The organism is Salinicola acroporae (genome assembly GCF_003206615.1).
Classification (GTDB): Bacteria; Pseudomonadota; Gammaproteobacteria; order Pseudomonadales; family Halomonadaceae; genus Salinicola; species Salinicola acroporae.
In genome coordinates this window covers 167,064-268,470 of record NZ_PZJW01000007.1, presented here as the reverse complement: position 1 = coordinate 268,470, position 101,407 = coordinate 167,064, and the positions used below count along the sequence as shown (strand labels likewise).

The following is a 101,407-nucleotide window of genomic DNA, read 5'->3' as shown; positions in this document are numbered from 1 at the left end:
AGCTTCAATCCGGGCACGGCGTTCGATCGCCTGGCCGCGGGTCAGACCGACACCACCCAGATCAGCTACACCGTCAGCGACGGCCAAGGCGGCACTGCCACCTCGACGCTGACCGTGACGGTGACGGGTACCAATGACGTACCGGTCATCACTGGTGCCGACACCGGCTCGGTGATCGAGGACACCAACGTCAACGCCGCAGGTAATCTGACGACAAACGGCGCCTTGACGGTCACCGATGCTGACTATGCGCAGAGTGCCTTCGTGCCGGGTCATGCCAGTGCTGCCGCCGGCACCCTGGGTACACTCGCCATCACCGCTGGAGGCAACTGGAGCTACAGCGTGGCCAACAGTGCCGTGCAGTATCTGAAGGCAGGTGAGAGCAAGGTCGAGAGCTTCACCGTGACCACTCTCGATGGCACGACGAAGACAATCTCGGTGACTATCGCGGGTACCAACGAGCTGCCGGAAGCACGCGATGTCAGCGTCACGGGTAGTGAAGATCCGTCACCCCTGATCGCGGTCAATCTATCGGGTACGGATGCCGATGGCACGATCGCGAGCTTCCAGCTCACGGCTCTGGGGGCCAACGGCAAATTCTACAGCGATGCGGCGGGCACCCAGCAGTTGGCCGCCGGTGCGACGCTGTCAGCCAGCAACAATGGCGCGACGGTTTACTTCAAGCCTGATGGCAACTGGTCGGGTACCACCTCGCTCAAGTACACGGCTATCGACAATCAGGGTGGCAAGGACGCCACGCCGGCGACAGCCACGATCAATGTCACGGCAGTGGCTGATGCGCCCTCGCTGACGCTGAGCGGCAATAGCGCCAACGGTAGCGGATTGCTCAAGGAAACCTTTGCCAATCTGGCGCTGGGCACCGACGGCAATGGTGCCAACCCCGCGACTCTACAGTCGACGATCGACGCTGCCGGCACGCCGGCGAGCAGTGGCAATACCACCAATGCCGTCAATAGCAACGTCGCCGCTGGCACTGGGACGCACCTCTCTGGCCTGATGTATCTGGAAGCGGGCAAGACCTATGCCTTCAGCGGGGTCGGCGATGACAGTATTCGCCTGCTGGTCGGCGGCAACGTGGTCGCCCAGGCGACCTGGGGCGGTTCCGCTGGTGCCTACTCGGGCTCGTTCCAGCCCACCGTGAGCGGTTACTACACCCTGGATCTCTATCATCACAACCAGGCCGGCGCGGGTAACTACAGCCTCAACGTCGGCGTCAACGGCAGTGCCCCGCAGCCTCTCAACACTGCCAACTACGTGTTGATGCAGGATGTCAGTGCGCTCGACGCCGCCAACGTCAACCACTCCGGGCTGCTCGGCAGCGATGGCCATGGCAATGGCTACTACCAGCTCTACGCCATGAACGAAGGTGACGAGGACTCGGTGATCCATCTGTCCAAGATCGCCACAGCACTGACCGACACCGATGGCTCGGAGACGCTCAGCGGCGTCCGGCTGAGCGGTATTCCGGCAGGCGCGACGTTGAGCGATGGCAGCCATACTTTCGTCGGCGGCAGCGGTAGCGGCAGCACAAGCGTGGATCTGAGCGGCTGGAATCTCAATACGCTGACCCTCAAACCGGCGGCCAACTACAACGGCACGATCAACCTGACCGCCGCGGTCACGTCGACCGAGAGTAGCAACGGCGACAGCGCGACCACCAGCGTGGCCATTCCTGTCACCGTGCATGCGGTCAACGATGCGCCGGTGATCGTGGCGCAGGGCTACAGCGCCACTGTCTCCGAAGAGGGGTTGCCGGGTGGTGCGCCGGATACCCAGGGCACGTCCGACACGACCGATTCAGCGACCGCCAGTGGCCGTGTGGTCGCCACCGATGTCGATGGCGACAAGCTGACCTATACACTGATGGCGCCGACCACGGCGTTGACCTCGGGTGGCACCGCGATCACCTGGAGTGGCAGCAACAGTGGCACGCTGATCGGCTCGGCCGGTGGCAAGGAGGTGATTCGCGTCACCATCGACGCCAACGGCCAGTATCAGGTCTCGCTGAAAGCCGGCATCGATCACCCGAAGAGCGGTGAAGATACCCTGAGCTTCAATCTCGGGGTCAAGGTCAGCGATGGTAGCTTGAGCGCCAACAGCAGCATCGGCGTCACTGTCGAGGACGACTCGCCGGTAGCCAGCACGCGTGACGTCAACTTCGTGCAGGGGGCGATCAACACTAATGTGCTGGTGGTGGTGGATACGTCTGGCAGCATGAATGACAGGGTCACGGTGGATGGTGTCGAACAGACGCGGCTGCAGGTGCTGCAGCAGTCGATTCGCGAGATGCTCGGTCGCTATGACGACATCGGTAACGTCAAGGTGGCGCTGGCACCGTTCTCCGATCAGCTTGATAGCTCGCCCAAGCAGTGGATGACGGTCGCCGATGCGCTCAAGGCCGTCGACGCACTGCAGGCCAATGGCGGTACCAACTACGATTACGCGCTGAGCAATGCCCAGACTGCCTGGAACGGCAGCGGTAAGCTGACCGGTGAAGTGCAGAACGTCTCGTACTTCTTCTCCGATGGCGAACCCACCTTGTCGAGCGCCTATCCGACGGCATCACAGGCCAATCCGGGCAATACCGTGGATGTCAATCGGGGCGACGGTATCGATGCCAGCGAAGAGGCGGCCTGGAAGGCTTTTCTCGGCAAGAACGCCATCGACTCTCTGGCGCTGGGTATCGGTGGTGACGTGAGTCAGACCTATCTCAATCCGGTAGCCTACGATGGCCGCACCGGTGACGATACCGACGCCATGATCATCCGCGACCTCAATGCGCTCGATGACGTGGTCGCGAGGACGGTGCAGATGCCGCTGCTGCAGGATGGCCTGTTGAGTGGTACCGCGCATGGGTTGTCGTCACTCGGCGGGGATGGTGGCTACATCAAGAGCCTGGTGGTCGACGGCGTGACCTACGCCTTCGACAAGAGCAGCGGCGCTGTCAGCGCCTCGTCGAGCGGCGCCACCTACACCTACGACGGTAGCTCGCACAAGCTCGGCGTCACCACCGAGCTGGGCGGCAAGCTGACCATGGACATGGACGATGGCAGCTATCGCTACACGGCGAAGCTGGGCAGCTTCGGTACCGACGCCATTCGTTACACTCTCAGCGATGCCGACGGCGACACCGCCAGCGGGGTGATGAACATCAACGTCAAGAACGGCGTGACCTCGGCGCATGACGACCACATCATCACCAATATCCTGAGCCCGAGCCTGAGCATCGGTGCCGACGTGCTGCTCGCCAATGACGCCATTGCGGCGGGTAGTACGGCGACCACCAACGGGCTGACGCTGACCACCGGCTGGAAGGATCGTGCGTCCGATTTCACCGCGGCCAGCGTACAGACTCAGGACAAGCGCAGCGTCGACAGTTTCACCCTCGATCGCGGCAGCTTCTCCACCGTTGCCCAGGCAGCCAACACCGCGGCGACCGTGGTGCGCGGTAGTCTGGCCGGCGGCAACTGGCTGTCGGGATTCGGCAGCAATGCCAACGATCTCATGACATTGACCCTGCGTGCCGGCGAATCCCTGACCCTGGCGACCAACGTCGCTGGCAGTGTAGCGCTGGCCTATAGGGGCGCCGGAGATAACTACTTCAGCGCGTTGGCCAACGGCGGCACCTTTACCAATACGAGCGGCGCCGACAGGAGCTATACCGTTGCCGTCATGAACGTGAAGGATAGCGGCTCGGGGCTACTCGACGGCTATGGTGCCGAAACCTACGACCTGTCGATGAAGATCGGCTATGCCAACGCCGCCGACATGACCACGACGCTGAGGACCGACTACACGCTCACCGGTAGTGATGGCACCATCGACACGGCGGCGGTCACCGTCGACTATCAGCGCGGGCAAACGCTGACCGGCAGCGACGGCAACGACACCCTGATGGCCAACGACAGCGGCGCGACGCTCAATGGTGGCAAGGGCGACGACGTACTGATCGGCGGCAGGGGAAATGACATCCTCACCGGCGGCGATGGCAACGATATCCTGCGCGGGGGCGAGGGCAACGATACCCTGAGTGGCGGTGCCGGTCGCGACACCTTGGCCGGTGGCGCCGGCAACGATACGCTCGACGGCGGCGCTGGCGCCGACCGTCTCGAAGGTGGCAAGGGCAACGATATTCTGACGGGCGGCGACGGCAGCGATACCTTTGCCTGGATGCGGGGCGATCAGGGCGCCCCGAGCGCCCCGGCGGTCGATCGCATCACCGACTTCAAGGGCGGCGATGGCGGTGATCGGCTCGACCTCTCCGATATGCTCGACATCGGTAACTCGAGTCTTTCCAACGCCGACCTGGCCTCACTGGCGGCTCAGCAGTTGCACTTCGTCAAGGGCGAGGCCGGCGGCGCGCCGGGCACCGCCACCAGCGGTGGCTCGACGCTGGAGATCAAGACAGGTGGCCCGGACGGTGCCGTGACGCAGAAGATCGTCTTCAGTAACGTCGACATGACAACCCTCGGCGGTTCGGATACCGAAATCATCAAGTCGCTGCTGGATCACGGCAACCTCAAGACGAATCTCGACGGCTGAGGATGGCCGCCGAATGACAGGAGACCACTGGTTTGGTTGATGAACCGACACCGCTTCGCCCGGATCCGGCCGGGGAGAAGGAGATCGACCCGCTACTGGGTGCGCTGGTCTTTCTCTCCCGCCATCACGGCACGCCGAAATCGGCCGATGTGATCAGCGACGGCTTGCCGCTGGACGACGGCAGGCTGACGCTGTCGCTGGTTCCGCGAGCGGCGCAGAAAGCGGGGCTCTCGGCCAAGCTGGTGAGTCAGCGCGCCGATCGCGTGGCCGATATCCTGTTGCCTTGCATCGTGATCCTGCAGGGGCGGCGTGCCGTAGTGATGCTGGCGCGCGATGCCCAGCGCCAACAGGCGACGGTCTACCTGCCGGAAGCGGAAGGCACCCAGACCGTCGACATGGAATCGCTGATCGAACAGGCCACCGGCCAAGTGATCTACGCTCGTCGGGAACATCGGTTCGATGCTCGCGCCCCGGAGACGGTCAAGCTCGCCGAAGGGCATTGGTTCTGGTCGACGCTCAAGCTCTCGACACCGATCTATCGCGACGTTCTGATCGCCTCGTTACTGATCAACCTGTTCGCCCTGGCGGCACCGCTTTTCACCATGAACGTCTACGACAAGGTGGTGCCGAACCTGGCGTTAGATACGCTTTGGGTGCTGGCGACGGGGATGGCGATCGTCGTCGGTTTCGACCTTCTGATGCGTCAGGTCCGGTCGTGGTTTCTCGATACGGCGGGCAAGAAGTCGGAGGTGCTGCTGTCGGCCAAGATATTCGCCAAGGTGATGAATCTGAGGATGGAAGCGCGCCCGGTATCGGTGGGTGCCTTCGTCAAGCATCTGCAGGAGTTCGATTCCGTTCGCGATTTCTTTACCTCGATGACCATGACCACCCTGGTCGATCTGCCGTTCGCGATTCTGTTTCTGCTGGTGATATGGATCGTTGGCGGTGCGCTGGTATGGGTGCCGATCGTCGCGCTGCTGATCCTGATCGGCTATAGCGTCATCATCCAGTGGCCACTGAAGCGCTCGATCGAACTGGGCTCGCGCCTGGCGACGGAAAAGCACGCACGGCTGGTGGAGAGCGTGGCCGGGCTGGAAAGCATCAAGCTCGCCAATGCCCAGGGCGAGACCCAACGCCGCTACGAGCGGGCCGTCGGAGAAATCGCCAAGTGGGGCGTCAAGAGCCGCAATCTCTCGACCTCGGTCTCGTCGCTGACCATGTCGGTCAATCAGCTCTCTACGGTGGCGCTGGTGGTGCTCGGGGTCTACCTGATCGGCAACGCCGAGCTGTCGATGGGCGGGCTGATCGCGGCCGTGATGCTGACCGGCCGTGCCCTGCAGCCGTTGGCGCAGATGGCGCTGCTGATCACGCGGTTCGGTCAGACCCGCAGTGCGATGGCGGCGATCGACCAGATCATGCACCTGCCCGACGAGGTCGACAAGGCCAAGAACTACGTCCATCGCGACAAGCTCAACATGCGCATCGAGTTCGATCACGTCGGTTTTCGTTACGGCGAGCAGTCCCCGGAAGTGCTGACCGACGTCTCGTTCACCATCGAACCGGGAGAGCGGGTGGCGATCATCGGCCGCATGGGCGCCGGCAAGAGCACCGTCGAGCGGCTGATGAGCGGTCTCTATCGTTCGACCGCGGGCAGCGTGCGAATCGATGGGCTCGATATCAACCAGATTCATCCCGCGGACGTGCGCCGGCATATCGGATTCGCCGGCCAGGACAGCTCGCTGTTCTTCGGCTCGGTTCGCGACAACATCATCCTCGGCCAACCCTACGCCAGTGACGAGGCGGTCCAGCGCGCAGCGGATATCGCTGGGGTGGGCGAGTTCACCCGACGCGATCCCGATGGCCTGGATCGCCAGATCGGTGAGGGAGGACGACTGCTTTCCAGCGGACAGCGCCAGACGGTGCTGCTGGCGCGAGCGATTCTGACCAACCCTTCGCTGCTGCTGCTGGATGAGCCCGGCTCGCATATGGATAACCGCGCGGAGGCAATGCTGCGCCGCACGTTGCGTGACCTGCCCCGAAGCCAGACCCTGGTGCTGGTGACGCACAAGAGCTCGATGCTGGAAGTGGCCGATCGGATCATCGTGCTGGATTCCGGCCGGGTGATCGCCGACGGACCCAAGGCGACCGTTCTCAAGGCGCTCAACGAGGGTCGCGTCCAGGCTCCCGCGGAACCGAACTCGACAGTGTCTCAGGCCGACGGCCAGCAGGAGGTGCGCCATGGCCAGCGCGGATAATGTCGTCAAGTGGCCTCGGCCGAGCGCGCGCGAGCTCGAGCTGGCCGACGATGCCAGTGCCGCGACACTGCTGGCAACGCCGTGGCGCTCGCGCATCATCATCTGGGTGCTGTTGGCCGCGCTCATCGCATTCCTGGTGTGGGCCGGGCTGTCGAGCATCGAAGTGGTGACGCGTGGTACCGGGCAGGTGGTTCCCTCGTCCCGGCTACAGACGATCCAGAACCTGGAAGGCGGCATCGTTCGCGAGATCTACGTCGACGAAGGCGACGTGGTCGATGCTGGCCAGCCGCTGGCGCGGATCGATCCGACGCGAGCGACCTCCGACCTGGCCGAACGCAACTCGACCCTGGCCGGCTTGCAGGCCTCCGTGGCGCAGTACCAGGCGGAGCTCGCCTCCGTCACAGTATCGCCCGACGCCCCGGAATGGCGGGATCAGGTCAGCGTGTCGGCCCATAAGATTCCGTTGAGCGATGAGTTCGAGGCCACCAATCAGGATATCTACAGCGCCGCCTCCAGCGCCTACAACGAGCGGATCAACGGCTTGCGTTCCCAGCTCGATCAGGCGGCCGCGCAGATCCAGCAGCGTCAGCAGGAGCTGCAGGAGTTGCGGGCCAAGGCGGATTCGTTGTCGCGCAGCTATCAACTGTCACGCCAGCAGTTGGGTATCACCGCGCCGCTGGTGAAGGAAGGCATCGTCTCCCAGGTCGACCTGCTCAATCTGCAGCGTCAGGTCAACGACCAGCGCGGTGAGCTGGAGTCTGCGCAACTGTCGATCCCGGCCAAGCAGTCGGAGTTGCAGGAAGCGATCAGCAAGCGTCGGGACGTCGCCGCGCAGTTCCGGTCGCGAAGCGCCGACGCCCTGACCGAAGCACGAAACAAGCTCGACAGTCTCCAGCAGGGCCGCGTCAGCCTCCAGGATCGGGTCGATCGCACTCTGATCACGTCGCCGGTTCGAGGCAGCGTGCAGTCGATCAACGTCAATACCATCGGTGGCGTGGTCGATCCCGGTGCCAGCCTGATGGAGATCGTGCCGATCGAGGACCAACTGCTGGTCCAGGCCAAGATCTCGCCGCGGGATGTGGGCTTCATTCGTGCAGGCCAGCCCGCCACGGTCAAGTTCTCGGCCTATGACTTCACTATCTACGGCGGTATGAAGGGGCGGGTCATGCGAATCAGCCCGGACACCGAAGAAGACGAAAAGGGCAACACGTTCTATGAGGTGACGGTCCGTACCGATAGCAATCATCTGGGCAAGAGCGTCGACGACCTGGCGATCATTCCAGGCATGCAGGCCACGGTAGATATCATTACCGGCGAGCAGACCATTTTGCAGTACCTGCTGAAACCGATACTTCGGGCGCAGCAGGGCGCGATGCGTGAACGATGAGTGCGCAGCGAGACAAGAAACGGGGTGAGACAAGCGTGATGATGAAGAGATGGGTTCTGTCCGCCGGTATCGCGACATTAGCCGGCAGCGCTCAGGCGCAAACCTTGACCGAGGCCGTGACCCAGGCTGTCATGGAGTATCCCAGTACGCGCACCGAGATGGCGCGCTATCAGCAGAACCTGGAGGACGCCAGGGCGCAACGGGGCGCCTATCTCCCCTCCGTCGATCTGGAAGCGCGCGTCGGCTATGGCGAGAACGAGAGCGAGACCGATGGCATCTCGCAGTCCAGCGATCCCCACAGCTATCGGCGCGCCTATCTCACGCTTTCGCAGCTGATCTGGGACGGTAACACGACGCTCGAGCGTATCCGCCAGGCGGATGCCGAGAGCGACTACCAGCGCTGGCAGGTCGCGGCGGCGGCCAACCAGGTGGGCCTGGTCACGGTTCAGAGCTATCTCGACGTGTTGCGGTCGCAGCGCCTGCTCGAGCTGGCGCAGCGCAATGTCGACACTCATCAGCGCATCGCGGCCGACATCCGGCGCCGTGAGGAGTTGGGGGCCGGCACGGCTACCGATACCAGCCAGGTCGATGGCCGTCTCGCCCAGGCCCAGGCGAGCCTGATCGCTGCGCGCAACAACCTGGACGACGCCGTTTCCGCCTTCGTCCGCTATGTCGGCGAATCGCCCAAGAACCTGACCTTGCCGGACGATGTCGATATGCACGGCGTGCCTGGCGACTTCGACGCCGCCATGGCCATGGCCACGGCCAACAATCCGCTGGTCATTTCCGCTTCCCACTCGATCGCCGCTGCCCAGCACGAGGTCGCCGCCGAGCGTGGCAATTTCCTGCCCACCTTTCGCGCCGAGGCGAGCCGACTGGCCAGCCGCGATTACGATTACGAAGGCAATGACGCGGATGACTGGAGTGCCGACCTGGTGATGTCTTGGAATCTCTATCGCGGCGGCATCGACGCCGCCGAGATGCGCTCGCGCGAGGACGCCCTGCGTGCGGTGCGCTACGACAGCGATCGCTCCCTGCGCGAGATCCGCGACGAGTTGCGGCTGGCCTGGAACGCGCGCGACTACGTCACCAGCCAGTTGCCGTTCCTGCAACGTCATGTCGAGGCCAGCGAACAGACCCGCGTCAACTATCGCAAGCAGTTCGACATCGGTCGCCGCACGTTGCTCGACATGCTCGACAGCGAGACCGAGCTCTATGATGCCCAGCAGGCCCAGGTCCAGGCGACGTTCGCGCTACGCCAGGCCAATTACCGGCTGCTGTCCGCGACCGGGCAACTGCTGGATACGCTCCAGGTGGACACCGCCATGATCGGTGACGCTGGTGATCGTTACCCCGGGGCTAACCCTGCCAACGACCGCCCAAGGGGCTGACGAGGAGAGCTCCATGAGCCTGTTTCGACGTTCGATCGCCATCATGGTCGGCCTGCTGTTCCTGTTCTCGGCCGGTATCTTCGCGATCGAAGTGCACCAGACCCGAGCGTCGCTGGCCGAGCGCCAGCAAGCCGACGTCGACAATCTCGCCCAGGCGTTGAGCCTGTCCCTGGTGCCGTTCGTCGAGATCGGCGACTGGACCAGTGCCGAAACACTCATGCGAGCGGCGGCCGATGGTGGCTCGGTGCGTCGGCTCCGTCTCGAAGCCGTGGGAAGGGAAGAGCCTTTGGTGATCGGCTCGCGGCGCGATAGCGATACGCCCCAGTGGTTCCAGCGTCTGGTGGTGCTGCCCGACGCCGTCAGCGAGCGCGAGATCAGTGGCGGCTGGTCGGCGCTCGGTAGCATCCGGGTCGAGTCGGAACGAGCCGGCGCCTACGATCAGCTCTGGTACCTGGCACTGCAGCTGCTGACCTGGCTGGCGATCGGCATGCTCGGCATCGTCGTGCTCTGCGCGCTGGGATTCAAATTGCTGTTGGGTCCGCTCAATCGGCTCTCCCGCAGAATCGCCGACATGCAGATCGACGGTTTCGACGAAGCGCTGGAACCCAGCCGTATCCGCGAACTTCAGGGAATCACCGAGTCGGTGAATCGGCTGGGCGCCAGGCTCAACCAGCAGTTCGAGCAGCAGGCGGAGCAGGTCGTCCGTCTGCAACGCCTGACCGAGCAGGACGCGGTGTCGCAATTGGGTAACCGGGCCTATCTGGCGCGCGCGCTCGACGAGTGGCTGGCGGCGCCGGTGGGGGGCGCCCTGGCGATCCTGCGCATCGATCATTTGCAGGAGCTCTACCGGCGTGACGGCTTCGAGGCTCGGGACCAGGCGATCCGGAGCCTGGGCGGTCATCTCAGGGGGGCACAGCTGGAAGGCCGTGCCGTTCTGGCGGCCCGGCTCTCTGCCGAGGAGTTCGCGTTGATTCTGCCGTATTGCGACGACGAGACGCGGGAGCGGTGGCTCAAGGATACCCTGGATCGTCTCGACGATGTCGTCGATGCCAATCCGCTGGTCGAGACCCGTTTCGAACACACGCGGGCCGGCCTGGTATTGAAAGAGCCAGGCATGACTCGCGAAGGCGTGCTGGCCAGGGCGGATAGCGCGCTGCGCGACGCGATCGAACTACGCCAGCGCTGGGTCGTGGTACGTCCTGAAAATACCTTGGCGGCGCGGGGGCGACAGGAGTGGCGCCAGGTCATCGACCGGGCGCTGGAGGCGCGCAGTCTCAGCTTCGTCGCACAGCCGGTATTGCGGGTGGATGGCAGCGAGTTGCATCGGGAGGTGTTCGTGCGTCTCGACGAGGAGGGTACACAGCATCCGGCCTATACCTTTCTCCCTGTCATCAACCATTTTCAGTTGGGGGCGAAGCTCGATCGCGCGGTCCTTAAGAGCCTGGGGGAGAACATGGCGCGCTTCGAGGGCAGGCTGGCCATCAACCTGACGGCGGACTCGCTGGCGGAACCGGCGCGTTACCGCGAGTTGATCGGCTGGCTGGAGTCTCATCCTCGCGTCACCGAGAAGCTCGATCTGGAGGTCAGCGAGGAGATCGCGCTCGACCATCTCGATGTCGTGCAGCAGTTGTTTAGAAGCGCGCATCGCCTTGGTGCCCGCTGTGGTGTCGACCGCTTCGCGAGAAACCTTCAGGCGATGGCCTATCTGGCCAGGCTACGTCCCGATTACGTCAAGATCGACCAGGGCTTCTTCGTCCGCGAGGAGGTGGATACCGAATTCCTGAGAAGCCTTTGCATGGCGGCCCACCAGGTCGAGTCGCAAGTGATCGTGACGCGGGTCGAGTCGGACGAGCAGCGCCAGCGGGTGGAGGCGGTCGGCGCCGATGGTTATCAGGGCTATCTGGCCCCGATCTCCCCGTTGGCATTGAAGTGACTCCGGGGGCATCGATTGGTCGGCCGGGCCTGGGCCGATGGTAACGAGCGTCGTTCTAAGGGGCGTCGGCCCATGGAGCATGCTGTTGCTGGGCCTGCTTTACCTGCTGGGCATGTTCCAGTTCGGGCCCGTGGCCCAGGCCCTGCCGAAGTTGCCGCCTCGTCAGGAGGTGGTCTCGATCTATGGCCAAGCGGGATGGCAGCGAATCCAGCAGTGGCAGGTGCTCATCGATCGGCTTCAGGGACGCTCGGTGAGCACGCAACTGGCCGGGGTCAACGACTTCTTCAACCAGTTGCGTTTCGTCGACGATATCGAGGTCTGGCACGTGGAGGATTACTGGGCCACGCCCTTCGAGTTTCTCGGGGTCGGCGCGGGGGATTGTGAAGATTTCGCCATGGCCAAGTACCTGACGCTGCGCGAGCTCGGCGTATCGGACAATCAATTGCGCCTGCACTACGTCAAGTACATTCCCTACGACCAGTTCCATATGGTCGTGACCTGGGCACCGAGTGCGACGACGCCACCGGTGGTGCTGGACAACATCGACAAACGGATCGAGCCGGCGTCCCGTCGAAACGATCTGTTGCCGATCTACAGCTTCAACGGTAGCCATCTCTGGATCAGCAAACTGGGTGGCGGCGGGCGTGAAGTCGGTGAATCCAGCCGGCTGAGTCTGTGGCAGAACTGGCAGCAGCGGCTGGATGACGGCTCGCTGCGGAACCCGCGGCGATGATGCCATCGTCGGTATCGGGCGTGAATTTCGAGGGAGACGAACGAATGAAGGCAAGGGCGACGAATCTCAACCCATGGGTGAATGCGAGAACCGCAGTGCGGCCGCAGGCATGGCTCGTGTCGATACCCATGATGCTATGGCTGACGGCTTGCGCCTCGAACACGATGAACCACGACGTCGTTGTCGATCGGCCGGCGGCCCAGGGGCCCACTCAGGTCAGTGCCGACAATGTCTTCGATACCGCCGACAGCGATGGAGATGGTTCATTGTTGCCACTGGATGTCGAACGACTGGGGCTGGGTGGCGACTGGCACACCCTGGATGCGAATGGGAATGGCGTAATTTCACGTCAGGAATTTCGAGATCAGTTCGCGTCGCCGCTGGTCCAGGCGACCCTGCGGCTTCCAGGTGACGCCGAACGGATGCAGCCGTTGGTCTCCAGTGATTTCCTGCTGCCTCCCGAGCCACCGGCCCAGCGCTACGTGCCCGCGCCGATCGAGACGGCGCCACCCGCGAGCATGACGATGCCGACCGATGCACCGCTGGTGATTCCGGTACTGATCGACGATCAGGAAGCCGCCGCGATCGACCATGCCGCTAGCGAGGCGACCACGTCTGACAGCGACGACGCAGCGGTACCGGTCAACTGAACGACAGGCGGGAAGGTGGCATCAAATCTCATGTATGACCGAATCAGGAGGTGGTTCAAGACCATGTTCTCAACGACCCCCATCGAGCGCTCCGCCGAGGCGCAGACTGCCGTCGATCGTGCCTGCCAGGACTTGGCGCTCTATCACTTCATGAGTTGCCCGTTCTGCCAGCGCGTGCGCCATCAGATCCAGCGTCTGGCGCTGCCCATCGAACTGCGCGACATCCAGCGAGATCCGGAGCGCCGCCAGGAGCTCATGGCGGGCGGAGGCCGTACCATGGTGCCGTGCCTGCGCATCGAGCAGGGAAATGGCGAGGCCGAGTGGATGTATGAGTCCGCCGATATCAATCGCTACCTCGCGGATCGTTTCGAGGCGCGTTGATCAGGACGGAAAACGGCGGTGACGCCGGGTGGCGTGTTTTCGTAGAATGCCGGTTCCCATTGATCAAGATTCAGGAGTGATGTCATGGCACAGGCCAGCGCCCGCCATATTCTCGTCGACAGCGAACAGCAGTGTCTCGAACTCAAACAGCAGATCGAAGCCGGCAGCGACTTTGCCGAAGTGGCCCGCCAGCACTCTACCTGCCCCTCCGGTCGTCAGGGTGGCGAACTCGGCACCTTCGGGCGTGGCCAGATGGTCAAGGAGTTCGATGAGGTCGTCTTCAATGGCGCGGTCAACGAAGTCCACGGACCGGTCAAGACCCAGTTTGGCTATCATCTGCTGGAAGTGACCTCGCGCACTTGATCGCGACCGGTTTCCCGGCGAGCCGCCTGTTGCCGGGCGGCTCTCGTCGATCGATGGCTCTCTTTCGTTTCCTTATCCGCGCTCTCTCAACGATCCTCCCGGCACGATAGCCGCCCGTCGTAAGTCCACTCGGTAAGAACAAATCTTTACCAATCTCCCGTTTCGACTTCCTTGCGGAGAACTATTCTGAAGGAACGTTCGCCGTTCCCCATCTCTTCGCATCGAAAACGACGGCGGACGGATAAGGATATCCACGGATAACGAGGTAGCTCCCATGACGACGCATTCGAAGTCGGACAAGATGGAAGGCAAGGTCGACAAGGCAGCCGGCAAGGTGAAGGAAGCTGCTGGCAAGATGACCAAGGATCGCGAACTCGAAGGTAAGGGCAAAGCCCAGCAGGCCAAAGGGGATGCCAAATCCGCCAAAGGCAATCTGAAGGACGCCACCAAACCACGCCACTAGTTAGCATGGATTCTCGCTATGCCGAGTCTGTCGGGCGTTGAGTGCCCCGCTAGGACTCTTCATCCAGCGGCCCCGTCTTTCAACGGGGCCGCTGTCGTGTGGAGAGGATGGCAGAGACTGACGCTCAGGCCTTGCCAGGCCGGTTGTACACTTCCAGGTCCAGCTCTTTCTCGCTCTTGCCGACCAGCGTCGTGACCATCAGGTCGCCGGCCACGTTGACACTGGTCCGCGCCATGTCGAGGATTCTGTCCACGCCCGCGACGACCCCGATCGCCTCCAGCGGCAGGCCGATCTGGGCCAGCACGATCGAGAGCATGATCAATCCGGCACCGGGCACGCCAGCCGTTCCGATGGAGGCCAGCGTGCCGGTGAGCACGATCATGCCGTAGTCCATCATCGAGAGGTCGGCCCCCACCAGTTGCGCCACGAATAGCGCTGCGACCCCCTGATAGATCGCGGTGCCATCCATGTTGATGGTCGCGCCCACCGGCAGCACGAAGCTGGAGACCCCCTCCGAAACGCCCAGGTTCTTCTGCGCGCAGCGAATCGAGACCGGCAGGGTGCCGGACGAGGAGGCGGACGAGAACGACACCACCAGGGCATCGATGATCCCCTGCAGGTAACGCACCGGGTTGAGGCGACCGATCAGACTCAGGAGACCGGTGTAGACCACCAGTACGTGAACGAGGCAGGCGAGATAGACCACGCCGATCACCTTGGCCAGCGGCAGCAGCACATCCAGCCCGTACTGGCCGGAGACGTTGGCCATCAGGCCGAAGACGCCGAAGGGCGCGAACGCCATGACGATGGCGGTGAGCTTGTACATCGCCTCGGCGAAGCTCTCGAAGACCCGCACGACGGGTTCGCCCTTTTCGCCGATCAGCATCAGCGAGATACCCAGGCCGATGGCGAAGACGATGATCTGCAGAATGTTACCCTCGATCATGGCCTGCAGCGGGTTCGACGGCACCAGACCGACCACGATATCCACCAGCGAGGGCGCTTCGCCCGCTTGCTGCGGCGCGCTCATCGAGGCATCGGCGCCGGCCCCCGGTTGAAAGATCGTTGCCGCAACCAGACCGATGACGATGGCAAAGGCGGTAGTGACCAGATAGAGCGCTATCGTGCGAGCGCCGACACGCCCCATCTTCTGGGGATCCCTCATGCCGGTGATGCCGACCACCAGTGTCGAGAATACCAGCGGCACGATCAGCATCTTGATGCCGTTGATGAAGATATCGCCGAGGGGCTTGAACAGGCTGGCCTGCTCGCCCATCACCGCACCGGCAAGAACACCCAGCACCAGACCGGCGATGATCTTCTGCCACAGGGGAATACGTCGCCACAGATTGGGACGTGAGGATGTTGCTGTCATTCGCGGGCTCCTTGCGCAGGCCAGATTGCCGGGGGCAAAAGCGCGCATTCTACCCATCCCGGGACCCTTTGCGATCCGCTCATTCGAAAATGGGATGGCGTATAACTCGGTTACGACCAAAGTCTCGGTGCGTCGGGCCGGTCGTCGAAGCCTGCGTCGACACTCGGGACGGCGCAGGCTCGCTGGCACGGGACAGCGGTGTCAGATTTCCCGGTAGAGCTCGCCGCCTTCTTGCTTAAACCGCTCCGCCTGCTGCTGCAGGCCGGCCTCTCGCTCGTCTCTGGGGACGCCGGCGGCATCACCACCAAATCGCTCGCGCACCTCCTGGGTGATCTTCATCGAGCAGAATTTCGGCCCGCACATGGAGCAGAAGTGTGCCACCTTGGCTGAGTCCTTGGGCAGGGTCTCGTCGTGGAAAGCGCGTGCCGTGTCCGGGTCGAGGCCGAGATTGAACTGATCCTCCCAGCGGAATTCGAAGCGCGCCTTGGAGAGCGCGTTGTCGCGTCGCTGGGCGCCCGGATGCCCCTTGGCCAGGTCGGCGGCGTGAGCGGCGATCTTGTAGGTGATGATGCCGGTCTTGACGTCGTCCTTGTTGGGCAGTCCCAGGTGCTCCTTGGGCGTGACATAGCAGAGCATGGCGCAGCCGTACCAGCCGATCTGGGCCGCGCCGATGCCAGAGGTGATGTGGTCGTAGCCCGGGGCGATATCGGTGGTCAGCGGGCCCAGGGTGTAGAACGGCGCCTCGTCGCAGCAGGCGAGCTGTTTGTCCATGTTCTCCTTGATCAGTTGCATCGGCACGTGGCCGGGGCCTTCGATCATTACCTGCACATCGTGCTGCCAGGCAATCCGGGTCAGCTCGCCCAGGGTTTCCAGCTCGGCGAACTGGGCTTCGTCGTTGGCGTCGGCGATCGAGCCGGGGCGCAGGCCGTCACCCAGCGAGAACGAGACGTCGTACGCCTTCATGATCTCGCAGATCTCCTCGAAATGGGTGTAGAGGAAGCTTTCCCGGTGGTGGGACAGGCACCACTTGGCCATGATCGATCCGCCGCGGGAGACGATGCCGGTGACGCGCCTGGCGGTCATCGGCACATGGTGGAGGCGCACGCCGGCGTGGATGGTGAAATAGTCCACGCCCTGTTCGGCTTGCTCGATCAAGGTATCGCGGAAGATCTCCCAAGTCAGATCCTCTGCTACGCCATCGACCTTCTCCAGCGCCTGATAGATCGGCACCGTGCCGATGGGTACCGGCGAGTTACGAATGATCCATTCGCGGGTCTCGTGGATGTTCTGACCGGTGGAGAGATCCATGATGGTGTCGGCCCCCCAGCGGATGCCCCAGGTCATCTTGTCGACTTCTTCCTCGATCGATGAGGTGACCGCCGAGTTGCCCAGGTTGCCGTTGATCTTCACCAGGAAGTTGCGGCCGATGATCATCGGCTCGCTCTCGGGGTGATTGATATTGGCGGGGATGATCGCCCGGCCGCGGGCGACTTCGTCGCGTACGAATTCGGGAGTGATCTCCGCCGGCAGATTGGCGCCAAAAGACTCGCCCGGATGCTGGTGAGCCAGCATCGGATCGCCTGATGTGGCACTGCCCTGGCGTCGCCGCTGGTTCTCGCGAATAGCGATGAACTCCATCTCCGGGGTGACGATGCCTTGTCTGGCGTAATGGAGCTGGGTCACGTTGGCACCGGGCCGGGCACGTCGCGGCGTGCGCTGGAGCTGAAAGCGCAGGTTGGCAAGGCGCAGGTCGGCCGCGCGGATTTTTCCATAGTGGGATGTCGGGCCGGCAAGCGGCTCGGTATCGCCGCGCTCGTCGATCCAGCTGCGCCGGAGTTCGGGCAGTCCACGACGCAGGTCGATCTCGGCGTCGGGATCGGTGTAGGGGCCGGAGGTATCGTAGACGGCTATCGGTTCGTTGGGCTCCGAGCCTTGGCTGGTCTTTGTCGACGATAGCGCGATCTCTCGCATCGGGACGCGGATATCCGGGCGCGAACCTTCGACATGGATCTTGGTCGACGCGGGCAGCGGGGCGATGGCGGCGCTGTCGACGCGAGCGGTATCGGAGAGAAACTGGTGTGATTTCATGGTGCTTTGTGCCTCGGGCATGACGTTGAGGTCAGGCCGGCGCACAGCGTAGGCGGGAGGAGCGCGAATCGACGGGATGGCTTCCAGGACTGAGGCGCTCCGCTTGATCCCTACGCCGGTACTAGCCGGATCAGGTTCGTCGGGATCCGCCGTGGCGCCGAGCCCGGGAGGGCACTGCGCAGGGCGATCTCAGCCGGTTCCACCGGCACCCCGTCAAGCTGCGATGCAACGCATCGCCCGGCCAGTTTGCGGCTAGAGAAATGGTGAGGTCAAGCCAAGGGCCGAAGGCTTTGCAAGGGATCAGCGAATCTCGTTCACGTAGAGAAAATCGTCGGTCACCAGGCGGTGATGGGCGATCAGCACGGGCTGGCTGGACTGGTCGAAGGAAACCTCGTCGATGACCATGATGGCGTGGGGCCTGTCGATTTCCAGTGCGCGGCAGTCTTGCTCGGTCGCCAGTTCGGCGCGAATCTGCTCACGTACCGCTGCGATACGAATCCCCAAAGTCTCGAATAGATAGCGATAGAGCAGTTCCGGCAGCGCTTCCAACGTCTCCGGAAAGCCGGGCACCCGCGCCGCAACCAGCGCCATGGTTTCATGCATGACCGGGCGACCCTCGATCAGGCGTAAGCGCGCCAGCCGCCACACCGGATCGTCGGGCTGGCATTCCAGCAGCCGCGCTTCACGCTGACTGGCCTGGCCGCGTTCCATCGTCTGCCACTGCGTGGTGGACCGCAGCAGTTGGCCCTGACGATCGTGCAGGCGGTAATACTGGAAGAAATACTTGAGATTGTGATGGGGGGCGCGGCCGGTGACCACAGTACCGGTCTTGCGGCGGCGCATGACCAGACCTTCCTGAGTCAGCTCGAGCAGCGCACGACGCATGGTACCCACGGAAATGCCGAATTCACCGGCCAGTGCCGTTTCACTGGGAAGCACCTCGCCGGCCGTCCATTGGCCCATCAGGATTGCCTCGGCAAGCTGACGTTTGACCACCTCATAAAGCGGTGCGCCTTGTGCGGCGTCGAGTCGCTGAAATCGCTTGTCCATCTGTGGGTTATCCACCGGCGATAAGTGAAAGCACGGCGAGTCGGCCGGGAAACCGGCCAGTGACTCGACAGGGTTGTCCTTGACCATCATACGCTATGCTGTTTATCTATAAACTATATAGAAATAAAAAGGCATGCTGATGGCTCACTCGGATGTGCTGCAATGCGCGCTGGCGGATATCGTCGAAAACCCGCGGGCCATGCAGGAAGACCTCGATCGGATGTTGGCTTGCGATACTGCGTTCCCGCCTGGTAACGGCTATGGCGCTTTTGCCGACCTGATGACCTCGATGCTCTCCCCGCTGGATTTCGAATTCGAGCGCGTCAGTGTTCCGGAGGCGCTATGGCAAACCCGCCAGGGCGATGCCTTTGGTGAGCGTGTCAATCTCATCGCCCGCCCGACATCCCACTCTGGCGACCCGTCGCGGGTCTGCAGCCTCTACTTTCATACCGATACCGTGCCGGCGGGGGACGGGTGGACGTATGATCCGTTGCGCTTGACGCAGGAGGGGAGCCGGCTTTACGGACGGGGCGCCGCGGACATGAAAGGCTCGATCGCGGCGGCGTTGACCGCCGTCCGTGTGGCTCGGCGTCACGGTTTGGCGATGCGTTTCGATCCGGTATTTCTGCTGTGCACCGACGAAGAGGGTGGGTTGTATCCCGGCATTCGCTACCTGGCCGAGCAGGGTAAGGTTGAAGGCCATCTGCTGAGTTACAACGGCGGCGCAGCGCCACGAATCTGGGGTGGATGTTTCGGCAGCATCGATCTTGCTATCCGCGTCGAGGGCCGTGGCGCTCACTCAGGTGATCCCGTCGACGGTGTCAACGCTCTCGAAGCGGCACTGCCGATCATCAATGCGCTGCATGCCTTGAAGCCGCGGGTCGAGGCGCGGGCCTCGGCCATGCCGTCGCCGCCGCATTTTGAGGGGAAACCCTTGCGATCCCGATTGACGCTGGCCGCCGCCCACGGTGGCAGCAAGGGGTCATCTCTGCCGGCGCGTTTCGATTTGCTGGTCAATCGCCGTTACGCCCCTGAAGAGTCGTTCGAAGACGTCATCGCCGAGCTGGAAGCGGCGATAGACGTGGGGCGAAGTCAGTCGTCCGCACTGTCGGTTTCCCACGAGATCATCGGCCATCTGTCGCCGGTCAGCGACCCGACCGGCCCCCACTGGCCACGCTGGCAGGCCGCCCTTTGCGAAGGCTTCGGTTATTCCTCGGACGACTTTCGCCAATGGGGGGCATCCACCAGTTCCGATATGGGCTGGGTTCAGCAGGCCGGGATTCAGGAGATTCTCCTGGGCGGCCTGTCACGACCGGACAACAACACTCATGCGCCCGATGAGTACACCACTACCAACGATCTTGTCGCCCTGGCACAAGCGACATTGCTGTACCTCGTCGAGGACTTCGCGCCCTGAAGCACCGCAGAACCTTGCGTCCTCCATAACACTGACAATCGAGAGGTGGAACATGACGTTATCTTTGACTCGCCGGCGCTTTCTCGCCGGCACTGCAATGGCTGCGGGTGCCACACTGTTTCCCAGCGTGACCCGATTCGGTCGCGCGCTTGCACAGGGGGATGTCGGCGAGGTCAACGCCACGCTGCGAGTGAGCGTCGATCAAGCGGCAGCGGTGCTCAACCCGCTGCGGGCGCGTGTCAACCCTGAATATCTGCTGGCCGAGCTGCTCTACAGTGGCCTGACGCGACTCGATGCCGAGATGCTGCCGCAGCCCGACCTCGCGCGGGAATGGCAGGCCAATGACGAGTTGACCGAGTGGACCTTCACCTTGCGTGACGGCGTCACCTTCCATGATGGCTCGCCGTGTACCGCTGCCGATGTTGCGGCGACCTTTGGTGCGATTCTCGATCCGGACGTCGCATCCCCGGCCCAGCACAATGTCGGCCCGATCCGTGAAGTGCTCGCGCAGGACGATGTGACGGTGCTGATTCGGCTCGAATCGCCCTACGCCGATCTACCCACGGCGCTGGCCTATCCCGATGCCAAGATCGTGCCGAAGACGGTCATCGAACAGGACTTGGAGCGTCTCGCTCGCGAAGCGATCGGTACGGGGCCGTTCAGGCTGGTGTCGTTCGAGCCCGAGAGCCGCATCGTGGTCGAGCGCAACCCCGATTATTACGCACCTGACAGACCCAAGCTCGCGCGTGTCGAGGTGCTGGTCTACCCGGATACCACCGCCGAGGGATCGGCGTTGATAGCCGGTGATACGGATCTCATGCTCGCGCTCGCCGCGACCGAGTACGACCGCCTGGACGACGCGGAGGACGTCGAGACGTTGCGGACGCCGTCGGGGCAGTTCCTCAACGTCAACATGGATTGCAGCAAACCGCCATTCAACGATGTGCGCGTGCGCCAGGCGTTGGCGCTCACCGTCGACCGCGAGGCCATGGTCGCCTTCACCGCCAACGGCTTCGGCACACCGGGTAACGATACCCCCATCAACGCGGCCTATCCCTTCTTCGCCGAGCAGGAAGCCCGCAAGCCGGATCTGGCGCGCGCCAAGGCACTGCTGGAGGAGGCAGGCTATGCGGACGGGCTCGAACTCACGCTCGTCGCCTCCGATAGTCCGCCGACCCGAACACCGCTGGCGGTGGCGCTGCGTGAGATGGCGGCGCCCGCTGGATTTCGGATCGAGGTGCAGACGCTCGCGCACAGCACCTATCTCGATCAGGTGTGGAAGAAAGTGCAATTCTACGTCGGTTTCTACAACATGCAGCCCACCGTCGATGCCGTGTTCTCGCTGCTTTACACCAGCAATGCGCCCTGGAACGAGACACGCTGGAACAACGCCGAGTTCGACCGAATCGTCGCTGAAGCGAGCCAGACTGCCGACGAAGCTCGGCGTGGCGAACTCTACTCGCGGGCACAGCGGCTGATGCATGAGGAAGTGCCGTCGGTGATTCCGGTGTTCTTCGATCTGCTGGCGGCACGGCGCGAGCGGGTGACGGGCTTCGAGCTCAATCCACGCGGTGCGATTCAGCGCCTGGACTACGTCGGGATCGCGAATGGCTCGAACGATGCCGGTTGATGAGCCACGCGCGTCGGGAGATCCGTCATGAACGCCGGCTATGTCGGGCGACGGTTGCTCACCACCGTCTACACGCTCTTGGTGGTGTCGTTTCTGGTGTTCGCCATGACGCAACTGTTGCCCGCGGATGCGGCCGTTACGCTACTGGGAAATTCGGCGACACCTGAGGCGCTGGCCAGCGTGCGGGCGCAATTGGGTTTGGACCAGCCGGCGTGGTGGCAGTACTGGCACTGGTTCAGCGGCGTGCTGAGCGGCGACTTCGGCCAGTCGATGCGTACTGGCCAGGCGGTGGCGCCGATGATGTTCGGGGCGCTAGGGCGTTCGCTGTTACTGGCGTTCCTGGCGCTGGTGTTGATGCTGGTGATCGCCATTCCGCTGGGCATCGTGTCGGCCCTGCGGCGAGGGAAGGCAGCGGACTTGATCATTGGAATCATCTCTTACGTGGGAATTTCCTTGCCCGAGTTCGTTACGGCCACGGTGCTGGCACTGCTGTTTGCCGACGTGCTCGGCTGGCTGCCGGCGACCGGCTACGTGCCGCTCACCGAGGATGTGGCCGGCTGGCTCGCGCACATGATTCTACCCACCTTGACGGTATCGATGATTCTGGTGGCCCATGTCTCGCGCATGGTGCGCTCGGAGATGGTCGACGTCATGGCCAGTGACTATATCCGGGCGGCTCGCCTCAAGGGACTATCGTCGCGGCGGGTCGTGCTGCATCACGCACTGCGCAACGCGATGTTGCCGACCATTACGATCGTGGCGCTGGACGTGGGTTATCTGCTCGGCGGCATCATCGTCGTCGAGGAGATCTTTGCCATTCCCGGTATCGGCCGAGCGCTCATCGTCGCGGTACAAAGCCGTGATCTGCCCGCCATTCAGGCCGGCGTGCTGATCATCGCTGCCACCTATGCGTTAGCCAACTTTCTCGCCGACCTCGCCTATGCCTGGCTCGACAGACGGATTCAATATGCCTGATTCACTCAAGACGCTCGTGCGTTCGCCGCAGGGTGTGGTGGGAGGGGGACTGTGCCTGCTGGCCATCGTGCTAGTGGTATTGGGACCGTGGCTCGCGCCGTTCGAGCCCAACGCGCTCTCCTTCACCGCGCGTTACCAGCCCCCGGGCCCGATGCACTGGTTTGGGACCGACCAGATGGGCCGCGATGTGTTGAGCCGCGTCATGATCGGGGCTCGCGACACCATCGTGATGTCGCTCCTGGCCACGGCCATCGCCATGGTACTTGGCGCCGTCATTGGTACGCTCAGTGCCTATCTCGGTGGCTGGGTGGACGAAGCGATCATGCGCACCATGGATGCGATCATGGCGATTCCCAGCCTGCTGTTCGCGCTGCTGATCGTTGCCACGCTGGGCAAGAGCGACGTCAACGCCGTGGCGGCCATCGCCATCGCCTTCACCCCGGGAATGGTGCGCGTTGCGCGCAGCGTCGCGCTGGCGGTGCGCACGCAGGACTACGTGAGTGCGGCGATCGTGCGCGGCGAGTCGACGTCCCACATCGTGGTGCGCGAGATGCTGCCTAACATCGTGGCGCCGGTGATCGTCGAAGGCACCGTCCGTGTGGCCTTTGCCGTCATGCTTTTCGCCACGCTGAGCTTTTTAGGGCTTGGGGCGCAGCCGCCGTCGTCCGAATGGGGATTGATGGTTTCGGAAGCGCGAAGCCATCTCTTCACCGCGCCCTGGATGATGATCATGCCGGGTCTTTGCATCGCGCTGGTGGCGATCGGCTTCAATCTTCTGGGTGATGGCCTGCGCGATGCGCTCAATCCAAGGAGCCGGACGTGAACGACGCGCTGCTTCGCATCGACGACTATTCACTCAGTTACACCACCGCCCATGGGTCGTTGCCGGTACTCGACGGCGTCACGCTCTCGGTCGCGCCGGGAGAAGTGGTCGGTGTGGTGGGCGAGTCCGGCTCCGGCAAGACTTCACTCGCCTGGGCGATCATGCGCTATCTGGCGGGCAATGCCATCGAACATGGCGGCAGTATCCAATTGCAAGGCGAAGAGTTGACCACGCTCAAGGCCGCCAGGCTCAGAGCGCTTCGCGGCGGGCGCCTGGGCATGGTGTTTCAGGACCCCAGTGCAGCGCTCAACCCGACGCTCACGCTCGGATCGCAAATGCTCGAGATGCTTACCCGCCATCGAGGCGTCTCCCGCGGAGAGGCTCGCCGAATCGCCATCGAGACGCTTGGTGATGTTGATCTCAAGAATCCCGAGTCGATGCTCGCCCGCTATCCGCACGAACTCTCCGGTGGCGAGAAGCAGCGCGCGCTGATCGCGGGCGCCTTCGCATGTCGGCCGGCGTGTCTGATATTCGATGAGCCCACCACGGCACTGGATGTGATCAATGCCGCTCAGGTTCTCGAGCTCTTCGGGCGCCTGAGAGAAGAGACCGGGGTCGCGGCGCTGTATATCTCCCACGATCTGGCGCTGGTTTCCCGTATTGCCGATCACGTCTGCGTGTTGGAGAAAGGGCGGATCGTCGAGCGTGCGCCGGGGCGAAAAATCTTCGCCGCACCCGACCACCCCTACACCCAGAGCTTGGTCGCGGCGGTACCGAACCCGCGTCGGCGGCTGGTCGCCGAGAGCGAGATCGCTGCGCATGCGAACGCTCGCGAGCGTCCACCGCTGCTGACCCTGCGCGGTATCAGCGTGGATTATGGCCAGCGCACGACGCTGGCGCGCTGGCTGAAGCGCCCGGACCCGCGTTTTCGCGCGCTGAATCCGTTCGATCTGGAGATTGCACACGGCGAGATTGTCGGTGTGGTCGGCGAGTCCGGCTCGGGCAAGTCGACGCTAGCCAAGGCGCTCACCGGTCTGGTGAATCACCGAGGGGAGATACTGCTCGACGGTGAAGCCGTGTCGTCTACCCCGCGAGGGAGAGCCGATTATCGGCGCCGAGTGCAGTTGGTCTTCCAGCATCCCGATGGCTCACTCAATCCGCGTCAGCGTATCGGTGAACTGATCGGCCGCAGCTATCGGCTCTATGGCTTACCCGAGGGCGAAACGCTGAGCCAGGCGGTGGCGCGCTCGCTCGAGGAGGTTCGCCTCGACCCGACACTGGCGTCGCGCTACCCGCATGAGCTGTCGGGTGGCCAGAAGCAGCGTGTGGCGATCGCTCGGGCCTTTGCAGCCCGGCCGGATGTGGTGATCTGTGATGAAATCACCGCCGCACTGGATGTGTCGGTCCAAGCCACGGTGATAGCGCTCTTGCTGGATCTGCGCAGGCGCCACGGAACGGCCTATCTCTTCATCACCCACGACATCAATCTCATACAGCAGATCGCTCATCGTGTCGCGGTCATGTATCGCGGTGACCGGGTCGAGCTATCGAGCGCCGAGGAGCTCGCCGACGGCCCGAAGCACGCCTACACACGAGCTCTGCTGGCGGCGACGCCGACGATCGCTTCATCGGCTCGTGTCATCGACGATGAATTTTCAGCCCCAACCATGGATCAGGAGTGATGTTGCATGACGCCAGATGAGTTGCTCGACCGCGTTGATGACTCGTTCTGTCTCGATTTTCTATCGCAGATGGTTCGACACAAAAGCTATAGCGAGAGCGAAGGCGAGCTCGAGCTGGCGCGCTGGATGGATGTACGCATGCGCGAGTTGGGGCTGGATTCCGAGCTGCAGGACGTTCCCGGTGGACGGGCCAACGCCATCGGCCGGCTCAAGGGCGCAGGAGGCGGCGGCAAGAGTCTGCTCTTCAACGGCCACCTCGATACCAACCCGGCGACCGAGGGTTGGACCGTCGATCCTTGGGGTGGGGTCGTCGATGGCGAGTTCATCTACGGCATCGGCGTCTCTAACATGAAGGCCGGCGATGCCGCTTATTTCTGCGCGGTAAAGACGCTGGTGGACGCCGGCGTCAAGCTCAAGGGTGACGTCGTGTTGACCTATGTGGTCGGCGAGCTGCAAGGCGGCATCGGCACGGTGGCGGCGATCGAACAGGGGGTCAAGGCGGACTGCTTCATCAACTCCGAACCCACCGACTTGCAGGCGCTCACCATGCACGCCGGCTCACTGATCTGGACGATCGAGCTGACTGGAAAGACACGCCACCTTTCCAAACGGGGCGAGGCCGTGGATGCGCTGGCGGCGGCTTCCGAATTGGTGCCGCTGATCAACAACGCCACCTTCAGTGGCGTGCAGTCCGAAGCTCATCGCAAGGTCAATCTCGGCCATGTCGGGGTCGTGCAGGCGGCCCTCGGGTGTGAACTCTACGAGTGGCGCCCGCCGCAGGTCGCCGACTTTGCCCGCCTGCGCGGTAGCTGCCGCTACGCGCCAGGGCAGACCGAAGAGAGTGTGCTGGCGGACATGCGCGAGATGCTCGACGCACTCGAGGCACGCCATCCAGGGCTCAAAGCCCAGCTTATCCCCGAAAAGCAGGTGGGCAGGCCAACCATGGCGCCGTTCGAGGTCGACCCCGAGGCGCCTATCGTCAAGGCGGTCAACGCCGCCTACGAGAAAGTGCGTGGCGAACCTCAACCGACGGGCGTCTTCGCGCCTCCGGCCTATTTCGGTACGGACGCTGCGCATTTCTACCAGCGCCTGGGCATGGAGGGCATCGTTTGTGGGCCGGGCGGCAAGTACAACACCATGCCCGACGAGCGCGTCGAAATTCGCGAGTATCTCGACATGGTGCGCATCTATCTGCTGGCGATTTTGTCGGTTTGCGAAGTTGCCGTGTGAACGTGAATGGCATTGACTACTTTGCACGCTTGACCAGGATTCGCCGCGAACTCGAGCGCCTGGGCGGCGATGTGATGCTGATCGATCATGGCGAGCTGATGGCCTGGACGATCGGCTACAGCGTGTCGCTGACCGACTACCGCTGCGTGATCGTGCCGCGTGAGGGGGAACCGTGGGTCGTGCTGCGAGAATTGGACGTCGAATCTTGCCGCGAGCAGGGCGTGGCCCACGATGTGGTGGAGTACGCTGATGATCAGGATGCTCGAGAAGCCGTGGCAAGTTCGTTGCTGGCCCGCGGTCATGCGGCATCCAGAATTGCCATTGACTACATCTCCTACGGCCTGGATCTGGCCACTCATGCCGCGCTGCGCGAGCGGCTGCCCGACGCGAGCTGGATGGACTGCGGAGCGCTCAGCGATGGGCTTCGCCGCTGTAAGGACGAAGCCGAGATCGAGCACTTGCGCCTGGCCTCGGGCATCGCCGATCGTGCCATGCAAGCGGTTGCGGCCAAGCTGACAGTGGGTGACTCAGCGCGACAGGCGTCGGCTCACGCGGCATATCGCTTCCTGCTCGATGGCGCGGACAGCGGCGATACCGGGCCCATCGTCAAGGCTGTGGGGGATAGCGGATTTCTCCATGCGCGGCGTCTCGACGAACCGCTCGTTGATGGCGACGTGCTTCATGTCGAGCTGATTCCCAAGGTAAACCACTATAGCGCGCGATTGATGCGACCGATTCTGATCGGCGAGGATCGCCATGACATGGCCGGCATATGTGAGACGCTGGTGGCGATCCAGGATCGCCAGTTCACCGCCATGCGTCCCGGCGCGTTGGCCGCCGATGTCGACGGCATCGCCCGCGAGGGCGTGCTGGAGGCAGGGCTACGCGAGCGCTATAACAACGTCACTGGCTACAGTCTGGGACTCTATACCCGGACGCCTCGCACCAGCGACTTTTCTTATGCCTTCCATCCCGCGGCGACCTGGATTCTGGAACCTGGCATGGTCTTCCATATGTATCTGTCTGCCGTCGGGGTAGCCATCAGCGAGACGGTCGTGGTTAGGCCGCACGGCGTCGAACGTCTGACCCACTCGCCACGCCGGCTGCTGAGAGCAACCGGATAGTTCCCTGCGGCTGGCGCCGTCGAGTCAGTCAGGAGCTGTCATCTCGTTGGCCAGTTCGATAAAGCGCAGCGCGTGAGGCGTCAGGCGCTGGCGCGGATGCGTCAGCCACACCTCCGAGACAGCATCGCCGTCATTGATGGGGCGATAGCGCACATTGTCGATCCGGACGTGTCGAAAGGAGGCCGGCAGGATCGAGACGCCGAGTCCGCCGGCGACGAGGCTGATGATGGTGTTGGGGCCACCGACTTCTTGGACCAGGCGCGGCGTCAGGCCCCGGCTGGCGAACAGGGCGTTGAATTGGTCCAGCAGGCCGGTACCGGCGGCCGGCGAGAAGTAGATGAATGGATGTGGCGCCAGTTCGTCGAGTGTTAGCGGCGATGCGCTGCCACCGAGCGGACCCTGGTCGTTGACCACCGCCACCAAGGGTTCGCGGATCAAGGTAAAGGCGTCGAGACCGTCCGGCAGCGTGGCCGGACGCATGATGCCGATGTCCAGGTCGCCCTTCAGCAGCGGCTTGATCTGGCGGCGACTGTTGAGCTCATGCATGCGCAGGTCGACATCCGGGTAGCGTTGCCGATAGCGCAGCACCATCTGCGGCAGGGTGGCCGTGAGTGGAACCGAGGTGGTGAAGCCGATGCGTAGCTGTCCCGTTTCCCCTTGGCCGAGCCGGGAAACCAGGCGCGAGGCACGTTCCGCCCGATCCAGAATCTCCCTCGCTTCCTCGAGCAACAGCCGGCCGGCCTCCGTCAATGCGACGCGTCGATTGGTGCGCTCGAATAGGCGCGTGCCGAGTTCGTCCTCTAGCGCGCGAATCTGCTGGCTGAGCGGCGGCTGCGATATACCCAGCCTGACCGCCGCGCGGCTGAAGTGCAGTTCTTCCGCGACAACGACGAAGTAGCGCAGGTTGCGTAGTTCCATGAAGAGTCTTCCCGCGCGATTCACGGATATTGAGTCGTAAAAGATATCAAAAACGTCGAGCAATATATTAGAACGATAATCTGGACCGGCGTAACCTGTAGCACATTCATCTAACGATTTTCATTCATGGCGTTACTGACAGTTCGCCCGCCATTATCGGGAGATTCGGGTTGTCCCGTCACACCACCTCGACGCCGAACTCGGCGTCCACCGACAGTTCTGCCGCTCACGCCGCCAACCAGCAGCTCGAACGCGAAGCCGCGGCGATCGAACGCGGCTTCATCGAACGTGGCAAGCCTGGCTATCTTCCAACCATGCTGGCGCTCTTCCTGGGCGCCTTCTCCACGTTCGTGCTGCTCTACTGCGTGCAGCCATTGATGCCGATCCTGTCGGAGGCGTTCGACATCGATGCGGCAACCAGTTCGCTGTCGCTGTCGGTGGCCACCGGTATGCTGGCGATCGGACTGCTGGTCACCGGACCGATCTCCGATGCGGTGGGGCGCAAGCCGATCATGACGATCGCACTGTTGTCGGCATCCGCCTGCACGCTGCTGGCGGCGGTGATGCCGAACTGGACGGGAATCCTGATCATGCGCGCCCTGGCGGGGCTATCGTTATCGGGGCTCTGCGCGGTGGCGATGACCTATCTCAATGAGGAGATACATCCGCGCTACGTCGGCCTGTCGATGGGGCTCTATATCAGCGGCAACTCGATCGGCGGCATGAGCGGGCGCCTGATCAGCGGCGTCATGGTGGATTGGGTGCCGTGGCGCTGGACGCTGGGCATCATCGGTATCGTCGCGCTGATCGCGGCGATCCTGTTCATGCGTTGGCTGCCACCGTCGCGTCACTTCTCGCCGCGTCCGCTCAACTGGCGCAGTGTCTTCTCCGGTTTGAGCGTCCATTTCCGGGATCGAGGGCTGCCCTGGCTCTTTGCCGAAGCTTTCCTGCTAATGGGCGGTTTCGTCACCCTCTACAACTATATCGCCTACCGGCTGCTGGCGGAGCCGTATCAGGTCAGTCAGGCGCTGGTGGGACTGCTCTCCATCGCCTATCTCTCGGGCACCTACAGCTCGGCGTGGGCGGGTTCACTGGCGGATCGGCTCGGGCGCCACCGGATCTTCTGGCTATTCATCGTGATGATGCTGGCGGGCTTGGCCATCACGTTGCTCGAACCGATCAGCCTGATCCTGGTCGGCATCCTGATCTTCACCTTCGGGTTCTTTGCCGCTCACTCGCTGGCCAGTGGCTGGGTGGGGCAGCGCGCGACCCAGGCCAAGGGGCAGGCGTCTTCGCTCTATCTCTTTAGCTACTACCTGGGTTCGAGCGTGGCCGGGACGCTGGGCGGCGCCTTCTGGTATTGGGGAGGATGGAACGGGGTGTCGATGTTCATCGCGGTATTGCTGGTGGTCGCACTAGCCATTGGTGCGCTGCATCTCCGTCGACTCGCCTAGGTTTTGTAGGCCAACTGCCTTCGCTCGTCGATGTCTCTTACCAACCCACTCCTCGGGCCTGCGCACACGATTCCCACCGCCACGACGGAGCCGGTCTTGCGTGAGGCCAGGCGCAAACCCCGGGGCTTGATGGTTCCAAGGGCTTGGCTCGTTATGACGCTTCGCGGGAAAGCGTGGTGAGCAACTCCTCACCGGATCCTCATCGCCATCGACACAAAAAAGCCGCCGATCGAAATCGGCGGCAATCACAAGACGTCGAGGGACGCGAGAGAGAGGGTATTACTTGGCGAACAGCTGACCCATATCCTTGAATGCCTTGAACTCCAGCGCATTGCCGCACGGATCGAGCAGGAACATGGTGGCCTGCTCGCCGGGCTGACCCTTGAAGCGCACGTAGGGTTCGATCACGAACTGGGTGCCGAAGCCTTTCAGACGCTCGGCCAGCGCTTCCCACTCCGGCCAGCTCAGCACGATGCCGAAGTGGGGGACCGGAACGTCGTGGCCGTCGACGGCGTTGGTGTGCGCGGATTCCTGGGACGGCGTCGGCGGGTGCTCGTGAATCACCAACTGGTGGCCGTAGAAGTCGAAATCGACCCACTGCTCGCTGGAACGACCCTCACTCAGGCCGAAGGTCTCGCCGTAGAACTTGCGTGCGGCGGGCAGATCGTGAACCGGTATCGCGAGATGAAAAGGGGATAGTGCCATGGGAGTTCTCCTGAAGGTCGTTGGCCTGGGCGTTATTGGTGTGAAGGCATTTTGAACGCGATTAAATTTGATGGAAAGCGCATAATATTGGTGTCTGATATCAAATTTATTGAATTCTGGTGGTCGTCGATTCCATGCTCAGAGAGCTCAGGACCTTTCTTGCCGTGGTGCGCCACGGTACCTTCTCCGCCGCCGGTGGCGCGGTGGGGTTGACCCAATCCGCCATCAGCACCCAGATTCGAAATCTCGAGGCCGACCTTGGCGAGCCGCTGTTCGAGCGTACCGGGCGCGCCGTCAGGCTCAACGCGGCCGGCCGCCGACTGCTGCCCCGGGCCGAGGAGATGCTGGCCCTGGCCGATCGCATTCGCAATGCCGATACCGATGACCTGACCGGCGAGTGGCATCTTGGCGCCATCGCCAGCGTCCAGAGCGGGCTGCTGCCAGACGTGCTGCGAGCGTTGGGGATGTCGGCACCCGGGGTCATGACCCGGATCGTGCCCGGTGTGTCGCTGACGCTGCTCGACCAGGTCGACAAGGGCGATCTGGACATGGCTATGATCGTCCAGCCACCCTTTGCGCTACCCGGCGATCTCCACGCTCGCGTGATCGCCCGCGAGCCCTTCGTGATGATAGCGCCGGCCGATAGCGATGGTGAGAGCATCGAAGCACTGCTCGAGACCCATCCGTTGGTGCTCTACGACCGGGGCTCCTTCGGCGGTCGCCAGGTGGTCCGCTTCCTCGAGCGGCGACGACTGCGCCCGGCGATTCGGCTGGAGCTCGACGAGATCGACGCGATTGCCAGAATGGTCGAATTCGGCCTGGGCGTGGCGCTGATTCCGCTGACCGGGCTTTGGCGACATCGGCAACCGCCGCCGGTAAGGATCGTGGCGTTGGGGGAACAGACGTTTCACCGCGAGCTGGTGATGGTCTCGCGCCTCTCGCCGACCCAGTCACCGCTGGTGGCGTTGATCGAGGCAGCCTTGACGACAGCCGGCCTCGAGGAGATCGGGTGATCGATGCCGGGCGCTCAAGTCTCCCGATAGGCCGCGCGGCAGGTCGATATCACCAGCTCCCGGAACCAGCGATGAGCCGGGTCGGTACCCAGCCGAGGATGCCACAGCGCCGAGATCGTGAACGGGTCGGTCGGCGCGGGGAGTTCGAACGCCACCAGGGGCTCCTGATCTTCATGCAGGCGCCCCGGCATCAGGCAGGAGTGCGGTACCAGCGTGATTCGATCGGTGTGGCGAGCGATCCGCAGGGCATCCGAGAAGCCCGGCACGATGACGCTGAATTCCCGGTCGAGGCCGAGTGCGTTCAACGCCTTTTCCATCGGTCCGGTGAATTCGCCGCTGGGAGACGCCATCACGTGCCGGCACGCGGCAACGCGCTCCGGCGTGATGGCACCGGCGAGCAACGGGTGCCCCTGACCCGCGACGCCGACGAAGCGGTCTTGAAATAGCCCCCGCGTCAGCAACTCCGGCGCGGTGGTCTCGATGACCCCGATCTCGAGGTCGAGCTGGCCTTCGCGCAGGGGGGCTATCGCCTTGGTCGGCTTGGGCACGAAGCGCAGGCACACCCTCGGCGCGGCTTCCGCAATGGCATTCACCAGCGGCACCGAAAACCGTTCGACGAACGACGCGTTGGTACGCAGGGTGAACGTCCGTTCCAGTGTCGAGAGATCGAGGTCGTGTGGGCGTGGTCGCAGGACCGAACGCGACTCCCGAGCCAGTTCATGAACGCGATCGCGCAGTGAGGACGCGTGGGGGGTAGGTACCAGCCCGCGTCCCGCCCGTACCAGCAGCGGGTCTCCCGTCGCCTCGCGCAGACGCTTGAGCGTGCGGCTCATCGCCGACGCGCTCAGATTCAACCGCTTCGCGGCCGCTGTCACGCTGCTCTCTTCCAGCAGCACATCCAGCGCGATGAGAAGGTTCAGATCGATATCGTTCATCGACTCACGGTAACCGAGATCCTGCTTATGGACTAGCGTTTGGTGCAATAATTATGTGCATTCTGTGCGTCTGGTGCATTGTCATGCTGACCTCCATCCTTTGAGATGAACCCATCATCCATGAGGTCACTTCCCATGACGACATCTGCCAATTGTCTGACCGCGCTGATCGTGGGCGCCTCGCGTGGTCTTGGCCATGCCATCGCCGCGGAGCTGTTGACGCGGGGCGAAACGCCGGAGACCGGCTGGAATGTCATCGGCACGGTTCGCGCGGGTGCCGAGCAGACGCCGTTGCACACGCTGGCGGACGGCCACCCCGGCCGGGTCGAGATCGAGACGCTCGACGTTACGGATCCGGATCAGATCGATGCGCTGTACCAACGCCTGGAGGGGCGATCGATCGATCTGCTTTTCGTCAATGCCGGGACCACCAACCGGGAACCCGATCAGGCCATCGGCACTATCTCCACCGAAGAGTTCACCGGGATCATGATCACCAACGCGCTCAGTCCGATGCGCGTGCTCGAGAAGTTCGAGCATCTGGTACCCGCGGCGGGGCTGATCGGTGTGATGTCTTCCGGGCAGGGCAGCATCGCCAACAACGAGAACGGCATGCGCGAGCTCTACCGGGGCAGCAAGGCAGCGCTCAACATGTTCATGCGCAGCTTTGCGGCGCGCCACGCCGCTACCGGGCGGGCAGTGCTGGTGATGGCGCCGGGCTGGATTCGTACCGACCTGGGGGGAGATGACGCGCCCTATACGATGGAAGAGTCGGTGCCAGCGATCGTCGATGTCCTGCTGGAGAAGAGAAGCCGGCCGGGCATCGAGTATCTCGACCGCTTCGGCAAGATCGTGCCGTGGTGAGGTTGTCGTCATGCATCTGATCGGGATCGAAGAGCACTTCCTGACCTCGGAGATCGATCGCGCCTGGCGCTCGCTGGGCCTGGATCGGACGGACCCGAGCGTGGCACTGCATGCCGGGGCGTGCCACGGACGGTTGATGAATCTTGCCGATGAGCGTCTGGCGCTGATGGATGAATCGGGGTTGGACGTGCAGGTCCTGTCGCTGACCACGCCGGCACTGCATGACCGGGGTGTAGAGAGTGTCGACATCGCCAGGCGCACCAATGACACACTGGCGGCGGTGGTCGCCCGGCATCCGCAGCGTTTTCAAGCACTGGCGACGCTACCGGTCTCGCAGCCCGAGGCGGCGGCGCTGGAGCTTGAGCGCTGCATCGGCGAGCTCGGCTTCAAGGGTACGATGCTGTGTGGACGGGTCGGTTCGCGGCATCTGGACGATCCCGCCCTGATGCCCATCCTCGCCCAGGCGGAACGTCTGGCCGTGCCGGTGCTGCTCCACCCGCGTGTGCCGCCGCCGGCGGTGAGGCAAGCCTACTACGATGGGATATCGCCGGCGCTCGATACGGCTTTGGCGACCTATGGCCTCGGTTGGCATTATGACGCCGGTCTTCAGTTTCTACGGCTGGTACTGGCGGGAGCGTTCGACCGTTTGCCGCGATTGCAGGTGATTCTGGGCCACTGGGGTGAGATGGTCCTGTTCTATATCGAGCGACTCGCCGCCATGGATCGTGTGGCGTCGCTCTCCCGACCCATTGCCGACTACTGTCGTGCCAATCTCTACGTCACCGCCAGCGGCATGTTCCTGCCACACTATCTGGCTCGGGCGGCGGCGGTGGTCGGTCATGAACGACTGCTGTTCTCCACGGACTTTCCTTATCAATATCGAGCGGGCGGCGATGCGCGGGCTTTCCTCGAGCGGTGCGATCTGGAGGGGAGTGCCAAGGCGGCTTTAGCCCATGGCAACTGGCAACGTCTCACCCGGGGAGCGGGCGTGTCCTGAGCCCGGTCCCGACGACTTCGTGAAACGAACGCGGGGAAAGAATTCGCTGATCATCGGGCGCCGGTCCCCCTAAGCTGTGGGTACTGATACCGAGGAGTCGTCCATGTCCGTGCTTGACCCTGCTTCCACCGCCAGACCCCGCCGTGTCGTTGCCCAGCACCCGGCCATCCGCGACGATATCGGCGATCTGACCACTCGCCGGCCGCTGCCGGGGCCGCGCCTGTCGCAGCTCGATCCCTTCCTGTTTCTCAATCATCACGGCCCGCAGGTCTATCCGGCCAACAACCGGGGCCTGCCGTTCGGCCCGCATCCGCATCGCGGCTTCGAGACGGTGACCTTCATCCTCGAGGGCTCGCTGGCCCACGCCGACAGCGCCGATCATCAGAGCGTGATCCACGCCGGCGGCGTGCAGTGGATGACCGCCGGCAGCGGTATCGTCCACGCCGAGATCTCCCCGCCCGAGTTCCTGCGCGAGGGTGGGCCGCTGGAGATTCTGCAGCTGTGGATCAACCTGCCGGCTCATCTGAAGATGAGCGAGCCGAGTTATACCGGGCTGCAGCGAGGGTCGATTCCGACGATCGTTCTGGCCGGTGGCGGTGAGCTGAACCTGATAGCCGGTGAGTTCGAGGGTCAGCGCGGGCCCGTCGAGAGCCTGACCGATGTCTTCATGTCGACGCTGACGCTGACGGCAGGCGCTTCGCATACGCTGTCGGCCCCGGCTGGGCGGCAGGTCTTTCTCTACCTGATCGACGGCGAGATCCGCGTCGGTGGCGACACGGTCAAGCCGCAGCACCTGATCGAACTGGAGACGCAGGGCGATAGCGTCGAGTTGACGGTAACCACCGGGGCGCGGCTGATCTTCGGCCATGCGCCAGTGATCGATGAGCCGGTCGTCTCCCATGGCCCGTTCGTGATGAACACCCGGGAGGAGATCGTCGCGGCCATCGATGACTACCAGGCCGGGCGCTTCGGCGGACTGGCCCAGTAGCGCAGTGGCTCGCGCCGACGCTCAGCGTTTGCTGTAGAGCCTGTGCTTCCGATAGCCGGGCACGAGCTGTTGCTCCTGCTCGGTTTTCTTCCAGCGTTTGTACTCCCACTGGTACTGCACCGGATCGAGCGCGATCGCTGACTCGACGCAGGCGTTGACGCCGAGCGCCGACACCTTTTCATCCGTGTCATAGACACGTTCGTCGGCGGCCAGGAAGTGGATCGCGAAGCCGCGGCCCTCGGGCAGGCGCCTGGCCACGCCGGTGACGACGCGGGCCTGGGTCCGCGCCACCAGCTTCGGCAGCAGTGTGGCGGTGTAGGCGGGGCGACCAAAGAAATCGGCGAACACGCCACTGCCCCAGTCGGGCTCCTGATCGGGCAGGATCCCGACGGCTTCGGCGCGTTTCAGTGCCTTGAGCAGGGCCGCGACGCCGCGCGGGTTGGTCGGTACCAGCTCTGCCCCCATTCGCTCGCGGCCGTGACGGATGACCGGATCAAGGTCGGCCATCTTGGGCGGCTCATACATCGCGGTGAACGGAAAGTGGCTAGACAGCCAGAAGTTGAGCACCTCCCAATTGCCGAAGTGGGGCGCCAACACGATCACGCCCCGGTCTTCGGCGCGCGCCTCGTCCAGCAGCTCTCGGCCGTGGACCTCGACGATCGAGGCGTCGACGCGTCTGGGGGCGGCGATCCAGGCGAATCCGAGCTCCAGCATGGTCGCCGCGGAGTGACGCAGGCTGGCCTGGATCCGGCTGCGACGCTGCTCGCCATTGTCGCCAGGATAGGCGACTTCCAGATTGCGTCGGCTGACATGGCGCTCCCGCCGGGAAACGGCATACAGCACGCGGGCGGCGACCCCCGCGAGCGACCACATCGTCTTCAGCCGGCAGTGTGACAGCAGGCGCCAGAGCAGGTGGATGGCGCGAGCTTGAAGACCTTCGATCATTCGTCTCTCTTTTTCTCGATGCACGTCATTGTCGGATGTCTCGGTTTGGCATCCCGGCACGGTGGGTGGCAGCGTCGTGACCGGGAGCTGACTCTCGACATCACCACAGCCAGCTATCGACCTTGTCCGGCGCACGCCGTTCCTGCAACGCCTTGAAGCCGATGACGCATCGCACGATCAGCCACACCGCTTGCAGCGCCATCAACACGAATCCGATCAGCACGAAGGCGAGTACCCAACTGATACAGGCGTAGAGCAGCCCGATCCAGAAGGTACGGATATGGTAGCGATAGTGCTCGTCCAGCCAGCGCGGGCCATTGCCGCGATAGACATAGGCGATGATCACGCCGATTACCGGGGTGATGCCGGTCACGAAGACGCCCAGCAGCAGGGCGTAGACGATCATGGCAAGGGTAGTGTCGGGACGCCTGGCGTCGGTGTCCGATTCGATGACGGTATTGTCGATCGGTGAAGCCATGAAGTTCCTCTCGGCGGCGCATCGGTGGTTGACCGCATTTTGCCGTCGAGAGGCTCCGGGTGCCAGCCTGAACGGAGGCACCGCAGAAAAGGAGGGTCGGTGGCGCTATTCGATCAGTAGCCGGTCGCGGCGACGATCAGCCGTTACCTCGACCCGTGGATCGCGACCGCCTCGCAGGATCGAATTGCCCTCGAATAGCGTGCGCTGATCGATAGGCGCGGGGTCGAGCCAGTCGGCGGCGTGCATCTGGCCGCTCTTGCCGTAGACGGCGAGGGCGTTGGCGTAGGTAACCTGGCGTACCACGGTCTCGTCAATGCCGGACTCGAGTGCCAGTCGCGCCGTCTTGGGGACGCCAAGACAGTCCGAAATCCCCCAGTCGCAGGCGCTGTCGACGATGATCCGGTCACCGCCATACTGTTTGAGCAGCTCGACCATCCGCGCGTTGCCCATCTTGGTCGACGGGTAGATCGAGAAACCGGCCCAGTAGCCGCGATCGAGCGTCTCACGTACGGTCTCCTCGTTGTTGTGGTCGATGACCACCCACGAGGGATCGAGCCCCATCTCCTCGCAGACGTCCATCGAGCGCGAGGTGCCGCGTTTCTTGTCGCGGTGCGGCGTGTGCACCATCACCGGCAGTTCGAGCTGCTTGGCCAGTGCCAGTTGGGCGCGAAAGTACTTGTCCTCGAGTGGGGTCTGCTCGTCATAGCCGATTTCGCCGATCGCGACGACGCCCTCCTTGAGGGCGAACCGTGGCAGCCACTCCATCACACCCTCCGCCAGCGCCTCGTTGTTGGCCTCCTTCGAGTTGAGGCCGATGGTGCAGTAGTGACGGATGCCGAACTGGCCGGCGCGAAAACGCTCCCAGCCTACCAGGGAGGAGAGGTAGTCGACGTAGGTACCGACGAAGGTCCGGGGCTGGCCGACCCAGAACGCCGGTTCGACCAGGGCCACGATGCCGGCGGCGGCCATGGCCTCGTAGTCGTCGGTGGTGCGAGACACCATGTGGGCATGGGGGTCGATGAACATCTCAGGCGGCCTCTTTTTTCAGGGTGAGGTGGTTCCAGTCGAGACGACCGTCCGCGACCAGTGCGGTGATATCCGGCACCGTCTGAAGCAGGTCCCGGGCGCGAGGGGTGTCGGCCGCGAGCAGTGCCAGTACCGCCGCACTCCGCTCTTCCGGCGCACCCGCCAAGGCCCGTTGCAGGGCATCGTAGGCCGAAACGCGTTCGGCGAAAGGCCCGACACAGCGCCACAGCTCCGGGCTCACCTCGCGTCCGGCTGCCCATCGTTCCCGGGCGTAGTCGAGCAGGATCGCGGCCAGCTCTGCGTTGACCCGGGCGTCCAGGCCGACGATGGGGGAGAGTCGGCTACCGACGAACAGCGCCTTGAGCACCATGTGATTCCAGCGATGCTCGTCGAAGTGGTCGCGCGGATAGGGGTTGCCATGCACGATGGATTCGAATACCGCGCGCATGTTGGAGCGCAGCCCCTCGCCTACGGCATCTGTCAGCGACTCGGGCCGGGGATAGAGCGCCAGTCCCCGATAGAGCGTGATCAACTCGCGGGCGTCGGCGGTCCGGACCAGGTCGCGGAACGTGGCCGAAAACGGGCGGATGCCCTCGAAGGCGAGCAGGGCAGCAATGCGGGCCGCTCCATCGAGGCTCCAGCCCTCGGGAGTCCAGCCCGGATAAGCCTGGTTCGCCATCGTCAGGTCCTGTGAAGTCAGCATCAGGTCCTGCTTGCCGAGGCGTCGTGGCACCAGGCCGAGAAACAGATGGAGATCCTTCTCGTTGCCGCTGTGGCCCAGCGAGGCGTATTGCCCGACGAGCCAGCGAGCTTGATCCGGGGCCTGACGGCAGGTCCAGTCGCTCAGCAGCTTCAATGGTGTAACGGACATGTAAATTTCCGGGCCAGTGATTTCAGAAGCCACTTTATCGGGTCGCCAAAAGAATCCCCAAGCTCAATTAATTGACCAGTCGAGGGGGCAGGATCCAATGCTGAAGCGCGCTTATCGAATGGGTTTTTTGCTTCGATAATGAGTCGGTATCTTCACTTTTCTAGTGATAATTTCTCAAAATCACGCGTTGGTCATCGCGCCGATTGTCTCTCTTTATCCCAAATGATATGCAGTCTTTACAGATCGTTGCGATGAGGTCGTGACGATAAAACCTCACGCTTGAATCGGCAGGTCGGCGCCATGCACAACACCTTGGTAATTCTCGTGGTCGGGCTGACGCCCCACTTGGTCGGTGAGCATACACCGGCTCTGAAACGGCTCGCGGAGCGGGGCGGTTTGCGTCCATTGAATACCGTGACCCCGGCGGTGACTTGCAGCGTCCAGGCGACATTGATGACCGGCTTGCCGCCAGGTCGGCACGGTGCCGTGGCCAACGGCTGGTATTTCCGGGATCTTTCCGAGGTCTGGTTCTGGCGCCAGTCCAACCGACTGGTGGCGGGCGAGAAGATCTGGGAAGCCGGAAAACGGCAGAATCCCGACTTTACCTGCGCCAAGATGTTCTGGTGGTACAACATGTATTCGACGGCGGACTGGAGCGCCACGCCTCGGCCGATGTATCCCGCCGACGGTCGCAAGCTGCCGGACCACTATACCTACCCGCCTGAGCTGCATGACGAGCTCGACGCCAAGCTGGGAACGTTCCCGCTGTTCACCTTCTGGGGCCCCATGGCGGACATTTCCTCGAGCCGCTGGATCAGCGACGCGACGCGCCATGTCATGGAGACCCGTGATCCCACGCTGACCCTGACCTATCTGCCGCACCTGGACTACAACCTCCAGCGCCTGGGACCGGATCTGTCGCATCCCGAGTTGCAACGTGATCTCCGGGACGTCGACGCCCTGTGCGGCGAGTTGATCGACGCCGCCGATCGGGAGGGACGACGGGTCATCGTGGTGTCCGAGTACGGGATCACGCCCGTGCGCGAGGCCGTTCATATCAATCGCGCGTTGCGCGAGGCCGGTCTGGTCTCGGTCCGCCGAGAACGGGATCGGGAGCAGCTCGATCCCGGGGCGTCGCGCGCCTTCGCGGTGGCCGATCATCAGGTGGCGCACATCTACGTCAGCGATCCGGCGGAGGTGCCGGCGGTCAAGGCACTGCTCGAAGGTCTGGATGGCGTGGAGGCCGTCTGGGGCGAGGACGAGAAACGGGAGCACGGCCTGGATCATCCCAACTCGGGGGCGCTGGTGGCGATCGCCCAACCGGATCGCTGGTTCAGCTACTACTACTGGCTGGATGATGCCCGGGCGCCGGACTATGCCCGCACCGTCGACATTCATCGCAAGCCGGGATACGACCCGGTGGAGCTGTTCTTCGACCCGGCCCTGAAGTCACCCAAGCTCTCGGCGGGGTGGCGACTCGTCAAGCGGCGGCTGGGGATGCGCCAACTGCTGGATGTCATCTCGCTCAAGGACACCGCGCTGGTCAAGGGCGCCCACGGACGGCTGACCGACGATCCCGACCAGGGCCCACTGGTGATCTCGTCCGAACCGGGCCTGCTACCCGCAGGGCCGGTCGAGGCGCAGGCGTTCAAGGCACTGGTGTTGGCGCACGTGTTCGAAGGCGAGGAGAGCGATACGGCCAGCCGCGAGACCGCTGTCGACGATGCCAGCGTCTGAGGCAGGGTAAAAAGGCCGGGCCCGCCTCACCATGAGGCGGGCCCGGCCTTGCGCGTCTGGCGAGGCGGAAACCGATAACGTCGGCGTTCGCCACCGGGGGGGGCGGCGCATCAGGTCCCGGACGTCACTCGTTGCAGTACCAGCGTCGCGGCGAAGGCCAGAACGCCCAGCAAGGCCATTCCGCTGGCGCCCATGGCTGCCATCAGCGTGGCGTCGTAGAGCGAGATGGCGGCGATCAGGCCCACGACGGCGCGTGGTACGTCTCCCGCCGCGCGTCGAGATAGCCACAGCAGGCAGCGCGCGCCCCAGATCAGATAGCCGAGCCACAGGATCAACGCCAGCAGCGACGGTTCGGGGCCGGTCAGCATGGCGGCCAGCATCAGCGCCACCGGTACCGACAGTACCGCCAACGGCCAGGCGGCGCCCAGCCGGTTGGTCGCTTCCTGGCGGGCGGCGTAGGTCAGGCCAATGACGTGACAGGCCAGGCCGATGGCAGCCCAGATCACCGCCGTATCGAGGGTGTCGGTAACCATCAGCGCGGCGGTGAGGTAGGTCAACAGCCGGCACGCCCCCATCAGCAGCGGGCTCCAGCCGATCCGCTTGTGCCACCAGTCATAGCCCAGGATCGCGGCAACCAGCGCCAGGCCGGTCATGCCGGCTGGCGGATGGCTCAGAAGCAGCAGGCCGCTTCCCGATGTCAGCATCGCTGCGCCGAGCATCGCGACGGTCAGGCGGCCGACGTCTCCCCGGGGAATGGGCCGATCGGCACGTTCGCGGGCATCGATCTCGGCATCGCAGGCGTCGTTGAGGTACATGCCGCCGAGATAGAAAAGCGTCAGTGCCAGCAACGACGTCCAGAGCCCGGCGGTATGCCACAGCGCGGCGCCACTGGCGCCCGCCAGGGCGCTGCCGGCCAGCACGTTGCTCCAGACCGTGGGCAGGTTGGAAACTCGCCCCAGCTCCAGCCAGATCCTGGCGCTCCGCTTCCCTGCGGGCCCCGCCGTGGTCACGCCAGCTGTCGTTCGACCCAGGTCAGCTCGCGGGATATGGCCGCTTCCACGCTCTCCGTGCGCAGGTTCTCCGGTAATACCTGCCATGTGTAGGTCTCCACTTCCAGATGCTGAGAGATCGGTCGCTGGCGATGCAGGGCGAGAATGTCGACCAGGAACGACTGGGTGGTCTCGAAGGGCGCAATGGCGTCCACGAAGATCGGCACATGAAAGTGCACGCGCCACTCTTCACCATCGGTTCTGGCGTCATCGGCCAGTGCCTCGGGCAGGTCCGCGTATCGCACCAGTCCCTCTGCGGTGGAGACCACGACCTGATGCAGGTAGGTGCGCTCGCAGAACGGTGCCAAGGCCTCGCGCTTCGCCGCGTCGATCCGTGGAACGCGAAGTGCGGCACTCAACTGCAGCTTATGGATCGGGACGTCGGCGGCGCGCAGTGCCTCGATGCTGGCGGCCGGATCCTCGAACTCGACGGCGGCATGGCAGACGTCGTAGCAGACGCCGAGATGGCGCGGCAGCGCCTCTCTCGATGCCTCGGGGGAGAGTCCGGTCAGCTCGCTCAAGCGTGCCACGGCGGCATCGGAGTAGAGATAATCGCGGAAGAACGCGATGGTTTCGTCGATGGTCTCCAGGAAACAGTGCGGCTCGGGCTCCAGCGCGATGGCGATGGTGACCTGGGTCTGCCGGGCGAGCTTGACGCAGTGGGCCGCCGCCTTGAGCAGGTTTTCCGCCATCGCCGGCGCGGCCCCCTCGGCCAATGGTTTGTAGGTGCCGGGGACGGTGCTCAGGCTAAGGGTGTCGCCAGCGACGCCAAGCTCCGCCATCAGGTCGGCAAGCCAGCAGGTGTAGTCGAGGCGGGCGCGCTGCTTCCAGTCGGGTTGGTAGACAGCCTGCTTGACCGGGATGCCGTGGAAAGGGCCGAACGGAAACCCGTTCATGGTCACCACGCGATAGTTTTCCCGCGCGAGGATCTCCTTGAGCTCGGCCCGTGCCTCGGGCGCGCGGAGTTCCTCCAGCGCCTGGGCAGACAGGCGCAGACCCACGCCGAAGGGCGCCTCGGGGCAGACGTTCTGGCGCACGCGCTTGACCGGTCCGAGCAGCGCCTCACGCACCGCCTCCCAGGACTGGGTCGGGTGAATATTGAGACAGTAGGTCAGTTGGCCCAGATCATCATGCAGCTGCATCACGGTTTGCCTCTTCGCGCAGCCAGTCGATCGCGGCTGTCATGGTGGTTTCATCGATCTCGTGGACGTCGTGTCCACGGCCCAGCGCAGCCAGCAGCGTGATCGTCAGCTCACCGCCGAGATGTTGCTGAAACTCCTTGAGTCCTGCCATGACGGCCAGGTCGCCGTCATCGCCGAGCTCCATCAACTGGCTATGGAAGACCGGCAGCCCCAGCCGCTTCAGCAGCCACACGATACGCCACTCGGCGCCGGCGGGGAGCAGCCCCGTGAGCACGGAGTATCGAGCGTCCAGGGCGATGCCGATGGCGACGGCCTCGCCGTGGCCGATGCCGTGATGGGTCAGTGCCTCGAGCTTGTGAGCCGCCCAGTGGCCGTAATCCAGCGGCCGCGACGAACCCTGTTCGAACGGATCGCCGCCGCGGCCGATCTGCTGCATGTGCAGTTCGGCGCTGCGTCGGATCATCACTTCCTCGGTACGCGGATCGAACTCGGCCAGCGAGTCGGCGTTGGCTTCCAGCCAGTCGAAGAACTCGCCGTCACGGATCAGCGCCACCTTGATCGCTTCGGAGATGCCTGCCAGCCGGTCGCGCCGCGAGAGCGTGCTCAGGAAGTCGAAGTCGTTGAGCACCGCCCAGGGCGGGGCGAAGGTGCCGATGAAGTTCTTGTAGCCCTTGAAGTTGACCGCATTCTTGACCCCGACGCCGCTGTCGTTCTGCGACAGCACGGTGGTGGGCAGCCTGATCAGGCGGACGCCGCGGTGACCCATGGCCGCGGCAAGCCCGAGGGCGTCCAGGACCGCGCCGCCACCGATGACGATCACGTAGGCGTGGCGATCGACACCGTAGCGCCGGATGCCCTCCAGCACGTCGTCGATGGTGTCCAGATTGGCCTTCACGGACTCGCCGCCCGGCACGGTAATCGGCGCCGCCAGCAGTGTCAGCCGGTTCGCATGGGCGGTGAAGTAGGCCTCGATACGTCGGTTCAGATCCGGCCAGGTCGCCGCCACACCGCTATCGACGTAGACCAGGCAGCGATGGGTCTTGCAGGGCTCGCGGCGCGAGATGACATCGGCCAGCAGGGCGTTGTCGAGGGAGAAGATCTCCCGGGTGAAGGCCACGGGATAGTCGTAGGCGACGGTAAAGCGTTGCCAGTGAATGTCCGACGATGCTGCGTTCCGGTTGGCCTCGAGAGGTTGCACGGGCGGCCAGTGCGGCGTGCGGGGCGGCGAGTCGAGGGCGAAGTCGCCATCGATCGAAAACGATAATGCGGGCCGGTTCATGGGGTTATCGCCTGCGTAAGGGTCCAAAAATGAAAAAGCGGACCACTTCATCATGAGCGATCGCGCTTGGCCTCTGGTTCGGGTTGCACCGGATTAGCTTCGGGCTTGGATGGGGCGGGCGACAAGAATGGTTCTTCTGCTACGAAGGTTTAGGGTCTGTTCACAAAATACGCCGCGAACCGCGTTGCGGCGTGGGGGCAGGCAAGGCGTGGGATGCCGTTAAGGGTTGTTCCCGTGTTCAGCTCTGCAACGAAGCCCGGGCGCATTTGAGGCGCAACTCGAAGGAACCGGTCGGTTCCTGCGCGAGGCGTTGTGAAGAACCAAGCGCCTGGAGCCACCATCACCCGAGGCTTGTGCCTAGCCTCACAAAAGAAACGGCGCCGTCATGACCGAGTGAATCTAGCGTACAGATCCTGGCGGCGTATCGAGTTTTCGACGTGTCGGGAATCTTCGAGCAGGTCCGCAAGGGGTGGGAGCGCGCGTGCGCTCCCGGCTTGCTCCGCCATCACGAGCCGAGTCGTTCTCCGTCATCCCTTCAGGGGCGAGGGCGCGACGTCGTCCGGAATGGGACAGCGATAGGGCTCGCGTCGGGTCGCCGTGTCCAACTCCGCCCGGGCCTCGGCCAGGGTAGCCGGATCCTGCATGAGCGCGACGGCGGTGCCGGCCATCACCTTGGCTGCCTGGAGCATGCCCTTGTGGCCCAGCGAGCTGCGACCTTGGGCGACCACCTGCCAAGTGTGCAGCGGTGTGCCGAGGGCGAAGCAGTTGACGTAGCACTGGGCGGTCGGCACGACCCAACTGACGTCGCCGACATCGGTGGAGCCGTACATGAGCGCCTCGCTGGCACTGTACGGGGCGAGGTCGTCGACCAGCGCCCTGTCGGCGAGCCCTTCGACGTAGGCCTCGCCAGCCTTACCCCCGGTCGCGATGATGTTGGCGTAGGTGGTGCGCAGGTCGTCGTCGCTGACCGTTGCCTTGATGCGCTCCCCGTAGGCGATCTCTTCGGGATCGTGACGCGGTGGGCCGAACGCCTCGAACCGCGACTGCATCAGCCGCTCCAGGGTGCGATTGGGGCGGTAGCCCGAGCAGGCCTTGTCGAACGTCATCTCGACCTGGGTGCCGGTCATCAGCGCTGCGCCCTCGGCGATTTCCTGGATCCGTTCGAAGATCGCCTGAACATCGCTCATGCGCCGGGCGCGCATCAGGTAGAGCACCTCGGCGTCCGCCTGGACGACATTGGGGGAGGCGCCGCCGGTGCGAGTGATCGAGTAGTGCAGGCGCGCGTCGGGCACGATGTGCTCGCGCAGATAGTTGGCGCCGACGTTCATCAGTTCCACGGCGTCCAGCGCGCTACGCCCGAGATGCGGCGAGTTGGCGGCGTGGGCGGACGTGCCCTTGAACCGGAAGTAGGCCTGGATATTGGCCAGCGTCGGCGTCGAGAAGATGGCGTTGAACGCCTGTGGATGCCAGGTGAGCGCGGCGTCGACATCGTCGAACACGCCCTCGCGCACCATGAAGGTCTTGCCGGAGCCACCCTCTTCGCCGGGGCAGCCGTAGAAGCGCACGGTGCCGGAGAGCGCGTTGTCGGCCATGTAGTCACGCACGCCGACCGCGCCGGCCAGTGCGGCGACACCGAGCAGGTTGTGGCCGCAGCCATGACCGTTGCCGTTGTCGATCAGAGGCTCGGCCCGGCTGGCTTCGCCGCGCTGGCTGAGCCCGGCCAGGGCATCGTATTCGCCGAGTAGCGCGATGACCGGCTTGCCGGTGCCGTAGCTGGCGACAAAGGCGGTCTCGATGCCGGCGATGCCGCGCTCGACGCGAAAGCCCTCGGCTTCCAGCGCCGCGCTCAGCGTCGCCGCAGAGCGGGTTTCCTCGAACCGGGTCTCGGCCAGATCCCATACCTGGTTGGCATGATCGATGAAGCGATCGCGCTTGTTCTCGATCAGGGTGTCGAGTTGCCGGGTGGTGGCGTCGGTCACGGTTGCGTCCATGAAGCTACCTCTCTTCAGCTCTTCTCGGAATGGCGGCGAAGCGCCGGGGCATCTGCCTGCAGGGCCAGATAGGCCAGGGTGTGGATGGCCACCGGCAGTACGTCCTCGTCGAAATCGAAGCATTGATGGTGGTGGCCGGCGGCCAGTTCGGTGCCGAACACCATGTAGGTCGCCAGCCCGCCGCGTTCCCGCACGCGCTGCATCATGGTGGTGGCGTCCTCGGAGCCGGAAGGGCGATTTTCGGTCGCGACCACGTTGTCGATCCCGGGAAGGCCAGCGATGTGCGAGTGGATGAAATCGACCAGCGCCGGGCTCGGTTCGCAGTTGCGCGCTTCGCCGGCAAGTCGGTACGCCATCTCGACGCCCTGCATCGCCGCCGCGCCGCGCAGCACGGCCAGCGCTCGGCGCTGCATTTCCTCGTCGATCTCGCTGGTCTCGCCCCGGGTCTCGAGCTTGAGCGTGGCCGTGCCCGGTACCACATTGCGACCGCTGCCGGCGCTGAGTACGCCGACGTTGATGCGCGAGGCGCCGGCGCTGTGACGGGGGATCGCGTGTAGCCCGAGGGCGGCCTGGGCGGCGGCCAGCAGGGCGTTGTTGCCGCTTTCCGGGTTGGCGCCGGCGTGGGCCGGCACGCCGGTGAAGGTGACATCGAGCTTGGTGGTGGCGAGATAGCCGTTATGACCACAGACGACCGTTCCCTTGGCCACGCCGGTACCGATGTGAGTGGCGATGAACAGGTCGACATCGTCGAGCACGCCCGCTTCGACCATCGATCGGGCGCCGCGCACGCCCTCCTCGGCAGGCTGGAAGATCAGTTTGATCCGGCCGCTCAACTGTGCCTTGAGCTCGATGAACAGACGCGCCAGACCCAGCCCGATGGTGGTATGACCATCGTGGCCGCAGGCGTGCATCATGCCGGCGTTGCAGGAAGCGAAACCCTCTCGGGCCGGGCGGTGATGGCCGTCGCCGGATTCCTGCAGGTCGAGCGCGTCGAGATCGACGCGATAGGCGAGCACCGGCCCCGGTCGGCCGGTCTCCAGATTGGCGACAACGCCGGTATAGCCGCCGGCAAGCGCGGGCAGCCAGCGCGCCACGGCGCCCTGGTCGCGGGCGCGCTCCAGCGCCTGGGCCAGCACTTCGGGTTCGGGCACGCCCATGCGGCTGTCGGCGTCGATCACCTCGCGGCCGACACTGACGTCGTAGCCCAGCCGTTCGAGCTCCTCGGCAACGATCGAGGCGGTTCGAAACTCGACCCAGCCGGACTCGGCGTGATGGTGGAAATCCCGTCGCCACGCTTTCAGCTGCGGTCTCAGCGCTTCGATCGCGGGGGCCAGCTCGAATTCGGTAACGGTACTCATGGTGTCGCTCTCCGCCTGTTGGATGTCTTGATGCCGTGTCTCCCGCCCCGTCCCTCGGCGTCAGGACGGCAAGTAGGTGGTGATACCCGGACCGTAGGGAAGTCCCAGCAGGTAGAACGCCGTCAGCAACAGGATCCAGATCCCCAGAAATGCCAGGGTGTAGGGCAGCATCAGCGACATCAGCGTGCCGAGGCCGGCGTTCTTGTCGTATTTCCGGATGAAGGTGAGCACCACGATCATGTAGGGATTGAGCGGCGAGATGATGTTGGTCGAGGAGTCGGCGATGCGATAGGCGACCTGGACGAAGGCCGGGTGGTAGCCGAGCTGCATGAACATCGGCACGAACACCGGGGCTTCCAGTGCCCACTTCGCCGAGCCGCTGAAGATCAGCAGGTTCATGCAGGCGGTGAAGACGATGTAGCAGAGGATGACCGGGAACCCGGTGAAGTCCATCGCGGTCAGCAGATCGGCGCCGTTGACCGCGATCCAGGTACCGATATGCGTCCAGTTGAACCAGGCGATGAACTGCGAGGCGGCGAAGATCAGCACGATATAGCTGCCCAGGTCGCGCATCGCCTCGGCCATGTTCTCGGATACGTCGCGCGAGCGCTTGATGCGACCCACGGTGACGCCCCAGGTCACGCTGACCGTGATGAAGAAGAACAGGATGATCGGGATGATGCCGCTGAGAAACGGCGACGGAATCAGGCTGCCGTCCGGGCCGCGCAGCGGCGAGTCTGGCCAGAACAGCAGCGTGGCGATGGCGGCGATGTACACCAGCGCGGCGATGCCGGCGTTGCGAAGGCCGCGGCGGGCGTTCGGCGGTTCGCTGCTCTCGACCTGCTCGACGTCGCCTCGGTAGCTGCCGAGGCGCGGCTCGATGACCCGCTCGGTGACGATGGCGGCCACGATGGTGAGCACGAAGACGGAGACGCAGTTGAAGTACCAGTTGTCCACCGGGGTCACCGTCATGTCGGGACTGACGATGCGAGCCGCCTCGGTGGAGATGCCCGACAGCAACGCGTCGGTACCGACGATCAACAGGTTGGCGGTGAACCCCGCGCCGGCGCTGGCGAAACCGAGCGCCAGGCCGGCGATCGGGTGGCGGCCCAGTGAGTGGTAGACCATCGCCGCCAACGGCGGCAGCAGGATCAGCGAGGCGTCGGAAGCGACGTTCATCATGATGCCGGTGAAAGCGACGGTGTAGGTCACCAGTCGCTTGGGTGCCGACAGAATGGTGTGGCGTACCAGGGTCTCCAGCAGTCCCAGTTTCTCGGCCAGACCGATCCCCAGCATCATCGACAGCACCAGGCCAAGCGGCGCGAAACCGGTGAAGTTATCGAGCATCGAGTCGAGAATGAACTGGATACCCGGCGCCGAGACCAGGCTTCGAATCGCTTCCACCTCGCCACTGCCGGGATGCTCGACGGTGGCGCCGGCGACGGCGAACAGTACCGATGCCACCAGCACGGCGGCAGCCAGCAGGACGAAGATCATGAAGGGATCGGGAAGCCGGTTGCCGAAACGCTCGATGGCGTTCAACAGTCGGATGGACAGCCGCGGACGAGCGGCGTCGCGAGACGCGGTCGCTGTCATGAGGGACTCCTGAGTCGGTTGTTGTCGACCGGATGGACCGATCGGATGTTGTATCGCGCTGTGTCTCTGCCTTGCCCGGCGCCGACGGTCGATTATGTTTGGGCCGGTTCGCCCCAGACCCGCGAATCGCGTGGGTAGGGCGAACGGATCCTAAGGCGTCCGGCGTCAGGGCGAGTCGTTGTCATCGACCTCGAAACACAGTAGTGCCGGCTCGAGGTCGGCAAAAGATGTCGATTACTTTTTGGTGATAACCTGTGGTAATCACGCGAGCGGGAGCCTCCCTGTGCATTATCCGATCAAACTTCATCAGATTCGGGCCTTCGTCGAGGTCTCCCGTCGCGGTAGTATCCGGGCGGCGGCGCGTGAGCTTGGTCTTTCCCAGCCCGGCTTGACCAAGGCCATTCGGGAACTGGAGGAGGGGCTGGGAGCGGCGCTGCTGGTGCGCACTTCCCGGGGCGTGACGCTGACCGACTCCGGGCGGGCCTTCGATCAGCACGCCCATCTGATCATCGAAGAGCTGCGCCGGGCGCGGGAGAACGTGGAGCAGTTGAACGGGGTGCTGCGCGGGCAGATCGTGATGGGGGCATCGGCCACGGTGGCACGCACGCTGCTGCCGCAGGTGGTCGGGCGCTTCCGGCGGGAACTGCCCAATGTCAGGTTGCGGGTGATCGAGGGACAGCTGTCGTCGATGGTGGCGGGACTGCGCGATGGCGAGCTGGATTTCTCGATCAATACGCTCTCCAGCGGCGTGCTCGATAGCGATCTCGAGGCGTTGCCGCTGTTTTCGACGCCTTTCGTCGTGGTGCTGAGACGGGATCACCCCAAGGCGGGTGCCCGCCGGTTGAAGGAGTTGATCGACTGCGACTGGGTGCTGCCGACGGCGCGCAGCGGCTATTACGCCGATCTTGCCGACACCCTGGAACGTCACGGCTTCTCGCGCGACCAGGTCAGCGTGGTGTGCGACTCCTTCACCACCTCGCTCAACCTGATCCAGCACAGCGAGATGGTCGGGGCCTTTGCCGCGCAGATGACCGCCCAGCACGGCATGGGAGAACTGATGGAGCTGACCCTGGACGACTCGCTGCCGCTGGCGACCTTTCACATGATCAAGCGCCGCGGGGTGCCGCTGACACCGGTGGCAGCGCGACTGGCCAAGCTGTTCGAGTACGAGAGCCGGGATGCGGAGTGACGCTCGCCGGCTTCTCTCTCGAATTACGCCGACTTGGCCGCGGGCGCCACTGACGACGGCGCCACCGGCTCCTCCTCGACGTCATCGAGGCGGTCGGTGCGTCGCAAGACTGGAAAGCGCCACATCCACAGCCCGACGATCGCCAGCGTTCCTACCGAGCCGATGACCGCGGCCGGCACGGTGCCGAACCAGGAAGCGGTGACGCCGGATTCAAACTCGCCCAGCTCGTTGGAGGCACCGATGAACAGCATGTTGACGGCGTTGACCCGTCCGCGCATTTCGTCCGGCGTAGCGAGCTGCAACAGTGTCAGGCGCACGTAGACGCTGATCATGTCGGCGGCACCGGCGATCAGCAGGGCGCCGAACGAGAGCCAGAACCAGTGCGAGAGCGCGAACACGAGATTGGCGATGCCGAACACCGCCACCGCGGCAAACATGATCAGCCCGGCGTGTCGCTTGATCGCCCGCACGCCGAGATAGAGCCCCATCAGGAACGCACCGATGGCGATCGAGCTGCGCAGCGCGCCAAGGCCCTCGGGGCCGACGTGAAGGATCTCGTGGGCGTACACCGGCAGCAGCGCGACGATCCCCCCGAACAGCACCGCGAACAGATCCAGCGAGATGACTCCCAGGATGACCGGCTTGTTGCGGATGTAGTGGATCCCGGCGGTGAAGCGCTGCCAGGCGGTATCGTCGGTCTGGACACGCTCGAACGCGTAACGCACCGGCACGCCGGCCAACGCCAGTTGGGCAATGACGAAGCAGCCGAGGTTGACGCCGTAGGTGAGCGTCGGGCCGAAGGCGTAGAGCAGGCCGCCGAGCATCGGGCCGCCGATGACGCCAATCTTCATGATCGATGAATTGATGGCGATCGCCTTGCCCAACTGGTCACGCGGCACGATCTGCGGCAGCAGGCTCTGCAGCGTCGGCCCGGTGAAGGCTCGAGCGGCACCGAACAGCACCAGCACCGCGTAGAAAGGTGCTGCCGAATCGGGCTGGTGGAGCGAGAGCAGGATCAACAGCACACTGCAGAGCGCCTGGGCGGCCCAACTGAGCTGCAGGATGCGCTTGCGATCGAAGCGGTCGACCACGTCGCCGGCGGGCAGCAGCAGAACGATCATCGGCAGGAACTGGGCCAGGCCGACATAGCCCAGTGTCAATGGGTCGTGAGTGATGTCATAGACCTGCCATGCCACCACGATCGCCTGGATCTGCATGGCAAAGACCGCGCAGAGGCGCGAGGCAAGAAAGGGGACGAAACCGGGCTGACGATAAACGGGATTGTCGGTGATGTCTGCGGGCATGGTGTCCTGGGCGTGCGGCAGGGGAGGCGGATTAGCGTGCTAATGGCTCAGCATACGCCGTTCCACGGCAAAAAACCGCTGACAGCCCATTGCCCGGTCGCGACAGGCGCGACTTCGATACCGGTTCGTATCGTCAAACGGCCATTTTGGATAACGCCAGGTAATAGCGAAGGCAGACGTTGCCCCAAAGCGGCGCGATAGCCTCTTTTCAGCCGCTTTTTCGACTTCTTTTGGCGCAGGGCCGGGCGTATAGTGCGCTCGCTTCCGGCTGTCGCGCTCGCTCTCTTCCGCTGCCGGCCGATCTGAATCTCAGGCTCGAGGTCCAAGGTTTTATGTCTCGGCAGTTACTCTCCATGGCGCTGGCACCCCTGCTCGGCCTTTTCATCCTGGGCATCGGCAACGGCTTTCTGGCGTCGCTGATCACTTTGCGTCTGGACGCGGCGGGGGAGTCGGTAACTACCATCGGCTGGGTCTCGGCCGCCTACTACATCGGGCTGGCGATCGGCGCGCTGTTCAACGATCGGCTATTGCTGCGGATCGGCCACATCCGTGCCTATGCCTGCTTCGCGTCGCTGGTGGCTGTCACCGTGCTGCTGCAGGGGCTGTGGCTCAACGCGCCGCTGTGGTTCACGCTGCGCCTGATCGGCGGGTGGGCGACGCTGGGTGTCTACCTGGTCATCGAAAGCTGGTTGCTGACTGCGGCGGACACCCGCGTACGCGGGCGTCTGCTGGCGCTCTACATGATCGCGCTCTACGGCGCCGGGGTCATCGGGCAGTTGCTGCTGGGCGTGGCGGACCGCGCCGGTGCCAGCCAGCCATTCATGGTCATCGCCATGCTGGCGTCGCTGTCGGTATTGCCGCTGGGCATGATTCCGCGGGTTTCCCCGCTCATCGAGCAGGCCGAGCCGCTGTCGCCGTGGCGGTTGATCACGGTGACGCCGACCGGGGTGATGGGCTGCTTCGGTTCCGGTCTGGCAGTGTCGGCCATCTACAGTCTGCTGCCGCTCTACCTCCAGCGCAGTGGTTTCGAGGTGCAGCAGATCGGCGAGATGATGGCGATCGTGATTCTTGGCGGGATGCTACTGCAGTATCCCATCGGGCGCTGGTCGGACCGACACGATCGCCAGATCGTGCTGATTCTGATCGGCGTGGTGCTGGCTCTATTGTGTGGCGGCGTGATACTGCTGCCCAACCTGCCGGGATTGCTCGCGGCGATGCTGTTCCTGGTGGGCGGCGGGGTGTTCGCGATCTATCCGGTGGCGGTGAGCCACGCCGCCGACCGCGCCCCGGCCGGCGCGCTGGTGCGAATGAGTCAGGGGCTGTTGCTGATCAACGCCCTGGGCGCCACCCTCAGCCCGCCGCTGATCACGCCGCTGATGATCCATGTCGGCGATGTCGGGCTGTTCGTGGCGCTGGCCGGACTGGGCGTGGCGCTGGTGGTCTTCTTCGTCTGGCGCCGGAGTCGGCGCCCGGCGCCGGTCCCGGTGGCACCGTTCACCTCGAATCCTCAGCAGTCGGTGGTGGGGGCCGAACTCAGCGTGACCGACGAACTGGTGCAGGGGGCGATCGAGCACGAGCACCAGGAAGATCTGTCGCAGGTGGTACCTGACGTGGAGACGGCGCTGCCGGACGATGTCGTGACAGCCGATTGCCACAACGATCAGGCCGCCACCGCCGCGACGAGCGAACGTTAGGCTACCCGGCGTCGGGCCAGGATATCGGATCGCCGGCCGCGACTAGCGCGCCGGATCGATCACGCCGCCCAGCGACGCGTTGCGGCGAAACCAGCCGGCGATACTGCCGCGGGGCTGCCGGGTCGGGAGCACTTCGTGGGGGATCCTGTCGGATAGAAAACAGGCGAAAGTGCCCGCTTGCGGTTGAACGCGTGCCACTTCGCGATCGGTCTCCTGCGCATCGTAGAGCACCATCTCGCCGCCGCCGTCCGCCGGCCACTCCGGATTGAGGTACAGCACCGTGGAGATGACGCGGTTGGCCCGGCCCCGAAAGCTGTCGTAATGCTTGCGGTAGAACGCTCCCGGCGGGTAGAGGGCGAAGTGGGCCTCGAACTCGAACAGTCCGGCGTAAAGGGCGACGTTGATCTGTTGCTGGAGTTCATTCATCAGCGCCAGGTAGCGACGCTGGGCCAGGCTTTCCCGATCCAGCCAGTGGATCGCGTCGCCACGGATATCGCGTCGCAGCGTACGCTCGTCACCGCGACCGATGGCCGCCTCCTGCAGCGCCTGGCGCTGGTGCAGTCGCTCCATGTCATCCCGCAGTCCCTGGCACAGGCCCGGGTCGAGAAACCCTTCACCGACATACCAGCCGCGCTCCACCAGGCCGTCGATCAAGGTGACCAACTGGGCGTTGTCCCAGAAGGCGTCGTGGGCGTCGTTGGGTGTCATGGATGACTCACTCGGCAAGCTAGGGCCTGTTCACAGTATACGTCGCGAGGCGTTGTTACGAGCCAAGCGCTCGCAACCGCCACAACCCCCGGCTCGCGTCCAGCCTCGCGAGAAAGCTGGCTCCGTCGCGGCGCGTGGATAGCGTGAACAGGCCCTAGCTCGAACGATCGGGGCGCGCGGCAATGGAGCGCCGGCGCTGGGGGTGATAGCGCAATTCGCCCTGGGCGGGCTTGCGATCCAGGGCGATGTCGCATTCGAAGCCGACGGCCAGCAGCTCGACCAGCATCATGGCGGACAGCCCCCAGATCGTGCGGCCCTCGAACGGGTAGCTGGGAACGTACCAGGGCCGATCGTCGACCGGGATCACATCGGTGTGGCTGCGACAGTCATCGAGGAAGTGGCGTAGCGGCACCTCGAAGATCGCCTCGATCTCGCCCGGTTCCGCCACCAGCGGCAGGTCTGGCGCGATCACGCCGACGAAGGGCGTCACACGTAGACCGTAGAGCGAGAAGACGTCGCTGAGCCGACCGATGATCTCGACCCGCTCCGGCGCGAGCGCGATCTCCTCCCGGGTTTCCCGCAGAGCGGTGGTGAGAAGGTCGCTGTCCTCGGGTTCCCGCTTGCCCCCCGGGAAGGCGACCTGGCCGGCATGCTGGGAGAGGTGGGCGGTGCGCTGCGTGAACAGCAACGTGGGCTCGGCTCGGGCGACGATCGGCAGCAGGACCGCTGCCTGGGGATGAACACCGCTCAAGCGACTTGGGCGATGTGCTTGCAGGCGCTCGCGGAGTTTCTCTAACATGCGCTTTCGACTCCCTGTTGGCAGGCGCGCCGGCCGGCGCTGTCTGGCGTTCCCGCGAGGCCCATCGTTCGGGGCTCAACCCGCTCGAGGCTCTCCGAATTCGAGGCGCTATGAACTACTGTAGCCACTGCGGTCACACCGTGCGTTATGCGATTCCCGATGGCGACGATCGCCCGCGATTCCTGTGCGATGCCTGCGGCACCGTCCATTACCAGAATCCGCGCATCGTGGCCGGCACGCTGCCGGTGGCCGGTGGGCGCATCCTGTTGTGTCGCCGGGCCATTTCGCCGCGCAAGGGGTTCTGGACGCTGCCGGCGGGTTTCATGGAGAACGCCGAAACCGTGGAGCAGGCGGCGTTGCGTGAGACCCGCGAGGAGGCCTGCGCCGTCGTCGCCGAGCCGACACTGTATACGTTGATCAGCCTGCCGCACATCAATCAGGTCTACATGATTTTCCTGGGCGACCTCGATGGCGATTTCGCGGCCGGGCCGGAGAGTCTCGAAGTCGAGCTGTTCGAGGAAACGCAGATTCCCTGGGACGAACTCGCGTTCCCGACCATCGAGCGCACGCTGCGACACTTCTTCGATGATCGGCGACGAGGTACCTTCGAGCTCCATCTCAGCCAGATCGGCCGGGAAGAGCGGGAGCGTTACTTCGGCTCCGCCTAGCGCCCGCGCTCAGGCGTCGGGCAGCGAGGCCAGGGAGCTCAGCGGCCACACGTCGTAGGCGGGCTCCTCGTAGGGGTGTGACTCGACCAGCGCGGCGACCGCCGCGCGGATGCGATGATCCTCGCAGACCAGTTCGACCCGATACTCCTCGACCGTTTCCAGCGCGCCCCTCTTCCCGATGTGAGGAGTGGCGCCTTCCAGCGGACGAAACTGGCCCTCTCCCCGGACCTGGAAACAGCACGCCTCGTAATCGCCGATTCTCCCGGCGCCGCTGGCGAACACCGCCGACTTGACGCTTTCCAGGTGGGACTCGGGAACGAAGAACGCCAGCTTGTACATGAGGGTTATCTAATCCGGTTTATGCCGTGACGGTGGGCCGCGTGCGGCGATGATGGCATAATGCCCTGCGCTCCGACAGTGGTCAGGCGCGCCCCTGATCTCCGGGGGGCGGCCTGTTACGCTCTGTCTGAAAAATGCCTGCGCTCGCCCATACGGCGTTAAAAATTGACTCAAAATGCTCATTTACACCTCGTAAACTCCGCTTTTTCGTCAATTTTTGCCTTGTCTGGCCATCGCTCGCCGATTTTTCAGACAGAGCTTGGGAACGTACCGTCCGAAATGAATCGTGCCGATCGGAAACCTTGGCGATGTGGAAATGGGTCATTGTGGTGTTGGTTGTCATGCTGGGGCTGATGCAGTACCGGCTGTGGTTCGGCGAGGGCGGCATTCGGGAGTTCAATGATATCCAGGCTCGCGCCGATACGCTGGAAGGGACCACCGATACGCTCAAGGCGCGCAATGATCGCCTTGCCGCCGAAGTCGTCGATCTCAAGAACGGCCTCGATGCCATCGAGGAGCGCGCCCGCAGCGACATCGGCATGGTTCGTCAGGACGAGCAGTTCTTCTGGGTGCCCGGTGTCGACAGTCCCGGCAATGGCCCCGCCGCCAGCACGGGGGTGGTGCAGCCATGACGCTATGGTTGATCGTGCCCGCCGCCGGCCGCGGCCAGCGCATGCAGGCCGACCGTCCCAAGCAGTATCTGACATTGCAGGGGAAAAGCGTGCTGACGCGAACGCTGGAGCGCCTGCATCAGGCCTTTCCCGAGGCCGTGCTGCGCCTCTGCCTGGACCCCGACGACGAGTACTTCGACGCCGAGGACGTGCCGTTCGGCCGCTGGCTGCGTGTCGGTGGCGGCGACGAACGCGCCGATACGGTGGCTCGCGCGCTGACGACCCTGGCCGAGGAGGCCGCGGACGACGACTGGGTCATGGTGCACGATGCGGCGCGGCCCTGCGTGCGGATCGAGGATCTACGTGCCTTGCAGGGGGCGCTCGAGGACGAGGCGATCGGGGCACTGCTGGCGACACCGGCGGCCGATACCATGAAGCGCGCCGATGCGTGGGGCCGTATCAGTCACACCGAGCCGCGCGATGGCCTGTGGCATGCATTGACGCCACAGGTGTTTCGCTTCGATCTGCTGCGCCAGGCGCTGGACGCTGCCCGGTCGACCGGTGTCAAGGTGACCGACGAAGCCTCCGCGATCGAGGCGCTGGGCCTGGCGCCGCGGCTCGTCACCGGCAGTCGCGACAATCTCAAGATCACACATCCCGAGGATCTGGCCATGGCCGCGCGAATTCTGGCGCTGCAGGCCGAGACCTCGGCGGACGCGCTCGACCAGGGAGTCGAAGCATGAGTTTCAGAATCGGTCACGGCTTCGATGTACACCGTTTCGGCGACGGTGACCATCTGATGATCGGCGGCGTTCGCGTGCCCTTCGATCAGGGTTTCGTCGCCCACTCGGATGGCGACGTGCTGCTGCACGCGATCAGCGATGCGCTGTTGGGCGCCTGTGCGCTGGGCGATATCGGACGTCACTTCCCGGATACCGATCCGGCCTGGAAGGGCGCCGACAGCCGGGCACTGCTGCGGCACGTCGTCGGACTGGTGCGCGAGGCCGGCTACCGCGTCGGCAATCTCGACGCCACGGTGATGGCTCAGGCACCGCGAATGGCCGAATGGATTCCGCGTATGCGCGAAGCGATCGCCGCCGACGTGGAAATCGAGCTAGGGGCGGTCAACGTCAAGGCGACGACCACCGAACGTCTCGGTTTTACCGGGCGTGGTGAGGGGATCGCGGCAGAAGCGGTGGTACTGCTGGTCGTGGACGCCAAATGAGCGACCCGGCGTCGTCATCGATCGCTTGGCCGCCCGCCTGGCACTACCTGGCGGGACAGCCCACGACGGCTGGCGACTATCGCCAGAGCCCCGAGCAGTTCCAGGTCGAGGAGGTGCTCGATTTCTTCCCGGAGGGGCAGGGCGAGCATTGGTGGCTGTGGTTGGAAAAGCGGGGCATGACGACGCCGGACCTGGTTCGACTGCTCGCCCGGGCCGTCGACATTCCGGTGCGGGACGTCGGCTTCAGCGGTCTCAAGGATCGCGACGCGGTGACGCGGCAGTGGTTCTCGCTGGCGCTACCGGGACGCGAACCGCCGCTGGACTGGGAGGCAGGGCTCGTCGAGCGAGGTGTCACGTGCCTTCAGGCAGTCCGCCACCCGCGCAAGCTGAAGCGTGGCGTGCACCGGGCCAACCGCTTCCGGTTGAGGATCGGCGGAGAGGCCAGTGTGTCGCCGGCCACCCGCGAGCGCTGGGATCGGCTGGTACAGCTAGGGGTGCCCAACTATTTCGGCCCCCAGCGCTTCGGCCCGGAGGGGCGTAATCTTCATCGCGCCCGGCAGCTGCTGGCCCGAGGCTGGCGCAAGCGGCAGGATCCGCACGGGCTACTGCTTTCCACGGCCCGGAGCTATCTTTTCAACAGCGTCCTGTCGGCGCGTGTCGCCGATGGTACCTGGTGCGTGCCCCAGCCCGGCGACGTCCTCAACCTGGAAGGCACCGCGAGTCGCTTCGCTGCGACGGAGATCGACGACGCGCTGCTCGCGAGGGCGGAAGCCGGCGATCTGCACCCGACAGGCCCACTCTGGGGACGGGGCCGGCTGGAGAGCGTGGGCGAGGTGGCCGAGCGGGAAACCCGCATCGCCGCCGAGCGCCCCGACCTGGCCGAGGGGCTGGTGCAGGCGGGGGTGAACCAGGAGCGGCGCCCGCTACGGCTGCGGCTCAAGGAGCCCGAGTGGCAGACGGATGGCGACGCCGCCTGGCTCTCGTTCTCGCTGCCGCGAGGTGCCTTCGCCACGTCGGTGCTCAGGGAGCTGTTCCGGCACCCGACCCTGGTCTGATCCCACCGGCCCGACGCTCGAGGAGGAAGGAGAAGAGATGCGCAGACTATTGCTATCCAACGACGATGGGGTGCACGCGCCGGGGCTGAAAGCGCTGGCGCTGGCGCTAGAGGGGCACTCGCGACTGAGGGTCGTGGCGCCCGATCGTGACATGAGCGGGGCCAGCAATTCGCTGACGCTGACACGGCCGCTGGCATTGACCGCGATGGACTCCGGGTTCTATAGCGTCGACGGCACGCCTGCGGACTGCGTCTATCTCGGCGTCAACGGGGTGTGGGAAGAGAAGCCCGACCTGGTGATCTCCGGGATCAATCATGGCGGCAACCTGGGCGATGACGTGCTCTATTCCGGAACCGTCGCCGCCGCCATGGAGGGGCGCAACCTGGGGATGGCCGCCATCGCGATCTCGCTCTGCGGGCAGCGCCACTTCGAGACCGCCGGACGAGTGGCGGCCAGCCTCGTCGGTGCGGCGGAGAATCTCTCGCTGCCGCCGCGCAGCCTGCTCAACGTCAACGTGCCGGACCTGCCATGGAGCGAAGTGCGGGGATTCCGCGTGACTCGGCTGGGGTACCGGGGGCCGGCCTCCCAGCCGATTCACATCAAGGATCCACGTGGGCGCGATCGCTACTGGATCGCCGCGGTCTCCGAAAACGCCGACGATGGCCCCGATACCGATTTCGCGGCGATCGAGGCGGGTTTCGTCTCGATCACGCCACTGCAGACCGATCTAACCCGTCACGAGACGCTGAACGATGTACAGGGCTGGCTTGATGGATTGTCACACGCCTGAGGAACTCAGCGGTGTCGGCATGACATCGCAACGAACTCGCAATCGGATGGTCGAACGTCTGTCGGCCGGCGGGATCCGCCATTCGGGGGTGCTGGAGGTGATGGCGGCGGAACCCCGCCACCTGTTTCTCGACGAGGCGCTGGCGCATCGTGCCTACGAGGATACGTCGCTGCCACTGGGGCTTGGGCAGACCCTGTCCCAGCCCTGGGTCGTCGCCCGGATGAGCGAACTGGTGGCGCTGGCCGAGCCGCAGCGCGTGCTGGAGGTCGGCACGGGGTCCGGTTACCAGACCCTGATTCTGTCGCGCCTGGTCAAGAGCGTCTGGAGCGTCGAGCGTATCGCCGCGCTGCAGACCCGCGCCCGCCAGCGGCTGATGCGGCTCGGCGCGCATAACGTCAATCTGCGCCATGCCGACGGTGGCATGGGGTGGCCGCAGGCGGCGCCGTTCGACGTCATCCTGTTGACGGCCTGCGCCAGCGAGCTGCCGCAGGCGCTGCTGTCCCAGTTGCGCGACGGTGGCGTTCTGATCGCGCCGCTGGCGGACGCGGAGGGGCGGCAGTGGCTGACCCGGGTGCGTCGGCGTGGCCTGGCATTCGATCATCAGCGTCTCGAAGAGGTGCGTTTCGTACCATTGCTTGAGGGAGTCATTCGTTGAAACGCATCGCGAAAACCGTATTGAAGGGCATGGGGATGGGCGCCGCGGACGCCGTGCCGGGCGTTTCCGGAGGGACCATCGCGCTGATCGTGGGGATCTACGAGGAGCTGATCGAGACCATCAGGCGTTTCGGTCCGGGCGCCTTCGGTGTCTGGCGCGAGCAAGGTCTTGCCGGCCTGATCTCCTATCTCAACCTGCGTTTTCTGATCCCGCTGGTATTGGGGATCGGTGTCAGTCTGGTGACGATCGCGCATCTGGTGACCTGGCTGATGGCCCATCATCAACTGTTGCTCAATGCTTTCTTCTTCGGGCTGGTGCTGGCCTCTGCCTGGGTGGTGATGCGTCAGGTCGGCCATTGGCGCTGGCGCTATCTGCTCCCGGTGATGCTGGGGCTCGTGCTGGCCGCGTTCCTGCCGCGTCTGCTGCCCGACATGAGCCAGGCGGGCGATGCGACGCTGTTCGTGGCCGGCGCGATCGCCATCAGCGCCATGCTGTTGCCCGGCGTGTCGGGTAGCTTCCTGCTGCTGGTGATGGGGCTCTACGGCACCGTGATGAACGGTATAAAGAGCTTCGATATCGGACTCATCGCGATCTTTGGTGCCGGTTGCCTGCTCGGCTTGTTCACCTTCTCCCGGCTGTTGTCCTGGTTGTTGCGTCACCACCACGCCATGACGTTGATGACGATCGTCGGCTTCATCCTGGGCTCGTTGCCGCAATTGTGGCCCTGGCGGCAGATCGCCAGCTATCGCATGGCCGCCGACGGACAGCAGGTGGCCCTTGCCTATCATTATCTGGCTCCGTCGGACTACGCCGCCGTCACCGGGCAGCCCTCCCAGTGGTTGCTGGGGGCGGCATTGATCCTCCTCGGTATCGTGGTGGTAATCTGCCTGGGAGAGCGCAGAGAGGTCACGACCTGACGCGTGTCGTCATCACCTCCGGATTTCTCGTTCCGAAAAAGGACTTCATCTCATGAGTAAGCGTCGCACTGCACTGTTACTGGGGCTTGTACCGCTCGTCGTCGTCGGGTTGAGTGCCTGCACCACCTCGAGCGGACGGCCGCAGGTACAGGATCTCTCCATCAGTCGTAACAGCGAGACGCCTTCGACCTACACGGTGAAGAGCGGTGACACCATCTATGGGATCGCCTGGCAGAATCGTGTCGACTTCCGCGACCTGGCTCAACTCAACGGCATCTCCCCTCCCTACCGCCTGGAGCCGGGGCAGCAATTGAGGCTACAGTCCGGGGCGAGTGTCGCTGGCGGGCAAGCCATCGCCAGCAGCGGTTCCGGCCGTGGCGGGGTGACGGCGACCGGCCTCGGTGGCGCGAACGGCAATGGGGCCCAGAGCGCCGCTGGCGACGACAATCCCTCCTGGCTGCTGCCGTCCGGCAGTAGTAGCGGCAGTACCGCTGGGGGACGTGTCGCCGGACAGGGCAGCGGACAGGCGGCGAGCGGCGGCTCGTCTCCCGGACCCGTCTACGCCCAGAGTGGCGCTGCCGACGGCACTCGCGACAACACCTCGTCCGTGAGCGCGCCCCAGAGCGGCTCATCGGCTAACGCGGGAGATCGAGGCGCCAGTACCAATACCAACGCCAGCTCCGGCGGGCAGGCGGCGGGCGCGGCAGGGAGCGTTGCCTCCACCACCTCCGGGAAGACTGACACCGGATCGTCATCTTCTTCTGCTTCCCTTGGCGGTGGTGGCACGAAAACGGCGACTGGCGCCGATGCCGGTACGGAAGTCGCCGGTGAGCCGAGCGGTGCCCCGGATCGTTCCGACAGGACTTACAAACCGGTCGAGAACGTGCCGTGGCAGTGGCCGGCCAATGGACGACTGGTGGGCAAGTTCGATGACGATTCGAACATTACTCCCGGCATTGATATTGCCGGACAAAAGGGGCAACCTGTCAAAGCAGCCGGACCAGGGATTGTGGTGTATGCCGGCGACGGCGTGCGGGGATATGGCAACCTCATCATCCTCAAGCACAATGATCGCTTCTTGAGCGCTTACGCACACAACGACTCGTTGAAGGTTAAGGAGAACGATGTCGTTGAGGCCGGAGAGACGATAGCTACCATGGGGCAGACGGATGCTGACCAGGTCCAGCTACATTTCGAGGTTCGCGTGAACGGACAACCTCAAGACCCACTCCAATACCTGCCTGCGCGCTGATCCTGTATTGGCGCTGCCAGACTGCGGTGCGGAAACTCGACACGCCATTCGTTTCCGCGTCCGGCCTGGGTTGCTGTGGAGAGACCAACCCGAAACCGTTATCCATGGACGCATCCGAACCGCCACGCTCGACGTAGCCCAGATGAGTGGATGTCGGGGCGCCCGCTGGCTTCGGAAAGAGAGTCCCAGATAGCGGAACCATGGCCTCTTCGTCAGGGAAGTTAACAAGACTGCAAGGAATACGCGGTCGCCATGGCGCGGTGTCGTCGTGGCGAGGTACTCAGGAAGCCAAGATTGGGGGTAGTGGACATGAGCATGCTTGAACGGGAAATTCAGGATGTTGAGCTCGACGATGTCGATACCGCGGAGGTCGATAGCGATAACACGGGTCGCAAGGATGATGAAGATGCCTTCGAAAAGGCGTTGAACCGTGAAGAGAACTCCTACCACCATAGCCTCGATGCGACACAGATCTATCTCAACGAAATCGGCTTTTCGCCGCTGCTGACCCCGCAGGAAGAAGTGCATTACGGCCGTCTCGCGCAGAAAGGGGACCCGGCCGGGCGCCAGCGCATGATCGAGTCCAACCTGCGGCTGGTGGTCAAGATCGCCCGACGTTACCTGAACCGTGGGTTGTCGCTTCTCGACCTGATCGAGGAGGGCAACCTGGGACTGATTCGTGCCGTGGAGAAGTTCGATCCTGAACGCGGGTTTCGCTTCTCGACCTACGCCACCTGGTGGATTCGCCAGACCATCGAGCGGGCCTTGATGAACCAGACGCGCACGATTCGTCTGCCGATTCATGTGGTCAAGGAGCTCAATATCTATCTGCGGGCCGCCCGCGAATTGACCCAGAAGCTCGATCACGAAGCCACGGCCGAGGAGATCGCCGAGTTTCTCGACAAGCCGGTCAGTACCGTCAAGCGCATGCTGGGGCTCAACGAGCGCGTCTCCTCGGTCGATTACCCCATGGGCGCCGAGAGCGACAAGCCACTGATCGATACGCTGGCCGACGAGAATGAGGTCGGCCCGGAGTCCAATCTGGTCGATGACGACGTCAAGCAGCATGTCGACGAGTGGCTGGTTGAGTTGAGTGACAAGCAGCGGGAAGTCGTCCTGAGACGCTTCGGCCTGCGGGGTCATGAAGCCGCCACGCTCGAGGAGGTCGGCGAGGAGATCGGACTGACGCGGGAGCGTGTACGCCAGATCCAGGTCGAGGCGCTCAAGAAGCTGCGCCGGATGCTGGAGAAGCAGGGATTGTCGATGGACTCGATTTTCGAGTGAGGCGTTCGAAGCGGAAATGGCCGTGAACGCCGATCGGGCTATTGATCCAGTCGCATACATGCGGCATTGTATGTAAACCTCGAGCCGGGGCGTCAGCAGAATGCTGGCGCCTCGGTCGTTTGTTGTATGGTTCCGGATGACGTCGACACCTCTCGGCGTCTCGAGTCCGCCAGAAAACAGCCATGATTTGGGTAGCTGGGCGATGCCGAGAGTGGTTCCGGCCGGTGCATGCCGGCATGGACTCGCGTGGTCGGCTTGGTGTCGTCTTCAGTGCCCAACGATAGGAAATGTCCCGATGTCGCCTCTCATTTCGTTGCCGTCGCGTTCCCCCCTGCGACATGCCATTTCGCTGCTGGTCGCGGCAGCTTTCGCTCCCGCGGCCCATGCGGCGGATCTGTTGACCATCACGCAGGATGCGCTGGAGCATTCGGCGACATTGAACTCGTCACGCTCGACGTTCAAGAGCACCGAAGCCGGGCAGGACGTGGAGCGGGGCGATCTGTTGCCCCAGATCAGCGCCACCGGTAGCGCCTATCGCTATAATTCGCTGGAAAGCCAGAGCTACGCCAACTCGGCTGCGGCGGGTTCCAGCAGCACTTCGACGTCGGGCGAGGACTACAACGGCACCAGCTTGGGCGTGAACGTGACGCAGGCGCTGTTCGACGCGACCAACTGGTACGAATACGAGCAGAGCAAGAAGCAGGTTGGTCAGCAGGCGCTGCAACTCGAGATCGATCAGCAGCAGTTGCTGTACGACGTCTCCGAGGCGTACTTCGAGATTCTGCGTGCCAAGGAAGTCCTGGATGCGCGTCAAGCCCAGGAGAAGGCGATCGGTCGTCAGCTCGAACAAGCCAATGAGCAGTTCAGCGTTGGCCTGGTGGCGATCACCGACGTCAACGAAGCCAAGGCCGCCTTCGATTCGGCCCGGGCCCAGCGCATCGCCGCCAAGAATGACCTGCAGGTGAGCTTCGAGACGCTCGAGCGCCTGACCGGGCAGCAGTATGCCAGTATCGCCAGCCTGGACGACGAATTGCCCATTCAGCCGCCTGCTCCGGCCAATCGTGACGATTGGGTCGACATGGCCCTGGCGAGCAGCCCCTCCATCCAGTATGCCCAGGCCGCGGTCGACGTGGCCAAGTCCGGCGTCGATATCGCTCGGTCCGGCCATCTGCCGACACTGGATGCCTTCGCGGACTACTCGTACTCGGATAACGATCGCGACGAGTTGCGGGGTCACAACGAGGACGTCCAGGTCGGAGTGCAAGCCAATCTTCCGATCTATACCGGCGGCTCCACCAGCGCCTCGGTGCGGCAGAACACCTATTCCCTGGAAGCGACGCAGTACGATTTCGAGGATCAGCGTCGCTTCACGACGCAGCAGGTTCGCTCGTTGTTCACCCAGGTGGGCAACGACGTCGAGTCGGTCGATGCGCAGCGCGAGGCCATCGTCTCCAGTCGCAGCGCGCTGGAAGCGACCCGTGCCGGCTACGAGGTCGGGACCCGCAACATCGTCGACGTGCTGGACGCGGAGCAGTCGCTTTACGAATCGATCTCCGACTATGCCGATGCCCGCTATACCTACGTGACGGATCTGCTCCAACTGAGACAGCAGGCCGGCGTACTCAGTCTCGAGGTGATTCGCGGCACCAACCGCTGGCTGAGTGACAGCAAGCCCGTGTCGTTGACATCGGTCGACGATGCCGACATGTCGGCGGTCGACGATATCGGCAAGCGCCCCACGCCACCGTCCATGCCCTGATACCCTCGTCGTCAGGGAATCCGGGTTCGACGCCGCTGCCACGGCAGCGGCGTTGCCGTTCCGGGCGTCGCTACCCGAAGCAGTTTGCTGCCGCGCGCGTTCCCGAACGCGGTAAAATGGTGAGACTCAGCCGGCGGCAGGTGCCGGCTTTCGTCTGCTTGTCTCGAAGGAACCGTCATGGCCCGGCCCCTCATCGCCGACATCGATCTCGGTGCGTTGTGCCACAATTACGCCGTCGCTCGCGAGCTTGCGCCACATAGCCACACCATGGCGGTGATCAAGGCCAATGCCTATGGGCATGGGGCCGTCGCCTGTGCCAAGGCGCTGGCGGCAGTGGCGCCGGCATTTGCGGTGGCGTCGCTGGAAGAAGCCGAGAGTCTGCGCGATGGCGGCATTCTGCAGCCAATACTGCTGCTGGAAGGCATCTTCGACGCCGATGAACTGGCACGTGTCGAGGCGCTGGGACTCTGGCAGGTGGTGCATAGCGACTGGCAACTGAATGCCGTGTTGAACTACTCCCCCTCCCGGCCCCTGACAGTATGGCTGAAGCTCGATTCCGGGATGCACCGGCTCGGTTTCGACCCGGCCTCATTCCTCGATCGCTGGGCAAAGCTGAAGGCCGCCCGCGACCGTGTCCGGGATCTCCATCTGATCAGCCATTTCGCCAGTGCCGATCAGGTCGATCCGTCCCAGTTCGAGCGTCAGTGGCGGACGATCGAATCCGTACGCCAGCAACTGGCAGCACCACTGTGCATTGCCAATTCACCCGCGACGCTGGCCAAGCCCGGTGCGCATGGCCAATGGAACCGGCCCGGCATCATGCTCTACGGCAGCAATCCGCTCGAGGGCGCGTTGCCGGGCGCCCTGACGCTGCAGCCGGTGATGACGCTGCGATCGCGCCTGATCGCCGTCCAGACGTTGCCACAGGGAGAGCCGGTGGGGTATGGCGGTCGGTGGTGCACCTCTCGGCCGGCCCGGATCGGCGTCGTCGCCGCAGGTTATGGCGACGGCTATGACCGGCATGCCGCCGATGGCACGCCAGTGCTGGTCGATGGACAGCGCTGTCCGCTGGTCGGGCGTGTTTCCATGGATATGCTGACGGTGGACATCAGCCATCTGGCCGACGCCGGGGTGGGCAGCGAAGTGGTGTTATGGGGCCAGGGTCTCGGTGTCGACGAAGTCGCCAGGCATTGCGACACCATCGGCTACACCCTGCTCACCGGAGTGCTGCCGCGAGTACCGCGACGGTATCTGGCGCCCTGACCCCACGCCTTTTCGCTACACTGGCCGGCATCTACAAAGAATCGGAAGGGACATGCCAAAGAAAGTCTATCCTGCCAACCGAGCCCATCCTCGTTACTGGGGCGCCTGGCTCGGCATCGGATTGATGCGGGCGGGCGCGCTGCTGCCCTGGCGCCTCAAGCTGGCACTGGGCCGAGGCATCGGGTTGTTGAGCTGGAAGCTCGCCAAGCGGCGTCGCCATATCACCGACACCAATCTGGCGCTCTGCTTCCCCGAACTGGACGATAGTCAACGCGCGGAACTGGTCAGGAAGACCTTCGTCGCCAACGGGATCGGCATTCTCGAGACGGCGACGGGCTGGTGCCGCGACCCTGAACACCTGCGCCACCGAGTGACCTTCCGCGGCACCGAGCACATGGAGCGCGCCATGGCGCAGGGAAAGGGCGCGCTGATCATCGGGATTCACTTCTCTACGCTCGATCTCGGCGGTGCTCTGCACTCGCTGTTCTTCCCCGCCGACGTGGTTTATCGGCCCCATGACAACCCGGTGTTCGAGGACTTCATGACGCGTGCGCGGCGCGGAATCTTCGGCGCGGCCATTGATCGCCACGACCTTCGTGGCGTGGTCCGCAGGATCAAGTCGGGCCACGCGGTCTGGTATTCGCCGGACCAGGACTTTGGCCGCGAGGCGAGCGTGTTCGCGCCTTTCTTCGGCGTCCCCGCCGCCTCGATCAAGCTGACCGCCAAGATCGCCCGGATGACCGGCGCGCCGGTAATGCCGCTGATGTTTCATCGCAACCCGGACAACCGTACCTACACGCTGGAATACCTGCCGCCCCTGACAGGGTTCCCCAGTGGAGACGATGTGGCCGATGCAACGCAGGTCAACGCCTTCATCGAGCAGGCGATTCGTCGTCATCCAGAGCAGTACCTCTGGCTGCACCGACGGTTCAAGACGCGCCCGCCGGGCGATAGTTCATTCTATTGAACGGGTTATTGCACGCGGAACTTGACGAAAGTGCGGCGAGCGACAAGGCTTAGGGTGTCCTCATGGAACGAGAGGGCGGTTTGCCGAAACGGCGAGAAAGCCGGATCGGCAAGTCCAACAGGCCAGCAGCACAGGAAGAGTTGCCATGCTTAGCTACGCCGTGATTTTTCTTATCGTCGCCATCATCGCCGGAGTCTTGGGGTTCGGGGGTATTGCCGGTGCCGCCGCGACGATCGCCAAAGTGTTGTTCGTGATTTTCCTGATTCTCTTCGTCGTTTCGTTGATCCGGGGAAGAGGGCGCTGAGACGCGATATCGACGAGCACTGTCGTCACCAACAAATACCCCGCCTGGATGGCGGGGTATTTTGTTGTCGGATCGACAGCGTGAAGCGGTTTGTCGTTCAGGCATCGATGCGCTTGTATTTCATCCGCTTCGGCGTGTCATTGCCCACTCGCTTGTGGTAATCCGCTTCATAGTCGGTGTAGTTCCCCTCGAAGAAGACCACCCTGGAATCGCCCTCGTACGCCAGAATGTGCGTCGCGATACGGTCGAGGAACCAGCGGTCGTGCGAGATGACCAGCGCGCAGCCAGGGAAGGCCAGCAGGGCTTCTTCCAGGGCGCGCAGCGTCTCGATGTCGAGATCGTTGGACGGCTCGTCCAGCAGCAGGACGTTGGCCGCCTGCTTGAGCGTCTGCGCCAGCTGAAGGCGGCCGCGTTCGCCACCCGAGAGATCGCTCAAGCGCTTCTGCTGGTCAGTGCCCTTGAAGTTGAACCGGCCGACATAGGCGCGGGAGGAGACCTCGTAGCCATTGATGTTGAGGATGTCCTGGCCATCGGAAACCGCTTCCCACACCGTCTGGGTATTGTCGAAGTGATCGCGTAGCTGTTCGACATAGGCGACGTCGACGGTATCGCCGAGCACGACCTCGCCGCCATCGGGTTGCTCCGTGCCGGCGATCAGCTTGAACAGCGTCGACTTGCCTGCCCCGTTACCGCCGACGATGCCGACGATGGCCCCGGTCGGTACCTGGAAGGAGAGGTTGTCGAACAGCATCTTCTCGTCGAAGCGCTTGCTGACATCATGGAATTCGATGACCTTGTCGCCGAGACGCGGTCCCGGCGGGATGTAGATCTCGTTGGTCTCGTTACGCTTCTGGTAGTCCCCGGACTGCAACTCCTCGAAGCGATTGAGACGCGCCTTGCTCTTGGCCTGGCGGCCCTTGGCATTCTGGCGGACCCACTCCAGCTCCTGCTTGATCGCGCGCTGGCGCCCGGCTTCCTGCTTGGCCTCCTGCGCGAGCCGCTTTTCCTTGGACTCGAGCCACTGGGAGTAGTTGCCCTCGAAGGGGATGCCGTGGCCGCGGTCGAGCTCCAGGATCCAGCCGGCAACGTTGTCGAGAAAGTAACGGTCGTGGGTGATCGCGACGACCGTGCCGGGGTAGTCATGCAGGAAGCGCTCGAGCCAGGCCACCGATTCGGCGTCCAGGTGGTTGGTCGGTTCGTCGAGCAGCAGCATGTCAGGGCTGGACAACAGCAGGCGGCATAATGCCACGCGGCGGCGCTCGCCCCCGGAGAGGTTGGCGACGCTCGCCTCCCACGGCGGAAGGCGCAGCGCTTCGGCGGCCACTTCCAGCTTGCGCTCGATATTGTGGGCGTCGGCTGCCTCGATGATATTCTCCAGCCGGGCCTGCTCGGCGGCCAGGGCGTCGAAGTCGGCATCCGGCTCGGCATAGGCGGCATAGACCGCTTCGAGCTGCTCCTGGGCTTTCTTGACTTCGCCAAGCGCCTCTTCGACGATCTCGCGGACGTTCTTGTCGTCGTCCAGCGCCGGCTCCTGTGACAGGTAACCGATGTTGAGCCCTGGCATCGGGCGCGCTTCGCCGTTGTGTTCGGTGTCGACGCCGGCCATGATGCGCAGCAGCGTCGATTTCCCCGAGCCGTTGAGGCCGAGCACGCCGATCTTGGCGCCGGGGAAGAAGGATAGCGAGATGTCTTTGAGGATCTCGCGCTTCGGGGGGACGACCTTGCCCACCCGGTTCATGGTGTAAACGTATTGCGCCATGGAAATCCGGTTATGTGTCGCGGTGGATAGAAACAGCGAGTCAGCGCTGGAGCGCCCGTCGGCCGGGCGCGGCCTGGATGAAGAAGGGTAAACCAGTCATGCCGACAATGCGAACGGGCGCCGAAGCGCCCGTCGGATGACACCGGGTCGGAGACCGTCTACTCCTCCTCGTCGCCGTATTCGTCGTACCAGTCGTCTTCGATGGCACGTTTCAGGCGGCGCTCTTCCAGCAGCGCCTCGACCTGTCGTCGCGCGCGCAATGTGTCGGCCTTGCTGCTGCGGGGACGTTCGAACTGCTCGTCGTTGATGGCTTCGGAAAAATCCTGATCGTCGATATATTCCTCACGGCTCATATTTTGGCCCTCCCGTGAAATCGCATCTCAGTGACGCTTCGGGCTATATATCGTCGAAAGCCAATCGGTACAAGACTTTCCTGGTTAAAAAAAACTATCGCCGCGAGAGGCGGCGATAAGTGTTGCGTCGAGTTGTGCGGTCACGCCGTATCTGGCTCGGCCTTCAGCGTCTCGAGCTCCTGCAGCGCCTCTGCGAGATTGGTGACATCCTTCTGCACGCCGATGAAGTAGGTGAGCTGATCTTCGTCGTCGTAGACCGGCGTGATCGACAGCTCGTTCCAGAACGGACTGCCGTCCTTGCGATAATTGCGCAGCACTTCCCGACAGGACTTGCCCTCACGCAGGGCCGTGCGAACCCGGTCGATGGCCGGCTGGTCACGATCGCCATTCTGGAGGAAGCGACAGTCGCGATAGAGGATCTCGTCGATGCTGTAGCCCGTCAGGCGCTCGAAGCCTTCATTGGCGTAGATCAGAATGTTCTCGTCGCCTTCCTGTTCGGCCACTACGATGCCGTCATCCGAGGCGTTGACGATGCGCTCCAATAGAGCCGGGCTGATCATGGGGGGGCGTTTGTTGGTACTGGCCATCCTTGCCTCCAGACTGGGCATTCGACGGATTGTAGGGACGATACGATCGATAATGATGCCACGGTGCCGTGGGATTACAACGCTTTACGAGCGGGGCTCCGACTCGACCTCGGCAAGGGCGTGGGAGCTCAAGGCGGCCGCGATGGCCAGCGCCGCGAGGACCAGCAACAGGCCCGCGCTGCCCAGCCATTGGGCGAATGCGCCCAGAAGCAGGCCGACGACGAGCATCAGAACACCGGTGAAGGTATTCGAGAAAGCGACATAGAGCGCGCGGGTGTCGCTGTCCGCGAGATCGACGACATAGGTCTTGCGCCCCAGGCGAATGCCGGCGTGGGCAATCATCAGCAAGCCATAGACCACGGCATATGGCCACACGCTGGTACGGACGGACTCGGGCAGCCACACGCAGGCGGCGCCAGCGAGACAGCACGCGGCCGCTCCGATGGCGCTGTCGCGCATCACCCGGCGACTGGAACGGTCCGCCAGACGGCCCCAGATCGGGCCGGCGATCATGCCGGCGCCCCCGGAGGTGAGGATCAGGATGCCGAGGCTGGCCAGGTCGGTGCCGCTGTTCTGTTGCCCGAGCAGGGCAAGGTAGGGAAGCGCTAGGGCGCTGGACAGCAACAGTGCGCGCGAGAGATTGAAATGCAGGAAGCGGCGATCGCGACGCATCAGGTCAATACCTTGCTTGACGCTGTCCCAGGCGTTGGCACCGCCCTCGGTGGCGCCCGGGGCTTCGTGAATCAGGGCGGCACACAGTGCGTTCAAGCCCCACCCCAAGGCGGCGGCGAACAGCAGAATGGCCAGTGCCAGGGTGCCCGGCTGATTGCCGAGGAGAATCAGGATGGCACCGACGAGCAGTGTCAGGGCGCCGGCGACGCTGGCGCTCCACCCCATCAACGTCCCCCGGCGCTGCTTGGCGATGGTCTTGCCGAGAACGTCCTTGGTGGCGACCGAGGAGAGCCCGCGCCCCAGCGACAGGCCGGTCAGGGCGATCAGCACCAGCGCGCCGCCCCAGCCGCCCTGGCCGAACAGTGCCAGCAGCGTCAGGCAGAGAGCGCCAACGGCCTGGACGACACCGCCGGCGACCCACACCCACTTGCGAATGGGGCGCAGCCGGATGTAGCCGGCGATCAGCAGTTGCGGCAGCAGGGCGCCCGCCTCGCGGATCGGTACCAGCAATCCCACCATCCAGACCGGTGCTCCGATGGCGCCCATCAGCCAGGGCAGTATCAGGCGGGCGTTGGAGAGTTCGTCCGCCAGCTTGTTGCCGAGGGCGGCGACCAGGTGGCGGACGAAGTTGCCGGGCTGCTCCTGGCAGGCTTCGTCGGAGATGTCGCGACACATTCGGCTGTCTTCGTCGCCGGTGACGCGCTCGAAGAGGCGGGTGAGGCTGGTTTCTTTGACTGACATGAAAACGTTCCCTGTTTTTTTATGGCGAGCTACGAGCTACGACAGAAGACGACGCCGATCCCTTGGATTGAGTGCGAGCGGGGTTCGGACGCATGATGGTGGGCTTCGATACCGTCCGCTGGGAGGAGACAAAGATTCATGGCTCGCATTCGAATTCATTATTGTACGCAATGCCAATGGCTGCTGCGCGCCGGCTGGTATGCCCAGGAGCTGCTGCAGACCTTTGGCGAAGATCTCGATCAGGTGGCGTTGGCACCCAGTCATGGCGGGCACTTCGAGGTGCTCTACGACGACGAGACGCTATGGGAGCGCAAGCGCGACGGCGGTTTCCCCGATATCAAGGAGCTGAAGCGCCGGGTCCGTGACCGCCTGGATCCCGGACGCGACCTGGGGCATACCGATAGAGATAAAGCCTGAAGCTGGAAGAGCGGCGCTGCGCGCCTGGAAGTGGGAAGAGCAAGCAAGGCCAACCCCCTGAGCTTGTGGCAGTATCGTCGATTGCATCCTGTCCTCCAGCTTCCAGCTTCCAGCTTCCAGCTTCCAGCTTCCAGCTACCACCAATGCTTGCGCTTGAGCAGCCACATCACCCAGCCGCCTACGAGAGCGGTAATCGCCAGAAAGACCACGAAGCCGTAGGGACTGTTGGCGCCGGGTATGCCACCCACGTTGATCCCGAGAAGCCCGGTCAGGAAGCTGAGTGGCAAGAACACGGTGGTGACGATCGCCAGCATGTACATGCGCTGATTGAGGCGTTCGTTGTGTTCGCTGAAGAGCTGTTCCTGCAGGATCAAGGCGCGCTCCTGCATGGCGTGAAAATCTTCCACATAGCGGGACAACTGGTTGGCGCTTTCGCGGATCGATACCTTGGTGTCCTCGTCGTACCAGCTGGGGCCGTGGGCAATCTGGTCCAGGCAGTCCCGCTGTGGCCCCATGAAGCGCCGCAGCGTGATCAGCGACCGGCGTAGGCGGGAGAGGTCGTCGGGATCGATCTCCCGGTCGCTGAGCTGGTCTTCCTCAAGTTCCCCCAAGCGGTCGTCGAGCTGGTGCGCGACATCACCGACCTTGTCCACCAAGGCTTCCGTCAACCAGGCCAGCAGGTCCGAAATCGACAGCGCGCCGCTGCCGTCGTCGATCCGCTCGCGCACGTCGCCGACGGATTTCAGCGGGCGACGGCGCAGGGTTATCAGGCGATTCGGGGCACTCCAGATACGCAGCGATATGAGATCCTCGGGCGCCGCACCGGGGTTGAGATTGATCCCGCGCAGGGTGCTGACGGCGCCATTACGGAACTTGGCGACGCGTGGCCGGGTATCCTCCTCCAGCAGGGCTTCGATCGGTGCCTCGTCGAGGCCGGCGATCTCTTCCAGGTAGGTATGGACATCCTCGTGGCGGAAATCGAGATGCATCCAAAGCGGCCGCTCGGGGTCGATCCAGGCCTCTCGAAGCTGACGGACGCTGAGCAGCGTACCGCCGCCCTTGCCGTCGAGCTGGTAGGCGGCGACCAAAGCCGTCTCCGTTTCCATTACTCAGCCTCCTTGCCGGTCCGGCTCGCGATGCACCCTGTCGCGAGCGTTTTCAATATGTTAACGATAGCAGGCCGAGACGTCATCGCCAGCGGTTCGGTCGGGCTTGACCCGCGAGCGCGACACCCGAGGTCGATGCGCCATCAGCCGGCCGTGTTGGTCGATGGCGTCAGCATCGGTTCCAGTTTCGACCAGACGTTGTCGAGAATGATGGGTTGGGCCTCGGCGGTGGGGTGGATGCCGTCATCCTGCAGCATGGTGTCGAGATCGACGCCCTCGAGCAGGAATGGCAACAGGGGGACTTGGTAGTCGTGAGCCAGTTGGGTGAACACGTCACGGAAAGCGTCTGTATAGGCGGGGCCGTAATTGGGGGGTACCTCGATCCCGAGCAGCAGAACCTTGGCGTTCTCCTTCTGGCTGCGCTCGATCATCTTCGCTAGGTTGACCTGCATCTGCTGGGGGGAAAGTCCGCGCAGCCCATCATTGCCGCCAAGCTCTAGCAGAACGATATCGGGATGATATTGTCCGAGAACTTCGGGAAGCCGTGCCGAGCCACCCGATGTCGTCTCGCCACTGATGCTGGCATTGACGACTTCATGCTCACTACCCAACCGCTTTTCCAGCAGAGCGACCCATCCGGCCTGTGGATCGATGCCATAGGCTGCGCTCAAGCTGTCGCCCATCACCAGGATGGTGTCGGCGCGGGCTGCGCCCGGCGTCAGCGATAGCACGGCAACACACAATAACAGTGCGCCACCCGCATAGCGCCTCGCCAGCTTGGCGATAGGCATCTTGCTACCAAACACAGGGAAACCAGGCACCATGTCTCACTCCTCCGACCATGAACGAAAGCGAATTCTACACGCCAGCCAGCTCGCCAAACGGGTAACAAGTGGAGAACGAGAGCTGGTTATTCTCGAATCGCTGACGCTGGATGTCGACTGCGGTGAGAGTGTAGCCATCGTGGGAAGTTCCGGCGCCGGTAAATCCACTCTGCTGGGGCTGCTGGCGGGGCTCGACGCGCCCAGTTCGGGAGAGCTCCAGATGTTCGGCCAGTCGCTGAGCGACCTGGACGAGGATGGACGCGCGGCCCTCCGCGCCGGCCGTGTCGGTTTCGTCTTTCAGAACTTCCAGTTATTACCCACGCTTACTGCCCTGGAAAACGTCATGTTGCCGCTGGAACTGTCGCCTCGGCAAGACGTGGCTGCCAAAAGTCGTCAGTGGCTCGAGCGTGTCGGGCTCGGCGAGCGTCTCGACCACCTGCCCAAGCAGCTCTCCGGCGGTGAGCAGCAACGAGTGGCGGTGGCGCGTGCGTTCGTGGCCGAGCCCGATCTGGTCTTCGCCGACGAGCCCACCGGCAATCTCGACGAAGCGACTGGCAGCCGCATCATCGATCTGCTCTTCGACCTCAACCGAGAATCCGGGACAACCTTGATCCTTGTTACCCACGACATGGCGCTGGCGACGCGGTGCGACCGCTGCCTCCGGCTCGAGGGTGGTGCATTGACGGCGATCGAGCGGCGGCATGGAGTCGAGGCATGAACCTGATCGCGCTCTCGCTCAAGGGGCTCAGGCGCGACCTGCGCGCCGCCGACGTTCGGGCGCTGTTCGTCGCGTTGGCCCTGGCCGTGGCGGCCACTACCATGATCGGTTTCTTTCTCGACCGTCTCGACCGGGGACTGACGCGACAGGCGGGACAGCTGCTGGGCGGCGATCTGGTGCTGGAGCAGGGGCGGGCGTTCGACGATGCGCTTCGCCAAGAGCTCCGTCACGCCGGGCTCGAACTGAGCGACCAGGTCGATCTGGTATCGATGGTGAGCCAAGGGGATGCCTTCCAGCCGGCGGGTCTCAAGGTGGTGGACGATCACTATCCGCTCTACGGCAAGGTCCGGGTCGATCGGGGCAGTGGCGTCGAGGGCGTGGATCACGGCCCGGCGCCGGGCAGCGCGTGGATTGCACCCAGGCTGGCGCAACTGCTGGACGCGGGCATCGGCGATCGTGTCCAGGTCGGGGCGCTGTCGTTGACCATCACCGGCCTGATCGATCGTGAACCTGACCAGCAGGCCGGGTTCGCCGGGCTGACGCCGCGCATCATGCTCAACATCCAGGACCTCGAGGCGACGGAGCTGGTCAGGCCCGGTTCGCGAATCGAGTACGAGCTGCTGGCCGCCGGGCCGCCGGCGGCGATCGACGGACTCGCCGCGCGACTCGAAGCGCTGCGCAATGCCGGGGTCGAGATTCGAGACGTGCGGGTGGACCGGCCCAGTCTGGGACGCTCCCTGGACCGGGCGCAGAAGTATCTGAGCCTGGCAGGGCTGGCGGCGGTTCTGCTTGCCGGTGTGGCCGTGGCCATGGCCACGCGGCGCTATGTCGATCGCCATCTCGATACCGCGGCGCTGCTGCGCTGCTTCGGTGCTTCGCAACGGCAACTGGGCCAGCTCTTCGCCTGGCAACTGGCGTGGCTGGGCCTCGTCGCGGCGGTGGTGGGGGCCTTGCTGGGGCTGGCAGGGCAGGCGGTGCTGCTGGCACTGTTGACCCGCTTTCTGCCGCTGGAACTGCCGCCGCCGGGCGGAATGCCCTGGCTGATGGGCGTTCTGACCGCTCTCGCGGTGCTGGTGGGTTTCGCTGGACCGACGCTACTGAGGCTGAAGCGTGTCAGTGCGCTCAAGGTGTTGCGGCGCGAACTCGATCCGATTCCGGCCGCCGGGTGGCTGGTCGTGGCGTTCGCGAGTCTCGTGTTCGGTGCCCTGCTGTGGCTCTACTCCGGTGACCCGGCGCTGGCGCTGGGCATTCTGCTGGGCGGTCTGGTCGCGCTGGTCTTGCTGTGGGGGGTGGGGCAGTCGCTGCTGCAGCTGGTCCTTGCCGTGCTGGCTCGCTTGCCCCAGGGGGGGCGAAAGGGGCGGGCCTGGCAACTGGGCGGACGTCAGTTGGCGCGCCGGCGCACGGCCAGCCTGGGGCAACTGCTGGCTTTTTCCGTCACCTTCGCGGCGATGGCGATCATCGCGCTGGTCAGAGGTGACCTGCTCACCACCTGGCAGGCCCAACTGCCGGTCGACACCCCCAACTACTTCGCGATCAACATCCAGCCGCAGGAGCGAGCCGGGGTCGAAACGCTGATCGAGGACGCTGCCGACAGCGCCAGCGGCCTGTACCCGATGGTGCGCGGGCGCCTGACCGCCATCGACGGTGAGCCGCCGACGCAGCGGGTGCCCGAAGAGTCCCGCAACGACGGCGCACTGCGCCGCGACCTCAACCTGACCTGGCGCGCCGCACTGCCCGAGGGCAATCGGATCACCGAGGGCCGGTGGTTCGACACCGACGCGGCGTCGGGCGATGGTGCCGTGCCGATCTCGGTGGAGGAGGAGCTGGCCGGGCGGCTAGGCCTGTCGCTGGGCGACGAGATGACCTTCACCATCGGCAGTGACAGCATCACGGGCCGAATCACCAGTCTTCGCCACCTGGATTGGGAGAGCTTTCAACCCAATTTCTTCATCATCTTTCCTCCCGGGGCGCTGGAGGGTTTCGGTCACAGCTATATCACCTCCTTCCACCTCCCCGACGGCGGCAACCCGCTGCTGGGCGAGATGGTACAGCGATATCCCGGCGTGTCGGTGCTCAATGTCGAGGCGTTGCTGGAACAGGTCCGCGGCATCCTCGGCCAGGTGACCCGGGCCATCGAGTTCGTGCTGGGCTTCGTGCTGCTGGCCGGAGTCAGCGTACTCTACGCGGCGTTGACCGCCAGTCGCCCGGCACGCGCCCATGAAGGCGCACTGCTACGGGTGTTCGGTGCCGGCAACCGCACGCTGTCGCGCATGCAGTTGGCCGAATTCTCCTTGCTCGGTCTTGTCAGCGGCCTGCTGGGCGCTGCGCTGGCGGAGGCGGCGGCGCTGGGCATCTACGGCTGGCTGGGGTTGGTACCGAGGATGCACTGGCTGATGTGGGGGATCATGCCGCTATTGGGGGCAATGCTGGTGGGCGGCGTCGGTTTTCTGCTCTCCCGGGGGGCCCGCCGGCAGGCGCCAATGGCCAGCCTGCGATTATTGGGAGAGACCTGAAGGGAGCATGATACCACCGCAGGATGGCGAATCTGACGGGGGCGAGACGGCGGACGACGCTCCCGGGTATGTTTTACCCAGGCTAAAGCCAAGGTGAGAAATTATGGTTCAGCGCATGACGGACTTTCATAGGAAAGGCCGTCAGCGCTGGGGTATCATTGCGCCCCACGCTGCACCTGAAAAGAGCCTGCGCTCGCCCATACAGCGTTGAAGATCGGTTCGAAAGGCGCGTTTACGCTCATGCGAATTCCGCTTCCTTGCCGATTCCTGGCTTGTCTGGGTTCCGCTCGCCGCCTTTTCAAACGGTGCGCTTACGATTTTGAGATCGAGCCGCCGGATGCCGGACTGGCGCCGCTGGTAGTTGAACCATCCCCGAGCCGAGGATTCCCGTCGATGTTCACCCGAGAGATGCAGATTGCCGGATTCGATGATGCCCTTTGGGACGCGATGCAGCAGGAAGTCGCGCGCCAGGAAGCCCATATCGAGCTGATCGCTTCCGAAAACTATGCCAGCCCGCGCGTGATGCAGGCCCAGGGCACGCAACTGACCAACAAGTACGCGGAAGGTTATCCCGGCAAGCGCTACTACGGCGGTTGCGAGCATGTCGACGTGGTCGAGCAGATGGCCATCGACTACGCCAAAGAGCTGTTCGGCGCGAGCTACGCCAATGTCCAGCCGCACTCCGGCTCGCAAGCCAACGGCGCGGTCTTCCAGGCGCTGGTCAAGCCGGGCGACACCGTGCTGGGCATGAGCCTGGATGCCGGTGGCCACCTGACCCACGGCGCCAAGCCGAGCTTTTCGGGCAAGCACTACAACGCCGTCCAGTACGGCATCGATGCCAGCGGCCGGATCGATTACGAGGAAGTCGCCAGGCTGGCGCGCGAGCATCAGCCCAAGATGATCATCGCCGGATTCTCCGCCTACTCGCAGGTCATCGACTGGTCGAAGTTCCGCCAGATCGCCGATGACGTGGGTGCCTTCCTGCTGGTCGACATGGCCCATGTCGCCGGCCTGGTCGCGGCAGGCGTCTATCCGAGCCCGCTGCCTCATGCTCACGTGGTCACCACCACCACGCACAAGACGCTGCGTGGTCCGCGCGGGGGCCTGATCCTGTCGGCCGAGAACGATGCCGACATCGAGAAGAAGCTGCAGTCCGCCGTCTTCCCCGGCGGGCAGGGCGGGCCGCTGATGCACGTGATCGCGGCCAAGGCGATCTGCTTCAAGGAGGCGATGGATCCCGAGTTCAAGACCTACCAGCAGCAGGTAGTCAAGAACGCCCAGGCGATGGCCGGCATCTTCATCGAGCGTGGCTACGAAGTGGTGTCCGGTGGTACCGAGGATCATCTCTTCCTGTTGTCGCTGGTCAAGCAGGAGCTGACCGGGAAGGATGCCGATGCGGCGCTGGGTCGTGCCCATATCACCGTCAACAAGAATGCGGTACCGGGCGACCCGCAGAGCCCGTTCGTGACGTCCGGCCTGCGTATCGGCACCCCCGCGGTGACCACACGCGGTTTCGGCGAGGCCGAGTGTCGCGATCTGGCCGGCTGGATCTGCGATATTCTCGATGCCATGCAGCAGGGCGACTCCAGCCATGTCGAAGGCGAGGTCAAGGCCAGGGTCGAGGCCGTCTGCGCCCGGCTCCCGGTCTACCGCTGATCGGACCCGGCTTGCCGCTCACGATGCCCCTCCCTGGAGGGGCATCGTCGTTATGGGCCCTTGACGGCGTCGCGAGAACCCCAGGTCTTGACTGCGGCGTTGGCAGGCCGGGACCAAAGATGAGAAAAGGAGAGATGGATGCGCTGCCGCGCAACGTCGGCTTGAGAGGGGAGTTCTTACAACTTTAGTCTTGTCTGTGACCATGGTCTAACAGCCACGCACATTCACTTGCTTGAAGCTATGTCGGACATAAGCGGCTGTGAGTTGAACATCGTAATGGCAGCAGACTCTCCGGCAACCTGCCCCTCCAGTGGGCCGAAGCCTGATATCGCCGAAGCGCTGGCCGAAGCCGTATTCGGCGGGCGCTACACGATCGGTGCCATGATCCCGCGGGAAGTCGATCTCTGCGAGCGCTTCGGCGTCAGCCGCAGCACCGTTCGCAGCGCGCTGCAAAAACTGGTCAACGCCGGCTTGCTGGTGCGTATTTCCGGACAGGGGACGCGGGTCTGCGAGCTGGCCTCCTGGCATCTTCTCGATCCTCAGGTCAGCGCCTGGATGGCACGCTACGCCCGGCCCAACCCCCATCTCCAGCGGGAAGTCTTCGCCTTTCGCGTGGCGGTGGAGCCGTTCGTTGCCGGTCTGGCTGCCACGCATGCCACCGCCTCGGATCTGCTGGCCATCGAAACCGCCTACGAAGGCATGGCCCGCACGCTCGAGTGCGAGGACCTGCACTGGCAGGGAGAGAGCTACAACGCTTACGACGTGGCATTCCACGAGGCGATCTTCGCCGCTTCCCACAACCTGATCTGGGCGCAGATCAGTCATGTGCTCAAACCGGCCATCGCGCTGATCGTCGAGCGTTCCAACCAGAGCGCCACGCTGCATAGCGCCAAGGATCTCGCTGACAGCATGACCCGCCATCGGCGGGTGATGGAGGCGATTCGCCTGCGCCAGCCCCAGAAGGCGGCCGAAGCGGCGCTGTCGGTGCTCAAGCGTACCGGCCGTGACCTCGGCATGGAGGATCTGGTCGAGAATCCGCCGGCGATCGTGATGCCGTCATCGATCGAGGAGCGATGACGGCGGTGCCCGAGCTGCCGACCGCCCTGACCGCGGGCGCCGGCGGGTCTGAATTGAACGAAATCGCATTGCAGAGAACAGGTGAACCATGAAGATTACCCGCTTGAAGACCTGGCAGGTGCCACCGCGCTGGTTGTTTCTCAAGATCGAGACCGACGAAGGCTGCTACGGCTGGGGCGAACCGGTGGTGGAGGGGCGCGCCGCCACGGTGGAGGCCGCCGTACACGAGCTTTCCGACTATCTGGTCGGCCAGGATCCGCGCCGTATCGAACACTTGTGGAACATCCTCTATCGCGCGGGGTTCTATCGTGGCGGGCCGATACTGATGAGTGCCATCGCCGGTATCGACCAGGCGCTATGGGATCTCAAGGGCCGCGATCTCGGCGTGCCGGTGCATCAGCTGCTGGGCGGAGCCTGTCGTGACAGGATGCGGATGTACGCCTGGACCGGTGGCGACAAGCCCAGCGATGTGGGCGCGGGCGCCAAGGCGCTGGTCGATAAAGGCTTTACCGCGTTCAAGATGAATGGCACCGCCGAGATGGCGATCGTCGACTCTCATGCCAAGGTGGACGAGGCGGTCGCCAGGGTCGCCGAGGCCCGCGACGCCGTGGGGCCGGATATCGGCATCGGCATCGACTTCCACGGTCGCGTCCATCGCCCCATGGCCAAGGCGCTGCTGCGGGAACTGGAACCGTATCATCCGATGTTCGTCGAGGAGCCGGTGCTGCCGGAACACCTGCCCAGCCTCAAGCACATCGCCGGTGGTCTCGGCTATCCCATCGCCACCGGGGAGCGGTTGCACACCCGCTACCAGTTTCGCGATCTGCTGGTCGAAGGCATGGTCGACATCGTCCAGCCCGATCTGTCCCATTGCGGCGGTATCAGCGAGGGCATGAAGATCGCCACGCTGGCTTCCTGCTTCGATGTGGCGCTGGCCCCTCACTGCCCGCTGGGACCGTTGACGTTGGCGGCTTCTCTACACGTCGATGCCGTCAGCCACAACGCCTTCATCCAGGAGCAGAGTATGGGCATCCACTACAATCGGGACAACGACGTGCTCGATTACCTGGTGGACAAGGATGCCCTGGCGATCGAGGACGGCTACTGTACGATCCCTCAGGGCCCCGGGTTGGGGGTCGAGATCGACGAAGCGTTCGTCGAGGAGCGTTCCAAGGTCGGTCACCGCTGGCGTAATCCGGTCTGGACCCATGAAGATGGTTCCGTCGCGGAATGGTAACGGCACACTCGATAGCCGCCTGCGCGAGTGAATCGCCGTGTTGCCCGGTGCGCGAACTCCTCACATATACCCCATATGCTCCGGGTTCTGTGCGCCGGGCGCCTTGCGCTTCAGCTCGCTCGGCTGGCTCTCGAGCGCACCGTACTGGGCGCTCAGCCGTCTTTGCTCGCCGACGCAGAGCCTCCAGGAAAGTGTGGTCCGGCTGGCTCTCGAGCGCTACATGCTGATGCTCTGCTGGCTGCGCTTCAACGCGCGGCCCTAGACTGGCCGAAACGAGGAGAGAGAAATGAACGAGACACGCAAATTCGCCCTGGAGGCGGCGCTGCGCGAACGGCCGTTGGTGGCGATCCTGCGCGGAATCACACCGGAAGAGATCGACGCCGTGTTCGACGCGCTGGTGGCGGCGGGGTTCAAGCTGATCGAGATCCCACTCAACTCCCCGCGGGCCTGGGACAGCATCGCCGCGATCGCCAGGCGCTGTCCGGACGATGTCGTGATTGGCGCGGGCACGGTGCTGGACCCGATGCACGCCGAGCGGTTGGCCGATCTCGATGCGCCGCTGCTGATCACGCCCAATACCGACCCGGAGGTGATTCGGGCCGGTGTCGAGCACGGCCTGGCACCGATGATCGGCTGCATGACGCCGAGCGAGGCGCTGGCCGCGGCCAAGGCCGGGGCGACGGCGCTCAAGCTGTTCCCGGCGGCACGCCTGGGCACCGGCTACTTCAAGGATATCAGCGCGATCCTGCCCAAGGGCCTGCCGGTGCTGGCGGTCGGCGGTATCGACAAGAGCAACATGAGCGAGTGGCACGCCTTCGGGGTGGCCGGCTTCGGCTTCGGCAGCAACCTCTACAAGCCGGGACGCAAGGCGGCGGAAGTCGGCGAGATCGCGGCCGAGCTGGTCGCGGAGTGGCGTCGGCTGCTCGAGGTTGCGCACCACGCGGAGCAGATGGAACGCGAGGCGGATGCATGAGCGGCGAGGCACCGGCGCGCCTGATCGTCATCGACTGGGGAACCAGCAACTTCCGCGCCTTTCTGGTCGACACCGCCAGCGGCGAGGTGCTGGACAGCCGGCGTTCGGCCTCCGGTCTGCGCGCGCTGACTCAGAGCGAATTCCCCCACTACTGCGCGTCGCAGACCGACGAATGGCGGGAGGGCGGCGGCGCGGCCTCGGGCGTTGAAGGCGCGGCTTCGGGCGCTGAGAAAATCCCGGTCTACCTGGCCGGCATGGTCGGTTCCGCGCGGGGCTGGCACGAGGCGCCGCAACTGGAACTCCCTGTCGCCGCCGCCGATCTGGCCCAGAACGTGGTCGCCGCGCCGGGCCTCGACAACGTCTGGATCGTGCCGGGGGTCAAGCAGATAACCCCGGCCCACGTCGATGTGATGCGCGGGGAGGAGGTTCAGGCCTTTGGTGCCCTGGCGCTTGCTGGCGTGGACGGTGGCGACTGTTGCTTACCGGGTACCCACAGCAAGTGGGCGCGCCTCGATGCTGGCCGCATGACGGCGTTTACCACCATGATGACCGGCGAGCTCTACCACGCGGTGCGTTTCCACACCCTGCCGGGAGAGCCGGCTCGTGAAGACGCGCCGTTCGACGAGGGCGCATTTCGCCTCGGCGTTTCCCGCGCCGGCTGCCCCGGGGGCGTGATGCATGCCCTGTTCGAAGCCCGCAGTCGCCATCTCTACGCTGGACTCGAATCGGCACAGGTCGGCAGCTTTCTCTCCGGCGTCTTGATCGGGGAGGAGGTAAGGGCCATGCAAGCGGCTCGTCACGAGCTCGACAAGGTGTATCTCGTCGGCGCTGACTCGCTTCGGCAAAGTTATACCATTGCACTGGAGGCCTCCGGGATCGCGGTCGAAGCGATCGATAGCGATCGCGCGACCCTGGCCGGCGTCATCGCGATCGCGGCACGACACGCCCGCTGCTGATATCCATCGGGCCACGAGCCACTAATGCACCAAAATGGTGCGCAGGCGGCCCGCGTCAATGGCTCGACAGCACCGCCATGGGAGCCGTGTCCGGCTCCCATGGCGCGAGCCGTCGTGTTTGGCATGATACGTGCTACCTTCACCTATACGACTGCCGACAAGCAGCCGATCGCGTACGACATGACGAGGTGATGCGATGCGGGTGAAGCCATGACACAGCCGACCTTGAACAAGCCACCGTTGCTGGTGTTCACCGATCTCGACGGGTCGTTACTGGACCACGATAGCTACGACTGGCAGCCTGCCGCCTCGTGGCTGCAGCGTCTCGAGCAGTGGGCGATCCCGGTCATTCCCACCACCAGCAAGACCCGTGCCGAACTGCTGGCACTTCGCCAGGAGCTGGGACTGGAGCAGACCCCCTTCATCGCCGAGAACGGCGCGGTGATCGGCCTGCCGCCATCCTGGCAGCACGCGCGACTGGATCGTGACCCGGCCTCGCCGGACGGCCTGGTGGTCAAGACCCCGAGCATGGATGTCGACTTCATCCGGCGTCGTCTGGATGTGGTGCGCGAGCGCCATGGTCTGCGCTTCCGCCGGATGGGGGAGATGGACCTGGCCGAGGTTCGAGAACTCACGGGGCTCAGTACTGCCGGTGCCGAGCAGGCGATGAGTCGTGAAGGGAGCGAACCGCTGGTCTGGGAGGACGACGACACCAAACTGCAAGCTTTGCATGAGACCCTGCGCGTCGATGGCCTGCGCCTGACCCGAGGCGGCCGTTTCTGGCATGTCATGGGCGCGGTCGACAAAGGACAGGCCGCCGAATGGCTGCTGGCCCGGTTCGAGTCGTTGCGTGGCTATCGGCCGAGGACGCTGGGTCTCGGGGATGGGCCCAACGATCTGGCGTTGCTGTCGACGACGGACATGGCCGTGGTCATTGCCGCCAATCATGGCCAGCCGATGGCCCTGGGAGGGGCCCAGGTCTATCGAACGCAAGCGCGAGGGCCGGCCGGTTGGTCGGAGGGTGTCGCGCATTGGCTGGCCCAGGAATCGGGATGGGAGAGTGGCGAGCCGCAGTAGTCGAAGATATCGACCTGATGACAGGCGTCACGGATCGACGCCAAAACGACAATACGAAGAGGGCGCTTCATGAGTGATTTTTATCAGAACGGTATCATTACCAATTTCCACAACCTGACGCGGCGCTCGGTGGAAGCCCTGGAGAACGATCTCAAGCAGTTCTCGCGCACCCGGCCGATGGGGCTGATTCTGCCATCGCTCTACTCCGAGCTGGAGGGGCCGGCGCTCTCGCACATCGTCGATGAACTGTGCAAGGTGCCTTATCTCAGCGAAATCGTCATCGGCCTCGATCGCGCCGATCGCGAGCAGTTTCTCAAGGCGCGGGAGTTCTTTTCGCGCCTGCCTCAGCACCACCGCATCCTGTGGAACGACGGCCCGCGACTCCAGGCCCTCCAGCAGGAACTGGCGCAGGAGAACCTGGCGCCCCTGGAGCCGGGCAAGGGCTGCAACGTCTGGTACTGTTCCGGTTACGTCCGCGCATCCGGCAAGGCCGAGGCGATCGCACTCCACGACTGCGATATCGTCACCTACGACCGCGGCCTGCTGGCGCGGTTGATCTACCCGGTGGCCAATCCGCGCTTCCACTACGAGTTCTGCAAGGGCTACTACTCCCGAATCGCCTCCGGCAAGCTCAACGGCCGGGTGGCGCGGTTGATGGTCACGCCGCTGATTCGGGCCTTCAAGATGATTTACGGGCCGCTGCCTTACCTCGATTATCTCGACAGCTACCGCTATCCGCTATCCGGCGAATTCTCCATGCGCGCCGACGTGCTCGACGGCATTCGCATTCCCAGCGACTGGGGCCTGGAGATCGGCGTGCTCTCCGAAGTTCACCGGAACTTCTCGACCAAGCGCTTGTGTCAGGTGGATATCGCCGACGCCTACGACCACAAGCATCAGCCGGTCTCCGAGGAGGATCCCAGCGGCGGGCTCAACCGGATGAGCATGGACATCGCCAAGGCGATGTATCGCAAGCTGGCGACGCTCGGGGTGGAGATGAGCGTCGAGAGCTTCCGTACGGTCAAGGCCACCTACTATCGCGTGGCGCTGGATCTGATCGAGGCCTACGACCACGATGCCGCCATGAACGGGCTCAAGCTGGACCGCCATAGCGAAGAGGCCGCCGTGGAGCTGTTCGCCGACAATATCATGCAGGCCGGCGCCGCCTTCTTCGAATCCCCACGGGACAAGCCTTTCATTCCCAGTTGGAACCGGGTCCAGGCGGCGATTCCCGACCTTCAGGATCGCCTGTTCGAAGCGGTGGAGCTGGATAATGCAGGCGATGTTTGAGCCTCGAGAAGACGGCTGGTCAACGCCAGCCGGCTCCTTGTCGGTAACGATCCTCTACATAACCCCATTTCCTCGTAAGCGGCCATCGGCGCCGTTCAGAAACTCAGAGTGACTCCGGCGTTGTAGGCGCGACCATCCAGCACGCGCCCATAGCTGTCGTAGTCGACACGTCTGTCGAACACGTTGTAGACCCCGCCGTAGAGCGTCAGATTGGGAATCACACGGTAGTTGAGACCTGCGTCGACCAGGGTGTAGCTGGGGTAGGCGTCGGACAGGCCCCCGCGCCCGGCGATCTGTTCTGCCTCGCCCTTGAAGCGTGCTCGTGACCACACATTGGTCGCCGGCGTCGCGGCCCAGTCGATTCCCAGGCTGGCGCGATGCTTGGGTTGGTCATTGAGCGGTAGCCCGGCATTGTCACCGCTTTTCTGCTCGCTGTCGGTGTAGGTGTAGCTGGCGTTGAGATCCAGCGCCGTCGTCAACGCCCAGTCGAGCCCCAGCTCGACCCCGTCGATCGTCGCTTCCTCCACGTTCATGTACTGATAGAGCGCGGTGTAGTCGTCACCCAGGTAGACACAGCTGGCGTCACCTTCTCGGATGTCGCAGACGACCGGTTTCTCGATCTTGTCGTCGAACTCGGTGTGGAACACCGTCACGCTGGTGAGCAGGTCGGGACTCGATTGCCAGTATGCGGCCAACTCATAGGTGATGCTCTTTTCCGGTTTTAGATCGGAATTGCCGACGTCGCGGCAGTCGGGGCAGCCGGGGCCACCTCCGCCCTCCAGCCAGTTGGAGTCGCCTTCCTTGAGATCCGGGGTGCGATAGCCGGCGCTGACGCCGCCTTTGAAGGTCAGCGTGGACGTCGCGTCGAATACGCCGTAAAGCCGTGGTACGAATTTGCTGCCGTAATTTTCGTCCTCGACGTAGCGCGCGCCGGTCGTCAACGAGAAGCGGTCGGTGAGAAACCACTCGTCCTCGGCGAAGAGGGCACCATCCCAGCGCTCCAGATTCGTGACGCCCAGGGCGCGGTCCGGGTGGTCGATCTCCTGTTTGCGGTACTCGCCTCCCACGGTCAGCAGATGATCGCCCAGTGGAATGACGGTCGATGACTTGAACGTGCTGCGCTCATAGGTCGAGGTGTAGGAGCCGTCGTCCTGGTCGAGATCGACATGCTTGACGAAGCTCCGGGTGCGAATGCGATTGCCCCAGTCGATCTCGTGGGTCAGTGTCTGATGGCGGCGGCGAGTCTCGAACTCGCTATCGCCACGGCTGCCGCTGCGGCCGGCGGTGGCCTCGGTCCGCTGGTCGGCGTATCCCGCCTCGAGACTCAGCGTGTTGTCGTCGTTCGGTGTCCAGGTGAGCTTGCCGCTGTAGGTGTCGCGATCGTACTCGGGATAGCCGTAGGTAATGTCGTCCTCGGCGCGGGAGAGGGTGGACGCGGTGAACGTTGCGGCCAGTGTATTCTCGATCACCGGGCCTGCCAGATAGACGTTGCTCTGCTGGCGATTGCCGGAGTCGCTGTGTTGCTGAATCAGCGTGTCGGTGTTGATGGAGCCCGTCCACGATTCCGGGATCGGTCGCGTGATGATATTGATCACACCGCCCAGCGCGTTCGAACCGTAAAGCGTCGACATCGGCCCTCGAATTACCTCGATACGCTCGATGGCCGACATCGGTGGTAGCCAGCTGTATTCGGCGCCGCTGCCAAAGCCGTTGTAGTAAGCCTGGGAGGAGTCCTGCGGCACGCCATCGACCAGAATCAACGTGTATTGCGAATCGAAGCCCCGGATCGAGACTTCGCCAGTGCCGCCTTTGCTCGTCGGGCCGTCGTTGATGTAAACGTCGGGCACGTCCTGTAGCGCATGGGTAATATCGCGATAGGACTTTCCTTCCAGCTCTTGGCGGGAAATGACCGAGATGCTGGCGGGGGCATGGACGGGGTCGACGGCGTAGCCAGAGGCCGATGCCGAGGTGACGGTCATCGTGTCCAGCGCGCCACTCTCCTGCGCTAGCGCGCATCCAAGCGTCAGCCCGGCCAGTGTCAGGTATGGACGACAGGCGGCATTGATCGGCGCCGTCGTCCTGGTTTGCTGCATGAATGACATGTGATGTTCCCTGTTCCTAGTATGAAGGGCTCATCGCAGTCCGGTCTCTTCGTTGCGGATTGGTAGTCGTCCCAAGCGCGACGATAAACGCTTTGGCCTGGGCGCTAGCTCATGATTATGGGAACCGGTGTCAGGGCCGGTGTCGGAAGTCCTGCTCGTCGTCCGGTGCCATTGGCGTATCGAGCGCCCTGATGAATGCCGCCGCCTGTGTCAGTGACTGAATGATTCGTCGCTGCGCGGCTGGCGGTAAATCGAGACACTCGTGCAACGCTGCCTTGAGATCCATGCGGGCCTCGAGCATGGATTGTGCGAGCGTCGAGCTCTCTTCATCCGGCATGTTCAACTCGTAGGCCCGTCGCATGGCGCTCAGCTTGCGGCCAGCTCGTCGTAGCCGTTGATCGACGCGTTCGGCCTCGCCCTCGTGGCTGCCGAGCCAGGCGCGTCCGGCGTCAGTCAGAGCGTAGACCTTGCGCCGTCCCGCTCGAGTTTGAGCGATTCGGTCGTGTTCGGTCAGCGCGTAAAGCGCGGGGTAGAGACTCCCTGGACTGGGCCGGTAAAACCCCTGCGACAACTTCTCGACGCGGTCGCTCAACGCACTACCGTGAGCCGGCGCCGTGTCGAGCAGTCTCAGCAGCAGCAGGGAAAGCTCTTGGGCATTCAGCTTGCGTGCACTTGGCATGCCCAACGGCAAACCGCTCGAGCCCGTGGCTGTCGAACTCATGCTTTGCCGTGCCACTGGCTGACACTGAACATCCCTTTGCCGATCGACATCAGTCTGGTGGTGTAGCGGTCCGGTTGGGTGGTGACGAAATGGCGGAAGTCCCCCGGGTCGCCGGTCAGGTGATCGAGATTGTCGGCGATGATCAATGCATCGGCGGCGAGACGGCTTTCCAGGCTTTCCAGCACCGGCTGATAGAGCGACTTATCGCCATCCAGAAAAACGAAGTCGATTGGCCCCACGATGTCGGAGAGCGTTTCGGTGGCGTCACCCAGGCGAATCTCCACTCGAGCGTCGAGTCCGGCTTCCCGAAGGTTGGCCATGGCGCGCTCGCGCTTGTTGGCGTAGAACTCGCTGCCGATGACGTGTCCGCCGTTGTCGCTCGCTGCGGCGGCGAGGTAGATCGTCGAAACGCCGAAGGATGAGCCGAACTCGACGATGCGGCAGGCTCCGCTGGCGCGAGCCAGAAAGTAGAGCAGGGCGCCCTGGTCAGGTCCGATGGACAGATAGCTGTGCTGGTAGTAGGCCGCGTCGCGGAACGAGGGCCCCGGGCGCGGACCGGTTTCGCCGACGGCTCGGCGTTCGGCCTGGCGTGTGCTGCGCTGATGACGGGCGGCGTCGTGCTCGCGCTGGAGAACGCGTCTGATGCTGACTTGGTCAATGGTGCTGATCATGAGGGAAAGGTTGCCTCGCCTGCCTCTGGAGAATTGATGGCCGCTGCATCGCGGGTAACCACAATCGGGCAGCCGCGTTGAGGGTGGGCGAGCACGCTAACCGGTTGACGGTAGACGACACCGAGGCGTTCGGCGTCGAGTACCTCCCACGGAGAGCCCTGTAGGATCACGCGTCCGTCGGCCAGCAACACGAGATAGTCGGCGTGAGCGGCGGCCAGATTGAGATCGTGGAGAACGACCACGACGCAGCAACCTCGTCGAGCCAGGTTGGCGGCGCTCTGCAGCAATCGCTCCTGATGACGCAGATCGAGTGCCGCTGTGGGTTCGTCCAACAGGAGAATCGAGGTTTGCTGAGTGAGAATGCGAGCAAAGGTGGTACGCGCCTGTTCGCCGCCGGATAGCGTCATGGCATCGCGGCTGGCTAGGTGGGCGATCTCGGCGACCCGCATTGCCTGGGCGATGACGGGGCCGTCCAATCCAGGATCCGAGACGTGCAGTTGGCGCCCCATGCCGACGACCTCTTCCACCAGATAGGCGAACCGCAACACGCTGTCCTGCGGCATCACCGCACGATGGCTGGCAAGCTCGCGCACGCTGAGCGATTCGATGGGCTGTCCCGCTAGCGAGAGCGTTCCCGACTTTGCGGGTTGGTCACCCGCCATCAGCGCCAGCAGTGTCGACTTGCCCGCCCCATTGGGACCGATCAGGGCCGTCACGCTACCGTACTCGCAGCGCAGATCGATATCGTCGAGCAGTTTGCGACCCCCGAGCGCGAACGAGACGCCGGATAGCTCGAGTGCCGGCGCGCTGGCAACCGAGGTGGTCGCGACGGCTCGGCCCGATGTGCACGTCCCTCGAGGGAAGGCGGTGAGAGGGAGTGGCGATCCCGTGTTCATGGCGTGGTTCCTCGGCTTCGACCCCGGGCAATCATCCAGAGAAAGAAGGGACCGCCGAGCGTCGCCGTCAGGATGCCGATGGGAATCTCGCTGGGCGGGTCGAGCGAGCGGGCGCCGATGTCGGCCAGCATCAGGATCAGCCCGCCGGCCAGTGCGCTCAGCGGCAGCAGTTGGCGATGGCCCGGCCCGATCAGCAGTCTTGTCAGGTGGGGGACGACCAGCCCGATGAAACCGATAGTCCCGGTGAAGGCGACGGCCCCTGCGGTCAGCAGAGCGGCAAGGACGATCAGCGTTCGACGCAGCCGAACGACATCGACTCCTGCGTGTCGCGCCTGCCGTTCGCCCAGGGCCAGCAGGTCAAGCGGTCTCGCCTGGCGCCGCAGTTGCCACGCGGCGAAGACTACGATCGGGGCGACAATACCGACATTACGCCAGTCGATGCTGCCGAGCGAACCCATCGACCAGAAGAGCAGGCTCTCCAACTGCTCGGTGCTGGCGAGATAGGTCAGATAGCCGGTCACGGCCCCGGCGATCGCATTGATGGCAATGCCGATCAGCAGCAGGTTGGCGTTGCCGCGTTGATTGACCAGCCCAGAGAGCCGGTATATCAGCGCGGCGGTCATGGTTCCGGCGACGAATGCGCCGAAAGGTAGCGTCCAGAGGCCCAGGAAGTCGAGTTGCAGCACGATCACCGCTACCGCACCGAGCGAGGCGCCGCTGCTGACACCGACGATACCGGGATCGGCCAGCGGGTTGCCGAACAGCCCCTGGAGTGCCGCGCCGGCCATCGCCAGTGCGGCACCGACGAGCAGTGCCATCAGTGCCCGCGGCAAGCGGAGTTCCCAGAACACCACGTGCGCCAGGCGCTCCCCCTCGGCGATATCGAAAGGGGACACCAGCACGCCCAGCAGCTGCGCCAGCGTCAGTGGCACCTGGCCTGTCATTGCCGCGATCGACAGGGTCAACAGCAGGGCGGCGCAGAGGCCGAGCGCGATGGGAACCGCGGCAGGCCGAACCTGCCGCTTCGCCGGTGGCGGCGATGAAGAGGGTTGCGCTTGCGGCGCCGACCCTTGAGTCGACGGCGCTTGAGCGGACGACAAGCGCGAGGGGGTCGTCATTGAAGAGGGCGACTTCATGGCGCCGCTCCCGTCTCGGGATCTGCCAGCGCGCTGGCGAGCGCGAGCGTCGCTTCGCCGCTTTTCACGGCATCGAATTTCACCGCGGCGTGGGGCAGGACGATCAGACGTTTGTTGCGGCCGGCCGGTGTGTTGGCAAGCCCTGGTACGTGCGTCCAGATACCTTCCGGGCCTCCCAGTGCCGGGAGTTCCAACCTCGAGACCAGCACGGCCTGCGGTGCCATGGTGATAACGCCTTCCGCCGTCAGCGTTTGGTAACGTTCGAGCCCGGCTTCGGCACCGACGTTGACACCGCCGGCGCGCTCGATCAGGCCATGTACAGCGGTGGAACGCCCCGCAGCAGTGATAGCGCCGGACGTTCCCGCCCCGCTACTGGAAAGGTGCAGCACCTGGAGGCGTGAGGATTGTGTCGCAACCACTTGCGCCGCCTTGGCATACCTGGCCTCCGTGTGGGCAATCAGCCTTTCGCCGGCCGCTTCATGATCGGTGAGCTCGGCGAGTTGGCGGACGCGATCTATGGCGGGCAGTTCTCGAGAGACCATGACACTGTCTATCCCCAGGCGCTTCGCCTGCTCAAGAACAGGCAGGTCGCGTCCGGGATTACCACCAACGATCAGGGTGGTGTTTGCCGCCAGTAGCCCCTCCATGCTCGGCAAGCGCTGATACCTCACAACCTCGGCGAGTGCATTGTCGATGGCGGGATCTTGCGGTATCAGCACGAGGTCCTCCGCGGCGCCCAATGCGGTAAGAATTTCCACGTGTCCGGGATCCATGACGGCAAGACGTGCGCGAGGCTCGCCAGACACGCTACATGAGACCCCCTGTGCAGCGAGGCCCAGGCATGTGGCGAGGGCGAGAAGAAGCACGCGCGAGCTGCGTGGTGCCTGCTTGAGATGGGAAAGTGTCATTGTTGTCGCCGGCCGCAGTAGCGTAAAGATGGCTGAGAAAAGCGCGAGTGAAATATCGTACGATAAATTAAATGATAATCAAAATCATTAGTGATCAGGTTTGGGGAGTCAGTGCTGAAGGCCAATCGAGGAGAGGAGGGATGTCGCGATGCATCAGGCGCCCCCGGCTCGGCTTTCGCTCGAGCCGGATGAGAATGGATGACTCGTTGGAAGCACGACTTCGCGGCGTCGGACGAGACTGCACAGATGCGTCATTGGTGCGGCCAGCCATGGCAAGCGATGGCCAGCACGATCATCGCCGACGAGCTGACGACGTGCACCAATGTGCCCATCGGTGACCAGGCCCAGCGTTCACTCTGAATAGCGCCGACCCGCTCGGCTGAGAAGATGGAGAGCGTGGTGAGCGCACTCAATGGGCCGATCACGATGAACCATTTCACGCCACGCTGAGCGACGGGGGCTGTAAAGAAGCCCAAGGTGATGCCGATCAGCCACACCCGGCCAGATTGGCGCTCGGCGTGCCAGCGGAATACGCAGAAGTAGCCGTTGTCCTGAGCGTCAAGCCACCCGCGCTGATGGGGCCGATGGCAATAACGGCGCGCTGATGGCGAGCATCGAAATCCGCATGATCGGTCGAGTCCTGTTCGTTTCCCTTGAGCGTGGGACGAGCGAGGCGAAGTTCGAGTGCCGGGGCCGGGGTTTACGGCTGGACCAGCCACAGGCTGCGATAGGGTCGCAGAATGTCGCGTTCGTCGGGGTGCGGGCTCCAGCGCTTGCCATCCTTGAGCACGTCGTACCACTCGCCATCGTTCAGTTCGTCGATCTCCAGCGGCTGGCGCGTGTCGCTGATGTTGTAGATGGCCAGCAGGCGGCGCCCGTTGGCGAGCGGTCCGCGTTCGATGGCGAAGATGCCGGGCGGCGTGTCGAGCACTCGCTGAGCGGCTTCGGGATGAAAGCAGGGCTCGTTGGCGCGAATGTTGAGTCGTCGCTTCAGCGAGGTGAACGCCTCGCGGGTCGGCGTGCTGCGGCTGTCGATGAGTTCGTCGAGCTCCTCCTTGGGCCAGCGTCGACGGTTGATCGAGCGCAGTTTGCCACTGCGCTCGACGCCGCCGTGGTCATTGAGGGTCGCGGTCAGGCTATGGAAATAGACGCCGGGTATCCCCTGTAGCGCCAGCATCAGGTTCTGGCTGCAGAGGAAACGCTCGACCTGCCACGCGTCGGCGCCACGACGCGTCCCCTTCATCGCGTCGTAGTACGTGATGTTGATCTCGTAGGGCGAGTCGCTGCCGTCGGCGTTGGTCTTCATGCTGACGTAGCCGCCGAAGCGGTGCATCAGTTCGAGCATGATCTCCAGTTCGTGAGGTGGCAGCAGACCCTCGAGGGCCCTGACGCCGATACCGTCGTGGCTGGCGGTGAAGTTGAAGTAGGTACAGCCCGGTGGCAGCGTCGGCAGGCTGCGCGCCCAGCCGGCCAGCGTGGTGGCGTCGCCGCTGGTCAGCGTGTGCACCAGCAGAGGCGGCAGCGTGAACTGGTAGATCATGTGCGCTTCGTCGGGCATCGACGGCGACTCGTCGTCGTGGCCCTCGACCTTAGGCTCTGGCGCCAGGCGTTCCAGACCGAAGTAGCTCATGTTTTCCTGGTGTGGCACGTTGGTCTCGGTGATCAGCAGCGTTCCCGGTGCCATGAAGTCGAGAATCGCCCGCAGCAGGCGGACGATGGCGTGGGTCTGAGGCAGGTGCACGCAGGGGGTGCCGACCTCCTTCCACAGGTAGGTGATGGCGTCGAGGCGAATGATGCGCGCGCCCTGCTGGACGTAATAGAGCAGGATGCCGATGAACTCGAGCAGTACGTCCGGATTGGCGAAATTGAGGTCGATCTGGTCTTCGGAGAAGGTCGCCCACAGGTGGCGTGTCCCGCGACGCGTCGATACCGGTACCAGAAGCGGCGAATTGCGCGGCCGCGTGACCATGGAGAGGTCCGTTTCCGGGTCCATCTCGATGAAGTAGTCGCGCCCCGGCTGCGTGCCCGAGAGGTAGTCGATGAACCATAGCGAATCGCGCGAGACATGATTGATGACGAGATCGACCATCAAGTCCACTCGCGAGGCGAGCCGGCGGATATCCTGCCAGTCCCCGAGCTTGGGATTGACCTCGCGATAATGGATCACCGAAAAGCCGTCGTCGCTGCTCCAGGGAAAGAACGGCAGGATATGCAGGCCACTGAACGTGCCATTCAGGCGAGTGGCGAGAAAGTCGTCCATTACCTCGAGTGGCGGCCGTTCTCCATCGATGATGGTGTCGCCATACGTGATCAAGATCTGGTCGCGCTCACTCCAGGTGGGGCGTGGCAAGGTATCCAGTGCACTGCGTTGGTGCATCAGCAACGTCATCAGGCGTCGCATGATCTCGTCGCGGCGGGGTCCATATACCTCTTCCAGGCGCGCGCTGGCGCGGGCCATGAAGTCTTCCTCGGAAAGGGCGGGATAATTCGCGGCACGACTGGGCATGGGCGATTCCTTGGTGTCTGCGGTTGACGTACGCGGCCTGGGGTTCGAGGCTTCGTTGTTAAGGATTGTCACAACATCCTTGCAGAAGATGGGCCAACATCAAAATCGCCAAGGCTTTTCCGCGTGTTTCCGCTATGTTGCCCAAACCGGTACACTCTGTTTTCTCATACGGCACCGTTACCGCATTCATCAACAAGAGGGGCGATCACACTCATCGCCCACGCTGACAGGTAGACCCCGACGATGCATTGCCCTTTCTGTGGTACGCACGATACCAAGGTGACCGACTCCCGGCTGGTGGCCGAGGGAGATCAGGTGCGGCGTCGTCGTCAGTGCGCGGAGTGTGGAGAACGCTTCACGACCTACGAAACCGCCGAGCTGGTGATGCCCCGGGTGGTCAAGTCCGATGGCTCCCGCGAGAGCTTCGACGAGCAGAAGATGCGTGCGGGCATGGCGCGCGCGCTGGAGAAGCGTCCCGTCAGCGTGGAGTCGTTCGAGGCGGCGGTGGAACGGATTCGCCAGCGGTTGCGCGCCAGAGGCGACCGTGAAGTGGAGGCGCGAGACGTGGGTGAGGAAGTGATGGAGACACTGCAACGTCTCGATCACGTGGCTTACATTCGTTTCGCCTCCGTCTATCGCCGTTTCCAGGACCTCGACGAATTTCGTGCCGAGATCGACCGGTTGTCCCAAGAGCCGAGCCTTCCATCGGGTGACGAGGGCGACCGGGGCTGAGTCGGCGCCTGTCCCGTCGCTATCGTCTCCTCGCTTTCCCTCCCATCGAGCGAGCCCTCATGTCCTCATCTGCCCTCGAAACCATCTCTCAGGCATCCTGCATGGACCGGGCGATCCAGCTTGCCTGGCAGGGCCGCTACAGCTGTGATCCCAATCCTCGGGTCGGCTGCGTGCTGGTCAAGGACGGCCGGATCGTCGGGGAAGGCTTTCACGTCCGTGCCGGCGAGCCTCACGCCGAGATCAACGCGCTGCGGATGGCCGGCGAGGCAGCTCGAGGAGCGACCGCCTACGTCACCCTCGAGCCCTGTTCGCATACCGGCCGTACCGGACCTTGCAGCCTGGCCTTGATCGAGGCGGGCGTGCCCCGGGTCGTCGCGGCGATGGAAGATCCCAACCCGCAGGTATCGGGCCGGGGTTTCGCGATGCTGCGCGATGCGGGCGTCGAAGTCGCCGTGGGGCTGCGTGAAGAGGCCGCCAGCCGGCTCAATCCCGGCTTCATCCGCCGCATGCGTGAAGGGATGCCGAGAGTCACGTTGAAGATGGCGATGAGTCTGGACGGCCGAACGGCGATGGCGGACGGGGAGTCCCAGTGGATCACCGGTCCGGCCGCGCGGCGACAGGTTCAACGACTACGGGCCGAGTCCAGCGCGGTTCTGACCGGCGTCGAGTCGATCATCTTCGACGACTCCCGGTTAACGGTGCGTGCCGGGCAGCTCGGCCTGGACGATGCCGAATCCATCGCCCGCCGCCAGCCGTTGCGGGTGGTCCTGGATAGTCACCTGCGCATGCCGTTGGCCGCGGCGTGCCTGAGCGAGCCCGGGCGAACGCTGGTGGTCACGGTCCAGGCCGAGGTGAGCGAGCGGCGCCGCCGGCTCGAGGCCACTGGCGCCGAAGTGGTGGTGATGCCGGCCAATGCCGAGGGGCGCGTGGAGTTTAGCGCCCTGCTGCGTTACCTCGCCACCCAGGAAGCTTGCAACGAGGTGCTGGTCGAGACCGGTGCCACGCTGGCCGGTGCGCTGCTCGAGGCCGATTGCGTCGACCGGCTCGAACTGTTCATGGCGGCCACGCTGCTGGGCAGTGAGGCGCGTCCGCTGTTCGCGTTGCCGGGGCTGGCGACAATGAGCCAGCAGCGGCGGCTGAAGATCGACGATATCCGGGCGCTGGGTGACGACTGGCGCATCTCTGCACGCCCGCTCAAGGAGCGCTGAGCCTGGCGGAATGGCGGCGTCGTCAGGCGCACGCTGTGTCACCAGTACCCGACAGTAGCGTCCGCGTCCCGCGACAGGTAGGCTGTGCCGCATCGACCCTTGGTGGTTTCAGTAGACGGCGGTTTCATTGGACGAATCATCAATGACGACAGCGCAATCGAATCAGTTGGCCGGCATCGATGTGCTGCTGGAAGAGATCCGGCAGGGCAGGATGGTCATCCTGATGGATGACGAGGATCGCGAGAACGAGGGCGACATCATCATGGCGGCCGAGTGTGTCGAGGCCAGCCACATCAATTTCATGGCCCGCCATGCTCGCGGCCTGATCTGCCAGCCGATGTCGAGATCACGTTGCCAGCAGTTGAAGCTGCCGCTGATGGTCAGCGACAACGGCTCCGGCTACGGTACCAAGTTCACTGTCTCCATCGAGGCTGCCAGAGGGGTCTCCACCGGCATCTCTGCGGCGGACCGCGCCCTGACGGTCAGGGCCGCGGCGGCCCGTGGCGCCAAGCCGGAAGACATCGTGCAGCCGGGGCATATCTTCCCGCTGATGGCGGAGCCGGGGGGCGTGCTTCGGCGTGCCGGCCACACCGAGGCGGCCTGCGATCTGGCGGCCATGGCCGGTTTCGAAGCGACGGGCGTGATCTGCGAGATCATGAACGACGACGGTACCATGGCGCGGCGGCCCGAGCTGGAGCGGTTCGCGGCGGAACACGACATCAAGATCGGCACCATTGCCGATCTGATCCACTATCGCATGCTCAACGAGCGCACCGTCGATGCCATCGAGCAGATGCCGGTGCGAACGGCTTTCGGCGACATGACGATGCATGTCTTCCACGACAACGTTCAGGACAGGCATCACCTGGCACTGGTCAAGGGGCAGCCCTCCCGGCACACGCCGACCACGGTGCGGGTGCATGGCGGCGATACGCTCCGCGATCTACTGGCGCTATGCCGTGCGGACAGCCACTGGACCGCCCACACGGCACTGGCCGAGATCGGCCGGGCGGAGTCGGGCGTGTTCGTGCTGCTGGATGATGCGCGCCCGCTTGGCGACTTCAAGCAGCAGCTCGACGATGTCCTGGGGCGGGGAGCGTCGCCGCGCAACAGCGCCACCGACGGGGCGGGGAATTTTCTCTCCATCGGTACCGGGGCGCAGATTCTGCGTCAGCTCGGTGTCGGCAAGATGCGACTGTTGAGCTCGCCGTGGCGCTTCTCGGCGCTCTCCGGTTTCGATCTCGAGGTGGTCGAGCTGGTCAGCGGCGACGCCTGACCTGGATTCGAGTCACCGCTCGTGTGAGCGTGGTATGGCCGCGCGGCCATGATAAGATGGCCGGCTTCGCGCGCCGAGCGCTAGGTTCTGGCGCCGGCCAATCAGTCTGTTTTATCGCGTTCAGGTTCGAGTGAATGACGAACCTGACGCAGTGTATCCGGAACCCGACAATGCAACCGATCGCGCAACTGGAAGGTCAGTTCACCGATGTCGATGGCCGTTACGCCATCGTCGTGGGCCGCTTCAATCACCATGTCGTCGACAGCCTCGTCGAGGGCGCCGTCGACAGCCTGACGCGGCATGGCGTCAGTGAAGAGAACATCGAGCTGATCCATGTCCCCGGCGCCTGGGAGCTGCCGTTGGCGGTCAAGCGCGTACTCCAGGTTTCCCGGCCCGATGCCGTCGTCGCGCTGGGCGCGGTGATCCGTGGCGGCACGCCGCACTTCGAGTATGTCGCGGGCAACTGCAACTCGTCGTTGAGCAGCCTGCAATTGGAGTTCGCGACCCCCATTGCCAATGGCGTGCTGACGGTCAACTCGATCGACCAGGCCGTCGAGCGTGCCGGCACCAAGGCTGGCAACAAAGGCACCGAGGCGGCCATGGCGGCGATGGAAATGGTCTCGCTGTTCAAGCGGCTGGGAGGCGAGGCATGAGTTCACCGTCACGTCAGCCGACGCCGGCCCAGGAATCCCGCCGCGCCGCCCGAGAGCTTGCCGTCCAAGGGCTTTATCAGTGGCAGATGACCGGCAAGTCGATCACGGCCGTCGAGGCCGAGTTCCGTTCCCAGATCGCCGATGAGGATCTTGAGGATCACGAGAACTGGCACAAGGTCATGGAGATTGCCGACAAGGCGCTGTTCCACGACCTGCTCCACAACACGGCCAACAACCGCGCGGAGCTGGACGCAGCGATTGCGCCGCTGCTCGATCGGCGCCTGGAGGATCTGGACCGCATCGAACTGGCGATTCTGCGCCTCGGCACATACGAGTTGTCGCGCCGTCCCGAGGTGCCCTACCGGGCCGTGATCAACGAAGGGGTGGAGCTGGCCAAGATATTCGGCGCCACCGACGGCCACAAATACGTCAACGGCATACTCGACAAGCTCGCCTCGCGGCTGCGGGGTGCCGAGGTCGCTGCACGCCGTCGTTGACATGAGTCGCACCTCCTTGAGCGAATTCGACCTGATCGCTCGCTACCTGTCGCGGCCCGCGACAGCCGGGCGTAGCGATGTCGTCGTCGGCAACGGCGACGACTGCGCCGTGCTGGCACTCTCCCCGGGGCAGCAGCTGGCGGTCAGCGTCGATACCTCTGTGGTCGACATCCATTTCCCCCATGATGCACCGCCTGCTGCCATCGGCCATCGCGCCCTGGCCGTGGCCTTGAGCGATCTTGCCGCGATGGGCGCGAGAGCCCGCTGGTGCTGCCTAGCGCTGACGCTTCCCGCGGCCGATCCGGCGTGGCTCGAGGCCTTCGCCGACGGCTTCCGCGAATTGGCCGAACGCAGCGGCTGCGAGCTGGTCGGCGGCGATGTCACTCGCGGTGCGCTGACGATCGGTGTGACGGTCCACGGCGAAGTTCCGGCCGGGCAGGCGCTGCAGCGTCGCGGAGCCCGTGAAGGCGACCTGGTCGCGGTGACCGGCTATCCGGGACGGGCGGCCGAAGGGCTTGCACGCTGGCAGCAGGGTGAGCGCAACCCGGAGCATCCTCTGCTCGAGGCGTATCTGCGTCCCGAGCCTCGGCTGTCGGCGGGGGCGTTGCTGAGAGGGCTGGCCACCAGCGCCATCGATATCTCCGACGGCTTGCTGGCGGATCTCCAGCATCTGCTCTCCGCCTCCGGGCTAGGCGCCCGGCTCGACCTCGAGGCGTTGCCGCTGGCGACGCCGCTACGCGCGACGCTGGAGCTGGACGAGGTGCGGCAGCGAGTGCTCAATGGTGGCGATGACTACGAGCTGCTGGTAACGGTGGCTGCCGCAGATCTTGCCGAGGCGCAGCGCCGTCTGTCGTCGCTCCACCTGCCGTTGACGCCGATCGGGCGAATTGTCGATGCCGAAGGCATTCACGGCATCGACTCCCGCTATCTCGAGCGTCAGGGTTGGGATCACTTTCCGGAGGTTCTCTCATGAACCGGGCTCCCGCGAGTGTCTGGCGCCGACCGACCCATTTCCTGGCCTTCGGGCTGGGCAGTGGTGCCGTGCCGTTCGCCCCCGGGACTTTCGGGACGCTGGCGGCAATACCCTTCTACTGGTTGATGTCGGGCCTGCCGCTGGCGATCTACATGGGGCTGATGGGCGTGGCGACGCTGGTCGGGATCTGGCTCTGCGAAACGACCTCCCGCGATCTCGGGGTGCACGATCACTCGGGTATCGTTTGGGACGAGTTCGTGGGCTACTGGCTCACGATGGCGGCGGTTCCGTTTTCCTGGGAGGCCGCGCTGTGGGGATTCGTGGTGTTCCGGGTCTTCGATATCCTCAAGCCCTGGCCGATTCGGTGGGTGGACCGCCGGGTCGCCGGGGGGATCGGCATCATGTTCGACGATATCCTTGCCGGCGTGTATGCCTGGAGCACGATGCACCTCTGGTTCTGGCTGCATTGAGCCGCGAATCACGAATCACGAGAACAAGGTCAGTCGCTGACAGGGGCCCGAGACGTCGCCCGGGAAGGTCGCATTATTGGGGCTCCCGGCAAGCGTCGAGTACGACGACGAGCAAGGTGAAGCGCAAGGCGCAAGGGACATGGAGCACGAGTCACGACATGGCGTTGGGCAAGTGTCGATCGGACTGGCGTCCCAGTACCCCGTAGCGATTCGCCCGAGCAGGCATTGATGCCGTGTTCTCCTAACCGCATTTCTATCGTCAACGTCTGGAGCAGTGCATGCGTAAATGGATGATCGCAGGAGCGGTCGTGATCGTGTTGGCTGGCGGCGGTTACCTGGGGGCTCAGGCCTATTCCAGCCAGCGCTTCGATAGCGAGATGGACAAGCTGGTCGCGCGGCTTGACGCTCGCCCCGACTGGAACGTCTCGCGCGAGGATGTCGACAGCGGCTGGTTTCACTCCTCCGGCCGCATCGAGGCCCGCTACGTGGCGGTAGCGCGGGACGCGAATGCCGTCTCCATCGAGATCCCGTATCGGGCGAATCATGGCCTGCTCGAGACGACGCTGGATGGCGAAACCCAGGTGACGGACGGCGACGGCCGGTTGCTGTTCGGCGACGTCCTCGAGAGCCAGGGGCCGATGACCTGGAGTGGGCGCTTCCTGACCCGCGAACAGAAGCTGGAGGGCCACTTCATCCTACCGAGTTTCTCGCAGACGGTCACCGTGCCGGCGCGAGAAGTCGCGGGGGAGATGACGCCGGCTCGCGACATGCAACTGGAGTCTGCCGAATCGACGCTCGACCTCGAGCAGGTCGACGATCGTGTCACGTTGAAAGGCGCGGTGCCGCGGCTAAGACTGACCGACGACCAGGCCGATGTCCTGATCGAGGGGGCGACGGTTTCCGGAACGTTCGAGGGCGACGACCAGGCTTTCCGCCAGCAAATGGCGCTGACGTTCCCGACCACGACGGTCACGCCCAGCGGCAGCCCCAGCGTGATCACCCGGGATATCGGCTACACGGTGAAGGCGGCGCTCGACGCCGATCAGTTGACGATGCAACT

The 101,407-nt window shown here is 64.1% G+C and carries 91 protein-coding genes and 1 riboswitch (1 of these 92 running past the window's edge); of the genes, 58 read left to right on the top strand and 33 right to left on the bottom strand.

Annotation, left to right across the window (positions count from 1 at the left end; all coding sequences use genetic code 11):
* The 10 genes from DOM54_RS13970 to DOM54_RS13925 all read left to right on the top strand — a co-directional run.
* On the top strand, positions 1 to 4,563 hold a 4,563-nt coding region (locus DOM54_RS13970), incomplete at its 5' end, for a VCBS domain-containing protein (RefSeq protein WP_162619878.1).
* Between the two features lie 32 nt (positions 4,564 to 4,595).
* Positions 4,596 to 6,818, top strand: coding sequence for a type I secretion system permease/ATPase (locus DOM54_RS13965; RefSeq protein WP_206019113.1), 2,223 nt, complete (start codon positions 4,596 to 4,598; stop codon positions 6,816 to 6,818).
* On the top strand, positions 6,802 to 8,205 hold the full coding sequence (locus tag DOM54_RS13960) for an HlyD family type I secretion periplasmic adaptor subunit (RefSeq protein WP_110716905.1): 1,404 nt from the start codon (positions 6,802 to 6,804) through the stop codon (positions 8,203 to 8,205). Before DOM54_RS13965 ends, DOM54_RS13960 begins: the two co-directional genes overlap by 17 nt.
* Before the next feature lie 38 nt (positions 8,206 to 8,243).
* Positions 8,244 to 9,596: a TolC family outer membrane protein gene (locus tag DOM54_RS13955; RefSeq protein WP_162619877.1), complete on the top strand. Its 1,353-nt coding sequence runs from the start codon at positions 8,244 to 8,246 to the stop codon at positions 9,594 to 9,596.
* A 13-nt stretch (positions 9,597 to 9,609) separates the two neighbouring features.
* Positions 9,610 to 11,529: an EAL domain-containing protein gene (locus DOM54_RS13950; protein ID WP_110716903.1), complete on the top strand. Its 1,920-nt coding sequence runs from the start codon at positions 9,610 to 9,612 to the stop codon at positions 11,527 to 11,529.
* Between the two features lie 79 nt (positions 11,530 to 11,608).
* On the top strand, positions 11,609 to 12,262 hold the full coding sequence (locus tag DOM54_RS13945) for a transglutaminase-like cysteine peptidase (protein WP_110716902.1): 654 nt from the start codon (positions 11,609 to 11,611) through the stop codon (positions 12,260 to 12,262).
* Between the two features lie 164 nt (positions 12,263 to 12,426).
* Complete coding sequence (locus tag DOM54_RS13940) at positions 12,427 to 12,912, top strand: EF-hand domain-containing protein (protein ID WP_206019112.1); 486 nt, start codon at positions 12,427 to 12,429, stop codon at positions 12,910 to 12,912.
* Positions 12,913 to 12,975: 63 nt separating this feature from the next.
* Complete coding sequence (locus tag DOM54_RS13935) at positions 12,976 to 13,293, top strand: glutaredoxin family protein (protein ID WP_206019111.1); 318 nt, start codon at positions 12,976 to 12,978, stop codon at positions 13,291 to 13,293.
* Positions 13,294 to 13,377: 84 nt separating this feature from the next.
* Complete coding sequence (locus DOM54_RS13930) at positions 13,378 to 13,656, top strand: peptidylprolyl isomerase (RefSeq protein ID WP_110602898.1); 279 nt, start codon at positions 13,378 to 13,380, stop codon at positions 13,654 to 13,656.
* A gap of 274 nt (positions 13,657 to 13,930) precedes the next feature.
* Positions 13,931 to 14,119: a CsbD family protein gene (locus tag DOM54_RS13925; protein WP_110716899.1), complete on the top strand. Its 189-nt coding sequence runs from the start codon at positions 13,931 to 13,933 to the stop codon at positions 14,117 to 14,119.
* 124 nt (positions 14,120 to 14,243) lie between these two features.
* Here the strand turns inward: DOM54_RS13925 and DOM54_RS13920 are convergent, their stop codons facing one another.
* The 3 genes from DOM54_RS13920 to DOM54_RS13910 form a co-directional block, all read right to left on the bottom strand.
* Positions 14,244 to 15,494 carry a dicarboxylate/amino acid:cation symporter gene (locus DOM54_RS13920; RefSeq protein ID WP_110716898.1) on the bottom strand — a complete coding sequence of 417 codons (1,251 nt, stop codon included), beginning with the start codon at positions 15,492 to 15,494 and terminating at the stop codon, positions 14,244 to 14,246.
* A gap of 201 nt (positions 15,495 to 15,695) precedes the next feature.
* Positions 15,696 to 17,582 (bottom strand): phosphomethylpyrimidine synthase ThiC, encoded by a 1,887-nt coding sequence (thiC, locus tag DOM54_RS13915; RefSeq protein ID WP_206019110.1) that lies wholly within the window; start codon positions 17,580 to 17,582, stop codon positions 15,696 to 15,698.
* Positions 17,583 to 17,672: 90 nt separating this feature from the next.
* A riboswitch (TPP riboswitch) is annotated at positions 17,673 to 17,805 on the bottom strand.
* A 77-nt stretch (positions 17,806 to 17,882) separates the two neighbouring features.
* Positions 17,883 to 18,632, bottom strand: coding sequence for a GntR family transcriptional regulator (locus DOM54_RS13910; RefSeq protein WP_110716932.1), 750 nt, complete (start codon positions 18,630 to 18,632; stop codon positions 17,883 to 17,885).
* A 139-nt stretch (positions 18,633 to 18,771) separates the two neighbouring features.
* Between DOM54_RS13910 and DOM54_RS13905 the strand changes: the two genes are divergently transcribed.
* Genes DOM54_RS13905 through DOM54_RS13875 form a run of 7 tightly spaced genes read left to right on the top strand, consistent with a single transcriptional unit; the run spans position 18,772 to position 27,513 of the window.
* Positions 18,772 to 20,049 (top strand): M20 family metallopeptidase, encoded by a 1,278-nt coding sequence (locus tag DOM54_RS13905; RefSeq protein ID WP_110716931.1) that lies wholly within the window; start codon positions 18,772 to 18,774, stop codon positions 20,047 to 20,049.
* A 52-nt stretch (positions 20,050 to 20,101) separates the two neighbouring features.
* Complete coding sequence (locus DOM54_RS13900; protein ID WP_110716897.1) at positions 20,102 to 21,679, top strand: ABC transporter substrate-binding protein; 1,578 nt, start codon at positions 20,102 to 20,104, stop codon at positions 21,677 to 21,679.
* A 27-nt stretch (positions 21,680 to 21,706) separates the two neighbouring features.
* Positions 21,707 to 22,654 (top strand): ABC transporter permease, encoded by a 948-nt coding sequence (locus DOM54_RS13895; RefSeq protein ID WP_110716896.1) that lies wholly within the window; start codon positions 21,707 to 21,709, stop codon positions 22,652 to 22,654.
* Positions 22,647 to 23,477, top strand: coding sequence for an ABC transporter permease (locus tag DOM54_RS13890; RefSeq protein ID WP_110716895.1), 831 nt, complete (start codon positions 22,647 to 22,649; stop codon positions 23,475 to 23,477). Before DOM54_RS13895 ends, DOM54_RS13890 begins: the two co-directional genes overlap by 8 nt.
* Positions 23,474 to 25,159 carry a dipeptide ABC transporter ATP-binding protein gene (locus DOM54_RS13885; protein ID WP_110716894.1) on the top strand — a complete coding sequence of 562 codons (1,686 nt, stop codon included), beginning with the start codon at positions 23,474 to 23,476 and terminating at the stop codon, positions 25,157 to 25,159. The genes DOM54_RS13890 and DOM54_RS13885 overlap by 4 nt, the downstream gene beginning before the upstream one ends.
* Before the next feature lie 6 nt (positions 25,160 to 25,165).
* Positions 25,166 to 26,389, top strand: coding sequence for a M20 family metallopeptidase (locus DOM54_RS13880; RefSeq protein WP_110716893.1), 1,224 nt, complete (start codon positions 25,166 to 25,168; stop codon positions 26,387 to 26,389).
* 2 nt (positions 26,390 to 26,391) lie between these two features.
* Positions 26,392 to 27,513, top strand: a complete 1,122-nt coding sequence (locus DOM54_RS13875) for a M24 family metallopeptidase (protein WP_206019109.1) — start codon at positions 26,392 to 26,394, stop codon at positions 27,511 to 27,513.
* Positions 27,514 to 27,537: 24 nt separating this feature from the next.
* Here DOM54_RS13875 and DOM54_RS13870 read toward each other — a convergent pair whose 3' ends face one another.
* Positions 27,538 to 28,431 carry a LysR family transcriptional regulator gene (locus DOM54_RS13870; protein ID WP_110716892.1) on the bottom strand — a complete coding sequence of 298 codons (894 nt, stop codon included), beginning with the start codon at positions 28,429 to 28,431 and terminating at the stop codon, positions 27,538 to 27,540.
* Positions 28,432 to 28,601: 170 nt separating this feature from the next.
* Between DOM54_RS13870 and DOM54_RS13865 the strand changes: the two genes are divergently transcribed.
* Positions 28,602 to 29,885 (top strand): MFS transporter, encoded by a 1,284-nt coding sequence (locus DOM54_RS13865; RefSeq protein WP_240613904.1) that lies wholly within the window; start codon positions 28,602 to 28,604, stop codon positions 29,883 to 29,885.
* Between the two features lie 279 nt (positions 29,886 to 30,164).
* Here DOM54_RS13865 and DOM54_RS13860 read toward each other — a convergent pair whose 3' ends face one another.
* Positions 30,165 to 30,590 (bottom strand): VOC family protein, encoded by a 426-nt coding sequence (locus tag DOM54_RS13860; protein WP_110716891.1) that lies wholly within the window; start codon positions 30,588 to 30,590, stop codon positions 30,165 to 30,167.
* 134 nt (positions 30,591 to 30,724) lie between these two features.
* On the opposite strand from DOM54_RS13860, the gene DOM54_RS13855 reads away from it, so the two are divergent.
* Complete coding sequence (locus DOM54_RS13855; RefSeq protein WP_110716928.1) at positions 30,725 to 31,603, top strand: LysR family transcriptional regulator; 879 nt, start codon at positions 30,725 to 30,727, stop codon at positions 31,601 to 31,603.
* Between the two features lie 14 nt (positions 31,604 to 31,617).
* Here the strand turns inward: DOM54_RS13855 and DOM54_RS13850 are convergent, their stop codons facing one another.
* Positions 31,618 to 32,538: a LysR family transcriptional regulator gene (locus tag DOM54_RS13850; protein ID WP_110716890.1), complete on the bottom strand. Its 921-nt coding sequence runs from the start codon at positions 32,536 to 32,538 to the stop codon at positions 31,618 to 31,620.
* Between the two features lie 135 nt (positions 32,539 to 32,673).
* Between DOM54_RS13850 and DOM54_RS13845 the strand changes: the two genes are divergently transcribed.
* The 3 genes from DOM54_RS13845 to DOM54_RS13835 all read left to right on the top strand — a co-directional run bounded on the left by DOM54_RS13845 (position 32,674) and on the right by DOM54_RS13835 (position 35,387).
* Entirely contained in the window at positions 32,674 to 33,402 is a 729-nt protein-coding gene (locus DOM54_RS13845; protein ID WP_110716889.1) for an SDR family NAD(P)-dependent oxidoreductase, read from the top strand.
* A gap of 10 nt (positions 33,403 to 33,412) precedes the next feature.
* Entirely contained in the window at positions 33,413 to 34,399 is a 987-nt protein-coding gene (locus tag DOM54_RS13840; protein WP_110716888.1) for an amidohydrolase family protein, read from the top strand.
* Positions 34,400 to 34,502: 103 nt separating this feature from the next.
* Positions 34,503 to 35,387, top strand: a complete 885-nt coding sequence (locus DOM54_RS13835) for a pirin family protein (protein ID WP_110716887.1) — start codon at positions 34,503 to 34,505, stop codon at positions 35,385 to 35,387.
* A 21-nt stretch (positions 35,388 to 35,408) separates the two neighbouring features.
* Here DOM54_RS13835 and DOM54_RS13830 read toward each other — a convergent pair whose 3' ends face one another.
* The 4 genes from DOM54_RS13830 to DOM54_RS13815 all read right to left on the bottom strand — a co-directional run bounded on the left by DOM54_RS13830 (position 35,409) and on the right by DOM54_RS13815 (position 38,707).
* Entirely contained in the window at positions 35,409 to 36,332 is a 924-nt protein-coding gene (locus DOM54_RS13830) for a lysophospholipid acyltransferase family protein (protein WP_110716886.1), read from the bottom strand.
* Positions 36,333 to 36,432: 100 nt separating this feature from the next.
* Positions 36,433 to 36,810: a DUF4870 family protein gene (locus DOM54_RS13825; RefSeq protein ID WP_110716885.1), complete on the bottom strand. Its 378-nt coding sequence runs from the start codon at positions 36,808 to 36,810 to the stop codon at positions 36,433 to 36,435.
* Between the two features lie 105 nt (positions 36,811 to 36,915).
* The gene (locus tag DOM54_RS13820) at positions 36,916 to 37,836 is read right to left on the bottom strand and encodes a TatD family hydrolase (protein WP_110716884.1); all 921 of its coding nucleotides are present in this window, start codon (positions 37,834 to 37,836) and stop codon (positions 36,916 to 36,918) included.
* A 1-nt stretch (position 37,837) separates the two neighbouring features.
* Positions 37,838 to 38,707, bottom strand: coding sequence for an EboA domain-containing protein (locus tag DOM54_RS13815; RefSeq protein WP_162619875.1), 870 nt, complete (start codon positions 38,705 to 38,707; stop codon positions 37,838 to 37,840).
* A gap of 300 nt (positions 38,708 to 39,007) precedes the next feature.
* Between DOM54_RS13815 and DOM54_RS13810 the strand changes: the two genes are divergently transcribed.
* A complete protein-coding gene (locus DOM54_RS13810) occupies positions 39,008 to 40,444 on the top strand; it encodes an alkaline phosphatase family protein (protein WP_110716927.1) in 1,437 nt (478 codons plus the stop codon).
* Between the two features lie 110 nt (positions 40,445 to 40,554).
* On the opposite strand, the gene DOM54_RS13805 is transcribed toward DOM54_RS13810, so the two are convergent.
* From DOM54_RS13805 to DOM54_RS13780, 6 genes are all read right to left on the bottom strand, one after another.
* The gene (locus tag DOM54_RS13805) at positions 40,555 to 41,454 is read right to left on the bottom strand and encodes a UbiA family prenyltransferase (RefSeq protein WP_206019108.1); all 900 of its coding nucleotides are present in this window, start codon (positions 41,452 to 41,454) and stop codon (positions 40,555 to 40,557) included.
* Positions 41,451 to 42,635: a metabolite traffic protein EboE gene (gene eboE, locus DOM54_RS13800; RefSeq protein ID WP_110716882.1), complete on the bottom strand. Its 1,185-nt coding sequence runs from the start codon at positions 42,633 to 42,635 to the stop codon at positions 41,451 to 41,453. The genes DOM54_RS13805 and eboE overlap by 4 nt, the downstream gene beginning before the upstream one ends.
* Positions 42,622 to 43,914, bottom strand: a complete 1,293-nt coding sequence (locus DOM54_RS13795) for a 3-dehydroquinate synthase (RefSeq protein ID WP_110716881.1) — start codon at positions 43,912 to 43,914, stop codon at positions 42,622 to 42,624. The genes eboE and DOM54_RS13795 overlap by 14 nt, the downstream gene beginning before the upstream one ends.
* Positions 43,915 to 44,441: 527 nt before the next feature.
* Positions 44,442 to 45,905: a M20 family metallopeptidase gene (locus DOM54_RS13790; protein ID WP_167406515.1), complete on the bottom strand. Its 1,464-nt coding sequence runs from the start codon at positions 45,903 to 45,905 to the stop codon at positions 44,442 to 44,444.
* Between the two features lie 14 nt (positions 45,906 to 45,919).
* The gene (locus DOM54_RS13785) at positions 45,920 to 47,263 is read right to left on the bottom strand and encodes an amidohydrolase (protein WP_110716880.1); all 1,344 of its coding nucleotides are present in this window, start codon (positions 47,261 to 47,263) and stop codon (positions 45,920 to 45,922) included.
* 60 nt (positions 47,264 to 47,323) lie between these two features.
* Positions 47,324 to 48,859, bottom strand: a complete 1,536-nt coding sequence (locus DOM54_RS13780) for an AbgT family transporter (RefSeq protein WP_110716879.1) — start codon at positions 48,857 to 48,859, stop codon at positions 47,324 to 47,326.
* Between the two features lie 283 nt (positions 48,860 to 49,142).
* On the opposite strand from DOM54_RS13780, the gene DOM54_RS13775 reads away from it, so the two are divergent.
* Positions 49,143 to 50,048 carry a LysR substrate-binding domain-containing protein gene (locus DOM54_RS13775; RefSeq protein ID WP_162619874.1) on the top strand — a complete coding sequence of 302 codons (906 nt, stop codon included), beginning with the start codon at positions 49,143 to 49,145 and terminating at the stop codon, positions 50,046 to 50,048.
* Between the two features lie 23 nt (positions 50,049 to 50,071).
* On the opposite strand, the gene DOM54_RS13770 is transcribed toward DOM54_RS13775, so the two are convergent.
* A complete protein-coding gene (locus DOM54_RS13770; protein ID WP_110716877.1) occupies positions 50,072 to 51,352 on the bottom strand; it encodes an MFS transporter in 1,281 nt (426 codons plus the stop codon).
* A 332-nt stretch (positions 51,353 to 51,684) separates the two neighbouring features.
* Between DOM54_RS13770 and DOM54_RS13765 the strand changes: the two genes are divergently transcribed.
* Positions 51,685 to 53,046: an MFS transporter gene (locus tag DOM54_RS13765; protein WP_110716876.1), complete on the top strand. Its 1,362-nt coding sequence runs from the start codon at positions 51,685 to 51,687 to the stop codon at positions 53,044 to 53,046.
* A 42-nt stretch (positions 53,047 to 53,088) separates the two neighbouring features.
* Here DOM54_RS13765 and DOM54_RS13760 read toward each other — a convergent pair whose 3' ends face one another.
* Both DOM54_RS13760 and DOM54_RS13755 read right to left on the bottom strand, forming a co-directional pair.
* Complete coding sequence (locus tag DOM54_RS13760) at positions 53,089 to 53,754, bottom strand: 2OG-Fe(II) oxygenase (protein ID WP_110716875.1); 666 nt, start codon at positions 53,752 to 53,754, stop codon at positions 53,089 to 53,091.
* Between the two features lie 154 nt (positions 53,755 to 53,908).
* Positions 53,909 to 54,553, bottom strand: coding sequence for a CoA pyrophosphatase (locus DOM54_RS13755; RefSeq protein WP_110716874.1), 645 nt, complete (start codon positions 54,551 to 54,553; stop codon positions 53,909 to 53,911).
* Between the two features lie 110 nt (positions 54,554 to 54,663).
* Between DOM54_RS13755 and DOM54_RS13750 the strand changes: the two genes are divergently transcribed.
* On the top strand, positions 54,664 to 55,221 hold the full coding sequence (locus DOM54_RS13750) for an NUDIX hydrolase (RefSeq protein WP_110716873.1): 558 nt from the start codon (positions 54,664 to 54,666) through the stop codon (positions 55,219 to 55,221).
* A 9-nt stretch (positions 55,222 to 55,230) separates the two neighbouring features.
* On the opposite strand, the gene DOM54_RS13745 is transcribed toward DOM54_RS13750, so the two are convergent.
* Positions 55,231 to 55,560, bottom strand: a complete 330-nt coding sequence (locus DOM54_RS13745; RefSeq protein ID WP_110716872.1) for a YqfO family protein — start codon at positions 55,558 to 55,560, stop codon at positions 55,231 to 55,233.
* A 308-nt stretch (positions 55,561 to 55,868) separates the two neighbouring features.
* On the opposite strand from DOM54_RS13745, the gene ftsB reads away from it, so the two are divergent.
* The 13 genes from ftsB (at position 55,869) to DOM54_RS13680 (ending at position 67,642) form a co-directional block, all read left to right on the top strand.
* Positions 55,869 to 56,192, top strand: a complete 324-nt coding sequence (gene ftsB, locus DOM54_RS13740) for a cell division protein FtsB (RefSeq protein ID WP_110602951.1) — start codon at positions 55,869 to 55,871, stop codon at positions 56,190 to 56,192.
* Positions 56,189 to 56,914: a 2-C-methyl-D-erythritol 4-phosphate cytidylyltransferase gene (gene ispD, locus DOM54_RS13735; protein ID WP_110716871.1), complete on the top strand. Its 726-nt coding sequence runs from the start codon at positions 56,189 to 56,191 to the stop codon at positions 56,912 to 56,914. Before ftsB ends, ispD begins: the two co-directional genes overlap by 4 nt.
* On the top strand, positions 56,911 to 57,396 hold the full coding sequence (ispF, locus tag DOM54_RS13730; RefSeq protein WP_110716870.1) for a 2-C-methyl-D-erythritol 2,4-cyclodiphosphate synthase: 486 nt from the start codon (positions 56,911 to 56,913) through the stop codon (positions 57,394 to 57,396). The genes ispD and ispF overlap by 4 nt, the downstream gene beginning before the upstream one ends.
* Complete coding sequence (gene truD / locus DOM54_RS13725; RefSeq protein WP_110716869.1) at positions 57,393 to 58,451, top strand: tRNA pseudouridine(13) synthase TruD; 1,059 nt, start codon at positions 57,393 to 57,395, stop codon at positions 58,449 to 58,451. Before ispF ends, truD begins: the two co-directional genes overlap by 4 nt.
* Before the next feature lie 37 nt (positions 58,452 to 58,488).
* A complete protein-coding gene (gene surE, locus DOM54_RS13720; RefSeq protein ID WP_110716868.1) occupies positions 58,489 to 59,241 on the top strand; it encodes a 5'/3'-nucleotidase SurE in 753 nt (250 codons plus the stop codon).
* Between the two features lie 19 nt (positions 59,242 to 59,260).
* Positions 59,261 to 59,896 carry a protein-L-isoaspartate(D-aspartate) O-methyltransferase gene (locus tag DOM54_RS13715; RefSeq protein ID WP_240613903.1) on the top strand — a complete coding sequence of 212 codons (636 nt, stop codon included), beginning with the start codon at positions 59,261 to 59,263 and terminating at the stop codon, positions 59,894 to 59,896.
* Positions 59,893 to 60,813 (top strand): DUF368 domain-containing protein, encoded by a 921-nt coding sequence (locus DOM54_RS13710; protein WP_240613902.1) that lies wholly within the window; start codon positions 59,893 to 59,895, stop codon positions 60,811 to 60,813. Before DOM54_RS13715 ends, DOM54_RS13710 begins: the two co-directional genes overlap by 4 nt.
* 52 nt (positions 60,814 to 60,865) lie before the next feature.
* Positions 60,866 to 62,065: a peptidoglycan DD-metalloendopeptidase family protein gene (locus DOM54_RS13705; protein ID WP_110716866.1), complete on the top strand. Its 1,200-nt coding sequence runs from the start codon at positions 60,866 to 60,868 to the stop codon at positions 62,063 to 62,065.
* 309 nt (positions 62,066 to 62,374) lie between these two features.
* Entirely contained in the window at positions 62,375 to 63,349 is a 975-nt protein-coding gene (rpoS, locus tag DOM54_RS13700; RefSeq protein ID WP_110602963.1) for an RNA polymerase sigma factor RpoS, read from the top strand.
* Positions 63,350 to 63,644: 295 nt separating this feature from the next.
* Complete coding sequence (locus DOM54_RS13695; RefSeq protein WP_110716865.1) at positions 63,645 to 65,108, top strand: TolC family outer membrane protein; 1,464 nt, start codon at positions 63,645 to 63,647, stop codon at positions 65,106 to 65,108.
* A 177-nt stretch (positions 65,109 to 65,285) separates the two neighbouring features.
* Positions 65,286 to 66,371, top strand: a complete 1,086-nt coding sequence (alr, locus tag DOM54_RS13690) for an alanine racemase (protein ID WP_110716864.1) — start codon at positions 65,286 to 65,288, stop codon at positions 66,369 to 66,371.
* 52 nt (positions 66,372 to 66,423) lie between these two features.
* The gene (gene lpxL, locus DOM54_RS13685) at positions 66,424 to 67,338 is read left to right on the top strand and encodes an LpxL/LpxP family Kdo(2)-lipid IV(A) lauroyl/palmitoleoyl acyltransferase (RefSeq protein ID WP_110716863.1); all 915 of its coding nucleotides are present in this window, start codon (positions 66,424 to 66,426) and stop codon (positions 67,336 to 67,338) included.
* A gap of 145 nt (positions 67,339 to 67,483) precedes the next feature.
* Positions 67,484 to 67,642 (top strand): DUF1328 domain-containing protein, encoded by a 159-nt coding sequence (locus DOM54_RS13680; protein ID WP_071231586.1) that lies wholly within the window; start codon positions 67,484 to 67,486, stop codon positions 67,640 to 67,642.
* Between the two features lie 97 nt (positions 67,643 to 67,739).
* On the opposite strand, the gene ettA is transcribed toward DOM54_RS13680, so the two are convergent.
* The 4 genes from ettA to DOM54_RS13660 form a co-directional block, all read right to left on the bottom strand.
* Entirely contained in the window at positions 67,740 to 69,401 is a 1,662-nt protein-coding gene (ettA, locus tag DOM54_RS13675) for an energy-dependent translational throttle protein EttA (RefSeq protein WP_110716862.1), read from the bottom strand.
* A 158-nt stretch (positions 69,402 to 69,559) separates the two neighbouring features.
* Positions 69,560 to 69,754 (bottom strand): PA3496 family putative envelope integrity protein, encoded by a 195-nt coding sequence (locus tag DOM54_RS13670; RefSeq protein ID WP_110602970.1) that lies wholly within the window; start codon positions 69,752 to 69,754, stop codon positions 69,560 to 69,562.
* Between the two features lie 140 nt (positions 69,755 to 69,894).
* Positions 69,895 to 70,341 (bottom strand): PAS domain-containing protein, encoded by a 447-nt coding sequence (locus DOM54_RS13665; RefSeq protein ID WP_240612466.1) that lies wholly within the window; start codon positions 70,339 to 70,341, stop codon positions 69,895 to 69,897.
* A gap of 84 nt (positions 70,342 to 70,425) precedes the next feature.
* The gene (locus DOM54_RS13660) at positions 70,426 to 71,754 is read right to left on the bottom strand and encodes an MFS transporter (RefSeq protein WP_110716861.1); all 1,329 of its coding nucleotides are present in this window, start codon (positions 71,752 to 71,754) and stop codon (positions 70,426 to 70,428) included.
* Positions 71,755 to 71,892: 138 nt separating this feature from the next.
* Here DOM54_RS13660 and DOM54_RS13655 point away from each other — a divergent pair, with 138 nt between their 5' ends.
* Positions 71,893 to 72,171, top strand: coding sequence for an Rdx family protein (locus DOM54_RS13655; RefSeq protein ID WP_110602974.1), 279 nt, complete (start codon positions 71,893 to 71,895; stop codon positions 72,169 to 72,171).
* Positions 72,172 to 72,305: 134 nt separating this feature from the next.
* Here the strand turns inward: DOM54_RS13655 and DOM54_RS13650 are convergent, their stop codons facing one another.
* On the bottom strand, positions 72,306 to 73,277 hold the full coding sequence (locus DOM54_RS13650) for a zinc transporter ZntB (protein ID WP_110716860.1): 972 nt from the start codon (positions 73,275 to 73,277) through the stop codon (positions 72,306 to 72,308).
* Positions 73,278 to 73,420: 143 nt separating this feature from the next.
* On the bottom strand, positions 73,421 to 74,068 hold the full coding sequence (locus tag DOM54_RS13645) for an arylesterase (protein ID WP_110716923.1): 648 nt from the start codon (positions 74,066 to 74,068) through the stop codon (positions 73,421 to 73,423).
* Between the two features lie 31 nt (positions 74,069 to 74,099).
* On the opposite strand from DOM54_RS13645, the gene DOM54_RS13640 reads away from it, so the two are divergent.
* From DOM54_RS13640 to DOM54_RS13600, 9 genes are all read left to right on the top strand, one after another.
* Positions 74,100 to 74,819 (top strand): ABC transporter ATP-binding protein, encoded by a 720-nt coding sequence (locus tag DOM54_RS13640; RefSeq protein ID WP_110716859.1) that lies wholly within the window; start codon positions 74,100 to 74,102, stop codon positions 74,817 to 74,819.
* Entirely contained in the window at positions 74,816 to 77,332 is a 2,517-nt protein-coding gene (locus tag DOM54_RS13635; protein WP_110716858.1) for an ABC transporter permease, read from the top strand. Before DOM54_RS13640 ends, DOM54_RS13635 begins: the two co-directional genes overlap by 4 nt.
* A 393-nt stretch (positions 77,333 to 77,725) precedes the next feature.
* Positions 77,726 to 78,988 (top strand): serine hydroxymethyltransferase, encoded by a 1,263-nt coding sequence (gene glyA / locus DOM54_RS13630; RefSeq protein ID WP_110716857.1) that lies wholly within the window; start codon positions 77,726 to 77,728, stop codon positions 78,986 to 78,988.
* 276 nt (positions 78,989 to 79,264) lie between these two features.
* Positions 79,265 to 80,065, top strand: a complete 801-nt coding sequence (locus DOM54_RS13625; RefSeq protein ID WP_110716856.1) for a FadR/GntR family transcriptional regulator — start codon at positions 79,265 to 79,267, stop codon at positions 80,063 to 80,065.
* 88 nt (positions 80,066 to 80,153) lie between these two features.
* Complete coding sequence (gene dgoD, locus DOM54_RS13620; protein WP_110716855.1) at positions 80,154 to 81,302, top strand: galactonate dehydratase; 1,149 nt, start codon at positions 80,154 to 80,156, stop codon at positions 81,300 to 81,302.
* Between the two features lie 286 nt (positions 81,303 to 81,588).
* On the top strand, positions 81,589 to 82,275 hold the full coding sequence (locus DOM54_RS13615; protein WP_110602985.1) for a 2-dehydro-3-deoxy-6-phosphogalactonate aldolase: 687 nt from the start codon (positions 81,589 to 81,591) through the stop codon (positions 82,273 to 82,275).
* The gene (locus DOM54_RS13610) at positions 82,272 to 83,231 is read left to right on the top strand and encodes a 2-dehydro-3-deoxygalactonokinase (RefSeq protein ID WP_110716854.1); all 960 of its coding nucleotides are present in this window, start codon (positions 82,272 to 82,274) and stop codon (positions 83,229 to 83,231) included. Before DOM54_RS13615 ends, DOM54_RS13610 begins: the two co-directional genes overlap by 4 nt.
* A gap of 210 nt (positions 83,232 to 83,441) precedes the next feature.
* A complete protein-coding gene (locus DOM54_RS13605) occupies positions 83,442 to 84,308 on the top strand; it encodes an HAD-IIB family hydrolase (protein ID WP_110716853.1) in 867 nt (288 codons plus the stop codon).
* Positions 84,309 to 84,377: 69 nt separating this feature from the next.
* Positions 84,378 to 85,598 (top strand): glycosyltransferase family protein, encoded by a 1,221-nt coding sequence (locus DOM54_RS13600; RefSeq protein ID WP_110716852.1) that lies wholly within the window; start codon positions 84,378 to 84,380, stop codon positions 85,596 to 85,598.
* Positions 85,599 to 85,693: 95 nt separating this feature from the next.
* Here the strand turns inward: DOM54_RS13600 and DOM54_RS13595 are convergent, their stop codons facing one another.
* From DOM54_RS13595 to DOM54_RS13570, 6 genes are all read right to left on the bottom strand, one after another.
* Positions 85,694 to 87,700, bottom strand: a complete 2,007-nt coding sequence (locus DOM54_RS13595; RefSeq protein ID WP_240613901.1) for a TonB-dependent receptor domain-containing protein — start codon at positions 87,698 to 87,700, stop codon at positions 85,694 to 85,696.
* Between the two features lie 130 nt (positions 87,701 to 87,830).
* Positions 87,831 to 88,421: a PadR family transcriptional regulator gene (locus DOM54_RS13590; protein WP_110716851.1), complete on the bottom strand. Its 591-nt coding sequence runs from the start codon at positions 88,419 to 88,421 to the stop codon at positions 87,831 to 87,833.
* On the bottom strand, positions 88,418 to 89,092 hold the full coding sequence (locus DOM54_RS13585) for an O-methyltransferase (RefSeq protein WP_110716850.1): 675 nt from the start codon (positions 89,090 to 89,092) through the stop codon (positions 88,418 to 88,420). Before DOM54_RS13585 ends, DOM54_RS13590 begins: the two co-directional genes overlap by 4 nt.
* Complete coding sequence (locus DOM54_RS13580) at positions 89,089 to 89,988, bottom strand: heme ABC transporter ATP-binding protein (RefSeq protein WP_110716849.1); 900 nt, start codon at positions 89,986 to 89,988, stop codon at positions 89,089 to 89,091. Before DOM54_RS13580 ends, DOM54_RS13585 begins: the two co-directional genes overlap by 4 nt.
* Positions 89,985 to 91,124 (bottom strand): FecCD family ABC transporter permease, encoded by a 1,140-nt coding sequence (locus tag DOM54_RS13575; RefSeq protein ID WP_206019106.1) that lies wholly within the window; start codon positions 91,122 to 91,124, stop codon positions 89,985 to 89,987. Before DOM54_RS13575 ends, DOM54_RS13580 begins: the two co-directional genes overlap by 4 nt.
* Positions 91,121 to 91,897, bottom strand: coding sequence for an ABC transporter substrate-binding protein (locus DOM54_RS13570; RefSeq protein WP_276309683.1), 777 nt, complete (start codon positions 91,895 to 91,897; stop codon positions 91,121 to 91,123). Before DOM54_RS13570 ends, DOM54_RS13575 begins: the two co-directional genes overlap by 4 nt.
* Positions 91,898 to 92,230: 333 nt before the next feature.
* Between DOM54_RS13570 and DOM54_RS20285 the strand changes: the two genes are divergently transcribed.
* Positions 92,231 to 92,392 carry a hypothetical protein gene (locus DOM54_RS20285; protein ID WP_206019105.1) on the top strand — a complete coding sequence of 54 codons (162 nt, stop codon included), beginning with the start codon at positions 92,231 to 92,233 and terminating at the stop codon, positions 92,390 to 92,392.
* Positions 92,393 to 92,732: 340 nt separating this feature from the next.
* Here the strand turns inward: DOM54_RS20285 and DOM54_RS13560 are convergent, their stop codons facing one another.
* The gene (locus DOM54_RS13560) at positions 92,733 to 94,538 is read right to left on the bottom strand and encodes a sugar phosphorylase (RefSeq protein ID WP_110716846.1); all 1,806 of its coding nucleotides are present in this window, start codon (positions 94,536 to 94,538) and stop codon (positions 92,733 to 92,735) included.
* Between the two features lie 243 nt (positions 94,539 to 94,781).
* On the opposite strand from DOM54_RS13560, the gene nrdR reads away from it, so the two are divergent.
* The 8 genes from nrdR to DOM54_RS13520 all read left to right on the top strand — a co-directional run.
* The gene (gene nrdR, locus DOM54_RS13555) at positions 94,782 to 95,270 is read left to right on the top strand and encodes a transcriptional regulator NrdR (RefSeq protein WP_110716845.1); all 489 of its coding nucleotides are present in this window, start codon (positions 94,782 to 94,784) and stop codon (positions 95,268 to 95,270) included.
* 59 nt (positions 95,271 to 95,329) lie between these two features.
* Positions 95,330 to 96,478, top strand: coding sequence for a bifunctional diaminohydroxyphosphoribosylaminopyrimidine deaminase/5-amino-6-(5-phosphoribosylamino)uracil reductase RibD (gene ribD, locus DOM54_RS13550; protein ID WP_110716844.1), 1,149 nt, complete (start codon positions 95,330 to 95,332; stop codon positions 96,476 to 96,478).
* A 142-nt stretch (positions 96,479 to 96,620) separates the two neighbouring features.
* Positions 96,621 to 97,754 (top strand): bifunctional 3,4-dihydroxy-2-butanone-4-phosphate synthase/GTP cyclohydrolase II, encoded by a 1,134-nt coding sequence (ribBA, locus tag DOM54_RS13545; RefSeq protein WP_110716843.1) that lies wholly within the window; start codon positions 96,621 to 96,623, stop codon positions 97,752 to 97,754.
* A gap of 170 nt (positions 97,755 to 97,924) precedes the next feature.
* Positions 97,925 to 98,407, top strand: coding sequence for a 6,7-dimethyl-8-ribityllumazine synthase (gene ribH / locus DOM54_RS13540; protein WP_110709533.1), 483 nt, complete (start codon positions 97,925 to 97,927; stop codon positions 98,405 to 98,407).
* Entirely contained in the window at positions 98,404 to 98,904 is a 501-nt protein-coding gene (gene nusB / locus DOM54_RS13535; RefSeq protein ID WP_110603001.1) for a transcription antitermination factor NusB, read from the top strand. Before ribH ends, nusB begins: the two co-directional genes overlap by 4 nt.
* A 1-nt stretch (position 98,905) precedes the next feature.
* Positions 98,906 to 99,877, top strand: coding sequence for a thiamine-phosphate kinase (thiL, locus tag DOM54_RS13530; protein ID WP_110716842.1), 972 nt, complete (start codon positions 98,906 to 98,908; stop codon positions 99,875 to 99,877).
* Positions 99,874 to 100,347, top strand: coding sequence for a phosphatidylglycerophosphatase A family protein (locus tag DOM54_RS13525; RefSeq protein ID WP_110603005.1), 474 nt, complete (start codon positions 99,874 to 99,876; stop codon positions 100,345 to 100,347). Before thiL ends, DOM54_RS13525 begins: the two co-directional genes overlap by 4 nt.
* Positions 100,348 to 100,625: 278 nt before the next feature.
* Positions 100,626 to 101,407: the 5' portion of a DUF945 family protein gene (locus DOM54_RS13520; protein WP_110716841.1), read on the top strand. The gene runs 544 nt beyond the window's last position; 782 of the gene's 1,326 nt are visible here — the first part of the coding sequence; its start codon is at positions 100,626 to 100,628; its stop codon lies beyond the right edge, outside the window.

What these genes read in the sequence shown, in the direction of transcription:
- DOM54_RS13560 (WP_110716846.1), bottom strand. Translation starts at nt 94,538, where the DNA reads ATGCCCAGTCGTGCCGCGAATTATCCCGCCCTTTCCGAGGAAGACTTC.
- DOM54_RS13615 (WP_110602985.1), top strand. Translation starts at nt 81,589, where the DNA reads ATGAACGAGACACGCAAATTCGCCCTGGAGGCGGCGCTGCGCGAACGG.
- DOM54_RS13920 (WP_110716898.1), bottom strand. Translation starts at nt 15,494, where the DNA reads ATGACAGCAACATCCTCACGTCCCAATCTGTGGCGACGTATTCCCCTG.
- DOM54_RS13680 (WP_071231586.1), top strand. Translation starts at nt 67,484, where the DNA reads ATGCTTAGCTACGCCGTGATTTTTCTTATCGTCGCCATCATCGCCGGA.
- eboE (WP_110716882.1), bottom strand. Translation starts at nt 42,635, where the DNA reads ATGCAGCTGCATGATGATCTGGGCCAACTGACCTACTGTCTCAATATT.
- DOM54_RS13825 (WP_110716885.1), bottom strand. Translation starts at nt 36,810, where the DNA reads ATGGCTTCACCGATCGACAATACCGTCATCGAATCGGACACCGACGCC.
- DOM54_RS13845 (WP_110716889.1), top strand. Translation starts at nt 32,674, where the DNA reads ATGACGACATCTGCCAATTGTCTGACCGCGCTGATCGTGGGCGCCTCG.
- DOM54_RS13830 (WP_110716886.1), bottom strand. Translation starts at nt 36,332, where the DNA reads ATGATCGAAGGTCTTCAAGCTCGCGCCATCCACCTGCTCTGGCGCCTG.
- DOM54_RS13635 (WP_110716858.1), top strand. Translation starts at nt 74,816, where the DNA reads ATGAACCTGATCGCGCTCTCGCTCAAGGGGCTCAGGCGCGACCTGCGC.
- DOM54_RS13835 (WP_110716887.1), top strand. Translation starts at nt 34,503, where the DNA reads ATGTCCGTGCTTGACCCTGCTTCCACCGCCAGACCCCGCCGTGTCGTT.
- DOM54_RS13880 (WP_110716893.1), top strand. Translation starts at nt 25,166, where the DNA reads ATGACGCCAGATGAGTTGCTCGACCGCGTTGATGACTCGTTCTGTCTC.
- DOM54_RS13780 (WP_110716879.1), bottom strand. Translation starts at nt 48,859, where the DNA reads ATGACAGCGACCGCGTCTCGCGACGCCGCTCGTCCGCGGCTGTCCATC.
- lpxL (WP_110716863.1), top strand. Translation starts at nt 66,424, where the DNA reads ATGCCAAAGAAAGTCTATCCTGCCAACCGAGCCCATCCTCGTTACTGG.
- ribH (WP_110709533.1), top strand. Translation starts at nt 97,925, where the DNA reads ATGCAACCGATCGCGCAACTGGAAGGTCAGTTCACCGATGTCGATGGC.
- ribD (WP_110716844.1), top strand. Translation starts at nt 95,330, where the DNA reads ATGTCCTCATCTGCCCTCGAAACCATCTCTCAGGCATCCTGCATGGAC.
- DOM54_RS13655 (WP_110602974.1), top strand. Translation starts at nt 71,893, where the DNA reads ATGGCTCGCATTCGAATTCATTATTGTACGCAATGCCAATGGCTGCTG.
- DOM54_RS13785 (WP_110716880.1), bottom strand. Translation starts at nt 47,263, where the DNA reads ATGAGTACCGTTACCGAATTCGAGCTGGCCCCCGCGATCGAAGCGCTG.
- thiC (WP_206019110.1), bottom strand. Translation starts at nt 17,582, where the DNA reads ATGAAATCACACCAGTTTCTCTCCGATACCGCTCGCGTCGACAGCGCC.
- DOM54_RS13770 (WP_110716877.1), bottom strand. Translation starts at nt 51,352, where the DNA reads ATGCCCGCAGACATCACCGACAATCCCGTTTATCGTCAGCCCGGTTTC.
- DOM54_RS20285 (WP_206019105.1), top strand. Translation starts at nt 92,231, where the DNA reads ATGACTCGTTGGAAGCACGACTTCGCGGCGTCGGACGAGACTGCACAG.
- DOM54_RS13650 (WP_110716860.1), bottom strand. Translation starts at nt 73,277, where the DNA reads ATGGAAACGGAGACGGCTTTGGTCGCCGCCTACCAGCTCGACGGCAAG.
- DOM54_RS13695 (WP_110716865.1), top strand. Translation starts at nt 63,645, where the DNA reads ATGTCGCCTCTCATTTCGTTGCCGTCGCGTTCCCCCCTGCGACATGCC.
- DOM54_RS13610 (WP_110716854.1), top strand. Translation starts at nt 82,272, where the DNA reads ATGAGCGGCGAGGCACCGGCGCGCCTGATCGTCATCGACTGGGGAACC.
- DOM54_RS13765 (WP_110716876.1), top strand. Translation starts at nt 51,685, where the DNA reads ATGTCTCGGCAGTTACTCTCCATGGCGCTGGCACCCCTGCTCGGCCTT.
- DOM54_RS13575 (WP_206019106.1), bottom strand. Translation starts at nt 91,124, where the DNA reads ATGAAGTCGCCCTCTTCAATGACGACCCCCTCGCGCTTGTCGTCCGCT.
- DOM54_RS13745 (WP_110716872.1), bottom strand. Translation starts at nt 55,560, where the DNA reads ATGTACAAGCTGGCGTTCTTCGTTCCCGAGTCCCACCTGGAAAGCGTC.
- DOM54_RS13595 (WP_240613901.1), bottom strand. Translation starts at nt 87,700, where the DNA reads ATGTCATTCATGCAGCAAACCAGGACGACGGCGCCGATCAATGCCGCC.
- DOM54_RS13895 (WP_110716896.1), top strand. Translation starts at nt 21,707, where the DNA reads ATGAACGCCGGCTATGTCGGGCGACGGTTGCTCACCACCGTCTACACG.
- DOM54_RS13960 (WP_110716905.1), top strand. Translation starts at nt 6,802, where the DNA reads ATGGCCAGCGCGGATAATGTCGTCAAGTGGCCTCGGCCGAGCGCGCGC.
- DOM54_RS13945 (WP_110716902.1), top strand. Translation starts at nt 11,609, where the DNA reads ATGCTGTTGCTGGGCCTGCTTTACCTGCTGGGCATGTTCCAGTTCGGG.
- DOM54_RS13840 (WP_110716888.1), top strand. Translation starts at nt 33,413, where the DNA reads ATGCATCTGATCGGGATCGAAGAGCACTTCCTGACCTCGGAGATCGAT.
- DOM54_RS13855 (WP_110716928.1), top strand. Translation starts at nt 30,725, where the DNA reads ATGCTCAGAGAGCTCAGGACCTTTCTTGCCGTGGTGCGCCACGGTACC.
- DOM54_RS13750 (WP_110716873.1), top strand. Translation starts at nt 54,664, where the DNA reads ATGAACTACTGTAGCCACTGCGGTCACACCGTGCGTTATGCGATTCCC.
- DOM54_RS13795 (WP_110716881.1), bottom strand. Translation starts at nt 43,914, where the DNA reads ATGAACCGGCCCGCATTATCGTTTTCGATCGATGGCGACTTCGCCCTC.
- DOM54_RS13585 (WP_110716850.1), bottom strand. Translation starts at nt 89,092, where the DNA reads ATGATCAGCACCATTGACCAAGTCAGCATCAGACGCGTTCTCCAGCGC.
- DOM54_RS13570 (WP_276309683.1), bottom strand. Translation starts at nt 91,897, where the DNA reads ATGGATCCCGGACACGTGGAAATTCTTACCGCATTGGGCGCCGCGGAG.
- DOM54_RS13810 (WP_110716927.1), top strand. Translation starts at nt 39,008, where the DNA reads ATGCACAACACCTTGGTAATTCTCGTGGTCGGGCTGACGCCCCACTTG.
- DOM54_RS13955 (WP_162619877.1), top strand. Translation starts at nt 8,244, where the DNA reads ATGATGAAGAGATGGGTTCTGTCCGCCGGTATCGCGACATTAGCCGGC.
- DOM54_RS13625 (WP_110716856.1), top strand. Translation starts at nt 79,265, where the DNA reads ATGGCAGCAGACTCTCCGGCAACCTGCCCCTCCAGTGGGCCGAAGCCT.
- ettA (WP_110716862.1), bottom strand. Translation starts at nt 69,401, where the DNA reads ATGGCGCAATACGTTTACACCATGAACCGGGTGGGCAAGGTCGTCCCC.
- nusB (WP_110603001.1), top strand. Translation starts at nt 98,404, where the DNA reads ATGAGTTCACCGTCACGTCAGCCGACGCCGGCCCAGGAATCCCGCCGC.
- nrdR (WP_110716845.1), top strand. Translation starts at nt 94,782, where the DNA reads ATGCATTGCCCTTTCTGTGGTACGCACGATACCAAGGTGACCGACTCC.
- DOM54_RS13645 (WP_110716923.1), bottom strand. Translation starts at nt 74,068, where the DNA reads ATGCCTATCGCCAAGCTGGCGAGGCGCTATGCGGGTGGCGCACTGTTA.
- DOM54_RS13930 (WP_110602898.1), top strand. Translation starts at nt 13,378, where the DNA reads ATGGCACAGGCCAGCGCCCGCCATATTCTCGTCGACAGCGAACAGCAG.
- DOM54_RS13815 (WP_162619875.1), bottom strand. Translation starts at nt 38,707, where the DNA reads ATGTCCGTTACACCATTGAAGCTGCTGAGCGACTGGACCTGCCGTCAG.
- DOM54_RS13525 (WP_110603005.1), top strand. Translation starts at nt 99,874, where the DNA reads ATGAACCGGGCTCCCGCGAGTGTCTGGCGCCGACCGACCCATTTCCTG.
- DOM54_RS13790 (WP_167406515.1), bottom strand. Translation starts at nt 45,905, where the DNA reads ATGGACGCAACCGTGACCGACGCCACCACCCGGCAACTCGACACCCTG.
- alr (WP_110716864.1), top strand. Translation starts at nt 65,286, where the DNA reads ATGGCCCGGCCCCTCATCGCCGACATCGATCTCGGTGCGTTGTGCCAC.
- DOM54_RS13715 (WP_240613903.1), top strand. Translation starts at nt 59,261, where the DNA reads ATGACATCGCAACGAACTCGCAATCGGATGGTCGAACGTCTGTCGGCC.
- DOM54_RS13590 (WP_110716851.1), bottom strand. Translation starts at nt 88,421, where the DNA reads ATGAGTTCGACAGCCACGGGCTCGAGCGGTTTGCCGTTGGGCATGCCA.
- DOM54_RS13890 (WP_110716895.1), top strand. Translation starts at nt 22,647, where the DNA reads ATGCCTGATTCACTCAAGACGCTCGTGCGTTCGCCGCAGGGTGTGGTG.
- DOM54_RS13910 (WP_110716932.1), bottom strand. Translation starts at nt 18,632, where the DNA reads ATGGACAAGCGATTTCAGCGACTCGACGCCGCACAAGGCGCACCGCTT.
- DOM54_RS13605 (WP_110716853.1), top strand. Translation starts at nt 83,442, where the DNA reads ATGACACAGCCGACCTTGAACAAGCCACCGTTGCTGGTGTTCACCGAT.
- DOM54_RS13660 (WP_110716861.1), bottom strand. Translation starts at nt 71,754, where the DNA reads ATGTCAGTCAAAGAAACCAGCCTCACCCGCCTCTTCGAGCGCGTCACC.
- DOM54_RS13950 (WP_110716903.1), top strand. Translation starts at nt 9,610, where the DNA reads ATGAGCCTGTTTCGACGTTCGATCGCCATCATGGTCGGCCTGCTGTTC.
- dgoD (WP_110716855.1), top strand. Translation starts at nt 80,154, where the DNA reads ATGAAGATTACCCGCTTGAAGACCTGGCAGGTGCCACCGCGCTGGTTG.
- glyA (WP_110716857.1), top strand. Translation starts at nt 77,726, where the DNA reads ATGTTCACCCGAGAGATGCAGATTGCCGGATTCGATGATGCCCTTTGG.
- rpoS (WP_110602963.1), top strand. Translation starts at nt 62,375, where the DNA reads ATGAGCATGCTTGAACGGGAAATTCAGGATGTTGAGCTCGACGATGTC.
- DOM54_RS13870 (WP_110716892.1), bottom strand. Translation starts at nt 28,431, where the DNA reads ATGGAACTACGCAACCTGCGCTACTTCGTCGTTGTCGCGGAAGAACTG.
- DOM54_RS13905 (WP_110716931.1), top strand. Translation starts at nt 18,772, where the DNA reads ATGGCTCACTCGGATGTGCTGCAATGCGCGCTGGCGGATATCGTCGAA.
- DOM54_RS13925 (WP_110716899.1), top strand. Translation starts at nt 13,931, where the DNA reads ATGACGACGCATTCGAAGTCGGACAAGATGGAAGGCAAGGTCGACAAG.
- truD (WP_110716869.1), top strand. Translation starts at nt 57,393, where the DNA reads ATGAGCGACCCGGCGTCGTCATCGATCGCTTGGCCGCCCGCCTGGCAC.
- DOM54_RS13600 (WP_110716852.1), top strand. Translation starts at nt 84,378, where the DNA reads ATGAGTGATTTTTATCAGAACGGTATCATTACCAATTTCCACAACCTG.
- DOM54_RS13580 (WP_110716849.1), bottom strand. Translation starts at nt 89,988, where the DNA reads ATGAACACGGGATCGCCACTCCCTCTCACCGCCTTCCCTCGAGGGACG.
- ftsB (WP_110602951.1), top strand. Translation starts at nt 55,869, where the DNA reads ATGTGGAAATGGGTCATTGTGGTGTTGGTTGTCATGCTGGGGCTGATG.
- DOM54_RS13755 (WP_110716874.1), bottom strand. Translation starts at nt 54,553, where the DNA reads ATGTTAGAGAAACTCCGCGAGCGCCTGCAAGCACATCGCCCAAGTCGC.
- DOM54_RS13670 (WP_110602970.1), bottom strand. Translation starts at nt 69,754, where the DNA reads ATGAGCCGTGAGGAATATATCGACGATCAGGATTTTTCCGAAGCCATC.
- DOM54_RS13640 (WP_110716859.1), top strand. Translation starts at nt 74,100, where the DNA reads ATGTCTCACTCCTCCGACCATGAACGAAAGCGAATTCTACACGCCAGC.
- thiL (WP_110716842.1), top strand. Translation starts at nt 98,906, where the DNA reads ATGAGTCGCACCTCCTTGAGCGAATTCGACCTGATCGCTCGCTACCTG.
- DOM54_RS13860 (WP_110716891.1), bottom strand. Translation starts at nt 30,590, where the DNA reads ATGGCACTATCCCCTTTTCATCTCGCGATACCGGTTCACGATCTGCCC.
- DOM54_RS13705 (WP_110716866.1), top strand. Translation starts at nt 60,866, where the DNA reads ATGAGTAAGCGTCGCACTGCACTGTTACTGGGGCTTGTACCGCTCGTC.
- DOM54_RS13820 (WP_110716884.1), bottom strand. Translation starts at nt 37,836, where the DNA reads ATGTTCATCGACCCCCATGCCCACATGGTGTCTCGCACCACCGACGAC.
- DOM54_RS13665 (WP_240612466.1), bottom strand. Translation starts at nt 70,341, where the DNA reads ATGGCCAGTACCAACAAACGCCCCCCCATGATCAGCCCGGCTCTATTG.
- ribBA (WP_110716843.1), top strand. Translation starts at nt 96,621, where the DNA reads ATGACGACAGCGCAATCGAATCAGTTGGCCGGCATCGATGTGCTGCTG.
- ispF (WP_110716870.1), top strand. Translation starts at nt 56,911, where the DNA reads ATGAGTTTCAGAATCGGTCACGGCTTCGATGTACACCGTTTCGGCGAC.
- DOM54_RS13935 (WP_206019111.1), top strand. Translation starts at nt 12,976, where the DNA reads ATGTTCTCAACGACCCCCATCGAGCGCTCCGCCGAGGCGCAGACTGCC.
- DOM54_RS13850 (WP_110716890.1), bottom strand. Translation starts at nt 32,538, where the DNA reads ATGAACGATATCGATCTGAACCTTCTCATCGCGCTGGATGTGCTGCTG.
- DOM54_RS13940 (WP_206019112.1), top strand. Translation starts at nt 12,427, where the DNA reads ATGAACCACGACGTCGTTGTCGATCGGCCGGCGGCCCAGGGGCCCACT.
- DOM54_RS13900 (WP_110716897.1), top strand. Translation starts at nt 20,102, where the DNA reads ATGACGTTATCTTTGACTCGCCGGCGCTTTCTCGCCGGCACTGCAATG.
- ispD (WP_110716871.1), top strand. Translation starts at nt 56,189, where the DNA reads ATGACGCTATGGTTGATCGTGCCCGCCGCCGGCCGCGGCCAGCGCATG.
- DOM54_RS13760 (WP_110716875.1), bottom strand. Translation starts at nt 53,754, where the DNA reads ATGACACCCAACGACGCCCACGACGCCTTCTGGGACAACGCCCAGTTG.
- surE (WP_110716868.1), top strand. Translation starts at nt 58,489, where the DNA reads ATGCGCAGACTATTGCTATCCAACGACGATGGGGTGCACGCGCCGGGG.